This is a genomic window from Variovorax sp. W1I1 (assembly GCF_030815625.1).
Taxonomy (GTDB): Bacteria; Pseudomonadota; Gammaproteobacteria; order Burkholderiales; family Burkholderiaceae_C; genus Variovorax; species Variovorax paradoxus_C.
Window position 1 is genome coordinate 6,636,026 of record NZ_JAUSWZ010000001.1, and the last position, 111,792, is coordinate 6,747,817.

Genomic DNA, 111,792 nt, shown 5'->3' on the forward strand with positions numbered 1-111,792 from the left:
CTGCTCGAACTGCGTGAGCACGCGGTAAACGGTGGCAAGGCCAATGTCGGAATGTTCGTTGAGCAGGACGCGAAACACGTCTTCGGCCGTCATGTGCCGCTGGCTGCCCGTCTGGAAGATTTCCAGAATCTTCAGGCGTGGCAAGGTGGCCTTGAGGCCGGTATTTTTGAGTTCGTCGATATTGGCCATGATGGTTCCTGCGCCCTGTGCCGCGGTCAGGTCCTGAAAAGGCCAGCCGCTACAATGGCCGATCATATCGCTACCCCCTTTTCCTCCCATGCTTGCCATTTTCCAACGCCGTTCCTGGCTGCTGGCTGCTGCCGTCGCCGCGACGCTCTGCCTCGGTGCCTGCAGCGGTTTCAGCGATCGCACGCGTGGCGCGCTGGCCGCGGTCACGCCCTACAAGGTCGAAGTGGTCCAGGGCAATTTCGTGTCGAAGGAGCAGGTCGCGGCGCTCAAGCCCGGCATGTCGCGCCAGCAGGTGCGTGAAATCCTCGGTACTTCGCTGCTGAACGACGTATTCCATGCCAATCGCTGGGACTACGTGTTCACCATCCGCCGCCAGGGCGTCGAACCCCAGGAGCGCCACCTGACTGTGTTCTTCAACGGCGAGCTGATGGACCGCTTCGTAGGCGACGAGATGCCCAGCGAAGAAGAATTCGTCGCCACGCTCGACACCCGCAAGAAAACGGGCAAGGTGCCCCCGCTCGAGGCCACGGAAGACGAGCTCAAGAAGTTCGCGCCGGCCAAGGACCAGAAAACCGATGCCGCCGCCTCGGCGACCATCGTGCCTCCGCTGCCTGCCGCCTACCCCCCGCTCGAAGCCGCGCGCTGAGCGCAACCAGAGCGGGCGGCGCCCGCCGAGTCAGGCGGCGTCCGTCCGGTCCCCCATGGTTCCAAGTGGCCTGCGGGCCATTCCGATGACTGAATCCGCGTGACTCAACCTACCTCTTCCTCCCCCTCCGCCACTTCCGCGCCGCGCCGCATCGCCATCGCCGGCGCTTCGGGCCGCATGGGCCACATGCTGATCGAGGCCGTGCGCAATGCGCCTGACTGCCGCTTGGCCGGCGCCCTCGACATCGCCGGCAGCGAAGCCATCGGCACCGACGCCGCCGCTTTCCTCGGCTTCACGAGCGGCGTGCCCATCGTGGCGGACCTGCGCACGGGCCTGAAAGATGCGCAGGTGCTCATCGACTTCACCCGCCCCGAAGGCACGCTCGCGCACCTCGCGGTCTGCCGCGAGCTCGGCGTGCAGGCCGTGATCGGCACCACCGGCTTCAGCGACGCGCAGAAGGCCGAGATCGCCGAGATCGCGAAAGACGTGGCCATCATGCTGGCCCCCAACATGAGCGTGGGCGTCAACGTCACCTTCAAGCTGCTCGAGATGGCGGCCAAGGCGATGTCGACCGGTTACGACATCGAGATCATCGAGGCCCACCACCGCCACAAGGTCGACGCGCCCTCGGGCACCGCGCTCAAGATGGGCGAAGTCATTGCCGACGCGCTGGGCCGTGATCTCAAGGACTGCGCCGTCTACGCCCGCGAAGGCATCACGGGCGAGCGCGATCCGTCGACCATCGGCTTCTCGGCCATCCGCGGCGGCGACATCGTCGGCGACCACACCGTGCTGTTCGCGGGCATCGGCGAGCGCATCGAGATCACCCACAAGTCGTCGAGCCGCGTGACCTACGCGCAGGGCGCCCTGCGCGCGGTGCGCTTCCTGGCCGAGCAGAAGGCCGGCCTGTTCGACATGTACGACGTGCTCGGTCTGCGTTAAGGCCAACTCCGATGAGCGTCCTCGAACTGCTGACCCATGGCGACGGCGTCAGCCGCTCGGTGGCGGCGCTCTTGCTGGCGATGTCGATCGCGAGCTGGGTCGTGATTCTCTGGAAGACGTGGCTGCTGCGCGGCGGCACGCGCGATGTGCTGCGCAGCATTGCGGCGTTCTGGCAGTCGGCCACGCTGGCCGATGCCGAGCAGAAGCTCCAGGCTTTCGACCGCGCAGCGCTGGTGCTGCCCGCGGTCGTTGCCATCAAGAATGCGGCGGCCGTCAATGTCAATGGAACGCTGGGCGCCACGGCCGATCGCAACCAGCGCCTCACGCGCGTGCTGCGCGATGCCTTGCACGGCGCATTGCGGCGCCTGCAGGCCGGGCAGATTCTTCTTGCCACTGTCGGCGCCACGGCGCCCTTCGTAGGGTTGCTCGGCACGGTCTGGGGCATCTACGGCGCGCTGACGGGCATCGCGGGCCAGACCGGCGGCTTCACCATCGACAAGGTGGCCGGCCCCGTCGGCGAAGCGCTCGTCATGACCGCCTTCGGTCTGGCGGTCGCCATTCCGGCCGTGCTGGCCTACAACGTCTTCGGACGCGTCATCGGCCGCATCGAAGCCGAGCTCGAAGGCTTCGCGCACGACCTGCTCGGCAGCTTCGGCGCGGCGCCCGCGCCCATTGCACCGCCGCCCGCGCGGCCGATGCCGGTCTAGGAGCTTCGAGAACCATGGCCTTCGGACGCACCTCGCTCGGCAGCAGCGCCGCAGGCGGCGGGCGTGCGACGGGCGCCTGCGGGCAACGGCCGCTCTCGGACATCAACGTCACGCCGCTGGTCGACGTGATGCTGGTGCTGCTGGTGATCTTCATCATCACGGCGCCGCTGATGGCCAGTTCGATCAAGCTCGACCTGCCGCAGACCGATGCCGGCCAGCCCAACGACACGCCCAAGTTCGTGAGCCTCGCGGTCGATGCATCGGGCAAGGTGTTCCTGAACGACAAGCCCGTGACCGACGAAGAGCTGGCAGCCCAGCTCGAGAAGTCCGCGGCGGACAGCAAGGACACCGAAGTGCAATTGCGCGCCGATCAGACCGTGCCCTACGGCAAGGTGGTGGCGCTCATGGGTATTGCGAACAAGGCGGGGTTGAGCCGCATCGGGTTCGTGACCGAGGCCGAAGCGGCCCCCGAAAAGCCGCGCTGAGCTGTCCGTCTCAGCCGAGCACCACCGGCTTCGTGTTCCAGATCTCATGCGCGTACTGCGCAATCGTGCGGTCCGAAGAGAACGCCCCCATCCCCGCCACATTGAGAATCGCCATCCGCGTCCACGCGTCCGAATCGCGGTAGAGCGCATCGACCTCGGCCTGCCTGGCGACATAGCCCGCGTAGTCGGCCAGCAGCAGGTAGTGGTCGCCCCAGTTCACCAGCGCGTCGTAGATGCCCTGGTAGCGTGACGGCTCGCCCGGCGAGAACGCGCCGTCGCGGATCGCATCCAGCACGCGCTTCAACTCCGAGTTCTCCTCGTAGATCTCGCGCGGCTGGTACCCGCGTGCCCGGATGTCCGCCACCTCCGGCGTCGTGTTGCCGAAGATGAAGATGTTCTCCGGCCCCACGTTCTCGCGCATCTCCACGTTGGCGCCGTCGAGCGTGCCGATGGTGAGCGCGCCGTTCAGCGCGAACTTCATGTTGCCGGTGCCCGAGGCCTCGGTGCCCGCGGTGGAAATCTGCTCCGACAGGTCGGCCGCCGGCATGATGATTTCCGCCAGGCTCACGCTGTAGTTCGGCAGGAACACCACCTTCAGCAGCTTGCCCACGCGCGCATCGGCGTTGATGGTGCTCGCCACGTCGTTGATGAGACGGATCACCAGCTTGGCCATCGCATACGCCGAAGCCGCCTTGCCTGCGAACACCACCACGCGCGGCACGATGTCGAGGGGCGTGCCGGCCGCTTGCGCGTCGAGGATGCGGTGATAGCGCGTCACCACATGCAGCACGTTGAGCAGCTGCCGCTTGTATTCGTGGATGCGCTTGACCTGCACGTCGAACATCGCGTCGGTGTCCAGGTCGATCTTCAGGTGCTCTCCGACCCAGTTGGCCAGCCGCAGCTTGTTCTCGCGCTTGGCGTGGCGGAACGCGCGCACGAACGCGGGTTGCGCGGCCATGGGCTTGAGCGCCTCGAGTTGCGACAGGTCGCGCCGCCAGCCCTTGCCGATGCGCTGGTCGAGCAGCCCGGCCAGCGGCGGGTTGGCCTGCGCCAGCCAGCGGCGCGGCGTGACGCCGTTGGTCTTGTTGTTGAAGCGCTCGGGAAAGATCTTGTCGAAGTCCGCAAAAATCGACTGCTTCATCAGCTCCGAATGCAGCCCCGACACGCCGTTGATCGAGTGGCTCGCGAGCACCGCCACATACGCCATGCGCACGCGCCGCTCGCCCGCTTCATCCACCAGCGAAAGCCGGCGCATCAGCTCCACGTCGTTGCCGACCTTCTGCGTCACGGTGGCGAGGAACTTCGCGTTCATGTCGTAGATGATCTGCAGGTGCCGCGGCAATATGCGGCCCAGCATTTCCACCGGCCAGGTCTCCAGTGCCTCGTGCATCAGCGTGTGGTTGGTGTAGCTGAACACCTTCTGCGTGTGCGCCCAGGCCTCGTCCCAGGCGAGGCCGTGTTCGTCGAGCAAAAGGCGCATGAGCTCGGGCACCGCGAGCACCGGGTGCGTGTCGTTCAGGTGGATGCTGACCTTCTCGGAGAGCTGGTCGAAGGTCTTGTGGCTGCGCAGATACCGCCGCAGCAGGTCCTGCACGCTCGCGCTGCAGAAAAAATACTCCTGGTGCAGCCGCAGCTCGCGCCCCGAGGGCGTGGAGTCGTCGGGGTAGAGCACGCGCGAGACGTTCTCCGACTGGTTCTTGCTTTCCACCGCGCCCATGTAGTTGCCGCGGTTGAAGGCCGAGAGGTCGATCTCCTCGGTGGCGCGCGCTGACCACAGCCTGAGCGTGTTGGTGGCCTGCGTGCCGTAGCCCGGGATGATGGTGTCGTAGGCCACGGCCAGCACGTCGTGCGTGTCGACCCAGTCGGCCGCGCCGTAGGGTGCGTTGGTGCCTTCGCGCTTTTGCACATGGCCGCCGAAGCGCACGCGGTAGTTCACCTCGGGCCGCTGGAACTCCCAGGGGTTGCCGCGCGTGAGCCAGTAGTCGGGCGTTTCCACCTGCTGGCCGTCGACGATGCGCTGGCGGAACATGCCGTATTCGTAGCGGATGCCATAGCCCATGCCGGGCACGCCGAGCGTGGCCATCGAATCGAGGAAACAGGCCGCGAGCCGCCCGAGGCCGCCGTTGCCGAGCGCCGCATCGGGCTCGCGCTCGGCCAGCGCCGACATGTCGACGCCGAAGTCGGCCAGGGCTTCGCGCACCGTGTCGTAGAGGTCGACCGCGAGCAGCGCGTTCGTGAAGGTGCGCCCGATGAGGAACTCCATCGAGAGGTAATAAACGCGCTTCAGGTCCTGCGCGTAGTTGGCGCGCGTGGTCATCATCCAGCGCTCGACCAGCTGGTCGCGTACGGCTTGCGAGGTGGCGTTGAGCCAGTCGTCCTGGCTGGCGGCGACCGGGTCTTTGCCGACCGCGTAGATCAGCTTGTTGGCCACGGCGCGCTTGAAGGCCGCGACGTCGCGGTCGGGATGGTCGTAGGCGAAGTCTTTGATCGTCATGGTGGGTGGCGTTCTCGTAGTGAGTGGTGTTGTGTCTGCCGTGCGCTGGATCAGGTGGGCGCCAGCGCCTGCCGGTAGACGTCGATGTATTGCGCGGCGGCCGTGGCCCAGTCCGCCGGGCGCCGCATGGCGTTGCCGCGCACGCGGCGCCAGTCGGGCGCGCGCTCGTAGAGGGCGAAGGCGCGGCGCAGCGCGCGTTCGTAGTCGGCTGCGTCGAAGCGGTCGAACACGAAGCCGGTGGCCTCGCCGCTCGCCATGTCTTCCAGCGTGCTGTCGACCACCGTGTCGGCGAGGCCGCCGACGCGGCGCACCAGCGGCAGGCTGCCGTATTTCAGGCCGTACATCTGCGTGAGGCCGCAGGGCTCGAAAAGCGAAGGCACCAGCGTCACGTCGCCGCCGCCGAAGAGCTGGTGCGCGAGCGTTTCGTTGTAGCCGATGGTGACGCTGACCGATTGCGGCGCCGCCGCCGCGCGCTGGCGAAAAGCCTCTTCGAGCCATGCTTCGCCGCTGCCCAGCAGCGCGAGCTGGCCGCCCTGCGCGAGCAATGCATCGATGCCGCCGAGCACGAGGTGCAGGCCCTTCTGTTCGGTGAGCCGGCTCACCAGGATGAAGAGCGGCGCGTCTGGCCGCTCGGCCAGGCCGAGCTGATGCTGCAGCACCGCCTTGCAGCGCGCCTTGCCCGCCATGTGGCGGCCTTCGGGCGTGTGATAGCCCTGCACCAGCGCGGTATCGGCGGCGGGGTTCCAGACCTTGTCGTCCACCGCGTTGAGGATGCCGGTGAGCGCGCCGCTGCGCTGGCGCAGCAGGCCGTCGAGGCCGCAGCCCTGCTCGGGCGTCTGGATCTCGCGCGCGTAGGTCGGGCTCACGGTGGTGATGCGGTCGGCGAAGTGCAGGCCGGCCTTCATGAAGGAGACCTGTCCGTGGTATTCGAGCCCGTTCATGTGGAAGGCAGGCGCGGGCAAGCCGAGGTCGGCGAAGTTCCAGGGCGCGGAAATGCCCTGGTAGGCGAGGTTGTGCACGGTGAACACGCTGCCGGCGCGCGTCGAGCCGGCTTCGCGCGCGAAGTGCAGGTAGGCCGGCGCCAGGCCCGCGTGCCAGTCGTGCGCGTGCACGACCTCGGGCTGCCACGCCGGGTCCAGTCCTTGCGCGAGTTGCGCCGCCGCCCAGCCGAGCAGCGCGAAGCGCCGGTGGTTGTCGCCGTAGGGCTGGCGCGTGGCGTCTTCGTAGGGATTGCCAGGCCGGTCGTACAGCGCCGGCGCATCGATCACGTAGGCGGGTATCGGCGGCGCACCGTCGATGGCGATGTGCCCCGCGCGCAGCGCGAAGCGCTCGCTGCCCCAGGGCGCGGTGAGCTCGGCCACCGGCGCCAGGTCGCGCACGCCGGCCACGATGGCCGGAAAACCCGGCAGCAGCACGCGCGCGTCCTGCCCCGCGGCCATGAGCGCGAGGGGCAGGGCGCCGGCGACATCCGCCAGGCCGCCGGTCTTGAGCAGGGGAAAGAGTTCGGCGCTGACCTGGAGGATTCGCATCGTTCGTGGCGGTGACGGCGGCGGCGTCAGGCGGTCAATCGTTTCAGCATTTCGCGGGTGACCAGCACCACGCCGGTCTCGGTGCGCTCGAAGCGGGCCGCATCGGCGGCGGCATCCTCGCCGATCACCATGTCGTCGGGAATCACGCAGCCGCGGTCGATCACCACCTTGCTGAGCCGGGCGCCGCGGCCCACCTCGACATCGGGCAGCAGCACCGCCTCGTTGATCTCGCAGAACGAATGGATGCGCACGCCCGAGAACAGCACCGAGCTGCTCACCTTGGAGCCCGAGACGATGCAGCCGCCCGAGACGATGGTGTTGACCGTCATGCCGTGCTTGCCGTCGCGGTCGAGCACGAACTTGGCAGGGGGCAGTTGCCGCTGGTAGGTCCAGATGGGCCAGTCGGTGTCATAGATGTCGAGTTCGGGGGTGATCGAGGCCAGGTCGAGGTTGGCTGCCCAGAATGCATCAATCGTGCCCACGTCGCGCCAGTAGGCCTTGGCGTCGGGTCCGCGCGAGGCCCGCGTGACGCACGACATGCCGAAGGGATGCGCCAGCGCGCGGCCCTGCGCCACGGCGCGCGGGATGATGTCCTTGCCGAAGTCGTGGCTCGAATCGGGGTTGGCGGCGTCTTCCTCGAGCAGTTGGTAGAGGTAGTTGGAGTCGAACACGTAGATGCCCATGCTGGCCAGCGCCACGTCGGGGTGGCCGGGCATGGCGGGCGGGTCAGCCGGCTTCTCGAGAAAGGCAGTGATCTGGCGGCCGTCGTCGATGGCCATCACGCCGAACGCCGTGGCCTCCATGCGCGGCACCTCGATGCAGCCCACGGTGCAGCCCAGGCCGCGCTCGGCATGGTCCTTCACCATGATCGAGTAGTCCATCTTGTAGATGTGGTCGCCGGCCAGCACCACCACGTAGTCGTGCTTGGTCGAGCGGGTCTGGATGATGTCCAGGTTCTGGAACACCGCGTCGGCCGTGCCGCGATACCAGTGCTCGTCGCCCACGCGCTGCTGGGCGGGCAGCACGTCGACCATCTCGTTGAGCTCGGCCCTGAGGAAGCTCCAGCCGCGCTGCAGGTGGCGCATGAGCGAGTGCGACTTGTACTGCGTGACCACCGCCATGCGCCGGATGCCGGAATTGAGGCAGTTCGACAAGGCGAAATCAATGATGCGGAACTTGCCGCCGAAGTACACGGCCGGCTTGGCGCGCCGGTCGGTGAGCTGCTTGAGGCGCGAGCCGCGGCCGCCGGCCAGCACCAGGGCGATGGTGCGGCGAACCAGTTGATGGGCCTGCAGGGGTTCCTGCGAGGGGGGGGTGCCGAGCTTGTTGTCCATCCTGTGTCTCCGTTCGTTCGTTCGTTCGTTGGAATTCGGTCATCAGAGTTTCTATCGCGAGGCTAGCACCGCGCCGCGCGCATGGCTTCTACGTTCTTGCAATCCGGATGCTCGAGCAAGACACCTCCACCGCATCGCCGAGTGCCTGGGGCGAGGCGTCGTGGTCATGCCCCGGATCGGTCGAGAGACGGTGGCGCCAGTTGCCCGGGGGCAGCGTGAAATTCACTGTCTCCGCCCCCGCATTGACCAGCACCAGCCATGTGCCCGCGTCCTTGCTCTCCGCGCTTTCGTTGTTGTCGAAAAGGATCGCAAGCGCCGTGCCCGCATGCCAGTCGTGGGGCGCCATCGGCTGGCCGTCGGGGCGCAGCCAGCGGATGGCCGGTGCGCCCTCGGGCGGATCGGCCGGCCACCAGCGCGTGCTGCGCAGCACCGGTGCTTCGCGGCGCAGGGCCGAAAGGCGCGCGACGAAATCGCTCGTGCGCGCCATGTCGCTGGCGGGATCGGACGCGCCGATCCATGCGAGCCAGGTGGTCTCGTTGTCCTGGCAGTAGGCGTTGTTGTTGCCCTGCTGGCTGTGGCCGAGTTCGTCGCCGGCCAGCAGCATCGGCGTGCCTTGGGAGAGCAGCAGCACCGCGAGCAGCGCGCGCTGCAGGCGGCTGCGTTTGGCCAGCACGCCCGCGTCGTCGCTCGGGCCTTCGACCCCGCAGTTGTTGCTCAGGTTGTGGCCGTGGCCGTCGCGGTTGTTCTCGCCGTTCGCGAGGTTGTGGCGCTCTTCGTAGCTCACGAGGTCGCGCAGCGTGAAGCCGTCGTGCGCGGTGATGAAGTTGACGCTCGCCGTCGGCGCGCGGCCGTGGTGGGCGAACTGGGTGCTCGAGGCGGTGAAGCGGTGTGCGAAATCGCCGAGACCACTTGCGTCGTCGCGCCCTCGCCGCAGCCAGAAGCCGCGCTGTGTGTCGCGGTAGCGGTCGTTCCATTCGAGCCAGCCTGATGGGAACTCGCCGAGCCGGTAGCCGCCGGGGCCGATGTCCCACGGCTCCGCGATCAGCAGCGTGCGCGAGAGCACCGGGTCTTGCGCGATGGCCGCGAAGAAGGGCGCGCGCGCATCGAACCCCGTCTTCGCATCGCGTCCCAGCACCGGTGCGAGGTCGAAGCGGAAGCCGTCGACGCCCATCTCGCACGCCCAGAAGCGCAGGCTGTCCATCACGAGTTGCAGCACGCGGGGCTCGCGGAGGTTCAGGCAGTTGCCGGTGCCCGTCCAGTTTTCGTAGAGCGCGCGGTCGTCCTCGCGCAGGTGGTAGTACAAGGCGTTGTCGATGCCGCGCATCGAGAGCGTCGGGCCGACCTCGTCGCTCTCGGCGCTGTGGTTGTAGACCACGTCGATCACCAGTTCCATGCCGCGCGCATGCACCGCCTCGGCCATCGCGCGGAACTCGCTCGCGGGTGTGGTGTCGGGGCGGCCGCTCCAGTAGCGCGCCTCGGGCGCGAACCAGCCGATGGTGTTGTAGCCCCAGTAGTTGGAGAGGTTCATGGCGAGCAGGCGCTGTTCGTCGGCGCGATGCTGCACGGGCATGAGGCTGAGCGTGGTGACGCCCAGGCGCTGCAGGTGGTCGAGCACTGCGGGCTCGGCGAGGCCGGCGTAGGTGCCGCGCAAGGGGGCGGGCACGCCGGGGTGCAGGCGGGTCTGGCCGCAGACGTGCAGTTCGTAGAGGACGCGATCTGTTGCCGCGATGCGTGCGTGGCCTGGAGGCGTTGCGTCGCTTCTGCTCGCCGTCGTCACGCGTCCCTTGAGGGCGACTGTTCCGTTGTCGCGGGTGTCGCGTTGATCGGGATTTGCCGGGTCGTGGCCGAGGAAGAGGCCGCTGCCGTTGTAGCGGCCGACGATCTCTCGCGCATACGGATCGAGCAGCAGCTTGGCGGGGTTGAAGCGTTGGCCTTCATGCGGCGCCCAAGGGCCGTGGACGCGGTAGCCGTAGACGAGGCCTTCGTGCCCGCTCGGCAGCAGGCCGTGCCAGATGCCATCGGTGCATGCAGGCAGCTGGAGGCGTTGCTGTTCGTTCTGCCCCGTGCTGTCGAAAAGACACAGTTCTACGGACTCTGCGGTGGGGGCTGCTAATGCGAAATTGACGCCTTCTTTTGATGGCGTTGCGCCCAAGGGGAATGGAGTGCCTGGGCTCAGCATTCTTGTTGCCCTTGGGTTTGTTTTTTTTCCGAGGCCGGGTCTCGCCCCGGCAGGCGACCTACTTTTCTTTGCTTCGCCAAAGAAAGGTAGGCAAAAGAAAGGCGACCCCACTGTCTGCGACCCTCCGCTTCGCTGCGGGCAACCTGCGGTGCTCGCGGTTCGCGGGGTCTCGCAGAACTCGCTTCGCTCAAACAGCTGCGAGCCCTGATCCGCGAACCGCTGCGCTCCTCGGCGCAGCCAGAGGGGATTGGAGACAACACGGGCCATCGCTTTGCTCGGCCCGAGGGGCAGACACGCTTTGCGTGTCTGCCTTGCATTGGCTGTTGGTATTGCCCTGCCGAGCGCAGCGATGGCACGTCCGAAAGCCCTTCTGTATGCGCCGAGGAGCGGAGCGTTTCGCGGATCAGGGCTCGCCCTTGTTTGAGCGAAGCGAGTTTGGGCGAGACCCCGCGAAACGTGAGCACCGCAGGTTGCCCGAAGCGAAGCGTAGGGACGCAGACAGCAGGGTCGCCTTTTCTTTGCTTACGTTCTTTTGGCGAAGCAAAAGAAAGTAAGTCGCCCGCCGGGGCGAGACCCGGCCTCGGGAAAAAAGACGATTCAAGACCCATCAAACCAACACCCACATCACAGTCGCGAGAGGCGGAACACTGACCGAAACCGAATCTGCCTTCCCATGCCAAGGCACAGGCGAGCTTTCAACGATCCCGTTCCCCACACCACTCCCCCCATACACCGCCCCATCCGTATTGATGATCTCCCGATAAGCCCCCGCAACAGGAACCCCCAGCCGATACGCATGCCGAGGCAACGGCGTGAAGTTGCACACGACAACAACAAACGCCCCGTCCCGCGCACGACGAACAAACGCAAACACCGACTGATCCGCATCGTCATGCACGATCCACTCGAACCCGGCCGAGTCGTTGTCCAGCTCATGCAACGCCGGAAAGTGCCGATACACGTTGTTCAGATCGCGCACCAACCGCCGCACCCCTTGATGCGACGCATGCTCCAGCAGATGCCAATCCAGGCTGCGATCCGCATTCCACTCGGCGACCTGCGCGAATTCGCCGCCCATGAACAACAGCTTTTTCCCCGGATACCCCCAGAGGTATCCATACAGGTTGCGCAGCCCTGCAAACTTCTGCCACTCGTCGCCGGGCATCCGCCCGATCATCGACCCCTTGCCATGCACCACCTCGTCGTGCGAGAGCGGCAGCACGAAGTTCTCGGTGTGCGCGTACATCAGCCCAAAGGTGATCTGCTGGTGATGGTGCTTGCGATAGACCGGGTCGGTGCCCGCATAAGCGAGCGTGTCGTTCATCCACCCCATGTTCCATTTGTAGTGAAAGCCCAGCCCGCCGTTTTCCGGCGGCCGCGTCACGCCCGGAAAGCTCGTCGATTCCTCGGCCAGCGTCACCGCGCCGGGCCGCTCGATGCCCACCACGCGGTTCATGCGGCGAAGGAAATCGATGGCTTCCAGATTCTCGCGGCCACCTTGCGCATTCGGCACCCACTCGCCGGCCTTGCGGCTGTAGTCGCGGTACAGCATCGACGCCACCGCATCGACCCGCAAGCCGTCGACGCCATAGCGCTCCAGCCAGTACAGCGCATTGCCGACCAGGTAGTTGCGCACCTCCGTGCGCGCGAAGTTGAAGATCAGCGTCTGCCAGTCGTTGTGAAAGCCTTCGCGCGGATCGGCGTACTCGTAAAGCGCCGTGCCGTCGAAGTTGCCGAGGCCATGCGCATCGGTCGGAAAGTGCGCTGGCACCCAGTCCAGGATCACGCCCAGCCCGGCCGCATGCGCGGCCTCCACGAAATGGCGGAAGTCGAAAGGTGTGCCGAAGCGCGAAGTCGGCGCATACAGCCCGATCGGCTGGTAGCCCCACGAGCCGTCGAAGGGGTGCTCGCTGATCGGCAGCAGCTCGATGTGCGTGAAGCCCATGTCGCGCGCGTAGGGCACGAGCGTGTCGGCCAGCTCGCGGTAGTCGAGCCATTCGTGGCCGTTGTTCTTGCGGCGCCACGAGCCCAGGTGCACTTCATAGATGCTGACCGGCGCATGGCGCTCGTTGGCCTCGGCGCGGCCTTCGGGCATCTTCACCGCGGCCGGCAACGGCGCCACAACGCAGGCGGTCTCGGGCCGCAGGCGCGAGGAGAACGCGAACGGGTCGGCCTTGCGCAGCACCTCGCCCTTGGCCGAAAGAATTTCGAATTCGTAGCTGTCGCCGGTCGCCACGTGCGGCGCGAAGATCTCCCACACGCCGCATTCGCGGCGCAGCCGCATCATGTGGCGTCGGCCGTCCCAGTTGTTGAAGTCGCCGACCACCGAGACCCGGCGCGCGTTCGGCGCCCAGACCGCGAAGGCCACGCCCTTGACGCCATCAATCTCGCGCAGGTGCGCGCCCAGTCGCTCCCAGGGCCGCAGGTGCGTGCCCTCGGCCAGCAGCCACACGTCGGTTTCGCCGAGCACGAACGGAAAACGGTACGGGTCTTCGAGCCGCGAGGTGTGCGAGTCCCAATCCACCTGGAACGAATAGCCCAGGCGCGCCTCCGCGGCCGGCACCAGCCCGCTGAACAGGTCGGAGCCCTCGTGCCGCGTGAGCATCGCCAGCGGCCAGCCGGTGCGCGAGTGCATCACCGCGACGCTGTGGGCGCCGGGCATCAGCGCGCGCACTTCCAGCCCCTCGCGCGTTTCGTGCGGCCCGAGCACGGCAAAGGGATCGCCGTGTTCGGCGCGCATCAGTGCGCGGATTTCGGAGGCGGGCAGGGACTTCGGTGGCATGGCGTTCAGCTGTGTCCTTCTTCTTCGTTGGCGGGTGTTCCGAAAAAGACGCCGTAGGGCGCCAGCGCCAGCATGCGCTTTTCGCTAGTGCCCTGCACGCTGGCGGTCGCGGCGAGCGGATGGCCTTGCGGCGGCACCAACGCCTCGCGCAGCGCAATCGTCACAGGCTCACTCCCCATATTGAAGATCGCCTGCAGCGATCGGTTCCCGTCGCGCCGCTCGAACCACAGCACGGGCTCGGGCGCATCGAAGAACACGATGCCGCCGGTGCGCAGCAGCGGCTGCGTGCGGCGCCAGTGCAAGAGGGCACTGCTGAAGGCCAGCATCGAGCCCGGGTCGTCGGCCTGGTTGTCGATGGCCAGCGGCAGGTGCGGGCCGTACACCGGCAGCCACGGCGTGCCGGTGGTGAAGCCGCCGTGCAGCGCGTCGGCCTGCCACGGCATCGGCGTGCGGCAGCCGTCGCGGCCCTTGAACTCGGGCCAGAAGGTGCGGCCGTAGGGGTCTTGCAGCAGTTCGAAGGGCACCTCGGCTTCGGGCAGGCCGAGCTCTTCCCCCTGGTAGATGCTGGCGCTGCCGCGCAAGGTGAGCAGCAAGGCGAGCCAGAGGCGGTCGCGGCGGGTGTCGGGCGCCTTGCCGTCGCTCCAGCGGGTTGCCACGCGCGGCACGTCGTGGTTCGACACCGCCCAGCATCCCCAGCCTCCCGTTGGCGCCAGCGCGAGGTCGAGCGTCTCGACCTGGTGGCGCAGGTGCTTGGCGCGGTGGTCCGCCGTCAGCAGGCTGAAGCTGTAAGCCAGGTGCAGGCGCTTGCCGAGCTCGGTGTACTGCGCCATGACGGGCGGCGCGTTCTCGTCGCCGACCTCGCCCAGCGCGACCGCGCCGTAGCCGTCGAGCAGTTGGCGCAGGCGCTCGAGGAACACCAGGTTTTCCTGCTGGCTCTTGTCGTACAGGTGCTGCTGCATCGCATACGGGTTGTCGGCGCGCACGGTGCTCACCTCGTCGATCGACGCGAGCGAGGCGGGTGGGTTGTCGCGCAGCAGTGCATCGTGGAACTGGTGGTTGCAGGCGTCGAAGCGGAAGCCGTCGACGCCGCGCTCGCACCAGAAGCGCACCTCGCCGAGCAGCGCGTCCTGCACTTCGGTGCAATGGAAGTTGAGGTCGGGCTGCTCGGTGAGAAAGCTGTGCAGGTAGTACTGCCTGCGGCGCGAATCCCACTGCCATGCGGAGCCGCCGAAGACCGAGAGCCAGTTGGTGGGCGGCGTGCCGTCGGGCTTGGGGTCGGCCCAGACGTACCAGTCGGCCTTCGGGTTGTCGCGGCTCGAGCGGCTCTCGGCGAACCAGGCGTGCTGGTCGGAAGTGTGCGAGAGCACCTGGTCGATGATGAGCTTGAGCCCCAGCGCATGCATGCGCGCGAGCATCGCGTCGAAGTCGGCGAGCGTGCCGAAGAGCGGATCGACCGCGCGGTAGTCGGACACGTCGTAGCCGAAATCCTTCATCGGCGAGCGGAAGAAGGGCGAGACCCAGATCGCATCGACCCCTAGGCTGGCCACATGGTCGAGCCGGGCCGTGATGCCGGGCAGGTCGCCGATGCCGTCGCCATCGCTGTCCATGAAGCTGCGCGGGTAGATCTGGTAGATCACCGCGCCGCGCCACCATTCGCTGTTGCTGCTATTGATGCTGCTGCCCATGCCTGCCCCTGTGGTCGGAATTCATTGTGGCATGCGAAATCCGGGCCAGTCATACGCACTTGCGGGCCGCCGGTCGCGATTCGCCGGGCCGCGAAGCTTTCTACACTGGGCGCTGTTTCCGGCTCTCCCAAATGACGACCTCAGATTCCGTTTCATCCCTCGCCGCGCTCGAGGCGCGGCTCGCCCAGGACCTGGACTATCTCGGCTTTCCCGGCCGCCAGTGGATGCCCGTGCGGCAGAAGGACGGCGAGGCGATGCTCGACGTGGCGGTCATCGGCGGCGGGCAGGCCGGCCTCGCGGCCTCGGTGGCGCTGGCGCAGCAGGGCATCCGCGCCGTGATCTTCGACAGGTCGCCCGCCGGCAAGGAAGGCCCGTGGGCCACCACCGCGCGCATGGAAACGCTGCGCTCGCCCAAGGAACTCACCGGCCCCGCACTCGGCCTGCCGTCGCTCACCTTCCGCGCATGGTTCGAGGCGCAGTTCGGGCGCGAAGCCTGGACGGCGATGGACAAGATCCCGCGCCTGCAGTGGATGGACTATCTCGCCTGGTACCGCCGCGTGATGAACGTGGACGTGCGCAACGACACAGCGGTCACCGGCATCCACCCGCTGCCCGATGGCACGGCGGTGCGGCTCGATCTGCGCACGCCGGCCGGTGCTCAGAGCGTGCTGGCGCGCCGCGTCGTGCTGGCCACCGGCCGCGACGGCCTTGGCGGCCCGGCGGTGCCGACGTTCGTCAGTGCGCTGCCGCGTTCGCGGTGGGCGCATTCGTCCGACGACATGGACTACGGCCAACTCGCGGGCCTGCGCGTCGGCGTGGTCGGCGCGGGCTCTTCGGCGATGGACAGCGCCGCCACCGCGCTGGAAGCAGGCGCGCGCAGCGTCGAGCTCTTGATCCGCCGCCCCGACCTGCCGCGCGTCAACAAGGGCAAGGGCGCGGGCGTGCCGGGGCTCACGCAGGGGCACTTCGACCTGTCGGACGAGCGCAAATGGCGCATCCGCCACTACATCAACGTCGCGAACGTGCCGCCGCCGCATGGCAGCACGCTGCGGGTGTCGGCATTTCCGAATGCGTTCTTCAATTTCGGCTGTCCGATCCTTTCGGTTGCGCCTGAGGGCGATTCGATGCGCGTCTCGACGCCCAAGGGCGATTTCGAATTCGATTTCCTCATCGTCTCGACTGGGTTCAAGGTCGATTGGCCGAATCGCCCCGAGTTCGACGCCATCGCCTCCCAGATCCGGACGTGGAAGGACCGCTTCGTGCCCGCGCCCGGCGACGAGGACCAGGAGCTGGCCGATTCGCCGGACCTCGGCCCCGTCTTCGAGTTCAAGGAGCGCGTGCCGGGCGAGTGCCCGGGGCTCGAACGCATCCATTGCTTTTGCTACCCGGCGGCGCTCTCGCACGGCACGGTGTCGGGCGACATTCCCGCGATCAGCGATGGCGCCAAGCGGCTCGCGAGCGGCATCGCGAGCCTGTTCTATCGCGAGGATTTCGACCACCACTTCGCCAACCTCGAGGCCTACAGCGAGCCCGAGCTGTTCGGCGACGAATGGACGCCCGCACCGCCGCCTGGCGAGCGCACCTGAACCTTCTGTTTCAAGGACTCCCTGCATGACGAATCTTTCCGTGGCGCTGCCGGCCATCGACGTGGTCGATGACGCCGTCTCCCTCGCGCCAGGTCAGCCGACGTGGACGCTGCGGCGGCAGCGCGACAAGGTCGTGGCCGCCACCCAGAGCAGCCACGACGCGATGTTCTCGCACGCTGTCGAGGGCCTGACCCGCACCGAGCGCCTGCTGGTCGCGCTGCATGCGTGCCGCGTCTCGAACGCGCCGAACCTTGCCGCGCACTACCGCGAGGAACTGGCGGCCGAGAACGCCGATGCCGCCGTGGCCGATGCGGTGGAGCGCGGCGACATTGCCTCGCTTGCCGATGCGCGGCTGCGCGCAATGCTGGACTTCGCGGGCAAGCTCACCGCGCGCCCGATCGAAGGCAACCGCGCCGCCATCGAGGCGCTGGCGGCGCACGGGCTGTCGACGCCCGCGCTCGTGGCGCTGAGCCAGCTGATCGCCTTTCTTTCCTACCAGGTCCGCCTCGTCGCCGGCCTCAAGGCGCTGGCCGCCGCGGAGGCTTCGGCATGACGCTCCCGATCCGCATCAAGGGCTTCACCAACGAGGTGCTCAAGTGGAAGCCGTGGCTCGACATGGTGAACGTCGACACCGCCGCGCCGGCCCAACTGGCCGCGCTGGACGAGATGAGCCCGCAGGCGCGCAGCTCGCCGTATTTCCTGGTGCTCGCGCACCAGCCCGAAATATTGCTGCAGCGCTCCATCGCCTTCAACGCGATCATGTTCGCGCCAGGCGGCATGCCGCGCGCCGAGCGCGAGCTGGGTGCCACGGTGGAGTCGCGCGTCAACGGCTGCGTGTACTGCGCGTCGGTGCATGCGCAGCGCTTCGAGCAGTTGGCCAAGCGGAGCGATGTGATCGAGCAGGTGTTCGAGGAGCCGGCTTCGGCGGGAACCTCGCCGCGCGAAAAGGCCATCGTCGCGTTCTCGATCAAGCTCGGCGCGGAGCCGGACAAGGTGTCGGCCGAAGACATCCGGGCGCTGAAGGAGGTCGGGCTCCAGGAACTGGAAATCCTCGACCTCATTCATTCGGTGGCCCTGTTCGCCTGGGCCAACCGGCTGATGCTCAACTTGGGTGAGCCGGTCTTTCCCGCCGACGGGTCATAAGCGCGCGAGCAGGCCCGCGACGGTTTCGTTGCCGAGGCCCAGCGGCGCCAGCAAGTCGTTTTGCGCGCGGAAATCGATGCCGTTGACCAGCGAGGCGGCATCCACGATGGTGCGGGTCGCGGGGGTTGGCACCCCGGCGATTTGCCCCAGCGCCTCGACGAAGGCCAGACCGTAGGGCATGTCCTCGGTCACGTAGCGGGTGTCGGTGCGCACCGGCCCGGGCGGGCCGCCGCGCTTGGCGTGCAGCTCGGCCGCGATGTCTTCGAGCCGCGCCGACGCGGTGCCGAAGGAGCGCGCGAAGTGTTCCTCGATGGGGCCGAGCGCGATGCCGAAGGCCTGCGCCACGGCGCGCCGTTCCAGGTCCAGCGCCTCGATCGCGCTCGACACGCCGGGTGTCATGCAGTGGTACTGCGGCCAGTTCTCGGCGCGCTCGATGCGGGTCCAGTTGAAGACCGCGAGCGGGCCGTGGGACTGCGGGTTGACGTTGGCGAGCGCGCTGGCGAGCACGCTGTCCTGCGCGAAGAAGCCGTCGCCGAACAGCGCGGTGCAGAGGGCGACGGCCTCGGCGACGTTCGCGCCCGGGAGCGCCGACACGCCGACGGCCTTGCGCCGCGTCATCACCCGGACCTGCGTGCCCGATTCGCGGCGCGCGGTCAGCACGGTCGTGCCGAAGCTCGCGACCGTCACCTGCTTGCCGGCGCGCCGTGCGGCTTCGTGCAAGTAGAGCGACGACAGCGAGGCCATCGAGCTGACGATCACCGTCTGGCCGTCGCGCAGGGAGGGCAGGAGCGCGTCCATCACCTGCTTGTGGCCGTTGACCGGCAGGGCGAGCAGCAGCACGTCCGAGGCGTGGCAGAGCTGGGCCGCATCGTCGGCGACTTCGACCGTCACGGTGCAGGGCTGCACGCCGCCGGCTTCCAGCGGCTGGGTGCGCAGCGCCTCGGCGCCCCGGCCGCCCGGCGACCAGAGCGTGACGCCGTGGCCCGCCTGGCGCAGCCATGCGGCGCTGGCCAGCGCGATGGCGCCGGTGCCCGCGATGCCGACGCGGTACTTTCCTGCGGAAACCTCAGTCAACCTTGATCCCGCCCTGCTTGATCACTTTGGCCCAGCGCTGGCTGTCTTCTGTCACCACCTTGCCGAGCGCCGCCGCATTGCCGCAGGTGTTGACCGCGCCCAGCTGCGCGAAGCGCTGCTTCGTCTCGGGCAGGTTGCACACCTCGACCAGCGCGGCGGAGAGCTTGTCGCTCCCGGCGGCCGGCATGCGCGCGGGCGCCATCACGCCGACCCAGACCGGCACTTCCATGCCCGGCAGGCCCGTGGCCTCGCCCACGGTCGGCGCCGTGCCCATGCTGGGCAGCGCCGCACGCGAAAAGGTGCCGAGCACGCGCGCCTTGCCGGTCGCGACCATGGGCTCGATCGAGGCGACGCTGGTGACGATCGTCGCGACCTGCCCGCCCAGGAGGTCGGTCAATGCCGGCGCCGCGCCGCGGTAGGGCACGTGCAGCAGGTTCACGCCGCTCGCCTGCGCCAGCAGCGCGCCCGTGAGGTGCGACACCGTGCCGTTGCCGGTCGAGGCGTAGGTGACCTGGCCCGGCCGCGCCTTGGCGTCGCGCAGCACGTCGGCGATGGTCTTGTAGGGACTCTCGGCGCGCACGGCCAGCGTCATCGGCGTGTCGGCGACCAGGGCCACGGGCACCAGTTCGTGCACCGGGTCGTAGGGCAGCTTGGATTGCAGGTGGGGCGCGATGGTGACTGCGCCGCCGGTGGCCAGCAGCACGGTGGCCCCGTCGGTCGCCTTGGCCACCGCATCGGCGGCGACGATGCCGCCCGCGCCGGCCTTGTTGTCGATGATCACCGGCGTGCCGAGCCTGTCGGTGAGCTTGGCGCCCAGGTAGCGGGCAATCACGTCCTGCGCGCCGCCCGGGGCGAAGGGGACGACGATGCGCAGGGGCTTGTCGTTGGCCGGCTGCGCCCACGAGGGCAGGGCGGCGAGGCAGGCGGCAAGGCCCAGGGCCAGGGGTTTCCAGAGCAGTTTCATGGCGTTCAGGCAGTACGAAAGCAGACGTTACCCAGGCAACATGCAGGTTGCGTGCCCCAAGTCTAGGGTCTGCCGCGCGGAGGGCATCGCCCGGGCGCGATAATCCGCCTTCCCCGGCCAGCCCGCGCCGGGCTCTTGCCGAACCGCCATGAACCCCAGCTACAAACCCAGCGACGTCGAGTCCGCTGCCCAGGCGCAATGGAGCGCCGCCGATGCCTACCGCGTCACCGAAGACGCGAGCCGCAAGAAGTACTACGCCTGCTCGATGCTGCCGTACCCCAGCGGCAAGCTGCACATGGGCCACGTGCGCAACTACACGATCAACGACATGCTCACGCGCTACCTGCGCATGAGCGGCTACAACGTGCTGATGCCCATGGGCTGGGACGCCTTCGGCCTGCCGGCCGAGAACGCGGCCCTGAAAAACGGGGTTCCGCCGGCCAAGTGGACCTACGAGAACATCGACTACATGCGCGGCCAGCTCCAGGCCATGGGCCTGGCGATCGACTGGAGCCGCGAGATCGCCACCTGCGATCCGAGCTACTACAAGTGGAACCAGTGGCTGTTCCTGAAGATGCTGGAGAAGGGCATCGCCTACCGCAAGACCCAGGTGGTGAACTGGGACCCGGTCGACCAGACCGTGCTGGCCAATGAGCAGGTGATCGACGGCAAGGGCTGGCGCACCGGCGCCACGGTCGAGCGCCGCGAGATTCCCGGCTATTACCTCAAGATCAGCGACTACGCCGAAGAGTTGCTCGAGCACACCCAGCACAAGCTGCCGGGCTGGCCTGAGCGCGTGAAGCTGATGCAGGAGAACTGGATCGGCAAGAGCGAGGGCGTGCGCTTCGCCTTCACGCATGACATCCAGGACGCGAGCGGCCAGCTCATCCAGGACGGTCGCATGTACGTGTTCACCACGCGCGCCGACACGATCATGGGCGTCACTTTCTGCGCCGTGGCGCCAGAGCATCCGCTGGCCGCGCATGCCGCCACGCTCGATCCGAAGGTCGCGGCCTTCATCGAGGAATGCAAGAACGGCGGCACCACCGAGGCCGAGCTCGCCACGCAGGAGAAGAAGGGCGTGCCCACCGGCCTCACGGTGAAGCACCCGATCACCGAGGAACAGGTGCCGGTGTGGGTGGGCAACTACGTGCTCATCGGCTACGGCGACGGTGCCGTGATGGGCGTGCCCGCGCACGACGAGCGCGACTTCGCCTTTGCCAACAAGTACGGCATCGAGATCATCCAGGTCGTGCTGGTCGATGACGAGCCGCACTTCGACTATCACAAGTGGCAGGACTGGTACGGCGACAAGCAGCGCGGCGTGACCATCAACTCCGACAACTTCAGCGGCATGTCGTACAAGGAGGCCGTGGCCGCCGTGGCGCATGCCCTCGGCCAGAAGGGCCTCGGCGAACTGCAGACCACATGGCGCCTGCGCGACTGGGGCGTGAGCCGCCAGCGCTACTGGGGCACGCCGATCCCGATCATTCACTGCGAAGAGCACGGCGCGGTGCCGGTCCCCGAGAAGGACCTGCCCGTGGTGCTGCCGACCGACTGCGTGCCGGACGGCTCGGGCAACCCGCTGAACAAGCACGAAGGTTTCCACGCCGGCGTGGTGTGCCCGGTGTGCGGCAAGGCCGCGCGGCGCGAGACCGACACGATGGACACCTTCGTGGATTCGTCGTGGTACTTCATGCGCTACTGCGACCCGAAGAACGACCAGGCCATGGTCGCCGAGGGCGCTGATTACTGGATGCCCATGGACCAGTACATCGGCGGCATCGAGCACGCGATTCTTCACTTGCTCTACGCGCGCTTCTGGACCAAGGTGATGCGCGACCTCGGCCTTGTGAAGGCCGACGAGCCCTTCGCCAAGCTGCTGACGCAGGGGATGGTGCTCAACCACATCTTCTACAAGCGCAACGAGAAGGGCGGCAAGGACTACTTCCCGCCTTTGGAAGTGACGCCCGTGCTCGATGCGCAGGGCCGCATCACCGGCGGCACCACGGCCGACGGCACAAAGGTCGAGTACGGCGGCGTCGGCAAGATGGGCAAGAGCGAGCGCAACGGCGTCGACCCGCAGGACCTCATCGAGAAGTACGGCGCCGACACCGCGCGCCTGTACACCATGTTCACCGCACCGCCAGAAGCCACGCTCGAGTGGAACGACGCGGCCGTCGAAGGCAGCTACCGGTTCCTGCGCAGGGTGTGGAATTTCGGCGTGACGCAGGCAGACGTGGCGCCGGCCAAGGCCGGCACGCCGACGTTCGGCAAGGCCGCTCAGGCGCTGCGCCGCGAGGTGCACACGGTGCTGCGCCAGGTCGACTACGACTACCAGCGCATGCAATACAACACGGTGGTGTCGGGCGCGATGAAGCTGCTCAACGCGCTCGAAGGCTTCAAGCCCGACGGCAGCGCGGGTGACGCGGCCGCGGTGCGCGAGGGCTTCGGCATCCTGCTGCGCTGCCTGTACCCCGCCACCCCGCACATCGCCCAGCAGCTCTGGGCGGAACTCGGCTACGACAAGGACCTCGGCGGCCTGCTCGACGCAGCCTGGCCGACGGTCGACGTCGAGGCGCTGGTGCAGGACGAGATCGAGCTCATGCTGCAGGTCAACGGCAAGCTGCGCGGCAAGCTGCTGGTGCCGGCCGGCGCCTCCAAGGACGAGATCGAGAAACTCGCGCTCGCCTGCGACGACTTCGTCGCGTTCGCCGAGGGCGCGCCGCCCAAGCGCGTGATCGTGGTTCCCGGCCGTCTGGTCAACGTGGTCCTCTGAACGATAGAAGCATGAACAAACGCAATGCCTCGTTGCCGCGCCGCGGCTTTCTCCTCGGTTTGACGGCCGTGGGCGCCAGCATGGGCCTGGCCGGTTGCGGCTTCGAGCTGCGCAAGGCGCCGGTCTTCGCGTTCAAGACGCTGTCGGTGGAGGGCAATTCCGCGCTGATCAACCAGGTGCGGCGCGACCTGCGCGCGGCCGGCACGGTGACGCTGGTGCCCAAGGAAGAAGCCAAGACCGCCGACGCGGTGCTGGTGGTGCTGGGCGAAGACCGCGACCGGTTCGTGATCTCGACCAATTCGGCCGGCGCGCTGCGCGAATTGCAACTGCGTCTGCGCGTGCGCTTCAGCCTGAAGACGCCCGGGGGCAAGGAGCTGCTCGCGGCCTCCGAGGTGTCGCAGACGCGCGACCTGAGCTTCAACGAAACCAACGCGCTCGCCAAGGAAGGCGAGGCCGAACTGCTGTTCCGCGACATGCAGAGCGACATCGCGCAGCAGTTGATGCGGCGCCTCGCGGCCGTCAAGGAACTCTAGGCGCCCCGCGCCGCAGCGATTCCATGCAACTTGCCAGCGCCCAACTCGGGGGCCACCTGCAGAAGGGGCTCAAGCCGCTCTACACGATCCACGGCGACGAGCCGCTGCTCGCGCAGGAGGCGGCCGACGCCATCCGCGCCGCCGCGCGCGCACAGGGCTACACCGAGCGCAGCTCGTACACCGTGGCCGGCGCGCACTTCGACTGGAGCGCGGTGCTGGCGGCGGGGGGCTCGCTTTCGCTCTTCGCCGACAAGCAGATCGTGGAGATCCGCATCCCCTCGGGCAAGCCCGGCAAGGACGGCAGCACGGCGTTGCAGCAACTGGCCGAAGCCGCGCCCGGCAACGACAGCACGCTCACGCTGGTGATGCTGCCGCGCCTGGACAAGGCCACGCGCACCGGCGCCTGGTTCTCGGCGCTGGAGAACAACGGCGTGAGCATCCAGGTCGATCCGATCGAGCGCAATGTGTTGCCGCAATGGATCGCGCAGCGCCTCGGGCAACAGGGCCAGCGCGTGATGCCGGGCGACGAAGGCCAGCGCACGCTGCAGTTCTTTGCCGACCGCGTCGAAGGCAACCTGCTCGCGGCGCACCAGGAAATCCAGAAGCTCGCGCTGCTGCATCCGGCGGGCGAGCTGAGCTGGGAACAGGTCGAAGGCGCGGTCAACAACGTGGCGCGCTACGACGTGTTCAAGCTTTCCGAAGCGGTGCTGGCCGGCAACCCGCAGCGCGTGGCGCGCATGCTCGACGGCCTGCAGGCCGAAGGCGAGGCCGAGGTGCTGGTGCACTACACGATCGCCGAGGACATCCGCGCCTTGAAGCGCGTGAAGGACGCCATGGCTGCCGGTCGGCCGCTGCCGATGGCGCTGCGCGAGAACCGCATCTGGGGCCCGCGCGAGCGTGCCTTCGAGCGCGTGCTGCCCCGGCTGGACGACCGCATGCTGGCGCGCCTGCTGCGCGCGGCCCACCTGGTGGACGGCATCTGCAAGGGCCTGAAGCAGCCCGACTGGCCCGCCAGCGGCTGGCAGGCGCTGCAGCGGCTGGCGCTGATGCTGTGCCGTGCGTGCAGCAGCGCGCCGGCGGCCGCGCGCCGCGCCTGATCTCATCTCTTTTCTTTCTTTGGCGGCTCCAGGCACCAAAAGGCCTGTGTAAGCCGGGCCACAGGTCGGCGTGGGAAAATGTTCGCATGAATGCGTTCAACGTCAGCGAGCACATGCAGGCCCTAGGGCTGCAGGCAAAGACCGCTGCTTTCCTCATGGCCCGTGCGGATGCAGCTACCAAAAACATAGCATTGAAGGCGCTCGCGCGGCGCCTGCGCGAAGCCGGCCCGGTGCTGGCGGTCGCCAATCAGAAAGACCTGGAACGCGCCACCGCCGCCGGCCTTTCGGCCCCGATGGTCGATCGCCTCAAGCTCACGCCGAAGGTCATCGAGACCGTGGCCCTGGGCTGCGAGCAGCTCGCCGGCATGGCCGACGTGATCGGCGAAATCATCGGCATGAAGCAGCAGCCCAGCGGCATCCGCGTGGGCCAGATGCGGGTGCCGATCGGCGTCTTCGGCATGATCTACGAGAGCCGTCCCAACGTGACCATCGAGGCCGCGAGCCTCGCGATCAAGTCGGGCAACGCCGCCATCCTGCGCGGCGGCTCGGAGGCCATCGAATCGAACAAGGCGCTGGCGCTGCTGGTGTCCGAGGCGCTGGCCGAGGCCGGCCTGCCGGTCGAGGCGGTGCAGCTGGTGCAGACCACCGACCGCGAGGCCGTGGGCCAGCTCATCGCCATGCCCGAATTCGTGGACGTGATCATTCCGCGCGGCGGCAAGGGGCTCATCGAGCGCATCAGCCGCGACGCCAAGGTGCCGGTCATCAAGCACCTGGACGGCAACTGCCACGTTTATGTAGACGACACGGCCGAATTCGGCATGGCGCTGCGTATCGTGGACAACGCCAAGACCCAGAAGTACAGCCCCTGCAACGCCGCCGAAGGCCTGCTGGTCTCGGAGGTGGTGGCGGAAGACTTTTTGCCCCAGATCGCCGCGATCTTCGCCGCCAAGGGCGTGGAAATGCGCTGCGACCCGGCCGCCGCCCGCATCCTGCGTTCGGACGAGGCGGCACTCGATCCGGCTGCCAAGGTCATCGATGCGGTCGAGACCGACTGGTCCGAGGAATACCTGGCCGCCGTGATCAGCATCAAGGTCGTGGCCGGCGTCGATGAGGCCATTGCGCACATCAACCGCTATTCGAGCCACCACACCGACGCCATCGTCACGCGCGACCACGTGCATGCTCAGCGCTTTTTGCGCGAGGTCGATTCGGCCAGTGTCATGGTCAATGCGAGCACCCGCTTCGCGGACGGTTTCGAGTTCGGCCTGGGTGCCGAAATCGGCATCAGCACCGACAAGTTCCACGCCCGCGGGCCAGTCGGCATCGAAGGGCTGACCTCGCTCAAGTACGTGGTGCTCGGCCAAGGCGAAGTGCGGACGTGATGCGTGCTGCTCCCGCGGTCTTGTCATTGGGGCATGTACCCCCAATTCCTACAATTCCGCTCCACCTCTAAGAAATCGAAGAAGGCCGCCGCATGGTTCCGCATCTCGTCACCGCCCTGACCGGCCCGATCAACGAACTGGAACAGCGGGTGCTCGACTCGATGCCCGCCATCGAGCGCTGGTTCCGCCTTGAGTGGATGGAGCACACGCCGCCGTTCTACAGCTCCGTCGATATCCGCAATGCAGGCTTCAAGCTCGCGCCGGTCGACACCAATCTCTTTCCGGGTGGCTGGAACAACCTCACCAAAGAGATGCTGCCGCTGGCGGTGCAGGCGGCCCAGGCGGCCATCGAGAAGATCTGTCCGGAGGCGCGCAACCTGCTCGTCATTCCCGAAAATCACTCTAAAAACACCTTTTATCTCGCCAACATCGCGCAACTTGTGCGCATCTTCCACATGGCGGGGCTGAATGTGCGGATCGGTTCGGTCGATCCGGCGATCAAGTCGCCCAAGAAGATCGAATTGCCCAACGGCGAGACCGTGACCCTGGAGCCGGTGGTGCGCGGCAAACGCCGACTGGGTTTGAAGAACTTCGATCCCTGCACAATTCTGCTCAACAACGAGCTTTCGGCAGGAACGCCGGGCATCCTCGAAGACCTTCACGAGCAGTACCTCTTGCCGCCCCTGCACGCGGGCTGGTCTGTGCGCCGCAAGAGCAACCACCTGCACAGCTATGAGGAGCTGTCCAAGCGACTGGGCAAGCTCTTGGGCATCGACCCCTGGCTCATCAACCCGATCTACGCGCGTGCCGAAGGCGTCGACATCGCCGAGGGCCGCGGGATTGACGTGCTGACCAGCCATGTCGACGCGGTGCTCACCAAGGTGCGCCGCAAGTACAAGGAATACGGCATCAACGAAAAGCCGTTCGTCGTCGTCAAGGGCGGACACAGCGGCAGCGGCAGTCCGGGCGTGGTGACGGTGCGCGATGCCAAGGAAGTCGAGGCGCTGATCGGGAAGTCGCGCACCAGCACCTCGTCGGCAGCCAAGACTTCCGCCGGGCGGGACCTCCGCGAACCCACCGAGTTGATCGTCCAGGAAGGCGTGCTGACCAATGAGCGCGTGCACAACGGCGTGGCCGAGCCGGTCGTCTACATGATGGACCGCTACGTGGTCGGCGGCTTCTACCGGGTGCACGCCGAGCAGGCGGCCGACGAGAACCTCAAGCTTCCGGGTGCGAGCTACGTGCCGCTGGCTTTCTCGGAAAGCACGCACATGCCCCAGCCTGGTGCCAAGCCTGGCGCGAGCGCGCCGAACCGTTTCTATATGTATGGCGTGGTCGGCCGCCTGGCCATGGTGGCGGCCAGCTACGAGATGGAAGCGACCGACCCGGACGCCGAAATCTACGAATGATTGCCGCCGCCGGGTTGCGGCGTCACCGGGCAACGGCAAAATAGCGACCCCACAGCAAACGGAAACAAAAGGGCGGGAGGGGTGACGCGTGGTGGAACAACGAATGAATGTTCCGCCGCCACGGCACCTCCGCGTGTCTGACGCGTCGATCCACAACGGCCAGCCCTTTTTCCCATCGACTTCGTGTCAGCCCCCAAAACAATCTCTGCCGGCCTGATCGTCGGCGCCATCGGCGTCGTCTATGGCGACATCGGCACCAGCGTGCTGTATGCGGTCAAGGAAGTGTTCGGCCACGGCCACGTGCCGTTCACCGTTCAGAACGTCTACGGCATCCTGTCGATGTTCTTCTGGACGCTCACCGTCATCGTCTCGATCAAGTACGTCGTGCTGGTGCTGCGCGCCGACAACGAAGGCGAGGGTGGCCTCGTCGCCATGCTCGCATTGGCGTCCCGGGCGGTCGCCGACAAGCCGCGCCTTCGGCATGTGCTGCTGGTGATCGGCATCTTCGGTACCTCGCTCTTCTACGGCGACGGCGTCATCACGCCGGCCATCTCGGTGCTGTCGGCGGTCGAGGGCCTGGAGGTGGTGTCGCCGCACTTCAAGCACTACGTGATCCCGATCACCCTGGTCGTGCTGTTCTGCCTCTTCGCCGTGCAGAAGCGCGGCACCGCGGGCATCGGCAAGTTCTTCGGGCCGGTCACGCTGGCGTGGTTCGCGGCCATCGCGGTGCTGGGCGTGTGGCAGATCCTGCATCACCCCGAAATCGTCAAGGCGCTCAACCCCTGGTATGCGCTGAAGTTCATCTGGGACAACCCGGGCACCAGCTTCATCCTGCTGGGCGCGATGGTGCTGTGCGTGACCGGCGCCGAGGCACTGTACGCCGACCTGGGCCACTTCGGCAAGAAGCCGATCCGCATCGCGTGGTTCTCGGTCGTCATGCCGGCGCTCACGCTCAACTACCTCGGCCAGGGCGCGCTGCTGCTGGAGAACCCCGAGGCGGTGAAGAACCCGTTCTTCATGATGGCGCCCGAGTGGGCGCTGATTCCGCTGGTGCTGCTGGCCACGCTGTCGACGGTGATCGCTTCGCAGGCGCTCATCACCGGCGCGTTCAGCGTGACGCGCCAGGTGATCCAGCTGGGCTACCTGCCGCGCCTGAACATCGAGCACACCAGCGTGCGCACGGCCGGGCAAATCTACATCCCGCTGGTCAACTGGGGCCTGTTCGTGGCCATCGTGCTGGCGGTGGTGATGTTCCGCACCTCGAGCAGCCTTGCCGCGGCCTACGGCATCGCGGTGACGACCGACATGCTGATCACCACGATCCTGACCTTCTTCGTGATCCGCTATGCGTGGAAGCTGCCGCTGGCGCTGTGCATCGCATCGACCGCGGTCTTCTTCGTGGTGGACTTTCTGTTCTTTGCCTCGAACCTGCTCAAGCTGTTCGAAGGCGGCTGGTTCCCGCTCCTGATCGGCGGCTTCGTGTTCACGTTGATGATCACCTGGAAGGAAGGCCGGCGCCTGATGGGCGAGGCGCAGCATGCCGACGCGATCGATCTCAAGTCGTTCCTCGACTCCGTGTTCGTGAGCCCGCCGGCGCGCGTGGACGGCACGGCCGTGTTCCTCACCGCGGAGCCGGGCGTCGTGCCCAATGCGCTCCTGCACAACCTGAAGCACAACAAGGTGCTGCACGAGCAGAACATGTTCGTCACCGTGCGCAACCACGAGGTGCCCTGGATTCCGATGGACAAGCGCATCGAGATCGAGGCGCTGGGCCACCATTGCTGGCAGGTCATCGTGCACTACGGCTTCAAGAACGACATCGACCTGCCGCGCGCGCTCGAGCATGCGCGCCTGCGCGGCTGCCAGCTGGAGCCGATGGCCACGAGCTACTTCCTCTCGCGCGACGTCGTGATCCCCACGCTGGGCAGCGGCATGGCGCCTTGGCGCGAGAAGCTGTTCGCGCAGATGCACCACAACGCGAGCGGGGCGGCGGCGTTCCTGGGGCTGCCGAACAATGCGGTGGTGGAGCTGGGGTCGAAGATCGAGATTTGAGGCAGGGTGAAGGGGCGATCGCTCCTCAGCCGAACTCTTCGGGCCGTTCCGCCGCAAGCTGCGTCATGTGCCCCGCGATCGCCCCCGGCGTCGTGAACCAGATCTCCCCACGATCCCGCGCACGTGCCAGATGCGCGAGTGCCGTGCGCAGGTGGCGCAGCCGGTACGGCTGGCCCACGATGTACGGATGCAGCGCCAGCCCCATCACCAGCGGCTGCGCGCGCGACTGTTCCAGCATCTCGTCGAAGTTGTCGACCACCATCGCGCTGAAATCCTTCGCATCCATCAGGCGGCCCACGATCATCGGAATGTCGTTGAGCTCCTGCGGATAAGGCACCGACCAGATCGAGCCGCCGCCGCGCGTGCGCATGCGCACCGGCTGGTCGTCGTGGCACCAGTTGAGCGTGTAGCCGTAGTCGGTTTCGCCGAGCAGGTCGGGCGTGAAGGCACTTTCCGAAATCCATGGCGACAGCCAGCCCGCGGGCGCCTGTCCGCTTTCGCGCAGCATGCGTTCGCGGCAGCGCAGCAGCAGGGCGCGCTCGTGTTCTTCGTCGAGCGCGCCCTGGCGCTCCGCGTTGCTGTGGCCGTGGCCGATGAGTTCGTCGCCGCGCGCCACGCAGGCCGCAACCAGTTCCGGGCAGTGGTCGTAGAGCGCCGTGTTGATGAGCGCACCTGTCGGCAGCGCGAGCGCATCGAACAGTTCGAGGCAGCGCCATGCGCCCACGCGGTTGCCGTATTCGCGCCAGCCGTGATTCAGCACATCGGGCTGCGGCGAGGCCGGGCCGATGCAGGCGCCCAGGCCGTCGCCGAAGGCAAAGTGCTCGATGTTGAAGCCGAGGTACACGGCCAGCCGCGCGCCGTTCGGCCAAACGTAGTCAGGGCGGCACGTGATCGGCTGGTAGTCGAAGCGATCGTGCGAGGGCAGGAGGTCGGGCCAGCGTGTCGTCATGCGCGTCGCCTCACAGCACCGCGAGGCCGGCGCGCACCAGCAGCCATTCGGCACTGTCGTTCCACACGTCCATCTGCACGATGAGCCCGTGGCTCACCACGTAGCGGTCGACATACCGGTTGCCTTCGAAGGCCGTGCCGTCGGGCCAGGCGCCGTACAGCGTGCCCACGCTGTAGACCACAGTGGCCTCGGGCGTGCCGCCGGCCACCGTTTCGGTGCGCTCGATCTTCTTCTTGACCCAGGCGTAGCGCTTGGCATTGAAGGCCGAGGTGTCGCCGGGTGCATGCATCTCGCGGTTGCCGGTGAAGCGGATGCGTATGTCGGGCGCGGTGAAGCGCGAGGCCGATTGCGGGTCGGGGATCATCACGAGCCGGAGGAATTCGTCGACGATTGCAGCGGGGTCGAGTGGGGCGGGCGTGTTCATGAGGAGTCTGCGTCGAGTGAGCCACGCCGGTGCATGGCATCGCATGGTGAAAGAAATGAGTCCGGAAAGCCCGCAAGTCCTGTGCCGATCGGGCGTCGGGCGGCGACTCTTCCGCTCCCGGCACAATCGCGCGATGCCGTTTTCCAGAGACCTGCGCCTTCGGGTGCCCGCGGCCCGACAGAGTGGCCGCCGCCGCTTCGCAAAGGCCTCCGCCGGCAAGGGCATGGCAGCCTCCGGCAACATCGCGCCACAAACCAACGCGGCCGCCGCATCCGGCGCCGGAAAGAACGCCAGATGAAAAACATCCTCTTCGTCGCCGACCCGCTCGATCACTTCAAGATCTACAAGGACACCACCTTCTCGATGATGCGCGAGGCCCAGCGCCGCGGCCACCGCATCGCGGCGTGCCTGCCGCAGGACATCCAGTGGAAATCGGGTGGGCTGGTCACGGCGACGGTGCAGCAGATCACGCTGACCGGCGACGCGAAGGACTGGTACACCGTCGACATCACCGAATCGAAGGCGCTGAAAGACTTCGACGCGGTGCTGATGCGCAAGGACCCGCCCTTCGACGCCGAGTACATCTATTCGACGCACCTCCTGCAGCAGGCCGAGCGCGAGGGCGCGCAGGTGGTCAACTCGCCGCGCGCATTGCGCGACCACCCCGAGAAGCTCGCGATCATGGAGTTTCCGCAGTTCGTGACGCCCACGCTGGTCACCCGCAGCGCGCAGGCCGTGCGCGACTTCCATGCGGAGCACGGCGACATCATCCTGAAGCCGCTCGACGGCATGGGCGGCATGGGCATCTTCCGCGTGAAGCAGGACGCGCTGAACCTCGGCTCCATCGTCGAGACGCTCAACAAGGACGGCGCCGAAACGATCATGGTGCAGCGCTTCGTGCCCGAGGTCGTGCAAGGCGACAAGCGCATTCTGATCATCGCGGGCGAGCCGGCGCCCTTCGTGCTGGCGCGCATTCCGCAGGGCACCGAGGTGCGCGGCAACCTGGCCGCGGGCGGCAAGGGCGTGGCGCAACCGCTGACCGCGCGCAACCGCGAGATCGCCGAGGCCATCGGCAAGGTGCTCGCGCCGCGCGGACTGCTTCTGATCGGCCTGGACGTGATCGGCGATTCGGTCACCGAGATCAACGTGACCAGCCCGACCTGCTTTCAGGAAATCACGGAGCAGACCGGCTTCGACGTGCCGAAGATGTTCATCGACGCGCTGGAGAAAACCCTGCGTCCTGCCTGAACCCGGGAGCTGCGGTGCGGGCCTGTTCGCGCTCGCGCCGGGCCTGCAGTCGCCGTGAGCGCAGCTTGCGCGCCCAGATGACGATGCCGGTGATCGACAGCATCGCCACCACCAGCCCCAGCGCCGACATCATGATGCGCCCCGGCATCCCCAGGATGCGCCCGCCGTGCAGCGGTAATTGCAGTTGTGCGAACACGTCTGCCGCGGTGCCGTGCCACGGCTGGTTGCTGCCGATGAGGTGGCCGTCGCGGCCGTCCAGGTAGAGGTTCGACAGGCCCATGCCGTCGCTGTCGTCGTGCGTGGCGTGGTCGAAGAACGAGATGTTGTAGAAGCCGCCGCGTGCGTTGTAGAACGCGCCGCCCAGCGGGGTTGTCCAGCCGCGGCGCCGGGCTTCGGCCTCGGCCTGCGCCACGATCTCGCGGAAGCCGATGGTGGGCTCGATGCGCGTGCCCAGTGGCGCGAGCGGCACCAGCGCCGACGGTCCGGGCGTGGTCTTGGAAACCAGCGAGAGCATCGGGTGGAACACCTCCTTGTAGAGGTTCAGCGAGAACGAGGTGAAGGCGACAACGATGATCAGCCCCCAGATCCACAGCCCGCCCGCGCGGTGCAGATCGAAATTGAGCTTGTAGCCGCCGGCCGCCCAGCGCACGGTCCACGCCGGCTTCCAGCGCTGCCACCATGCACCCGCGGGGCGGTGCGCCGGCTGTACGGCCTTGCGCAGGCGCCGCGGCATCGTGAGGTAGAGCGCGACGAAGCTGTCGAGCAGCCACACCAGCGCCACCGTGCCCATGATCCACCAGCCGATGCGGTCGGTGCCCCACATCGCCGGCACGTGCAGCATGTAGTGGAGCTTGCGAAGGAACGGCATCAGCGTCTCGGGCTTGAGCGAGATGGCCGTGGAGTCGCGCCGGCCGCGCACCTCGGCCGTGACCGGGTCGACGAACACCTGGTTGTAGCCGAGCCTGAAGGGCTTTCCGGTGGCCGGATCGGTGCGCGGCTGCACGAAATAGCCGGCGGCATGGCCCTCTTCGAAGCCGAGCGGCATGTACGCGACCCGCGCGCGCGGATCGTGCGCCTCGACCGCGGCGGCGAGCTCGAACGGGTCCTTGAAGGGGCCGCGGCTCTGCGTGTCGTAGAGCTTGCGGTTGAGCCAGCCGTCGATCTCGTGGTCCCACGAGATGACGGCGCCAGTCAGGCCCGAGACGATGAGGAACAGCGCGACCGTCAGGCCCGCCCAGCGGTGGATGGCGGTCGCGAAGGCGCGCATCAGAAGTCGATGGTGCCGCTCACCGCGAAGGTGCGCGGCGCGCCCATCACGAGGTAGTTGGAGCCTTGCGTGCCACCCACCGAAGCCCAGTACGACTTGTTGAAGAGGTTGTCGATACGCGCGCGCAGCGTGAGCGCACGGCCGTTGCCCAGGTCGACCAGGTAGCGCGCACCGATGTCGAAGCGCGTCCAGCCCGGGATCTGCTGCGTGTTGGTGGCGTTGGCGTACTGCTTGGAGGTGTAGAGCAGGCGCGCATTCAGCGACAGGTTGCGCACGCCGGTCACGTCCCATTCGGCGCCGAGGTTGAGCTGCTGCTTGGCCACGCCGATGGCGGTGAGGCCGTCGGTGGCGCCGCCTTGCGTGTTCTTCTGCTTGGCATCGAGCAGCGTCAGGCCGCCGAGGAGGCGCAGGCCCTTCGTGGGTTCGCCGAACACCGAGAACTCGAGGCCCTGGTTGCGCTGCTTGCCGTACAGGCCGTAAACCTGGCCCGCGGCCTCGTCCGCGTATTGGTAGACGGGCTGGTCGATCGTGAAGAACGCGGCGCTCGCGCCCAGCGAACCGCCGTCGTACTTGACGCCGATTTCCTTTTGCTTGGCCTGATAGGGCGCGAAGACTTCGCCGCCATTGGCGACCGGGCGATTGTTCGCCGTGGCGGGGGCGACCTTGCCCTGGACCAGCGCTTCGATGTAGTTGGCATAGGCCGACACGGTCGGCGTGATCTTGAACACGACGCCGGCCACCGGCGTGGTCTTGCTCTTGTCGTAGGCGCTGGTTTCCTTGATCGTGTTGTAGGCGAAGCTGGTCTGCTTGATGGTCTGGCGGCGCGCGCCGAGGGTGACCAGCAGGCGGTCTTCCATGAAGGACATGGTGTCGGCGACGGCGACGCTCGAGGTGTCGATCTTGTCGGTCAGGCGCGGGTCTTCCAGCCGGTTGCCCACGAAGCCGCCGGTGCCGTTGGCGACGGGGTAGGGCGAGAAGAAGGGCGCATAGATGTTGTTGCGCACGCTGCCCGAAGAGATCGCATAGGCGTTGTCGCGGTCGTTGCTGTACGTGGTGGCCGAGGCCACGACCGTGTGCTTCACCGGGCCGGTGGTGAAGTTGCCGCGCACGCCGATTTCGGCGGTGCCGATGCGGTCCTTGCGGGTGTTGCTGAAGCGCGTGTTGCTGGTGTTGCCGAAGGAGTTGACGAGGGCCGGGTTCGACAGCACGTTGTCTTCGTCGCTGCGGCGCACGCCGCCGGCGGCCCAGGCCGTGATGTTGTCGGTGATGTCGACCTCGCCGCGGAAGGTGGCGAACTTGTCCTTCTCCTTCGAGTAGGTCCAGGGCTGGGCGAAGTTGGACTTGGCGTCGGGCACGCGGGGAATCGGCAGGCTCGAGGAGGGCGTGAGGCTCGGACGGCCGTCCTTCAGGTCGTAGTCCTGGTAGCCGAAGTCGGCCGACAGGCGCACGTTGCGGTTGTGCCAGTCGAGGCCGACGCCGAAGGCGCTCAGTTGCTGGCTTTCCTTGAACACGCCGGTGCCGCCTTCGCGGCGCACGGCGTTCACGCGAACGCCCAGGCTGTCGTCGGGACCGAAGCGGCGGGCCAGGTCGAGGTTCACGAAGCCCTGGCCGCCGCTCTGCACGCCGAAGCCGACGCGGGTGAGCGGCTCGTTGGGCGCGCGCTTGGGCAGCAGGTTGATCGCACCGCCGATGCCGCTGCCGCCGGGCGCGGCACCGTTCAGGAAACTGTTGGCGCCGCGGAACACTTCCACGCGCTCGAAGAATTCGGAGGCGATGTACTGGCGCGGCAGCATGCCGTAGAGGCCGTTGTACGCCACGTCGTCGGAGAACACGGGGAAGCCGCGCACCACGTAGAGCTCCTGGAAGTTGCCGAAGCCGCGGGCCTGGCGCACCGATGGATCGTTGAGCAGCACGTCGGCGACGCTCTTGGCCTGCTGGTCCTGGATCAGTTCGTTGGTGTAGTTGGTGCTCGAAAACGGCGTGCTCATCATGTCCTGGTTGCCCAGGATCCCGACCCGCCCGCCGCGCGCCACCTGGCCGCCGGCATAGGGCTTGGTCAGGCCTTCGGCCGAGGCATCGGCGCTGGCCTCGACGTTGACCGTGGCCAGGGTGCCGCTCGATGCAGCCGGCTCGGCAGCCGGGGTCTGCGCCATGGCGCCGAGGGCGTGGAGGGCAAGGAGCGAAGCCGCCACGGTCGGGCGAAGGCGAAGAGAGGAAACTGCGGGCATGAACGGTCCGATGGTGTGCAAATGAGAACCGTTATTATTCCCTCGGGCATGCACGCCATCGATACTTTCTTGCAATGTTGCAAAAAAGTGTCAGTCAAAAGACTTCGTTTGAGACGTCAGCCGACCGACCGCTGCCCGTCCACGAACACATGCAGTTCGCCTGGCGCGAACTGCGTCCACGTTTCGTTCGTGGTGAGTGGGGTCGTCACGACCACTGCCACGCGATCGGTGGGCGTGGTGTGCTGGGCGAAGTCGATTTCCAGGTCTTCATCGGACAGCTGCGCCGTCACGAACGGATGCCGCCGTTCCACGTACCAGAGGTTGGTCGATGCATGCGCCCACAGCGCCTGCCCGTTCGACAGCATGAAGTTGAAGGTGCCGTGGCTCGCGAGTTGCGGCGCCAGTTCGCGCAGCGTGAGCGTCAGCTCCTCGATGCTCGGCACGCCCGCGTGCGACTTCGCCAGTTCCTGCATCAGCCAGCAGAAGGCGTGCTCGCTGTCGGTGTTGCCCACGGGATGGAAATTGCCATGCAGTCGCGGCCGAAAGTCCTTCAGGTCGCCGTTGTGGGCGAACACCCAGTAGCGCCCCCACAGCTCCCGCACGAACGGGTGGCAGTTCTGCAGGTTGACCTCGCCCTGCGTGGCCTTGCGGATGTGCGCAATGACGTTGCGGCTCTGGATCGGGTAGCGCCGGATCAGCTCCGCCACCGGCGATTCGCAGGCCGGCTGGTGATCGACGAAATGGCGCAGGCCCCGGTCCTCGAAGAACGCGATGCCCCAGCCGTCCGCGTGGTGGTCGGTGCGGCCACCGCGCTGCGCGAACCCCGTGAAGCTGAAGGTCACGTCGGTCGGCGTGTTGCAGTTCATCCCTAGCAATTGACACATGTTGCCGATTAGACCGCGATTCCCGTCGGCCTCCGCCTGCCGCGCCGCTTATCCGACCGTGCGACTGTCGCTGCAGCTAGCGGATGAACTTGCCTTCCTTGGTCACGCGCACCATTTCGATGAAGCGCGAGCCCGTGTTGCTGGCGCCGGTGAAGTCGATCTCCATGCCGCCGATGCGCAGCTTCATCGCCTTGAGCGCGGCGTGCAGCTTCGCTCGCGTGAGGTCGCGGCCGGTGCGGCGCAGGCCCTCGATCATCACGAGCGCGTTCACATAGCCCTCGTAGCTCAGGTAGCCCAGGTCCACCTTGGCGCGCTCGGCCAGTTGGCGGAATTCGCGCGCGGTGGCGTCGACCTCGCTCCACAGGTACGGCACGATCTGCGAGATCGCCAGTCCGCTGGTCTTGTCGCCCACGAGCTTGGCAGTGACATCGCCCGGCACGATCGACATCCCGTAGTACATCTGGCGACCGCCCGCGGCCCAGGCGGCTTTCATCACCTCGCCGCCGATGCCGCCGCCCAGATACATGATCACGGCCTGCGCCTTGCTTTCGGCGAGCGCCTTGCCCGATGCCTCGTTGGTCGTGCCATCGCCCTTGACCGCCACCGCGGCCTCCGGCTTCAGCTTGAGCGTGTCCAGCGCGGCTTCGACCAGCTTGGCGACTTCCGCGCCGCCGGGGTTATCGAGGTACGCCACAGCGATCCGCGAGACGCCGATGGTCGTCAGGTGCTGCACCAGCGCCTGGGCTTCGCGCGCAAAGGTGGCGCGCACGAAGTAGCCGGCGCTGCCCATCTTTTCGCGGGCGGAATCCGACACCGCATAGCCGCCCACCGTCGGCGCGCCGCTCTGGTTCACGACCTTGGCGCCCGCGGCGGTGGTGCCCGAACCCACGCAGCCGAAGAAGGCGAAGACACGGTGCTCGGCCAGCAGCTTTTCGTAATTGGCGAGCGCCTTCTCGGGCTTGAGCTCGTCGTCGAGCGACACGACCCGGATCTTGCGGCCCGACAGCCCGCCCTGCGCATTGACCGCGTCGAAGGCCAGCCCGGCCCCCGCCATCACGACCTTGACCGGCACGCCGAGCGGGCCGCTCAGGATGCCGGTGTGGCCGAGGACGATTTCGCTGTCGGAGACGCCGTTTTCGGCGCCAAGGGCTGGGAAGGAAAGAGGACCGAGTCCGGCCGCTGCCGCAGCCGAAGCGGCAATGAAATTTCTGCGATGCATGAATTGTTTGTTATCAGATACAACTGATAACAATTGAATACGAAAGGGCTCCGTTGCACCGCCGGGGTTTACCCCGTGTTGCGCGCCGGCCCCTCGCGCAGCTGCCATGCCGCGCAGATCGCAAGCGCGCACAAGCCGGCCAGCATCGCGAACACTTCGTCGAAGGCCGCGAGCCGCGCCGGGCTGCTCAACGGATTGGCGAGCGAATCGCCGTGCGCCGCCAATCGCCACTCGAGCACGATCGCGCACAGGCTCACGCCAGCCGCGCCGCCCAGCATGCGCACGAAGTTGATCGCGCTGGCGCCCTGCGGAATCAGCGGCTTGGCCAGTGGCCGCATCGAACCCAGGTTGAGCGACGGCAGGATGAACCCCAGCCCGATGCGCCCGATGATCGCGAAGGCCACCAGCAGCCACAGCGCGCTGTCGAGCCTGAGCACCATCATCAGTGCGAACGAAGCCGCCAGCAGCGCGAGGCCGATGGTCACCAGCACCCAAGTCGGCTGCCGGTCGGCCAGCCGGCCCACGCCCGCGATGGTCACGGCCAGCACGATGCCGGCCGGCAGAAGAATGGTGCCCACGTGCGACGCCGACAGGCTCAGCCCCACCTGCATGTACACCGGCAGCAGGTAGGTCGAGCCGAAGAGCGCCGTGCCGTAGATGAAGGCGACCACGCTGCCCATCGCGAACTGCCGGTACTGGAAGAGCGCGAGGTTCATCAACGGCGTGCCGCCCGAGGCCGCGAGCCGGCGCTGCCACCAGATGAAGGCAGCGAAAGAAACCAAGGCACCAACCAGCAGCAGCGCGGCCTGAAATGGCGAATCGCCGCGCAGCTCGACCAGCCCGTTCAACAGGCACAGCGTGCCGACCGTGCCCAGCGCGAGGCCGCGCGCATCGAGCCCGCCGCCGCGCACCGCGGCCACGCCGCCCGGCGCCGTCTTGGGCACGAACTTGTAGGCCAGCCAGATCGATGCCAGGCAGAACGGCACCACCATGAAGAAGATCGAGCGCCAGCCGAACAGGTCGACCAGCACCCCGCCGATGCTCGGCCCGATGGCCGGCGCGAGCACCACGCCCATGCCGAAGATGCCGCTCGCGCGCCCCTGCTCGTGCGGCTCGAAGGCGCGCAGGATGATGATGGCCGGAATGGGCTGCACCACGCCCGCCGCGAGCCCTTCGGCCACGCGCGCGAACAGCACCAGCGAGAAGTTGTTGGCCAGCCCGCCGACGATGCCGCCCACGAGCAGCAGCAGCATCGTGCCGACGTAGGTGCGGCGGTAGCCGTAGCGCGACAGCAGCCACGGCGTGGTGAGCATCGAGACCGTCATCGCCACCATGAAGCCCGAGCTCACCCACTGCGCGCGCTCCTGCCCGAGCGAGAAGTGATGGCTCATGCCGGGGATCGCGACGTTGACGATGGTCGACGACATGATCGATGCCATCGTCCCCACCATCACCGACAGCAGCAGATACCAGCGGTAGCGCTCGCCATAGCGTTCGCGCAGGGTGCCCATGGAGGGCGGAGCCGGCGTGGGTGCGGCTTCGGGCGTGTGTGGGGAGGTCATGGGGCGGCGGAATGTCTCGGGGTCCGTCGTCCTACAAGCATATCGGTGTTTGCTTGGCGAACAGCGCACAGGCGCGCCCCACAATGCAGCGGCTGTCCCCTCCGCGTCAAGCTCAGCAAGAAGAGAACAACATGGATTCCCCGATCAACGACCCCGTCAACGAACAGGCCGCGGCCACGCTCGCGACCGAGCTCGCCGCGCCGACCGTCAGCCGCGCCTACCGCTGCCAGTGCGGCCGCCCCGTGTTCCTGCGCAACAGCGAGTGCCTGGCCTGCCACACGCCGCTCGGCTACGTGATCGACCGCCTGGGCGTCATGCCGCTGGCACCGGCCGAAGGCGGGGGCGCGCTGCCCGACACCTTCACCGTGTTCGGCGATCCGCACGGCAAGACCTACCACCGCTGCGCGAACCTCATGACGCCCGCTGCCTGCAGCTGGATGGTCGCGGTGCCGCGCGAAGGCGAGACCATTCCCGCCGACACGCAGGGCCTCGCGCCCGGCTACTGCCTCGCGTGCAGCGTGACGCGCACCATCCCCGATCTCTCGGTGGAGAGCAACGGCGAGCTCTGGCGCAAGCTGGAGACGGCCAAGCGCCGGCTCATCTCGCAGCTGCTCGCGCTCGGCCTGCCGGTGGTGAGCCGGCATGCCGATCCGGTGCACGGCCTGGCGTTCGATTTCCTCAGCAACATGCCGGGCGGTCCGCACGTCATGACCGGCCACGAGCACGGCGTGATCACCCTCAACGCCGAGGAGGCCGAGGACGCGGTGCGCGAACGCATCCGCGCCGAGATGCGCGAGCCCTACCGCACGCTGCTCGGCCACTTCCGCCACGAGATCGGCCACTACTACTGGGACCTGCTGGTGTTGCCGACACCGTGGATCGACGACTTCCGCGCGCTCTTCGGCGACGACCGCGCCGACTACGCCGCCGCATTGCAGACCCACTACGAACAGGGCCCGCCGCCCGACTGGGCCGACCGCTTCGTGAGCAGCTACGCAAGCACGCACCCGTGGGAGGACTGGGCCGAGACCTGGGCCCACTACCTGCACATGGCCGACACCGCGGACACCGCGATGAGCTTCGGTGTCGATGCGACCAACGTCGAGCTGACGAGCGACCTCTTCACCGCAGACGACCTCTGGCAGCCCGATCATCCCGACGCCGCGAAATTCCTCGACTTCATCAACGGCTGGGTGCTGCTGACGAACGTTCTCAACGAGCTGTCGCGCAGCATGGGGCAGCCCGACTATTACCCGTTCGTGCTGCCGCGCGCGGCGGTGGGCAAGCTGCAGTTCATCCACCGCGTGATCACGGAGCAGCGGGCCGGATCGGCGCCGACGATGGTGGTGGCCAGCGATGTGGCGGCGACTGAGCCCGAGCCCGTCGAGCCTGCACCCGAGCAGGCGCAGTCGCAGTCGCAATCGCAATCGCAGACGCAGACGCAGACCCAATCCCAGGGCGGCGTTCAGTCCTGAGGCGGTGCCCCCGCGGCGCAGCGCGCGCAGATGCATGCAAGGCCGCGCATCGACTCCGGCAACTTGGCGAGCGGCGCATTGCTGAAGTCGGCCTGCATGCACCAGCAAGGCGGCTGCGCCTCGCCCGTCTCGCGTTCGACCTCCATCGCGCAGCGGTTCGACTCGCCGCACAACGGGCAGCGCGAGACGTCGATGACCGCAGCGCTGGTCGTCATGCGAGCTCGAAGGCCGGCAGCTTCTTCGCCACGGCGACGTTCTGCAGCGTCACATACACCGGCAAGCCGTTGCGGTAGGCGGGGTAGTCCTCGCCCTCGATCAGCGGCAGCAGGTAGCGCCGGCATTTCTCGGTGATGCCGTAGCCGTCGTCCGAAATGAAATCGCGCGGCATCGGCTTCTCGACATTGGCCACCGATTCGAGCGGCGCGCTGCCGAGCGTGTACGCATAGGGCACGTCGGACGTGCGCTCGATCGTCGGCATCACCGCGTTGCGGCCTTCCAGCGCGAGCTCGACCGCGCGTTGACCGAGTTCGTAGGCCTGCTTCACGTCGGTGGCCGAGGCGATGTGCCGCGCCGCGCGCTGCAGGTAGTCGGCCACGGCCCAGTGAAACTTGTGGCCGTATGCGTCCTTGATCATCTGCGCCACCACCGGCGCGGCGCCGCCGAGTTGCGCGTGGCCGAACGCATCGCGCGTGCCCTGTTCCGCGAGGAAGGTGCCGTCGGGGTAGTGGCAGCCCTCGGACACCACGACCGAACAGTAGCCGTGCTGCTTCACCAATTCATCGACACGCGCGAGAAAGCGCGGCTTGTCGAACTCGATCTCGGGGAACAGCACCACCACCGGAATGCCCTGGTCCGCGGCGAGCCCGCCGGCCGCGGCGATCCACCCCGCATGCCGGCCCATCACCTCAAGCACGAACACCTTGGTCGAGGTGGCAGCCATCGAGCGCACGTCGAACGAGGCTTCGAGCGTGGACACTGCCACGTATTTCGCGACCGAGCCGAAGCCCGGGCAGCAGTCGGTCAGCGGCAGGTCGTTGTCGATGGTCTTGGGCACATGGATCGCCTGCAGCGGATAGCCGAGCGACTGCGAGAGCTGGCTCACCTTGAAGCAGGTGTCGGCCGAATCGCCGCCGCCGTTGTAGAAGAAGTAGCCGATGCCGTGCGCTTTGAACACCTCGATGAGCCGCTCGTATTCGCGCCGGTTCTTCTCGAGCGACTTGAGCTTGTAGCGGCACGAACCGAACGCGCCCGAAGGCGTGGAGCGCAGCGCCGCAATCGCCTCGGCCGATTCGGCGCCCGTGTCGATCAGTTCTTCCGTCAGCGCACCGATGATGCCGTTGCGTCCGGCGTAGAGCTTGCCGATGCGGTCCGGGTGTTTTCGTGCCGTCTCGATCACGCCGCAGGCCGACGCATTGATGACCGAAGTGACGCCGCCCGACTGGGCGTAGAAGGCGTTGAGGATGGGCATGCGGGCATTCTCCCGCAGCCCCATGACAGGCGCCAGTGCCCGCGTGTCGGGATGTCAGCGGCTCTCGAACGCGGGCGGGCGCTTCTGCAGGAACGCGCTCACGCCTTCGCGGAAGGTCGGGCGATCGATCAGCTCGCGCTGGCGTTCGCTTTCGTAATGCAGCTGTTCCTTCAGCGTGTGGCGCTCGGAAGCCTCGAAGGCTTCGCGTGCTTCGATCACCGCATGCGCCGGCAGGCGTGCGAGGCGCTGCGCGATGGCGCGTGCTTCGTCCATCAGTTGTTCGTCGTCGGCGCAGGCCCAGATCAGGCCCCACTGCACCGCGCGTCCGGCGCTCAGGCGTTCGTCGAGCAGCGCCATGCCCATCGCACGCGCCTTGCCTGCACGCCGCGGAATGGCCCAGGTGCAACCCAGGTCCGGCACGATGCCGAGCTTCGGGAGAAACGGAAGGTAGAAGTACGCGCTGCGTGCGGCGATCGTCACGTCCGCCGCAAGCGCGAGGCCGACGCCCGCGCCGGCCGCGGCGCCGTTCACCGCGGCGACCACGGGAACAGGCAGCGTGCGCAGCGTCTCGATCAGCGGATTGCTCAGCGACTGCATCCACTCGGCGGTCTGCGTGCCGAGCGACTTGCCTTCTTCGTCCGGCGTCATCGCGCTCAGGTCGGCGCCGACGCAGAAGGCCTTGCCCGCGCCCGTCAGGATCACGGCACGCACTGCGCGGTCGTCGCGGATGCGCTCCAGCGTGTCGCGCAGTTCGACCTGCAGTCCATGCGCGATGGGATTCAGCTTGGCCGGCAGGTTCAGCGTGAGCGTCGCGATGCCATCGGCCAGTTCATAGAGGATGGGTGCTTGGGAGTCCATGGCATCGAGGGTCGATGCCGATGGTGCGCCGGTCAAGCCGGGGACAACCCGTGGGGCCGAAGTCGCCAAGGCGACCAGGCGCGGGCCGGCGGCGCAAGGGGCATCGCAGCGGGCTGCGCGTCCGACACGGTGATGCACGACGAGGTCAAGGCCGACACCAGGATGCGCCGGTGCTCGGTGCCGTCGAAGCGGTCGCCGGCCTCCAGCACGATGTCGCGCGGATCGCGATCGAGCGTGATCCAGACGGTGCCGCTGCGGCATTCGATGCCCACGCCCGCGCCGTCGGGCACGGCAAAGACGGTGCGTGTCGGCAGCGTGATGTGAAAGCGGGAAGAGGTGGTCGGTCGGGTGCTCATGGCAAGCTCCATTGCATTCGGGATACGAATGAATATAGTGAGCCGGCCCTCTCTTTACACGCGGTCATTCGGAACTCGTTGCATGCCTCCAGCGAATGCGAAACCCTCAAAAATGCCGAGCAGCGAGCTCCCGCCGCTGGATTTGCTGCGCAGTTTCGAAGCTGCCGCGCGACAACTCAGCTTCACGCTGGCGGCCGGCGAACTGCACCTCACGCAGTCGGCCGTCAGCCGGCAGATCCAGCAGCTCGAAGCCAGCCTGGGCGTGCTGCTGTTCGAGCGCCGCCACCGCGCGCTGGCGCTCACCGAGGCCGGCGGCGTGCTGCAGCGCGCGGTCACCGACAGCCTGGAGCGGCTGCGCGACGCCACCGCCCGGGTGCGCGCGAGCGCAGCGCCGCGGCAGGTGGCGATCACCTGCACGCCGGGTTTCGCATCGCTCTGGCTCATTCCGAAGCTGGCGCGCTTCACCGGCACGCATCCGCAGGTCGACGTGCGCCTGTCGGCCACGCTCGATGTGCTCGACCTGGACGTGAGCCGCCTCGACCTCGCGGTGCGCTTCGCGCCCATCGCCCGCGGCGTCGGGCCGGCGCTGTTCGAGGAATCGGTGATCCCGCTGTGCGCGCCGCAGGTCGCCGCGTCGCTGCGGGCGCTGTCGGACTTTTCCGGGCTCACGCTGCTCACCATCGAATACCCGGACCACAGCGAAGCCCCGACCGCCGACTGGGAGCCGTGGCTCAAGGTGATGGGGCTGGAAGACCTGCGCGTGAAGAGCACGCTGCGCTTCACGCAGTACGCCGATGCGGTGGCCGCCGCGGTGGCGGGGCAGGGCGTGGTGATCGGGCGCTTGCCGTTGCTGCGCGAACTGGTGCGCGACGGCCGGCTCGTGGCGCCGCTCGGGGAGGGCGCGGCGTCGCACCGCGGCTATTTCATCGAGATGTCCAGGCGCGCCGCGAGCAACCGCGACGCGCAGGACTTCGCGCAATGGCTGCGCGACGAAGCCGAGGCGGCGCAGCGGACCTGAGAAAGCCCGCCGCGTTCATGCTCCGGGGAACGATCAACCCGGCAGCAGCACCTTGTTCACGACGTGGATCACGCCGTTCGACTGGTACACGTTGGCGATCGTCACCATCGCGGTGCCGCCCTTGGCATCGGTCACCATCACGTTGCCGCCGCTCATCGTGGCGGTGAGCGTGCCGCCGCTCGCGGTCTTCAGCACGGCCTTGCCGCCGCCTGCGTTGATCGCGCTCATGAGCGCCGGGCCGTCCATCTTGCCGGGCACCACGTGGTAGGTCAGCACCTTGGTCAGCGTGGGCTTGTTCTCGGGCTTGAGCAGCGTGTCGACCGTGCCGGCCGGCAGCGCTGCGAAAGCGGCGTTGGTCGGTGCGAACACGGTGAACGGACCCGGGCTCTTGAGGGTGCCGACGAGGTCCGCGGCCTTGACGGCGGCGACCAGCGTGGTGTGGTCCTTCGAATTCACGGCGTTGTCGACGATGTCCTTAGTCGGGTACATCGCGGCGCCGCCGACCATCGGGTTCGACGCACCGCTGCCGCTCATGCCCATGCCGCCCGCGCAAGCGCCGAGCAGGACCGAAACGCCGAGTGCAATCACGAGTTTTTTCATGGAAGTCTCCTGGAAAGAAATGGTTGTCGAGGTTCTCTGTGGAAACCGCCAACAGCTCGGAGGCGCGATGCGCTTGCAACCAATACGGAGGTCGGATGCAACTGGATTCGTAGGACGGCATCTCGTCGGCATCGTGTGGACATCGCGTCGGCTTTGCGCCACAGCGTTGCCAGTGGCGCTTGCGCATCGCGCGCGTGCTCGACAGAATCCGCCCTTCGTTTTTCAGCAACAGTTTTTCCAACGCGCCTGGCGACTTGCAACCTCCCGGGCGACAAACCAATTCAATGAACCGTTTCCTGAACACCTGACCCGCACACCGAGCGCCCCGGCCGGATGTGCATCCATGCATCCGCCGAGGCCCTGTCGACAAAGGCCCCGCGCAGCCATTCGCCGGGGCCTTTTTGTTTTTGGAGTGTGCGCACATGAGTGCTCAACGAAAGGCCCGCGACGACGAGAAACGTCTGGGCCGGTTTTACTTTTCAGTGCCGTCCACGGCACCTCGCAATCCGGTGGTGGCAGCGATGGCGCGCCGCGAATCGAGCCAGGGCGCAGGGCGGCACCTGCGCACGCACCGCGCGGAGCGGCGTGCGCAGAAGGTGGCGTTGCAGAAGGCTGCGCGAAGCCTCGGGCGGGAGGACTGACGATGCGCGAAGACATGGACAAGGTCATCGTCGAACGACCGCGCACCGGCTGGCGCGTGCAGGGCGATGGGCGTATCTGGCGCAACAGCAAAGAGACGGGTTCGCACCTGGGCATGAAGCGCGGCTACAAGCACAGGAAGTGGCTCAATGAAAACCTTGCGCCGCTCAAGCGCTGGCTGCACAAGCAGGTGCACCGGCCGTGGGACAAGGTGTATGCCGAACTCTGCAGTGGCATCGACCGCCGCAGCACGGTGCAGGCGCACATCTTCGAGCACATCGACCAGTTCGTCGTGCGCGACGCGGTCATGCGCGATGGCGAGGTGTGGGTGAGGGCGTCCTGGCGGGGACGCGGCGACCGTGCACCTCTCGAGGAGGCCTCGCATGTCGAGCTGTTCGTGCACCCGCTCACCGGCATCCTGCTGCCCAACCGGCGGCTGCGTGAAGCGCGCGCGGCGCAGAGGGCGCGCTACGGCAGCTGGGCCGAACGAAATGGCGACCAGCCCTATGCGGTCTATCACGTGCTCGACGAGCACACGCAATGGCACCGCGTCGATGGCTGCTGGTTCGAGATCACGCTCGCCAGGTTTCCCGAAAGGACTGGCGCGATGCAGCCGGAAGAGAAGTGCCACGACGTGCTGCGTCGCTGCCTCGTCACCCGCAGCGGCGCTGCACAGCGGCCCGGGCCCGGCATGCCCACCCACTGCGGCCTGTACGGACGCAACGATGTCTATGCCGCAGCCAAGCGCCAATTGAGCCGCCGCGAAGTGCGCGCGCGTCTTGGCGATGCCACCTGAGGCGGCGCGCTGCCGCTAAGGGTTGTCGAGCTCGCGCTTGATCGACGCGTTGCCGATCTTCTTGCGGCACAGCAGCCGACGCGGCCCCGGCCCCACGGCCATGCCGAGGTCCAGCAGCAGCGCGTCGCGCAGCCGGGCGTCGCCTGCGCGCAGTGACTTGTCGAGCGCATCGACCCTGGCGAACAGCTCATCGAACGCGTCCTCGCCGTTGTCGGTGCGCGGCCCCTTGGCGTAGGCGCGCACCAGCAACTCTTCTTCCAACCCCGGCGTCGATGCGAACAGCGTCGGATGCGCGTCGATCCATGCGCGCATCGCCTGCACGCTGGCGGTGTCCGCATAGCTGCGCATCGCCGTCGCGCGATAGCTGTCGCCGAAGCCCTTGGCCTCATCGCACAGGCGCAGCGCGTCATCGATGCCCTGCTGCGCGGCCACCTGTTCGACCAGCAGGTTGCGTGCATCGACCAGCGTGTGCCGCTCCTGGCGCTGACTGGCCTTCTTGTGTTTGCGGAGGAAAGCGTCGGCATCGCCGCGACGTGCGTATTCCATCAGCAGCACGCGGTCGGCGCGGTACGCCATGTCGGGCTGCAGGCGCGGCGTGATCTCCTGTTCGACACGCGCCATCTCGCCTTCGAGCGCGAGGTCGGCGGCGATGTGCAGCAAGAGGTGGTCGCGCAGGATCTCGTCCTGTACCTGCAGCGTCCAGGCCAGCATCTCCGTCGCGCCGAGGCCGGCGGTGTCGAACAGCACCTCGATGCGGTCTTTCCAGTTCAGCCCATGGCTGCCGCGGCTGCCTCGCAGGCGATACATCATGTCGGCCCACGGCGTGCGATAGCCGCGGTGGCCGAGGTAGCCGCAGCCCAGGCCCTTGCCGGTGTAGGGCTGCGCGGCCAGCGCCTCGATCAGCGGCTGGATCTCGACGGCCAGTGCGTCGAGCTGCGCCTTCTGTTCGTCGCTCGGGTAGTAGCCGAAGGCGTTGTCGAGGTTGATGGCGTGGATGCAGCGCGTGAGCGCGTCGTGGATGCGTGGGTCCATCGGCGGGATGATAGAGGGGCGTCTTTGCACGCGAAGCAGTGCGCATCGCCCCGATGTTTTCTCGGCTGGCGCTAGCCCGGACGTACCGGCGCCACAGCGCGCGGCAGCACCAGAAACGCCACGGTCCCCATTGCCAGCATCCCCGCCACCGTGAGGAACACCGCGCGGAACGGCTCGACGCCGTTCGCCACGCCCCACGATGCGGCCACGCCGGTCGTCCATTGCATCAGCGACACGCCGAGGAACATCGCCATGTTCATCAGCGCCAGCGCGCGGCCCGTCATGGCGGCCGGGTAGGCGTTCTTGGTGTAGGCGTACTGCAGCACGCTGTAGCCGGAGAGAAGGCCATAGACGATCGGCAAGCCGATGTCGATCGCGCGCGAATGCGTGAGCGCCATGGCCGCGAACATCAGCGCGCCGGCGGTTGCGCAGCCAATCATCCACCGCGCACGCCGCGCGGCGCCGGGGTCCAGGCGGCCGAACAGCGCGGGGCTGATCATGCCGGTGATGGTCATCACCAGCGCCACGTTGCCGCTCGCCACGAGCGAGAGGCCGTGCCGCTCGTGCAGCACGGGCCCGAGCCACAGGCCGCGCAGCGTGATGAAGGCCGCATACGACACGCACGCAAAGCACAGAAGGCCCAGCGTGTGCGGCATCGCGAACAGCGGCAGCAGTTCGCGCACGGCCTTGCGCAGCGACTGGCGCTCGGCCGGCGCCATCGGGCCCACAGGGTCCACGGCCGCGCGCGCCGGTTCGCGCACGCGCCAGAAGATGATGAGCCACGACAGCACCGCGGCCGCAGCCAGCACCGCATAGCCGGCGCGCCACGAAGCGGCCTCGATCAGCAACGCCAGCGGCGTGCCGGTGAACACGATGCCCAGGCCCGCCATGCTCATCACCAGCCCCGACATCGCGGTGAAGCGCGCGGCGTCGAAGTGCCGCGCGATGAACACCGTGCATGCGAGAAACGCCGGCGCGCATCCGACGCCGATCAGCGCCTGCCCGAGCAGCAGCATGTGAAAGCTGTCTGCCACCGTGCACAACACGGCGCCCGCGATGGCCAGCGGAAAGGCGGTGAGCACCGTGCGGCGCACGCCGAACATGTCGATCGACACGCCCATCGCGAGCTGCATGATTCCGAACATGAAGTGGAAGGTGCCGGCCCATGTGCCGAGCTGCTGGGGCGAGAGGCCGAAGTGGCTGCCAAGCGGCGTGGCCATCATGGCGCCGACGGTGCGGAAGGCCTGGCTCAGCGCGAAGGCCGAAGCGAGGGCCACGAGCATGGCGGCCGCGGAGGTCGACCAGCGCGGCGGGGGCGGCGAGGCCGCGTTCGTGTTCATCGGGAGGGGAGGCTGAAAGAAGAAGGGAGCGGCACGATGCTAATGGCATGCCGCCCTCAACGCAGAACGGCGCCCGAAGGCGCCGTCCGTTCGCTCAAGCCCGGCGCGATGCCGGACGCACGCCGATCAGGCCTCGCCCTTGACCTTCAAGCGCCATGCATGCAGCAGCGGCTCGGTGTAGCCGCTTGGCTGCTCGATGCCCTTGAACACCAGGTCCTGTGCCGCCTTGTACGCGGCCGAGGTCGCGAAGTTGCCGGCCATCGGCTGGTAGAGCGCATCGCCCGCGTTCTGCTCGTCGACCACCTTGGCCATGCGCTGGAAGGTCTCGTCGACCTGCGCCTTGGTCACCACGCCGTGCAGTAGCCAGTTGGCGATGTGCTGGCTCGAGATGCGCAGCGTGGCGCGGTCTTCCATGAGGCCCACGTTGTGGATGTCGGGCACCTTGGAGCAGCCCACGCCCTGGTCGATCCAGCGCACCACGTAGCCGAGGATGCCCTGCACGTTGTTGTCGATTTCCTGCTGGCGCTCTTCGGCCGTCCACTTGGCTTCGGCCGCGATCGGCACCTGCAGCAGCGCGTTGAGGATGTTGTCGCGCTCGGCATCCGCATCGATCTTTTCCAGCTCCTGCTGCACTGCCGTCACGCTGACCTGGTGGTAGTGCAGCGCATGCAGCGTGGCGGCGGTGGGCGAGGGCACCCAGGCGGTGTTGGCGCCGGCCTTGGGGTGGCCGATCTTCTGCTCGAGCATCGCGGCCATGAGGTCGGGCATGGCCCACATGCCCTTGCCGATCTGCGCCTTGCCGCGCAGGCCGCACGAGAGGCCGACCAGCACGTTGTTCTTTTCGTAGGCGCCGATCCACGCGCTGGACTTCATGTCGCCCTTGCGGATCATCGGGCCGCCCTGCATGGCGGTGTGCATCTCGTCGCCGGTGCGGTCGAGGAAGCCGGTGTTGATGAAGGCCACGCGTGCGGCGGCTTCGGCGATGCAGGCCTTCAGGTTCACGCTGGTGCGGCGCTCCTCGTCCATGATGCCGAGCTTCACCGTGTTGGCGGGCAGGCCGAGCAGTTGCTCGACGCGGCCGAACAGCTCGCTCGCGAAGGCCACTTCGGCCGGGCCGTGCATCTTCGGCTTCACGATGTAGATGCTGCCGGTGCGCGAGTTGCCCTTGCGCTTCAGGTCGATGGTGGCGATGGTGGTGGTCACCACGGCATCGAGGATGCCTTCGGGGATCTCCTTGCCGCCCGCATACAGGATGGCCGGGTTGGTCATCAGGTGGCCGACATTGCGCAGGAACATGAGCGAGCGTCCGTGCAGCTTCACGGGTTGGCCATCGGCGCCGGTGTATTCGCGGTCGGCGTTCAGGCCGCGCGTGAAGGTCTTGCCGCCCTTGGCGACTTCTTCCGTCAGCGTGCCTTCGACGATGCCGAGCCAGTTCGCATACGCGACGACCTTGTCGGCCGCATCCACCACGGCCACCGAGTCTTCGAGGTCGAGGATGGTCGAGAGCGCGGCTTCGAGCACCAGGTCGCTCACGCCGGCCGCGTCGGTCTTGCCGATGGCCGTGCTGCGGTCGATGCGGATATCGAGGTGAATGCCGTTGTGCTTGAGCAGCACCGACGACGGCGCTGCGGCATCGCCCTGGTAGCCGATGAATTGAGCGGGGTCGGCGAGACCGGTGCTGCTGCTCTGCAGCGCGACGACCAGCTTGCCGTCCTTCACGCTGTAGCCGGTCGCCATCTTGTGCGAGCCATTGGCCAGCGGCGCGGCCTGATCGAGCACGTTGCGCGCGAACTCGATGACCTTGGCGCCGCGCACCGGGTTGTAGCCCTTGCCCTTTTCAGCGCCGTCGGCTTCGGAGATGGCATCGGTGCCGTAGAGCGCGTCGTACAGCGAGCCCCAGCGCGCGTTGGCGGCGTTGAGCGCATAGCGCGCATTCAGGATCGGCACCACCAGCTGCGGGCCGGCCTGCAGCGCGAGCTCGGAGTCGACGTTCGCGGTCGTCGCCTTCGCGCCCTTGGGCTGCGGCAGCAGGTAGCCGATCTTCTCGAGGAAGGCGCGGTAGGCCGGCATGTCGGCGATCGGGCCGGGGTTCTTCTTGTGCCAGGCGTCGAGTTCGCTCTGCAGGCGGTCGCGCTCGGCGAGCAGCGCGATGTTCTTGGGTGCGAGGTCGCTCACGATGGCGTCGAAGCCCTTCCAGAAGACATCGCTGGCCACGCCGGTGGCGGGCAGGACCTTGTCTTCGATGAAGCGGTGGAGCTCGGTCGCGACCTGGAGTCCGTGGGCGGTGGTGCGGGCGGTCATTTTTCTCTCCTGGAAAATCGGAATACGGCGAAATACGGCGGAATACGGAAGCAAAAGACGTGGGTGTCGCAATGACGTAGGTCAACTTTATTCGATACCTTACGAAGGAGTAAGAGCCGAAAGCGGGATTTATCAATGACAAAAATGAGGGTAATGGCGGTCCGGCGCCGCTTTTTACGTAAAGGGTAGGCACTGATAGAGGTGCCACGGGCACGGGATATATTTAATTTCTTAAATAAATCCAGCACGCGCCGAAATGATCCTCCTGGCTTCCAACGAAAACCCGCTCGGCATGCCCGAGTCGGCCCGCCGCGCCGCGGCCGCCGCCCTCGAAGGCGCCGGCAACTACCCCGACAGCAACGGCACCGCGCTCAAGAATGCACTGGCCGCCCGGCTCGCCGTGTCGCCCGAGTGGCTCACGCTCGGCAGCGGATCGAGCGAAATCCTCGAACTCGCCGCGCAGGTGAGCTTGAAGCCGGGCGAGAACGTCGTCTATTCGCAGTACGGCTTCATCGTCTACGCGCAGGCCACGGCGCACGCCCATGCGCGCGCCTCCGTCGTGCCTTCGCAAGATTTCGGCCACGACTTGGGCGCGATGCGCGCCGCGATCGCCGACGACACGAAGCTGGTCTTCGTCGCCAACCCTAACAACCCGACCGGCACCTTCATCGATGCTGCGCCGCTGCGCGATTTCCTGCAATCGGTGCCCGCGCACGTGACGGTGCTGCTCGACGAGGCCTACACCGAATTCCTCTCGCCCGCGCAGCGCTACGACAGCATCGAATGGGTGCGGCGCCTGCCGAACCTGATCGTCGCGCGCACCTTCTCCAAGGCCTTCGGCCTCGCGGGGATGCGCATCGGCTACGGCGTGTCGCAGCCGCCGCTGACCTCGCGCATGAACGCGCAACGGCCGCGTTTCAACGTGACGACGCCGGCCCAGGCCGCCGCAGTGGCCGCGCTCGGCGACACGGAATTCCTCGCGCGCACCTACGAACTCAACACCGCCGGACGCGAGCAGCTCGCCGCGGGTTTCACCGAGCTGGGCCTCGTGCACATCCCTTCTTCGGGCAACTTTCTCATGGTGCAGGTGGGCGATGCGCAGGCCGTGCATGCGCGCCTGCTGGCCGCCGGCATCGAGGTTTCGCTGCTCGGCCCCTACGGCCTGCCGCAGTGGCTGCGCGTGAGCGTGGGCCTGCCCGAACAGAACAAGGCCCTGCTCGCCGCCTTGCGCTGAGCGCGATCCGATTCCAACCACCACCCCCGAGGAGACAGAAGCATGAAACGCCGCCAGTTCGCAGCGCAGGCCGCTGCCGTCATTGCCGCCGCGGCCACCGCGCCGATGGCCTTCGCGCAGGAGCGCGCGACGCGCATCCTGATCGGGTTTCCGCCGGGCGGCTCGGCGGACGTGGTGGCGCGGCTCCTGGCCGACAAGATGCGTGTCTCGCTCGGGCAGAACGTCATCATCGACAACAAGCCCGGCGCGGCGGGGCGTCTCGCGCTGGCCGAGCTCAAGCGCTTTCCGCCCGACGGCAGCGTGCTGATCTTCTCGCCGAGCGGCGCGATGGTGATTCACCCGTGGCTCTATGCGAACCTCGGCTACGACCCGGCGAAGGACTTCACGCCCATCGCGCTCGGCAGCACCTTCGACTTCGCGATAACCGCCGGCCCGGGCGCGCCGCCCGGCGACCTGAAGACGGTGCTGGCCTGGATGAAGGCCAACCCCGCCAAGGCCAACTACGCAACTTCGGGCGCGGGCACGGTGCCGCACTTCGCCGGACAGTTGCTGGCGCAGGCCGCGGGCGTGCCGATGACGCACGTCGCCTACCGCGGCGGCGCGCCGGCCGCGCAGGACCTGATCGGTGGCCAGGTGCCGCTGATGGTCGACACCGCCTCCGAAACCATCGAGCACCACCGCGCCGGCAAGGTGCGCATCCTCGCGGTGACGGGCGAGCAGCGCAGCCGCGCGCTGCCCGACGTGCCGACGCTGAAGGAGGCCGGCATCAATGTGACGGCCGATGCGTTCTTCGGCCTCTACGGGCCGCCGGGGATGTCGCCGAAGTTGGTGGCGCGCATCGACAAGGCCGTGGCCGACGCGCTGCGCATGCCCGATGTGCAGGACAGGATCTATGCGCTGGGGCTCGTGCCGGCGCATGCGGGGCCGGCTGAACTTGCCGCGATCCAGGCGGCGCACCTCAAGCGCTGGGAAATGCCGATCAAGAACTCGGGCTTCAAGGCCGAATCCTGAGCGTCAGACCTGCCCGCTGAGCTCCTTCGCCGCTGCGCGCACGGGCTCGATGTAGCCCGCGTCGTAGCGGTGCGTCGGCATCGTCAGCGTGACCGCCGCGGCGAGGCTGCCGTCCGCATGGAGCACCGGCGCCGAGATGCCCGCAAGTTCGGCCGTTCGATCGCCCACCAGCGCGCAGAAACCCTGCGCGCGGATCGCTTCATACAGCTTGCGTTCCCTCGCGCCGCGCGGCCGGTCGGTATCGGGACCGAAGGCGATCAGCACGCGCGCACCGGCGCCGCGGTCGTTGGGCAACAGGTCGCCCGCGCGGACGTGGTCGCGCACCACATGCGATGAATCGACGCGGAACTGGCACAGGCGCACCCAGCCGTCGCCCTGGTCCTGCCGCACGTGGTACGCCGCGCTTTCGCCGGTGGCGGCTGCGAGAGCACGCAGCACCGGCAGCACGATGCGGTCGAGCGACTGCGACGCGGCATAGAGCCCATGCAGCCGCGCGATCTCCATGCCCAGCGTGTAGCGGCCGTCGTCCTGCCGGCGAATCAGCCGCGCGTGTTCGAGCGATGCCAAAAGCCGCAGCGCCGTGCTCTTGTAGAGCTGCGTGCGCTCGGCGAACTGCGCGAGCGACAGTGCTTCGTCGCCCGGCCGAAATGCCGACAGCAGGCTCAGCGCGCGATCGACCGCGGCAGCGCCGCCGGGTGCGGCGTTGAGGTCGGAAACCGATTCGGTCTGGGCTTTGCGGGGCATGGGCGTGCTTGACAGGGAAAGTCGATCGACGATCTAATTCTGTTTGGCGGAATTTAGTTCTGTCTAATGGAACAGTCAAGTGATCCACACCAAGATCGCTCCAAGGAGACGAAGTCGATGACACCCCCCGATGTCCTCATCAGCGAGGTCGGCCCGCGCGACGGCTTGCAGTCGGTCAAGGCGACCATGCCCACGGCAGACAAGCTGCGCTGGATCGACGCGCTCTACGCCGCCGGCGTGCGCGAGATCGAGGTCGCTTCCTTCGTGCCCGCGAAGCTGCTGCCCCAGATGGCCGATGCCGCCGAGGTGGTGCGCCATGCGATCACGCTGCCCGGACTCACCGTGATGGCGCTGGTGCCCAACCGCAAGGGCGCACAGGCCGCGCTCGAAGCCGGCGTGCACAAGCTCACGATGCCGGTGTCGGCAAGCGTGGCGCATTCGCTTGCCAATGTGCGCAAGACGCCGACGGAAATGGTCGAGGAGGTGCGCGCCATCTCCGACCTGCGCCGCGCCATTGCGCCGCAGGTGAAGCTCGAAGCCGGCATCTCCACCGCCTTCGGCTGCACGCTGCAGGGGCTGGTGCCCGAAGACGACGTGATCCGCCTCGCCGCGCAGTGCATCGAAGCCGGTGCCGAAGAAGCGGGCCTTTCGGACACCGTCGGCTACGCCAACCCGGCGCAGGTGCGGCGGCTCTTCAAGCGCCTGCGCGCGGAACTCGGCACGCACGCCGGCGCGGCCCACATGCACAACACGCGCGGCCTCGGCATCGCGAACTGCCTAGCGGCGTGGGACGAAGGCGTGCGCACCTTTGACGCCTCGCTCGGCGGTCTCGGCGGCTGCCCCTACGCGCCCGGCGCCTCGGGCAATGCCGTGACCGAAGACCTCGTCTTCATGTTCGAGGCCATGGGCGTCCGCACCGGCATCGACATCCAGAAACTCATCGCGGCGCGCGCGCCGCTCATGGCCGGCCTGCCCGGCGAACCGGTCTACGGCATGACGCCCGAAGCCGGGCTGCCCAAGGGTTTTGTCCAGGAACACAACACACATGTCTGAAGCCAATCCACCGCCCTCCCTTCCCTACGCGGGCGTCCGCGTCGTCGAGTTCACCCACATGGTCATGGGCCCGACCTGCGGGCTGCTGCTGGCCGACCTCGGCGCCGAGGTCATCAAGGTCGAGCCCATCGAGGGCGACAACACGCGCCGCCTGCTCGGCTCGGGCTCGGGGTTCTTTCCGACTTTCAACCGCAACAAGAAGAGCATCGCGCTCGACCTGAAGAAACCCGAAGGCGTGGAGGCCGCGCTGCGCCTGATCGCCACCGCCGACATCGTGAGCGAGAACTTCAAGCCCGGCACGATGAAGAAGCTGGGGCTCGACTACGACACGCTCAGCAAGCTCAACCCGCGCCTCATCTACGTGAGCCACAAGGGCTTCCTGCCCGGCCCCTACGACCACCGCACGGCGCTGGACGAAGTGGTGCAGATGATGGGCGGCCTCGCCTACATGACCGGCCGCTCGGGCGACCCGCTGCGCGCGGGCACCAGCGTGAACGACATCATGGGCGGCATGTTCGGCGCCATCGGCGCGATGGCGGCGCTGCGCCAGCGCGATGCGACCGGCAAGGGCTGCGAGGTGCAGGCCGCGCTGTTCGAGAACAACGTGTTCCTCGTCGCGCAGCACATGATGCAGTTCGCCGCCACCGGCAAGGCGGCCGACCCGATGCCCAGCCGCATCTCGGCCTGGGCCGTGTACGACGTCTTCACCGTGAAGGACGGCGAGCAGATCTTCCTCGCGGCCGTCAGCGACAAGCAGTGGGCCATCTTCTGCAAGGCCTTCGGCCTGGAAGACATGCTGGCCGACCCGCGCCTGAAGACCAATAACGACCGCGTGCGCGCGCGCGACTGGATGATGCCGATCTTGCGCTCGCACCTGGCCGACCGCAGCGCGGCCGAACTTGCTGCCGTGTTCGAGCAAAACGAGTTGCCCTTCGCGCCGATCACCAAGCCAGAGGAGCTCTTCGACGATCCGCACCTGAACGCCACCGGCGGCCTCGCGCCCGTGCGCATGAACGACGGCCACATGGCCAAGGTGCCGCTCGCGCCGTTCACGCTCGGCGGCCAGCGCCCCGGCATCCGCCTGCAGCCGCCGCGCATCGGCGAGCACGGCGACGAGTTGCTGAGGGAAGTGGGCTACAGCGAGCCGGAAATCGCCGCGCTTCGCGCCGTTGGCGCAACCTCCGGGGGCTGAGGCCGGCTGGCGGGCTCTATCTATATAGTTCCCGCCCCATGGACCGCCTGAAGCAACTCGAATCCTTCGTCTCGGTCGCGACCCGCGGCAGCCTCACCGCCGCAGCCAAGGCCGAGGGCGTGGCGCCCGCGATCATGGGACGCCGGCTCGATGCGCTGGAGGAGCGGCTGGGCGTGAAGCTCCTGGTGCGCACCACGCGGCGCATCACGCTCACGCACGAGGGCAGCGCCTTTCTCGAAGACTGCCAGCGGCTGCTCACCGAATTCCAGAACGCCGAGGCCAGCGTGAGCGCGGGCGGCGTCAAGGCCAGCGGGCATCTGCGCGTGACGGCACCGGCCGGCTTCGGGCGCAGACACGTTGCGCCGCTGGTGCCGCGCTTTCATGCGATGCACCCGGAGGTGACGATCTCGCTGAATCTCAGCGACCGCGTGGTCGACGTGACCGGCGAGAGCTTCGACTGCGCGGTGCGCGTGGGCGACCTGCCCGATTCATCGCTCGTGAGCGTGCGCCTGGCCGACAACCGCCGCCGTTGCGTGGCGACGCCCGATTTCCTGCGCCGCCACGGCACGCCGAAGCACCCGGGCGACCTGTCGCGCTTTGCCTGTCTCACGCTGTCGAGCGATGCCTCGCAGACGCGTGGCTGGGCCTTTCGCGTCACCACCGAGGCCGGCGTGGAAGAACTGATCCATCTGCGCCCGAGCGGCCCGCTCGATTGCTCCGACGGCCAGGTGCTGCACGACTGGTGCCTGGCCGGCCACGGCATCGCCTGGCGCAGCACCTGGGAAGTCGAGGCCGAGATCGACGCGGGCCTCTTGGTGCCGGTGCTCGATGAATTCGCCGCGCCGCCCAACGGCATCTACGCGGTGTTCGCGGGCGCCAAGCACCTGCCGCTGCGGGTGCGACTGTGGCTTGATTTCCTCAAGGACCAGTACGGACAACCGGAATTCTGGGGACGAACGGCCTGACGGCGTGGGAGCGGCGGCACAATCTGTTTGCATTTGCAACCCGTTCCGGAAGAAAGCCATCGATGACCCTCGAAGCCATCCTCGCCTACGTGCACTTGCTCGCCATCCTCACGATGGTCGTGTTCATCTCCAGTGAGGCCGCCCTGTGCCGCGTGCAGTGGCTCAACGCCGCGGTCGTCGAGCGGCTCGCCAAGGTCGACATGGTCTACGGCATCGCCGCCATCGCGGTGCTCGCGACCGGCATCGCGCGCACCTGGTGGGGCGTGAAGGGCACGGCCTGGTACTGGACCAACCCGCTGCTGCACGTGAAGCTGGGGCTCTTCATCATCGTGGGCGTGCTGTCGATCTTTCCGACGCTCACCTATTTCCGCTGGCGCAAGACGCTGCGTTCCACCGGCAAGCTGCCGGTCGAGGCCGACATCAAGAAGACGCGCAAGCTGGTGATGGTGCAGGCCCACCTGATCGCGCTGATCCCGCTGGTCGCCGTGTTCCTGGCGCGCGGCTTCGGCAAGTAATAGAAATAGAAAAGCCCGCACGGGGCGGGCTTTTCTTTCTTTTCGGCGTTGACCTTTGTCAGCGCGACGCGGGCCTCATCAGGCCTTGGCGTCTTTCTCGCACTTCTTGATGAAGCTGTTCTTGGCGGCGCCGGCCAGCGGCTTGCCGTTCTTGTCGATGGCCTTGGCGGCGCAAGCGGGCGCTGCGGCGGCCTTGGTGTCTTTCTCGCACTTCTTGATGGAGCTGGCCTTGGCGGCGCCGGCCAGGGGTTTGCCGTTCTTGTCGATGGCCTTGGCGTCGCAGGTGGCGCCGGCGGCGGGTGCTGCGGCCGCGGGAGCGGCGGCGGCCGGGGCGACAGCGGGCGCGGGAGCCTTGTCTTGTGCCTGTGCGGCGCCGAAGGAAAGGCAGGCGCCCAGGGCGACCAGGGAAAGGAACTTCTTCATGGTGATATGTCCTTGCAAGGTGGAGTTGTGACAGGTGCCCCGCCCCGGGGCCGCTCATCCTAACGGCCGGAGGCAACGATCGGATGACGATCGTCAACAGCGCCCGGGTTTGCCCCCGGTAAAATTCGCAGATGCTATTGGTCAAACAGGAGCTGCTCGCGGCGCTCGCGAACACGCTCGAATCCCTCTCCCCCGGCGCTGGCGCCAAAGCCGCGTTCGAATCGCCCAAGGTGGCGGCGCATGGCGATTTCGCCAGCACCGCCGCCATGCAGCTCGCCAAACCGCTCGCGAAGAAGCCCCGCGAACTGGCCGAGCAACTGAGCGCTGCGCTGCTCGCCACCCCCGCTTTCGGCCAATGGGTCGAAGCCATCGAGATCGCCGGCCCCGGCTTCCTCAACATCCGCCTGAAGACCGCCGCCAAGCAGCAGATCGTGCGCGAAGTGCTGGCCGCAGGTAACACTTTCGGCCAGCAGCCCGCCACCGGCGAGAAGGTGCTGGTCGAATTCGTCTCGGCCAACCCGACCGGTCCGCTGCATGTGGGCCACGGCCGCCAGGCAGCACTGGGCGACGCCATCTGCAACCTGCGCGCCTCGCAGGGCGACAGCGTCTGGCGCGAGTTCTATTACAACGACGCCGGCGTGCAGATCCAGACACTGGCCAACAGCACGCAATTGCGCGCTCGCGGCTTCAAACCCGGCGACCCGGAGTGGCCGAGCGGCGAAAAGGCCCCCGCCTACAACGGCGACTACATCGCCGACATCGCCGAGGACTTCAAGGCCAAGAAAACCGTCAAGTCGGACGACCGCGAATACACCGCGAGCGGCGACATCGACGATATCGACTCCATCCGCGAATTCGCCGTGGCGTACCTGCGCCGCGAACAGGACCTGGACCTGCAGGCCTTCCGCGTGCGCTTCGACAACTACTACCTCGAGTCCAGCCTCTACACCAGCGGCCGCGTCGAAGCCGCCGTGGGCAAGCTCGTGGCCGCCGGCAAGACCTACGAGGAAGACGGCGCGCTCTGGCTCAAGTCGACCGACTACGGCGACGACAAAGACCGCGTGATGAAGAAGAAGGACGGCACGTACACGTACTTCGTGCCCGATGTCGCCTATCACATCGCCAAGTGGGAGCGGGGTTTCCACAAGGTCGTGAACATCCAGGGCACCGACCACCACGGCACGATCGCGCGGGTGCGCGCCGGACTGCAGGCGGCGGGCGAAGGCATTCCCGAGGGCTATCCGGACTACGTACTGCACACCATGGTGCGCGTGATGAAAGACGGCCAGGAGGTCAAGATCAGCAAGCGCGCGGGCAGCTACGTGACGCTGCGCGACCTGATCGAATGGACAAGCACGGATGCGATCCGCTTCTTCCTGCTGAGCCGCAAGCCAGATACCGAGTTCCTGTTCGACATCGACCTGGCGCTGGCGCAGAACAACGACAACCCGGTCTACTACGTTCAGATGGCGCATGCGCGCATCTGCAAGATGATCCGGGACTGGGCCGGCGATACCGCGTCGCTGGCCACGGTCGATCTGTCGTCGCTGGAGGCGCCGCAGGCCCAGACGCTCATGCTGCAGCTGGCCAAGTATCCCGAGATGCTCACGGCGGCCGCCAAGGATTTCGCGCCGCACGACGTGACTTTCTATCTGCGCGAACTCGCGGGCAACCTCCACAGTTACTACGACGCGGAGCGCGTGCTGGTCGATGACGAGACCTTGAAAAAGGCCCGCCTGGCGCTTGTCGCCGCCTGTGCGCAGGTGCTGCACAATGGCCTCGCGATTCTCGGCGTCAGTGCGCCGAACAAGATGTGAACAACCTCACTCCCATGAAGAAGACAACCAGACAACGCGGCAACATCGTCATCGGCCTGATCATCGGGCTGGTGATCGGCCTGGGCGTGGCGCTGGGCATCGCGGTCTACGTGACCAAGGTGCCGATCCCGTTCGTGAACAAGACGCAAAAGGGCGGCGCCGAGCAGGACGAAGCCGAGGCCCGCAAGAACCGCGACTGGGACCCCAACGCACCGCTGGCCGGCAAGGCCGGCGCCGCCAGGCCGACGCCGCCGGCCGCCACCGGTCCGGTCAACCCGGTCACCGGCGAACCCGCCACCAGCACCACCGCCGTCGCACCCGGCACGCCGCCTCCGGCCGCTGCGCCGGTGCCCGTGGTGGTTGCGCCCAAACCGACGCGTGCGGTGCCCGTGCCGGCCGAAGCCAATGCGCTGCCGGCGTCGAACGATCCACTGGGCGACCTGGCCCGTGCCCGCGCGGGCACCGGCTCGGGCAGCACGACCGTGGCATCCGCCGCGCCGAGCAGCAACGCCAACAACAGCGCCGCGGCGTCTTCGGGCGCCGACCCGTTCATGTACTTCGTGCAGGCCGGCGCCTTCCGCACCACCGACGACGCCGAGGCGCAGCGCGCCAAGTTGTCGCTGATGGGCGTCGAGGCCCGGGTCACCGAGCGCGAGCAGGCTGGCCGCACGGTCTACCGCGTGCGCGCCGGTCCGTTCAACAAGAAGGACGATGCCGACCGCCTCAAGGAGCGGCTCGATGGCGGCGGCCTCGAATCGGCTCTGGTCCGCGTGCAGCGCTGACCGACCGGACGCTCCGTTGCTGCCACAAATAGCCCTTAAGCTTCGCCGCGCGGCATTTGCCGCCACCATTCAGCGCCCCGGGCGTGCCGGGTGATCGCTTGCGAGGAACTCCTCGCCGCGCCCCGGCTCAGTCTGCCGTACCAACAGGAGAACCCTTTCAATGAAACGTCGTGACTTTTCGCTGGCCGCCACTTCGCTCGGGCTGCTTTCGCTGGCCGCCAACCCGGCCCACGCCCAGGCGCGCATGCCCAAGGCCGGCGCGGACTACCTCGTGCTCGACAAGCGCGTGCCTGTCGATGCACCGGCCGGCAAGGTCGAGGTGGTCGAGTTCTTCTCGTACAACTGCCCTCATTGCAACGACTTCGAGCCCGCGCTCGAAGCCTGGGCCAAGACGGCACCCAAGGAAGTCGCCTTCCGCCGCATCCCGGTGCCTTTCGTGGGCAACGACGTCGAAGCCAAGCAGCGCCTGTACTACGCGCTCGAGGCCATGGGCAAGGTCGACGAGTTCCAGCCGAAGGTCTTCAATGCGATCCACAAGCAGCGCCAGAACGTGAATGGCGATGCCAACATCATTGCCTGGGTCGCGGCCAATGGCATCGACGGCGCCAAGTTCAAGGAAGTCTTCACCTCGTTCGGCGTGGCCAGCAAGGCCAAGCGCGCCTCGCAGATGACCGACGCCTACAAGGTGGCTGGCGTTCCGGCGATGGCCGTGGCCGGCCGTTGGTATGTGGACGGCGAGACCGCCGGCAACATGACCAACGTGCTGCAAGTGGTCAACTTCCTGGTCGGCGAAGCAAAGAAGGGCTGACGCCTTCCGGCTGCGCGGCACTTCGTGTCCGCTGCGCCACCCCTTGCAGGGAGCGACACCTGCGGCCGGCGGAGCCGGTTCCGCGGTGTCTCCCGATGGGAACACCGGCCCGCTTCAGCGGGCCTTTTTCATCGGGGTTGGTAACTGGTGTTAATCCGCCGCATACAATGGTTCAGAGCAAGTTTCGTGCCTCTATGACATTGCCCTCCTACCCAAACAACACCCCCCTCGTTCGTCGCATCGGCCGCCTGGCCATCGGCGCGCTGTTGCTGGCCGGCCTCGCCTCGGGCGTCCTGGCCGAGACCGCCGACCGCAGCAAGCCGATGAACATCGAGTCGGACGCCATGCGCTACGACGACCTGAAGCAGACCAGCGTGTTCACCGGCAACGTGCTCGTCACGAAGGGCACGATCATCATTCGCGGCGCGCGCCTGGATGTGCGCCAGGATGCCGAGGGCTACCAGTACGGCGTGGTCACCGCAGCACCCGGCAAGCGTGCCTATTACAAGCAGAAGCGCAATGCGCCCGACGAGTGGATCGAGGGCGAATCCGAAGTCATCGAGTACGACAGCCGCGCCGACAACGTCAAGTTCATCCGCAACGCCACCATGCGCCGACTGCTCGGCGCCACGCCGAACGACGAAAGCCAGGGCGCGCTGATCGTCTACGACCAGAGCAACGACACCTACACCGTCAACGGTTCGACCGTGCCGCCGAACACCGCGGTGAACGCATCGACCTCCACCGGCCGCGTCAAGACCATCCTCACGCCCAAGGCCGCTACCGCGCCGAAGCCCGGCGCCTCGGCACCGGCCGGCGCGAAGCCCGCGGCACCGGCTTCCACCCCCGCGCCCGGCACCGGCCTGCGCTCGACCACCACGCTGAGTGGAGAGGGAGAAGGGCGCAAGTGATCGAAACCGCCGGAATCCAGGAAGCCAACACCGTCCCGGGCAGCCGCTTGGTCGCACGCGGCCTGCAGAAAAGCTATGGCAGCCGCACCGTCGTGAAGGACGTCTCGCTCGACGTGCAGAAGGGCGAAGTCGTCGGCCTGCTCGGCCCCAACGGCGCCGGCAAGACCACATCGTTCTACATGATCGTCGGGCTGGTGCGCGCCGATGCGGGCGAGATCACCATCGACGGCGAGCCGATCGCCCACATGCCGATCCACCGCCGCGCGCGCATGGGCCTGAGCTACCTGCCGCAGGAAGCGTCGATCTTCCGCAAGCTCACGGTCGAGGAAAACGTGCGCGCCGTGCTCGAGCTGCAGCGCGAACCCGACGAAAACGGCAAGGTGGTGGCGCTTTCCAAGAAGCACATCGAGGAGCGCCTGTCCGAACTGCTGACCGACCTGCGCGTCGATCACCTGCGCGATTCGCCCGCGCTCGCGTTGTCGGGCGGCGAACGCCGCCGCGTCGAAATTGCGCGCGCGCTGGCGACCCAGCCGCGCTTCATCCTGCTGGACGAGCCCTTCGCCGGCATCGACCCGATCGCGGTGATCGAGATCCAGCGGATCATCAGTTTCCTGAAGGAACGTGGCATCGGCGTGCTCATCACCGACCACAACGTGCGTGAAACGCTGGGCATCTGCGATCACGCTTTCATCATCAGCGACGGGCACGTGCTGGCACAAGGCACACCCTCGGAGATCGTCGACAACGCCGAGGTACGCAGGGTGTACTTGGGCGAACACTTCCGCATGTAAGGGAGGGTCGCGTTCTTCATGAAGCAAGGGCTGTCCCTTCGCGTCTCGCAGCATCTGGCGCTCACGCCACAGCTGCAGCAGTCGATCCGGCTGCTGCAGCTCTCCACGCTCGAACTGAGCCAGGAGGTCGAGCAGATGCTGGACGAGAACCCGTTCCTCGAGCGCACCGCTGAAGAAGCGGCGCGCGAGGAATTCGGGCTCGATGCCGTCGACACGCCGGTGCCGCGCGACGACGGCGGTGAAACCGGCGAAGGCGATTTCGCCCCGGTCCCGACCAGCAGTGCGACGACCACGACCGAGACCTCCTCCACGCCCGACTCCGACGGCCCTGCCGCCGAGATCGCCGAGCGCGAGCCCGACTGGGAAGGCGACGGCACGGTCGACATGGCGCCCGACGACAGCGAGTGGGGCAGCGACGCCCCCGCGCGCCAGAACAACCTGGGCGACGACGAACGCGCCGACGCCACCGAACTTGCGCGCAGCCAGGAGTCGCTGCAGTCGTTCCTGCACCGCCAGGCGCTGAGCCTGCGCCTGAACGAGAACGACAGCGCCGCGCTGCGCTTCCTCATCGAGTCGCTCAACGACGACGGCTACCTCGAAGACTCGCTCCCCGCGCTGGCCTCGGGCCTCGCGGGCGACGACAACGACCAGTTCGACGATCTCGTGCACCACTTCCAGGTGGCACTCGGCCTGCTGCAGAGTCTGGAGCCCGCCGGTGTCGGCGCGCGCGACCTGGGCGAGTGCCTGGGCATCCAGCTGCGCGCGCTCGCCAGCGAAGACGAGACCGAGGACGAAGAGCTCGTCCGCAAGACCGCCATCGCGATCTGCAAGCAGCCGATGGAGCTGCTCGCGCGGCGCGACTTCAAGCGCCTGGCCACCCTCACGCGCACCAACGAAGAACTGGTGCGCTCGGCGCTGCAGATCATTGCGCGACTGGAGCCCAAGCCGGGCCGGCGCTTCGTCGACGTCGAGCGCAACATCGTCATTCCCGACGTGATCGTCACCAAGACCGGCCGCGGCACCAACATCAAGTTCCGCGTCATGCTCAACCCCGAGGTGATGCCGCGCCTGCGCGTGCACGACATCTACGCGGGCGCGCTCAAGTCGCACAAGGGCGAGGGCAGCCAGGCGCTCTCGCAGCGGCTGCAGGAAGCGCGCTGGTTCATCAAGAACATCCAGCAGCGCTTCGACACCATCCTGCGCGTGAGCAACGCCATCGTCGAGCGCCAGAAGAGCTACTTCGTGCACGGCGAACTCGCGATGCGCCCGCTGGTGCTGCGCGAGATCGCCGACGAATTGGGCCTGCACGAATCGACCATCTCGCGCGTGACCACCGCCAAGTACATGTCCACGCCGTTCGGCACGGTCGAACTCAAGTACTTCTTCGGCTCGGCGCTCGGCACCGAGACCGGTGGCAACGCATCGAGCACCGCGGTGCGCGCGCTCATCAAGCAGTTCGTGAGCTCCGAGAGCATCAAGAAGCCGCTGTCGGACAGCCAGATCTCCGAGATGCTGAAGGAGCAGGGCATCGAGTGCGCGCGCCGCACCGTGGCCAAGTACCGCGAGGCGCTGCGCATCGCGCCCGCCAACCTCCGCAAAGCCCTTTAGAAAGTCATCGATGACCCGTCGCCTGCTGTCGCGTTGTGGGCACTGGGTCTTCGCCATGGCGACCGTGTTGCTGTTCGCGGGTTGCGCGACCTTGCCCGACGAGACGCCGCGCGCGCCCACCAAGGCCATGGCCGTCTCGGCCGACACCGCGCTCGGCAAGATCGCGCTGGCCTCGCAGCCCGACCCCGACCTCAGCGGTTTCCGCCTGATGCCCGGCGGCGACTTCGCCTTCGACACCCGCATCCAGCTCGCGCGCCGCGCCCAGCGCACGCTCGACGTGCAGTACTACCAGATCGAGAACGACGAAACCGGCCGCTATCTCTTGCGCACCCTGCGCGATGCGGCCCAGCGCGGCGTGCGCGTGCGCCTCCTGATGGACGACCTGTACACGTCGGGCGAAGACGAACTTTTGCTCGGCCTGGCCGCCACGCCAAATGTCGAGCTGCGCCTCTTCAACCCATTCCCGGCCGGACGCGGCAGCCTGCTCAAGCGCTTTGCTGCCTCGCTCTTCGACTTCAGCCGCGTCAACCGCCGCATGCACAACAAGCTCTTCATCGCCGATGGTGCGATGGCGGTGGCGGGCGGCCGCAACATCGGCAACCAGTACTTCACCCGAACCTCGGGCGAGAACTTCATCGACCTCGACACCTTCGTGACGGGCGCGCTGATCCCGCGCCTGGGCGTCTTGTTCGACCAGTACTGGAACAGCGTCTACGTGCGGCCGGTGCAGTCGATCATCGCGAGCGACCTTTCGCGCGAGGAGTTGCAGAAGCGCTTCGATGCCGCCACCGGCCCCGACACCACGCCCCCGCCGCCGAAGCCCGCGCCCAACGACCTGCTCGGCTACAGCCCGATGGCGGACGACCTGAACGCCGGCAAGCTCGGCCTGATCTGGACCCTGGCCGAGGCGTATGCCGATTCGCCCGAGCGCGTGATCGGCAAGACCGCGTCGTACGGCGGCGTGCCGCTGCTCGATGTCGACAGCGTGCGCTACAACGTGGTCGAGCAGATGCGCCGCGCGCGCAGCGAGGTGACGATCGTCTCGCCCTACCTGATCCCGGGCGCCGCGGGGCTGGAGGTGATGAAGGAGATCCGCGGGCGCAACGTGAAGATCAGCGTGGTCACCAATTCGCTCGCCGCCACCGACGAGCCGCTGGTGCACACCGCCTACCGCCGCTACCGCCCCGAGATGCTCAAGCTCGGCGCCGACCTCTACGAGCTGAGCACCACGCGCACGCGGCGCAGCGTGCGGCTCGGGCTGTTCGGTACTTCGGTGGGCCGGCTGCATGCGAAGTCGGCCGTCATCGACCAACGCATCCTCTTCGTCGGCTCGATGAATTTCGATCCGCGCTCGGAGACGCACAACACCGAGATCGGCCTCTTCATCCGCAGCGCCGAGATGGCGCAGCAAGCGCTCAAGCTCATCGATGTGCTCAAGCAGCAGGGCGCCTACCGGCTGCGCTTTGTCGAAGGCAGTGGGCAAGCGCACATCGAGTGGACCAGCGAAGACGCGGGCAAGGCCACGGTGCTGAACGAGGAGCCCGACTCCGGCTTCTGGGACCGAACGATGCTCGAACTGTTGGCGCCGCTGACGCCGGAGAGCCTGCTCTAACTGGCGATCGATCAGTTGCCGCGCACGGCCGACCACACGAGCCGCAGCCCCAGCAGCCCCATCACGCCACCGGCCGCGCGGTCGATCCAGACCTTGTAGCGCAGGTAGGCCGAACGCGGGGCCGCCGACGACAGCGCGAGCGCGACGATCGCGTACCAGCCGGTCTCGATGCAGAAGATCACGGCCGGCACTGCGAGCGCCAGCACCAGCGGCACCTCGCGCGGCAGGAACGCCGCGAAGATGCTCGCGTACACCACGGCCGTCTTCGGGTTGCTGACCTGCGTCGCCAAACCAAGCAGGAAAGTGCGGCGGCCACGGCCCTGCCGCCGGGTCGATGGGGCATCCGCATCCTGCGTCATCGCGAGCGGCTGCCGCGCACCGCGCCAGATGCGAAAACCCAGGTAGATCAGGTACGCGCCGCCGAAACCCTTGATCGCGAGATAAAGGCCCGGCACCGCGAGGAACGCTGCCTGCAATCCCGCCAGCGCGGCAATCGCGAACACGAGTCCGCCCGCGCCCATGCCGAGCGCCGCCGCAAGCCCGTCGCTGCGCGAAGCCACGGCCGTACGCGCGACCATGACGAAGCTAGGGCCGGGGCTCATGGCACCGACGGTCATCGCGCCGGCGATGCCGAGCAGGGAAAGGGTGGTGTCCATCATCGCGAGGCTCCGTTCATTGCTGCACGTTCACCGCTTCCACCTGCACCAGCAGCTTCACCTTGTTCTCGAAGCCGAAGTTCAGCCCCCAGTTGATGCCCCAGTCGCTGCGCTGCACCGTGGTCTCGAAGTCGCCGCCGCAGACCTGGCGGTTGATCAGCGGGTTCAGGTAGCAGTTGAAGCGCACGGCCTTCAGCGTCACCGGCTTGGTCTGGCCCATGAGCGTGAGGGTGCCCGGCACGTCGACCACCTTGTCGCCGCTGAAGTCGATGCGGTCGGCCACGAAGCGGCCGGTGGGGAATTCGGCGACGTTGAAGAAGTCCTTGCTCTGCACGTGGCGGTTGAGCAGGTCGACGCCGGTGTTGATGGTGCCGATGTCCATGGTGATGTCGACCTTGCCGCTCGTGCCCGTGCCGTCGATCTGCACCGAGCCGTCCTTGGTGCTGAAGCGGCCGCGGTTGGTGGTGGTGCCGTAGTGGCCCATCTCGTACATCACGAAGGTGTGCGTGGGGTCGATCACGTAGTTGCCGTTCTTCACCGGGCCGCCCGCGGGCTTGGCGGCGACGGCGGGGGCCGTGTATTCCTGCGCGATGGCGGTGAACGGGAGGGCGGCGGCGGAGAGCGCCGAGGCGAGAAGGAGCTTCTTCATGGCGTAAGGAATGAGGGACATGGAATGCAATCGAAAAAAGAGAGCGGACTCAGAGCGGCCCGAGGCCCGCGAGCGTGAGCTTGAAGCGCACCTGCACGTCGTTGCCGACCACCGAGGTGTCGGTCCATTCGCCGTCGCCCACCTTGTAGTCGAGCCGCTGGATGGTGAAGTAGCCGGTGGCCACCGCGTAGTTGCCGCCGGCCGGCGCGATGGCGACGGGCACCGTCACGTACTTCGACGTGCCCTTGATGGTGAGCTTGCCCGCCATCTCGAACTTGCCGTCGCCCAGTGCCTTGATGGCGCTCGACTGGAAGCTCGCCTGCGGAAACTTCGCGGCATCGAACCACGGCGCCTTGGGCAGTTCGGCATCGCTCATCGGCACGCCGAAGCCGGCGCTGGCGGTGTCGATCTGCAGCGCGACCGTGCCGCCTTCGGGCTTCTTCGGATCGAAGGCGATCTGCCCATCGAACTTCTTGAAGGCGCCTTCCATGGGCACGCCCATCTGCTTGGTGACGAAGGCGATCTGGCTCTTGTCGGCCACCAGCCGTGCGGCGGGGTCGGCCGCGGCGGGCATTGCGGCAGCGAGGGCCAGCAGGATCGGGAGAAAGAGGCGCGTCATCCGGCAGATTCCTTCAGTGGCGTGGGTGGCGAGGTTCGCGCGGTTCAGGCCACATGCGTTGCAAGAGACCGTCGCGGTCGATCCAGTGGTGCTTCAGGGCGGCCGCCACGTGCAGCAGCGCCACCGCTGCCAGCGTGAAGGCGCTGCCCTTGTGCAGCGGCTTGAGTATGGCCTCGGCGAGGTCCTTGTCGACCGGCACGAAATCGGGCAGCGGCAGCACGCCGAACCACACGACCGGAATGCCAAGCGCCGAGGTGTAGGCCCAGCCGAACAGCGGCACCGCGAAGAACAGCAGGTACATCGCCGCGTGGCTTGCCCGGTAGCCCGCGATCTGCCAGCGCGGCATGGCGGCCAGCACCTGCGCCGGCAGCGCGGGCGGACGGTGCGCAAGCCGCCAGAGGAGCCGCGCCGCCGACAACAGAAGGATCGTGACGCCGGCCCACTTGTGCCAGTTGTAGAGCTTGATGCGCTGCGGCGAGAACGGCAGCCCCGTCATGTAGAGCCCCACGCCGAGCGAGCCGACGATCATGGCCGCGAGCAGCCAGTGCAGCACGATGGCCGCGGTGCCATAGCGCTGACCGCGCGCGACGGCGGAAAGGGGAGGAAGAGGGGTGTCGGCAGACATCGGGGGCAGGGCGGGGCCTGTGCGCGGAGCATATCCGGAAGGTGTGGCCTCCGGCTCGCATGGGTCGTGCCAGCCCTGCCTCAGGGCCGCTGGCGGGCCCGCAGCAGCACGCCGCGCAGCTCCTCCGGCTGCACCGGCTTGCGCAGCGCATGCCAGCCGCGTTCGGTGGCCAAGCGCTGGGTGGCCTCGTTGATGTCGGCGGAGATCAGCGCGATGGTGAGTGCCGGGTTCTGCGCCTGCAGCCGCTCCGCCAGCGCGATGCCATCGAGCGCGCCCGGCAGGCGGATGTCGCACAGCGCCGCATCGAGGGCGCGCAGGTCGGCCAGCGCCAGCGCCTCGGCGGCGCTGGCGTAGACGCGCGGCGACACCTCCCACTGCCGCAGCAGCGCATACAGGCTGTCGGCCACCACGGCGTTGTCTTCCACCACCAGCACGGCAAGGCCGGGACGCAGTGCGGGTGCAGCTCCGAGGCTTGGCTGCGGTGGGCGCGCTTGCTGCAACGCCGCGGCCCCATAGCTCTGTGCCGCGGGCAGCTCGAAGCCGAACACCGAGCCCCGGCCCGGCGCCGAGCGCAGCGACACCTCGATGCCCAGCTGCGCCGCCAGCCGCCGCACGATCGCGAGGCCCAGGCCATGCCCGTGCTGGAGGTTGCGCTCAGCATTGCCGATCTGCTCGAAGTCGTTGAACACGCGCTCCTGCGCATCCGCCGCGATGCCGATGCCGCTGTCGCGCACCTCGACCCGCCAGGCTCGTTCCGTGCCCCGGTGCCGCGCCCTCACCGCCAGCAACACGCGGCCGCGCGGCGTGAACTTGACGGCGTTGTCGACCAGGTTGGCCAGCACGCGGCGCAGCGAGACCGCATCGGTCCACGCGACGGCGCCGGCCGGGCAGCGCACCGTCACGCGTCCGTTGCCGGCCTGGCGTGCCAGGTCCTGCAGCAACGGCGCCAGCGCCACCGCCACGGGCCGCAGCGGATCGACCGCGGCTTCGATGCGGCCGATTTCGAGCAACTGGTTGGTGAGCCCTTCCAGCGCCTGCTGCGCCCGCGCGAGCGAGACCACGGTGTGCTGCACCGCACTGGCGTCCGCGCCGGTGTTCAGTTGCTGGCGCAGCACCTCGGCCTGCAGGCCAATGGCCATCACCGGCTGGCGCAGGTCGTGGTTGGCGGCGGAGAAGAAGCGCAGCCGTTCGGCCTGCGCCTGCTCGGAAGCGCGCAGGCCCGCGAGCGCCTGTTCGCGCAGCGTGCGTTCGTTCAGGCGGAGGCCGATGTTCTCTTCGAGCTGGCGCGAGCGCTCGGCCACCAGCTTCCACATCATGGCCGTGAGTCCGATGCCGATCACCGAGACGGCCATCATGGTCGGCGCGCCCAGCGTGAGGCCGGTCACGATCACCGGCGCGAGCAGCAGCGTGATCGCCAGCTGCGTGGCCGGCGTGTAGAACGACACCGAGAACGCCGACGACAGCGTCATACCCATCAGCATCAGGCCGAGCAGGAGTTGCTGGTCGGGCCGCTCGGGGTTGAAGAGCAGCACGCCGGCCAGCCCGTGCGCCAGCTCCCAGACGGCGGTGCGCAGCGTGTGCATGCGCTGGGCGTGGCGCAGGCTTTCGGGCGTGAAGGGATCGGGCAGGCGCTGGGGGAAGAAGCCGCGCATCACCGTCACTCCGGTGATGAGCGCGATCCACACCAGCGCGCGCGCCAGCGAGTACTGCCAGGCGAAGAGGGCGGCCACGCCGCAATTGAGCAGGTATTGCACCAGCAGCACCGGCCCGATGGGCCGGATCGAGAGCCGCAGCACCTCGCACTGGATCGCGAAGCGGTCGCTGCTGGCGTCGGCGGCCGGGGCGACCGAAGGTGCGGGGGTGGGAGTCATCGGCAAATCGACTATATAGAGAAGAACCGTGACGCGGCGACAATGGAGCCCCCCCAAGTCGGGCTTCCCGATGGCCAATTTCCTGTGAACGATCTTTCCTTTTTCCTGCCTTGCGCCGCCGGCGTCGAGGAATTCCTCGCCCAAGAGGTGCACGCCCTGACGGGCCGCGTCGGGCAAGACCTGCTCACGCTGCGCGGCGGCGTGCGGGTGCGTGCCGACTGGCGCGATGCCCTGAAGCTCAATCTGCACAGCCGCCTTGCGCAGCGCGTGCTGGTCGAGCTGGCCCATGCGCCTTACCGCAACGAGAACGACCTGTACGCCATCGCGAGCGGCGTGGCCTGGGAGATCTGGTTCACGCCCAAGCAGACCTTCAAGATCGAGACCACGGCCCAGCACAGCCCGCTGCAGAGCCTGAACTTCGCCACCCTGCGCATCAAGGACGCGATTGCCGACCGCTTCCGCGCCAAGGCCAACGGCGTGCGCCCGAGCATCGAGACCCAGTGGCCCGACACCCGCGTGTTCGCCCACCTGACCACCGAACACTGCACGCTCTACATCGACACCTCGGGCGAACCGCTGTTCAAGCGCGGCTGGCGCCAGGACAAGGGCGACGCCCCGCTGAAGGAAACCCTGGCCGCCGCGATGCTGGCCGCCAGCGGCTGGTGGAACCCCGAGACCGGCACCGTGTCGGAGCAGCCGCTGTACGACCCCTGCTGCGGCAGCGGCACCATCCCCATCGAGGCGGCGCAGATCGCGCGCGGCATCGCGGCCGGATCGCTCAGGCGCTTCGGTTTCGAGAAGCTGCTGCCGTTCCAGGCGCACGTGTGGGACGCGATCAAGAAGGAATCGCTCCTGGCCGTGAAGCCGGGCAGCGTCGCGATCTTCGGCTCGGACGTGTCGCACCGCATGGTCGACTTTGCCGAGCGCAACGCGGAGCGCGCCGGCGTCGCCGATGCCATCGAGTTCCGCGGCGGCGACGCGCTGCAGCGTATGCCGCCGGCCGAGGGCGGCGTGGTCATGCTCAATCCGCCCTATGGCGAGCGGATCGAAGTCGGCGGCGTGGCCCGCGCGGGTGCGCGCGAAACCGCGCAGACCGAAGAGGGCGATGGCAGCGAGTTCTTCCCCCAGCTCGCCACCCATTGGAAGAAGAACTATGCAGGGTGGACGGCCTGGGTCCTCACGCCGGACCTGAAGCTGCCCAAGCAGATGCGGCTGAAGGAATCGCGCCGCGTGCCGATGTGGAACGGGCCGATCGAATGCCGGCTGTTCCGCTTCGACATGGTTGCAGGGTCCGCGCGAAAGTAGGGCTGTCGTTCAGGGCGGCACTCCCGCCGACGGTGGGCTCTGTTTCGCGAATGTCCTCCGGCCTGCGGCCTCGCCCTTGATTTCGCGAAACAGAGCCCACCATCAGCGTGAGCGCTTCTGAGGGCCGTCGATCAGTTATTTGGCGCCGACATTGCAGGCCGCGTTGACCGTGCGCGCGGCCAGCTCGGGCGGAGCGCCGGGCAGCGTCATCGGGCGGATGTCATCGTCCTCGAACTGCTTGATCGCCACGGGCTCGCCGACGAAGTTCGGCAGGCCGTAGTAGGTGGCACTCACATAGCGTGCGGTGCGCGCCTCGCAGTCGACGGTGACCCGGGCTTCGAACGAGCGCAGCTTGAAGCCGTCCTTGCCGGTGAAGTCCCGCGCGAGGCTCATGCGCAGGGTCACGCCGCGGCGGGCGCCGTCGACCTCGATGCGGGCCGGATCGACCTGCACGTAGCTGCCGGCGGCATCGCCGGGCGTGCCGCTCAGGGTCAGCCATTCGGCCCGCGCGAGCGCAGAGGCGAGCAGGGCGAGTAAGAACAGCGGGAGTCGTTTCATGACGGAGGTAGGGCTGCGTGTCCGGAAGCGCGCGGTGCGCGCCGCAGCATTGTGGGGCGTCGCGCCCGACCCGCGGCTGACAAGGGGCGCACATGGTGCAACATCGGCGCTCCTCTTTTCGCCGCCATGACTCTTCCTCAAGAAACCGGCCTTGTCGTCATCGACACCAACATCGCGCTCGACCTGCTCGTGTTCGACAACCCCGACTGCCTGCCGCTCGCGGCGGCGCTCGCATCCGGCGCGCTGCGCTGGATCGCCACCGCGCCGATGCGCACCGAACTCGCGCGGGTGCTCGGCTATCCGCTGATCGCGCGGCGGCTGGCCCAGCGGGAGATGGAAGCAACCCGCGTGCTCGAAGCCTTCGATGCCCGCGTAAATCTTTTGACCGACACGCCGCCGCGCGCGCCCTGCGTGTGCAAGGACCCCGACGACCAGGTCTTCATCGACCTCGCGGTGGCGCAACGCGCGCGCCTCTTCAGCAAGGACCAGGCGGTGCTGACGATGCGCAAACGTTTGGCTGCGCAAGGCGTGGTCGTGGCGACGGTGCTGGCCGCTGCCTGAGTGCGCTGAAAGCGGTTCGCGTGGGGTCGTCTAGACAAGCATCCCCCATCGATCGCCTCGCCGATGGCCGCACCGGCGTGCCCGCGTGCAAAGCGGTTGTCTAGACAACGCTGGCGGTGCAAATCGGGTGCTTGCCGTGCGCGCATACGAATCTTCGTAGTCCGCATAGGGTCTGGCAATTGCAAGGCCCAAACAATATCTTCCGCCCCGCGAACCCGGCCCCTGCGCTCACCATGACGTGCCCGCGCGCCGCAGGCCTGTTTGCCCCCGAAGATGCCACTTCATCGCCGCGTCGCCCGCGAACCCCAGGATCGCGAGGCGTGTTGTCTCCTGTCAGCCCAACAAAAAGCCATGACGAGTTCCAGCCAACGATCCCCGCGTCAACTGCTCCCCGAAGTGGAGGTCGAGCGCAGCCGCTCGACCGAGCTCGGCTACGAGCCATCGACCGAGGTGGGGCTGGTGCGTTGCCTCGAGCACGGCTTTCCGACGCCGCTCGCGCGCTGGCATTGCCATGAGGAGTACGAGCTGCACCTGATCGTCGCCACCTCGGGCCAGGCCTTCGTGGGCGACTGGATCGGCGCCTTCGAGCCGGGCCACCTCGTGCTGTGCGGCCCGAAGCTGCCGCACAACTGGATCTCGCTCGACATGCCTGCGGAGGGCGTGCCGCAGCGCGACCTGGTGATCCAGTTTTTGCACGACCCGATCTTCGAGGCGGCCCAGCGCATTCCCGAACTGCAGGAGGCGGTGCGCATGCTGGAGCGCGCGCGCTACGGCATCGAGTTCTTCGGCATGTCGGCCAGCGCCGAGGCGCACTGGCACCGCGTGAAGGACGCGCGCGGCCTCAAGCGCTTCAGCCTGTTCTGCGACTTTCTCGCCGACATGGCGATGTGCACCGACTACCGCCTGTTGTCGGGCATGCAGACCGACGGCGACCACGGCATCGAGGCCATCAACGATGTGGTCACGCGCATCACCAACGAGCCCGCAAAAGACATCAGCGCGGCCGACATCGCGGCCGAGCTCGGCATGAACCCGGGGCGTTTCGGCCGGCTCTTCCGGCGTGCCACCGGCCACAGTTTTCTGGGCTACGTGAACGAGGTGCGCATCAACAAGGCATGCCTTCTCCTGATGCAGAGCGACCGCTACGTGACCTCGATTTGTTACGAAGTTGGTTTTAACAACGTCTCGAATTTCAATCGCCGATTTCTCGAGATCAAAGGCGTGACGCCGACCGAATTTCGCAGGCAAAGCCAGCTTCGTTTCGAAGGCGCGGGCAGTTTGGAGAACTAAAGAATTCCGGGTGTTTTGCGATTGTTTTGAGATTGTTAATTTGTATCGGGATTCGCGAAAACTGTATCGAACACACGACGGATGCGTCCCTACGATCCGCCTGTTCTTTCAGCCACCTTTCAGGAACTTCCCTCATGCAAATCCATCGTCTGACCCAGCTGAGCCGCCAACTTGCCTCGAAGATCAAGATCCGCGGGCAAGGCATGACCGAGTACCTCGTGATCCTGGGCCTGATCGCCATCGCCGCGATCGCCGTGTTCAGCTTCTTCGGCCAGACCATGCGCAACCAGGTTGCCGGCATGGCCAAGGAAGTGGGCGGCCAGTCGGGCGCCACCGAAGTCACGAACGCGCAGACCGCCGCCGGCAAGGCGTCGACCAACGCGCAGGTCAACATGAACATGAGCACCTACACCAAGGGCGGTGCCGAGGCCACGAAGTAAGGCTTTTCCTCGACGTCCTGACGGCCTGACCGACATCGCGCGATGCCTCCAGCCGCCGCTTCGCTCCCCTCGGCCACTGCCGGCGCATCCGCGCGCCGGCGGCGCCAGTCGGGCCAGGCGATCGTGTACCTGGTGGCGATGCTGCCGATCATCTTTTTGAGCGTGCTGGTGGTCTACAACACCGCCACCGCGGCGCGCGAGAAGATGAAGCTGCAGAACACGGCCGATGCGGCCACCTACAGCGCGAACGTGCTCACGGCGCGCACCCTCAACTACCTGGCCTACACCAACCGCGCGATGGCCGCCAACGAGGCGAGCATCGCGACGCTGGCGAGCGTGCAGACCTCGATGGCCATGCTCATCACGAGCGCGGCCAACATCCAGGAAGGGCTGGTCGTCGCCGAGGCGATGAAGGGCATCCGCAACCTGGAGCGCAGCCGCATCCCGATCGTGGGTCCGATCTTCTTCCTGCAGTACCTGGGCAACCTGTTCAAGGCACAGCGCCTGCAGCGCACGGCCGACCGCATCGCCGGTTTCGTCGAGCCCTCGGCCAAGCCGCTGCAGATCGGCGCCGACATCCTTCGCGCGTTCAACCAGGGCATCTCGGCCAGCCAGGCCGTGATGCTGCTGGGCACGACCGCGCAGTTGCCGCAACTGGTGAAGGACGTCGTCAACTCGAATGACCCCGACGCGTCGGTCCCGGCGACCGAGACAGCGATCTTCGTCATCAAGTTCGTGGCCGACGTGGGGACCTACCTGAAGACCTACCACCAGTCGGGCAGCCTCGGTTTCGACGACGAGGAGTTCAACGAGGTGCTGCGCTTCGCGCATGCCGCGCAGGCCACGCGCGACGACTGGACCAAGAACCGCCGCTTCCTGCCCAACGTGCTCGGCTGGGTCGCCTCGGGCATGTCCGGCGCGCTGCAGGGCATGGTGTCCAGCAGCCCGAATTCGCCACCGGGCTTCAGTGACATCACCGGCGACATGATGGGCGGGCTCCTCGAGTGGAAGGGCGGCACCGAACTGGTCGCGACCGAAGGCATCGTGGGCGACGAGACCGGGCGCATCCGTTGGCAGTCGGCCGATTCGATCGAGATCAAGCTGCCCATCGGCGTGCTCTACACCGACCTCATCGGCGGCTGGGACGACATCGTGCGCGGCCGCTTCGGGCTTGGTGCCGGCGCGGCTGCGGCGGGTGGCCCCAACTACATGAAGAGCTGGGAAGGCCAGCGCCTCACGCTGCGCAGCTACGCCCGCGAGGGGCGCACCTACGGCGGCCTGAACGGCGAGGTCGGCGACACCGCATACATGGAGCGCGAATCCTTCGAGCGCGCCGCGCGCGACCGCAACGGCGAGCTGCTGCTGGCCCCGATGGCGGTGCTGGTGTTCAACGCCAAGCTGCACTACAGCCCGCGCACCGACATCGGCATCGTCACCAAGAGCTGGGCGATGCCCCGCTTCACCGAGATCAAGGACCACCCGCCGATGGTGGCCAACGAGTCGGACAACTGGCTCAAGGAAAACGGCTTCAGCGGCGCCAACCCGCTCAAGTGGGGCAAGAACACCGACAAGGGCCCGGCCTTCACGCTGGTCGTGCAAAAGGGCGGCGACAAGGTGCGCACGGGCGAGGTCGTCGGCTTCGGCAACTCGGCGGCCGACGGCAAGGCGGGTTTGCGCGACAACTTCCAGGGCCGCGAGATCAAGGCGCTGTCGACCTCGCAGGTCTACTTCCGGCGGCCGCAGGACCGCTGGGCGCGCCGCGACAACGCGGTGGCCGATCCCTCGACGGTCGGCAAATACAACGTGGGCTTCGCCGGCGGCTACATCGAGCACCGCAGCCTCTTCAGCCCCTACTGGCACGTGCACAACGTGGAGCCCTCGCTGTGGGCGCGCGCCATCGCCATGGGCGGCGCGGCGGTCGGCGGCTCGGCCGACGAAGACAACGGCAACTGATGAAGGACGCCCGCGCATGACCCGCCCGCATCGACGCCCGTTTGCACATCAGGCCCGCGCGAGCGCCGCCGTCGCAGGCCACGCAATGGTCGAGACGCTGCTCATCGTGAGCTTCGCGGCCGTCGTGCTGGGGGCGATTCCGGCCATTGCCGAATACGGCACCAAGCGCATGCAGACCGTGTCCGCCGCCAAGCTGGTGGCCTGGCAGCGCACCGTGTGGATGCCGGAGGCGCAGGGCATCACCGCGGAAGAAGCCAAGGGCGCATCGGGCGCCATCAAGAAGACCGATGCGGAGGTCACGCGCGACCTGCGCCGCCACATCTTTCGCGACCGCTCGGCACCCGGCATCTCGATCCACGCCGCCGACATCGCCGAGTTCGAGCCGATGCTGCCGGCCATCGACCAGCGCACCACGGCGGTCACCGCGTCGAGCACGGCCGCGCCCTTGCCCTCGCTGCTCAATGCCAGCGACGTGGTGTTCGACGGCATCCGCGTGGCGCAAGCCGCGCTGGGGGGCAACGCGATCACCGGGCCGCTGGGCAAGTTCCAGTTCGTGAGCAGCGGGTACCTGCGCCACGAGGTGAAGGTGAGCCAGACCTATACCAAGTTCAAGGATGTGCCGGCGCTGGACATGACCGAGCAGGTCACCATGCTCACCGAAGCCTGGAACGCCGGCGGCACGAACCGCGAGGAAACCAAGATCCAGGGCCTGGTGCCGATGAAGCTGCTGGACGCGCCCTTCTACCAGCAGCTGCGCGGCGGCATGCACCAGACGGCCTACCAGATCAAGCAGATCTTTCCGGCCTTCGACATGAACAACCTCACCATGGGCTTCACGCCGGGCGACGCGCTCGAGAAGACGCCGCTGGACCGCTTCGAGCGCATTCCGCCCGGCGCCACCGGCGAGACCGGCGGCGATGGCGAGGCGAACGGCGGCAGCGTGAAGGACCACTTCCGCTACTACCGCGCCTTCCCGCCGACCCCCGTGGTCAACACGCTGCCCTGATGAGCCTCGCCGCGCCGTTTCTGCGATGGATGCTCGCCGCCGCATGGCTGTGCCTGTGCGGCGCTGCAGTCGCGGCGCCGCCGCAGCGCGACTGGCCCGCGATTCCATCGCCCGCGGCGGCCAAGACCTTCTGGATTGCCGAGTACATCGAGCAGAACACCATCCCCATGCAGATCCGCGGCATCGAGTCGAGCGATCCGCTGGAGGTCGTCTCCCGCTTCTACGAGAAGTGGCTTTCCGACAAGACCGGCTACGGTGTGACCACGCTCGGCCCCATGCGCGTGCTCGGTGCGCGCTTCGGCCTTTATCAGGTCACGGTGCAGTTGCGCGCGGTTCCTTCGGGCACGGCGGGCCGGCTGGTGGCGGCGGTGGTCTACGACGAAGTCAAGAACGAGCAGGCGCTGCGTGAGCGCGCCGAGCGCATCGGCAAGGGCTTCCCGCGCCCGGCCGGCTCGCAGGTGGTCTCGGACACGCTCTCCTTCGACGAAGGCCAGCGCAACCGCACCATCGTCGTCACCAACAACGTGAGCGTCGAGACCAACGCGCTCTACCTGCGCGAACAGATGATCCGCCTGGGCTGGACGCTGATACAGGACCGCACGCTGGAGGGCGGCACGCGCTCCTCGCTGGTGTTCCGCCGCAACAGCGAGGAGATGACCGTGGCCATCTCCAGGCGCGACGACGGCTACTTCATCGTCGCCAGCCAGACCTCGCCGGAATGAGCGCGACCGCCATGCGTCCACGTCGTCCACCTCGCCCACGTTCTTCTTACCGCCGCACCCAGCGCGGCCAGGTCATCACCGAATACGTGATCGTCGCCGGCATCCTGGCCGTGATGCTGTTCGCCACCTTCCCGGGCGCCGACCGCTCGGTGGTCGCGCTGCTCATCAAGGCCTTCCGCGATGCCTGGTCGACCTACTCGTACACCCTTTCCTATCCTTTGTAGCCAGGCATGAAATCATCTCCGGGACTCCTCAAGTTCAAGCAAAGCGTCAAACGGCTGTCCCCCCTGATCGGTGCCCTGATGCTGGGCCTCCTGGCCGCGGGCCTGGGCTGGTATTACCTTCGGGCTAGCGAACGCGAAATCGCTGCGAGCCTCGAGAAGGACGCCGACAGCCAGCGCCGCGACGTGGTGGTGGCGAACCGGGCGCTGGGCGACGGCACCACCGTGCTGCCCACCATGGTGGCCAAGCGTTCGGTGCCCAACGAGTACGTGCACAACGACGCGATCACGCCCGAGACCTTCTCGCAGTTCGCGGGCCGCCAGCTCTCGGTGCCGGTGGCAGCGGGCAAGCCGCTGCTCGCGTCGTTCTTCTCGGCGCCGCGCAAGGTCTTCGCGCAGGAGATCGAGCAGGGCGTGCGCGCCATCACCATCCCGGTGGACGAGATCAGCTCCATCTCGGGCATGCTGCGCGCCGGCGACCGCATCGACTTCATGTACATGGTCGAGAAGTCCGCGGCCAACGATCCCTCGGTGGTGGTTCCGCTCCTGCAGGACGTGGAGGTGCGCGCCACCGGCCAGATCACCTCGGAGCAGTTCGCCGCGATGCGCAAGCGCTCCGACGTCTCGGCCGACACCGATCCCTACGCGCAGCAGCGCTACTCGACCGTGACCGTGGCGATCCAGCCGCAGGACGCGCAGAAGCTCATCCTCGCGCAGCGCCTCGGAAAGATCATCGCCACGCTGCGCAACCCCGAAGACCGGGCCACCATGACCAGCGGCGTCGACGCGGTCGACCTCGATGCCATCGTGGCCGGCTTCAGGCCGCAGCGCTCGCATGCGATGGCCGTGTCCAGCGGACCCTCGGGTCCGAGCGTCGAATACATCGTCGGCGGCAGCGGCAACCGCGGCGCTCCTCCCGCGCCCGGCCTGGGTGCCGCACTGCCGACCGGTGGCGCGTTGCCGCGCTGAAGCCTCGCCTCCCTGACCTGAACGTCGCCCTCCGGGGCGCGGCCCGATTGACTGATCTCCAGAAAAGTTCGATGAACCTCAAGCGATGCACCTTGGCAGCGACGGCGCTGTGTCTTGTTTTCCAGGCCGAGGCGCAGGGTCCGTACCCTGGCGCGCCAGCGACATCGCCCGTGCCGCTGGGCACAGTGGCACCCGCGCCGACGTTTGCAGCACCGGGCGCGCCGACAGCCCGCGCCGCCGAAACTTCGCCGGGCATCCGCCCGCCCGCGCCGCCGCCCTCGCAGGCCTCCATCACCGAGGCCGAGCTGCAGCGCATCGCCGCGCGCGCCACCGTGCTGCAGCGGCTGCCCGACCTGCTCACGCTCTATGTCGGTCAGATGGCGCTGGTCAAGATGCCGGGCGTCTCGCGCGTGGCCATCGGCAACGGCAAGGTGATGGAAGCCCGCGTGCTCGACGGCGCGAACATGCTCATCACCGCGCAGGACGCGGGCGACAGCACGCTGCATGTCTGGGACAAGAACGGCACCGTGCGCAAGCTCAAGGTACGGGTGAATGTGGCGGACCTGGAGCGCATCGCCGACGAGCTGCGCGAGATCACGCGCGGCATCTCGGGCGTGAACATCCGCCGCATCGGCGAGCGCATCATCATGGACGGCAACAGCCTCGATCCGGCCGCCGTCGAGCGCCTCAATACAGTGGCGCAGCTCTACGCGCCCGCGGTGGTGTCGCTGGCCACGGCCGACCGCATCCGCGTGGACCGCATGGTGGACATCCAGGTGCGCATCGTCGAGTTCAGCAAGACCGCGCTGGACGACCTGGGCGTGCGCTGGCAGAGCTCGGGCGACGGCTTCAACTTCGGTCTGTTCTCGGACATCGCTTCCAGCGGCAGCTACCGCATCCTGCCCGACGGTTCGGCCTTCAACACTTCCACGCCGCAGGGCACGGCGCTTCTGGGCCAGAACCGGCGCATGCCGGAGGCGTACTTCGGCATCGGCCTCAGCCTCACCTCGCGCATCAACCTCTTGGTGCAGCGCGGCAACGCATTCCTGCTCGCCTCGCCCAACCTGTCCACGCGCAGCGGCGGCGAGGCCAAGTTCCTGGCCGGCGGCGAAATCCCGCTGCCCGCGCTCAGCACGCAGGGCGCGGGCTCGGTCGAGTTCAAGCCCTACGGCGTGCGGCTGAACATCAAGCCCATCGCCGACGGCGAGGGCAACGTGTCGGGCAGCATCCTCACCGAGGTGAGCAGCATCGACCGCAGCGTGGCGGTGCAGGGCATTCCGGGCCTGTTGATCCGGCGCACCGACACCGAGTTCAACGTGAAGGCCGGCGAGACCATCGTGCTGTCGGGGCTCTTGAGCCGCGAATCCACGCGCTCCAGCGACGGCGTGCCGGGCCTGCGCAAGACGCCGATCATCGGCCGCGCCTTCCGTGCCGACAACGACACCGACAAGGAACAGGAAGTGGTGGTGTTCATCACGCCGCGCGTGGTCGGCCCGGCGGACAGCCGCCCGCGCATCGAGCGCGCGCGCGAACTCGAACGCGACGTGGGGAGCAACTTCGGCACGCTGACCGAAGACAAGTCGGACCCGAACGGTTCGCGCCCGCCTGCTGCTGCCGCGGACATCGGCGGCATCCCCGCCGGCACGCCCGGCCAGCCCGTCGCTCCTTAAGACCCGAGAGTCCGCCACCATGCACAAGGTCTTCGTCAATTCCCCGCAGCAGGTCGTGCGCGAGGTCCCGATCGATGTCGCGGAACTCCAGGTCGGCAAGGACGCCGGCAACCACATCGTGCTGTCGGGCTGGAACGTCGCCAAGCTGCACGCACAGTTCGTGCTGCACGACGAGGAAGTGTTCGTGCAGGACCTGGGCAGCCTCTTCGGCACCTGGGTGGACGGCAACCGCGTGACGCGCTTCGGCCCGATGAAGGGCGGCGAGGAAATCATCATCGGCGGCCACACGCTGGTGGTGTCGCTCGACGTGGCGCTCAAGCCCGCGGGTGCCGATCCGCAGGAGGCGGCCGAGGCCGCGCAGTACGCCGAAGCGGCGCTCGCCATCGAGGACCCGCTCCTGCAATGGCGCCGCTCGCTGCACCGCACGCTGCTGCAACAACTGGACAACCGCCGCATCGACACCGCGCAGATGAAGGACGAGGAGCTGCGCTCCAACATCCGCGCGCTGATCGCCGAGATCATTCGCGACACGCGCGACATGCCGCCCGAACTCGACCGCGCGCTCTTGAGTCAGCAACTGCTGGACGAAGCCATCGGCCTCGGTCCGCTCGAGGTGCTGCTGAAGGACGAGAGCGTGACCGAAGTGATGGTCAACCGCTTCGACGAAATCTGGATCGAGCGCGCGGGGCGCCTGGAGCGCACCAACGTCGCCTTCACCAGCAACATCGCGGTGCTCGGCGCCATCGAGCGCATCGTGACGCCGCTGGGCCGACGCATCGACGAGAGCTCGCCGATGGTGGACGCGCGCCTCAAGGACGGCTCGCGCGTGAACGCGATCATTCCGCCGCTCGCGCTGCGCGGGCCCAGCGTCACGATCCGGAAATTCCCCAAGAACCGCATGGGCCACGAGGGGATGATCCGCACAGGCTCCATCACCGCGCAGATGGTGGACTTCATGCGCATCGCGGTGGAAGAGAAGCTCAACATCATCGTCTCGGGCGGCACAGGCACCGGCAAGACGACGCTCTTGAACATGGTGTCGAACTTCATTCCGCCGAACGAGCGCATCGTGACCATCGAGGATGCCGCCGAGCTCTCGCTGGGCCAGCCCAACCTGGTGTCGCTCGAATCGCGGCCCGCCAACATCGAAGGCAAGGGCGCCATCGCGATTCGCGACCTGGTGCGCAACTCGCTGCGGATGCGGCCCGACCGCATCGTGGTGGGCGAGTGCCGCGGCGGCGAGGCGCTGGACATGCTGCAGGCCATGAACACCGGCCACGACGGCTCGCTCACCACGCTGCACAGCAACTCGCCGCGCGATGCGATGTCGCGGCTGGAAGTGCTGGTGACGATGGCGGGCATGAACATCCCGGTGGCGGCGATCCGCGAGCAGATCGCCTCGGCGGTCGATCTGATCGTGCAGCTCACGCGCTTTCCGTGCGGCAGCCGCAAGGTCACGCAGATCACCGAGATCACGGGCTTTGCCGACGGCATGATCCAGATGCAGGACGTGTACGCCTTCCGCAAAACCGGCGTGGACGACAGCTTCAAGACCATCGGCCACTTCACCGCCGCGGGCACCGTGCCCGAGTTCTTCACGCGCCTGCAGGAGCATGGCCTGAAGCTCGACCTGGAATACCTCTTCGGGGAGACCACGGCATGAAGGGAATGATCCTGCTGGCCTCCGTGCTCTGCGGCATGGGCTTCATCACGCTGTGCGGCTACTTGCTGCTGCAGCGCTCGCCGGAGCTGGTCGGCAAGATGATGAGCAAGCTGCAGGCAAGCGGCCGCCGCACGCTGAACCTCTCGGAGTTCCAGGCGCAGCACGCGGTGGCGTTCGCTTCGGGTCATGCATTTCTTGTGGCGCTGTGCGGCGCGATTGGCTGGCTCATCTCTGGCAACCTGATCGGCGGCGTGGTGGCCGCGGTGGTGCTGTATCTCCTGCCAGCGCGTTGGTTCGCATGGCAGCGCAAGAAGCGCAGGCAGCAGATCGAATCGGAGTTGCCCGATGCGCTGCTCTTCATTGCGAGCGCACTGCGCGCCGGCAGCGCGCTCTCTGTGGCCATCCAGGTGCTGGTGCGCGACCAGGTCGGCCCGCTCGGCCAGGAGTTCGGTCTGGTGCTCAAGGAGCAGCGCCTGGGCGTGAGCTTCGACGATGCGATCCAGAAGATGTCGCAGCGCCTCGGCATCCCCGACTTCGTGCTGGTGGTGGTGGCGCTGCGCGTATCGAAGGAAGTGGGCGGCAATCTCTCGGAGCCTCTGCAGGTGCTGGCCGAGACGCTGCGGCGCAAGGCCATTCTCGAAGGCCGCATCAAGGCGCTGACGGCGCAGGGCCGCATCCAGGGCCTGGTGATGACGCTCTTTCCGCTGCTGCTGATGGGCGTGCTCTACCTGATGCAGCCGACCATGTCGCTCCTGTTCACCACGACGATCGGCTGGGTCGTGCTGACCGTGATCGCCATCATGCTGATGCTGGGCTACGCGATGATCCGCAAGATCGTGGCGATCGATATCTAGGAAGAATCATGCGCTCGCTGATCCTCCTGGCCATCATCTTCCTGTGCGCGACCACGGGCGTGATCCTGCTGCTCTACATGATCTCGCTGATCCGCAAGGCCCGGCCTTCGGAGCGCACGCACATGGACCCGCTGCCGCGCCTCTTGCGGCTGGTGTGGCCGGTGGTGAACATCCTGCAGTTCCATGTGTCGGAGATTGCGCCGACCTCGATGCTGGTCAAGAGAAAGCGCCAGTTGCAACTCGCGGGCCTGGAGTTCGTGCTCAAGGCCGAGGAGTTCATCGCGGTGCAGTGCGTGTCGATGCTCATCGTCGCCGCGCTCGGTCTCTGGACCGCGGGCCTGCTCGACGCGACGGCCGGCACCAAGATCTGGGTCACGCTGGCATCGTGCGTGACGGGGTGGCTCTACCCGGTGATGTGGATGCGCGACCGCCGCAAGCGCCGCGAGAAGGACATCCTGCGCACGCTGCCCGGCTACCTGGACATGATCACGCTGTGCTGCCAGGCGGGCCTGAGCTTGACCGGCGCCATCGCGCAGGCGGTGCAGAAGGGCCCCGGCGGCGCGCTCGGCCAGGAGTTCGATCGAATGATGCGCGAGATGCGCACCGGCGCAAGCCGCATGGATGCGCTCAACGCGCTGGCCGATCGCCTGGACAACAAGCACATCAAGAGCCTGGTGTCGAACCTCACGCAGGCCGAGTCGCTGGGCGCGAGCCTGGCCGACACGCTCTCGGCCATTTCGGACCAGCGCCGCACCGAGCGCTTCCAGATGGCCGAGAAGCTCGCGATGGAAGCGCCCGTGAAGATGATCGGGCCGCTGGTGATCTTCATCTTCCCGGTGACTTTCATCATCATTTTTTTCCCGCTGGTGATGCAGTTCCTCGAAACGCAGAACCACTGACACCACCGCAACCGCCGACACCACCGATGCGCATCGTTTCCCTTCGCTCTCCCCAGGCCCAGCCCTTCGGTCCCGTGCGCGTGGCCGAGCGCGGCTGGGACCGCACGCGCGGGCTGCTCGGGCGGCCGCGGCTGGCCGCGAGCGAGGGCCTTCTGATCATGCGCTGCAGCTCGGTGCACACGGTGGGCATGCGTTATCCGATCGATGTCGTATTTCTCGACCGGCACGGCGGCATCGCGCGCGTGGTCGAGAGCCTGCGCCCGATGCGCGTGGCCATGTGCCTGCGCGCGGCCCACGTGCTCGAACTGGCGGCGGGCCAGGCGCGGCGGCTCGCGCTGCGTCCGGGGTCGAAGTTGTCTGGCTGGTAATCACACACAGAGGAGAACAGCAATGCATTCCACTCTTCAAGGCAGGCGCCGCCAGCGCGGCGTCTCCATGACCGAGACCATGATCGCGCTGCCGGTGCTGATCCTGTTCGTGATGTGCGTGGTGCAGTTCGGCCTCATCTACCGCGCGCGCCTCACGCTGGAGTACGCGGCGCACGAGGCCGCGCGTGCGGGCTCGCTCAACAACGGCATGCCGCTGCCCTTCATCTTTCGCATGGGCAACTCGACCGTGCCGGGCCTCTCCACGCTCAACAGCGCGGCGCTGGAGCTCACCACCAACGCGCTCACGCGCGGGAGCGTGTGGCAAGGATTGGTCAAGGGGATGATGCCGCTCAATGTGCGCGAAGCCAGCGTGGGCGGCATGTTCAAGGGCTGGATCGACACCAACACCGACCTCATCCAGTCGGCCTGCATCGAGTACCTGAATCCGACGCAGACCACTTTCATCGACTGGGCCTTCATCGAGAACTTCGGCCAGAACCGCTGGATCATGCAGATCCCCAACGACACCATGCGCTACCGGAAGCCGCTGCCCTACGACTTCAAGGCCAAGGCGATGAGCACCACCGTGGGCATCGGCGATCCGCTGCCGCCCGATGCGGAACTGCGCGGCAACGTGTCGAACAAGACGCTGGGCGAAGCCAGCGTGCTGCACCTGCGCGTGCACTACGGCTACCGGCTCGGGATTCCGGTGGCCAACAAGATCATCCTCACCGCGCTCAAGGGCTACCAGTTCGTGGGCGAGGCGTGGTTCAAGCTCATGTCCACCGACGGCGCCACCGCGCCCGGCACCGATTTCCGCCTCAACCAGCTCGATGCGTACTACATCGCCAACGGCAAGATCCCGTTGTCGGCCGAGGGCGTGGCGGGCATGGAGTCGCCGATGTTCTGGCACCCGTTCTATTCGTTCGGCCCGCGGGGCGACCGCAGCATCGAGCTGCAGTGGGACCCGGCATGGAGCAACAATCTGGGCATCAACGTGCTGGAGAAACCGCAGGACGCCATGACCAACATCTTCGCCTTCGTGCGCAACAACAGCACCGAGTGGGCTTCGCAGTTGCTGGCCAGCGGCGTCGATGCGCTGGCCGACAAGGTCGGCGACGGCAACTCCTTCTGCCCGGCCATCTGGGACGCCTCGGTCAAGGGCCAGCTCGACCAGGTGCCTAACCCGGGCAAAGCGCCCTGATGCAGGAGGCAGTGCACGACGGGCATGGCGCGGGCGCCGCGCAGGACGCGCACGCTGCGCGCGGCGCCGGCGCGCTGGCGCTCTGTGCATCGACGATCTTCGTCTCGGCCTTCCTGCTGTTCCTCGTCCAGCCGCTGATCGCGCGACAGATCCTGCCGTGGTTCGGCGGCTCGGCCGCGGTGTGGACGCTGTGCCTGGTGTTCTTCCAGGTCGTGCTGCTCGTCGGGTACTTCTATGCCGACTGGCTCTCGCGCCGGCCGCTGCGCACGCAGGCCGTCGTGCATGCGCTCCTCCTCCTTGCCGCCTGCGCGATGCTGCCGGTGATTCCCGATGCGGCGTGGAAGCCGACCGGGCAGGGCGACCCCTCGGCGGGCGTGCTCGCGGTGCTGGCCGCCACCATAGGGTTGCCGTACCTCGCGGTGTGCACTACCGGGCCGCTGGTGCAGAGCTGGGTCGCGCGGCTGCATGCCGGCGATGCGCCGCGGCAGGCGAAGGTCTACCGGCTGTTCGCACTGTCGAACCTCGCGGCGCTGGCCGCGCTCGTGGTGTATCCCTTCGTGCTGGAGCCGGTGTTCGCGCTGCGTGCGCAGGCCATCGCGTGGTCGGTGGGCTTCGGACTGTTCGCGGTGCTGGCGATCGTGTCGGTGGTGGCCGTGGCGAAGGCAAAGCCGATGTCGACAGCGAACCCCACAGAAGCGCCGACGACGCCGACATTGCCGCTCTCGTGGAAGGACCAGTTGCTGTGGCTGGTGCTGGCCGCGCTCGGCACCGTCGCGCTGCTCGCGGTGTCGGCCTTCATCACGCAGGACATCGCCTCGGTGCCGATGCTGTGGATCGTGCCGCTCGCGCTCTACCTGCTGAGCTTCGTGCTGTGCTTCGACAGCGACTTCTGGTATCGGCGCTGGCTCTTCTGGCCCGCGGTGGTGATGCTCCCGCCGGTGATGGGCTGGTACCTGAACACGCCGCAGCGTTCGCTGCCGATCGCCGCGGCCATCGGGCTCTATTGCATCGGCCTCTTCGCGATCTGCATGTTCGCGAACGGCGAACTCGCGCGGGCGCGGCCCGGGCCCGAGCGCCTCACGCGCTTCTACCTGCTGCTGGCATTGGGCGGTGCGGTAGGCGGCATCTTCGCGGGCGTGGCCGCGCCGCATTTCTTCAACGGCTACTGGGAACTGCCGGCGAGCCTCGCGGCGCCGGGGCTGATCGTGCTCTGGCTCACGCGCGGGCGCCTGCAATGGGTGTGGACGGTGTTCGCATTCGCCATCGTGGTGGGCTTCGCGGCGTTCCTGCGGATGGACGCGGTGGCTGTCTCGCTCAACGTGCTGTATGCGGCGGTGAGCGCGCTGGCGCTCTTCGCGGTGGGCTACACCGCGTGGCGCGCACGCTCATGGCCAGCTGCCGCGGGGCTCGCCGGCGCGCTGGCCGCGGTGGCGGTGGCTTGGCTCTCGGTGTACAGCGTGCTAGAAGCCGACAACCGCACGATGCTGCGCGTGCGCAATTTCTACGGCGCGCTGCGCGTGGAGCAGTTCGGCATTCCGGGCGCGTTGACCGCGTCGCGCCGGCTGATGCACGGCGTGATCTCGCACGGCGAGCAACTGCAGGGCGCAGTGCAGCGCCGCTTGCCGAGCACCTACTACGGGCCGAAATCCGGTGCCGGTCTGGCGCTGCTCACGAACCGCGCCGAGACCCAGCGCGTGGGCGTGATCGGCCTGGGCGTGGGCACGCTCGCGGCCTATGGGCGTGCCGGCGACACGGTGCGCTTCTACGAGATCAACCCGCGCGTGACGGCGGCGGCGCGCTCGCATTTCACCTACCTTGCCGATTCGCCCGCGACGGTCGAAGTCGCGCAGGGCGATGCGCGCCTCCTGATGCAGCAGGAGCTCGACGCGCACGGTTCGCAGCGCTTCGATGTGATCGTGGTCGACGCCTTCTCGGGCGATGCGATTCCGATGCACCTGATGACGCGCGAGGCACTGGCGCTCTATGGCAAGCACCTGCTGCCCACGGGCGTGATCGCCTTCCACATCAGCAACCGGCACCTGCTGCTCGCGCCGGTGGTCAAGCGCCTGGCCGAGGATGCGGGCATGCAGGCGCTGCGCGTGCATTTCGAGCCCGTGCCCAACAACCTCACGCTCGAACATTCGTCGGAATACGTGCTGCTCACGCGCGACCCGCGCTTCCTGCAGGACCCGGTGATTCGCGAACGCGGCGAGGCCATCGATGCCGCGGGCGTGACGACGTGGACCGATGATCACAGCAACCTGCTGGGCGCGATGCGTTGGACGACGAAGCCTTGATCTAGAGAGTCAGGCGGCTGCGTCGTGCCAGCGCCCAAGCAGCCGGGCCACCGCGCGCACGCGCTGCGTGTCGCGGCCCCAGCGGCGGCTGGCGGGCAGCTTGCGCGCCCACTTCATGCGGCGCGCCGCATTCGCGATGCGCTCGCGCACCTCTTCGTTCACCGTGGCGAGCGCCGCATGCCAGTGCTGGCCGGCGGCTTGCGGCGCGGCGGCCTCCAGCATCATGGCCGTGGAGTGCAGGTAGCTGAGCCAGTCGCGCGCCTGGCATTCGGCCAGCGTCATGACCTCGGCGGGGTCGTCCTCGAAATCGATGTAGCCGATCACGCCGTCGGGGCACTGCACGAGGTTGCGGTCGAAGGCCTGGCTCAGGTGCTGGCCGCGCACGTGCACGGCCGCGATGGCGGCAAGACCTTCGCGCCACACGGCGAGCAGCGCGGCGGGGCCGGCGGCGGCTGCTTGATCGAGCCGCTCCTGCAGCACGACGGTGGCGCGGCCGCTTTCGCCGAGGTCGGAGATCAAGAGGCCATCGGGTTGCTGTGCCAGCACCGTGGGCACGCGCAGGCCCGCGGCCGCCAGTTGCTTCAGGCGCCGCGCCTCGGTCGCGATGGCGGCCTCGCCGCCCGGGTTGGGCACCGGCTTGATGATGTCCAGCCGCACCATCCGCGCGACCGCCGCCATCACCCGGTAACCCCATTTGCCGTGGCGCGGGCCGGCCTTCTTGAGCCACACGCGCTCGCTGCCGAGGCGGTGGCTCGCCACGTTCTTCTCTTGCTTGGGCAGGGTGACGCGCAGGAACTCGGCGTAGTCGCCGGGTGCTGGCGTATTGGGCAGCGCGTCAAGCGGCGCCGGCGCGGAAGCCGCACCCTTGGCGCTGTGCAGGCGCGTGGAAGCGCCTCGTCTCAGTGGATTCATCAGGTAGGTACCTCCGCACTTTGTGCTGCGGTACAAGCTTGCTTGGGGCGGCCCGGCGCTGCGCTCATGCGGCCATTGCAAAGCCCGGCACAAGCCCTTGCGGGCTTTGGGTCACGGGCTGAAAACTCTCTGCGCTGGCCAGCGGCCAGTAGGTACGAAAGACATTGTGCTGCGCATCAAGCGGCCCGAGCAGCGCGCCCGGCTGCACCTGCATCACCAGGTTGCTCAACAGGCGCACCTCGGTGTCGGAGATGCGGCGCACGATGTGGTGGGCGGTGATCTGCTGCGGATGATCGAGGCCCGCGGCCTGCACCAGTTCCTGCAACGCATGCAGCGTGCTGCGATGGAAGTTGCGCACCCGGTCGGCCTTGGTCGGCACCACCAGCGCCTGCTGTCGCAGCGGGTCCTGCGTGGTCACGCCCGTGGGGCAGTGGCCGGTATGGCAGCTCTGCGCCTGGATGCAGCCCAGCGCCATCATGAAACCGCGCGCCGCGTTGCACCAGTCGGCACCCAGCGCCATCATGCGGGCCACGTCGAAGGCGGTGATCACCTTGGCGGCGCAGCCGATCTTGATGCGGTGGCGCAGGTTCACGCCGATGAGCGTGTTGTGCACGAGCAAGAGGCCTTCCTGCAGCGGTGCGCCCACGTGGTCGCTGAACTCGACCGGTGCCGCGCCCGTGCCGCCCTCGGCACCGTCGACCACGATGAAGTCGGGCGTGATGCCGGTCGCCTGCATCGCCTTGACGATGCCGAACCATTCCCAGGGATGGCCGAGGCAGAACTTGAAACCCGTCGGCTTGCCGCCCGAGAGCTCGCGCAGCTTCGCGACGAAGTGCATCATTTCAGTCGGCGTGGAGAACGCGCTGTGCGAGGAGGGCGAGATGCAGTCCACGCCCACCGGCACGCCACGCGCCGCCGCGATCTCGGGCGTGACCTTGGGGGCCGGGAGCACGCCGCCGTGGCCGGGCTTGGCGCCCTGGCTCAGCTTGATCTCGATCATCTTCACCTGCGGGTCGCGCGCGTTGGCGGTGAAGCGCTCGGCGTTGAAGGTGCCGTCGTCGTTGCGGCAGCCGAAGTAGCCCGAGCCGATTTCCCAGATCAGGTCGCCGCCATGCACCCGGTGGTGGTGCGAGATCGAGCCCTCGCCGGTGTCGTGCGCGAAGCCGCCCATCTTGGCGCCCTGGTTGAGCGCGAGGATGGCGTTGGCCGACAGTGCGCCAAAACTCATGGCCGAGATGTTGAACACGCTCGCGCTGTATGGCTGCGTACAGACCTGCGCGAGGTTCGCATCAGCCGGCTGCGACGTGCCGCCGATCACGATGCGGAAGTCGTGGTTCGCAAGCTTCGTCGGCTGCATCGAATGGTTGATCCACTCGTAGCCCGCGATGGTCACATTGAGCTGCGTGCCGAACGGCCGGTTGTCCGGCTCGCCCTTGGCGCGCTGGTAGACCAGCGAGCGCTGCGCGCGCGAGAACGGGGCTGCTTCCGAGTCGCTCTCGATGAAGTACTGCCGCATCTCGGGCCGGATGAATTCCAGCAGAAAGCGCAGGTGGCCGATGACCGGGTAGTTGCGAAGGATCGCGTGCCGCGGCTGCCGCAGGTCGTGGATGCCGGTACCTGAAAGTACCGCGAACACCGCCACGCCGATCCACGCGAGCCACAGATGCGGCGACACCAGCACGAAGGCCAGGCAGGCGACCAGCCCGACCACGCACAAGGCAAAGGCGCTGTAGCGCGCCGGAAACGGAATAATCGTGGGCATAGAAATAGATGACTCCGGGAGCCTGCTGCATCATAGAGGGCTGCCCCGAACCTGCCATGACGACTTCCCCCCCTACCCCCGAGACCCCACAGACCCCCGCCGCGCCCGCCCAGGAACCCCTCGGCCCCGACGATTTCGATGCCCTGGACACCGCGCTGGACGCCATGCGCGAGCACGATGAGGAAATCCCCCAGTGGGAGTTCTGCGAGGGCTTCATGGCCGCGCTGATCTGCACCCGCCGGCCCATCGAGCCCACCGAATACTGGCCCGTGCTGCTGGGCGACAGCTTCGTGCCGGCCCAGCACATGGAGTTCGTCTGGAACTGGAAGCGCCGCTGGCGCGAGATCGAAGAGGGCCTGGACGCCCCCGTCGAAACGCTCGACGACGAACGCAGCTGGCAGCCCGAGGTGCTCGACACCCGCGGCGCCATCGCATCGCTGCCCGAGGAAGAACGGGCCGAAGTGGCGGGCGAGGCGATCCCCTCGTTCGCCCAGGTCTGGGCGCTCGGCTTCATGTACGCGGTCGAAAACTGGCCCGAGGACTGGGCCACCCCGCGCGACAAGGACGCCGCGCAGATGCTCGACGATGCGCTCGACAACATCGTCGCGCTCACCGAAGACGACACCGCCAAGCCCACGGTGTCGATGTACAGCGACGACGGCCCGCCCAGCGTGAGCCAGCAGCGGCTGGACGACTTCGGCGCCGCCATCTGGGCGGTGTACGACCTGCGCCAACTCTGGAAGAGCCTGGGGCCGAAGGTCGAGACGATCCGCAAGGAAGCCACGCCGGGGCGCAACGATCCGTGCCCTTGCGGCAGCGGAAAGAAATACAAGAAGTGCCACGGTGCCGCCTAGCACCGGTCCGGAGAGCGCCGCGCCGCTGACGCCGCGCGCGGCCTGGGTGATGGTCCTGGCGCTCTGCGCCGGGGTCGCACTCAGCCAGGCCTTCCGCACAGTCGGCGCCATCATGGCCAGCCCGCTGCAGACGGATTTCAAGCTCTCCGCCCAAGCCCTCGGCATCTTCTCGGGGGCTTTTCATTTCGCCTTCGGTGCGATGCAGCTTTTCATGGGCATCGGCATCGACCTGCACGGCGTGCGCCGCACGGTGCTCGTGGCTTTTCCGATCGCGATCGCGGGCGCGCTGCTCTCGGCCGTGTCGTCCAGCTATCTCGTGCTGGTCGCGGGACAAGCGCTGATCGGCGTGGGCTGCGCGCCGGCCTTTCTGGTGTGCACCGTCTTCATCGCGCGGCACTTTCCGGCGGCGCGCTTCGCCACCGTGTCGGGCATGGTGCTCGCCATCGGCGGCATCGGCATGCTGGTCACCGGTACGCCACTCGCGTGGCTGGTCGAGGCGTATTCGTGGCGCGCGGGTTTCTTCGTGCTGGCGGTTGCCGCCGCGCTTGCGTGGCTCGCGATCTGGCACTGGGTGCATGAGCCCGCGTCCGCCGTGCCGCAGGTGAAAGAGTCGATTCCGGAGGCGATCCGCCAGTTCGGCGCGCTGTTCGCGATGCCGCACACGCTCGGCATCATGGTGCTCGGCGCGGTCACGTATGCCGCCTTCATCTCGCTGCGGGGCTTGTGGCTCGGGCCGCTGATGATGGAGCGCCACGGCTACTCGCTGGTGCAGAGCGGCAACGTCGCGCTCGCCGTATCAGTGATCTCGCTCGTCGGCGCGCCGCTGTTTGGGCGCCTCGACCGCGACGGCGCATCGCGCCGCCGCTGGATCGTGATCTGCGGATTGATCTATGCCGCGCTCTTCGCGCTCATCGCCGTGCTGCACTCGGCCTGGCTCGACATCTTCGGCATGGTGCTGATCGGCGTGCTCTCGGGCTTCATCGTGTGGCAGTACGCCGATGTGCGGGTGGCCTATCCGGTCACGCTCACCGGGCGCGCGATGGCTGTCTTCACGATGGCGATGTTCCTCGGCGTTGCGCTGATGCAGTGGGGCACCGGCGTCGCGGCTTCCATTGCCGCGGCGCATGGCGGCGATCCGCTCACGGCCGTGCTGGCCACCATCGCCACGCTGCTGGTGGTCGGCATCGCGGCCTTCGCGTGGTTGCCCGCGCCGAAGGCCGTGACTGTCAGATCTTGAAGGCGCGCTGAATATCGGGCCGCACGAGGTCGGCGTATTCGCGGTGCTTGCGGATATACCCCGCAATGAACTGGCACACCGGAATCACATGCAGCCCCTTCGTGCGCGCCTCGCCGAGCACGTGCTTCGCAATGCCAGAGCCCACGCCCTTGCCTTCGAATTCCGGCAGCACCTCGGTGTGCGTGAACATGATCGCGTCGGTCAGCAGGTTGTATTCGGCATAGCCCGCGAGCTTGCCGTCGATGGCGGCTTCGTAGCGGTGGGCTGCTTCGTTGGAAGTGAAAACGATGTCGTTGTTGCTCATGAGGGTTGGCTCGAAAGAAATTTGGAAAGATTGCCGGCCGCCGTGGCGCGCACCTTGTTGCGCAGCATCGGCGTCCAGCCCAGCAGGAGGCCCGGCGTGCCGAGCGCCTGGCGCGACCAGGTCCAGAACGGGAAAGTGTCGCGGTGCGTGGCGATCAGCCCCTCGGGCGTGAAGGTGAAGCGCGCGTCGACGCTGTTGTCCACCAGCCGGCCCGTGGCGCTGAAGCGGTAGTGCGCGTCCCAGTGGGCGCTGCCCGTGGTGTCGTCGGCCTGCACGTCGCGAAAGGTCAGGCGCCACACGTCCGCGCCCTTGGCCTTGGTTGCGCCGGCCAGCATGCGCCACATGCCGCCCACCTCGCGCCGCCCGTGCAGGGAAAAGGCCTCGTCGTCGAACACCGCATCGGGCGCGTAGCAGGCCTCCATGGTGGCGGCGTCGAGCTTGGCGAACGCGCTGTAGAAGCGCTCGATGGTCTGGGCGTTGGTGGCTGCTGTCATGAGGCCTTCTTGGAGTTTTCGGGGGAGGAATCTGTCAGATCGACGCCGGGATATTGCGCGCGAGGAAATCATAGACGGCGCGAATGCGCCGGTCGGTGCGGATCTCGCGGTGTACCGCAAGCCACACCGGCAGCGACGGGATCTTCAATTGCGGCAGCACGCGCTGCACCTGGCTGTCGGTGCGCGCGAGCGATTCGCTCACGAAGCCGATGCCCATGCCCTGGCGCAGCGCCTCCCAGTACGCGCCCATGTCGTCGGTGCGAAAACAGAAGTCCTCGCGCTGCAGCGGCGTGCCCAGCTGCGCGGACATGCGAACGATGGTGTCGATGCGGTCGTAGCCCAGCACGTCGTGCCGCAGCAGATCGGCCGTCTGGCGCGGCGTGCCGCGGCGGCGCAGGTAGTCGGCCTGGGCAAATGCGCCGAGCGCGAAGCGGCCGATGCGCCGCGCCACCACGGTGGCGGTGGTGGGCTCGGTCATGCGGATCGCGATGTCGGCCTCGCGCCGCAGGAGGTTGCTGACCTCGTTGGTCGACACCAGCTCGATCTGGATCTCCGGCAGCTCCTGCCGCATGCGCACCAGCAGGGCCGGCAGCATCTGGCGCGCGGTGGCCTGGCTTGCCGAGATGCGCACCGTGCCCGCGGTGGCGGCATTGGCGCCCGACACGCTGCGCGACAGCGAGACCGCGCCGCTTTCCATGGCCCGCGCCGATTCGGCCAGCCGCGCCGCCATGGCCGTGGGCCTGAGGCCCCGGCCGGTGCGCTCGAACAACACCACGCCCAGTTGGGTTTCGAGCTCGGCGATATGGCGTCCCAGCGTCGGCTGGCTCGACCCCAGTGCGCGCGAGGCGGCCAGGAGGCTCCCGTGGTCGAGCGCGGCGAGGAAGGCGCGCACCAGTCGCCAGTCGAAATCGAGGTTGCTGTCCAGGCCCACGTATTCAGTTCCGCATAGCAGGTATCAAAAGTTGACGCATTGTGAATTGAAAGGCGTCTTTCGATAATGCGGGCAATGGACGAACGAAGAAATTTTGTCCGGCTGCTGGGAGGCGGTGTGGTGGTGGCGGCAGGCGCGGTTGCTCTGGCAACCTGGTGGCTGCACTCCGACATACCGGCTGCCGCACTCGAGATATGGAACGGCCCCGGCAACGAGCCCGATGCGCGCAGGCGCGCCGTGGCCTACGCGGTCACCGCGCCCACCGCCTACAACTGCCAGCCGTGGCTGGTGGATCTGCGCGAGCCCGAAGCCATCGTTCTTTACTGCGACCGCGAGCGCCTGCTGCCCCAGACCGATCCGTACGGCCGCCAGGCGCTCATCGGCCATGGCGCCTTCATCGAGCTGCTGGTGATGGCGCTGGCGCAGCAGGGCATCCTGGCCAGCGTGCAGCTGTGGCCGCAGGGCGAATTGCCCCTGGAGCCGCGGCACTGGCCGCATGTGCCGGTGGCGCGGCTGCGGCTGGCGAGTGGCGGCGCGCCCGATCCGCTGTTCGCGCAGGTGCTGCGCCGCCGCACGCCGAAGCAGCGTTTCGACACCGCCCGGCCGGTGTCGAGCGACATGCTGCAGGGGCTCACCGCCATCGCGCCCGCGGGCGGCACGGTGCAGGCCGGCGGCACGGTCGACATGGCCCGTGTGCGGGTGCTGCGCAAGCTCTGCGCGGCGGCCGCGCGGGTGGAGATCGCCACGCCCGGCACGGCGCTGGAGAACCTGCGGATGCTCCGCGTCGGGCCGCAGGAAATCCTCGAACACCGCGACGGCTTCTCGCGCAACGATCCGGCGCTGCGCCTGGCGATCGCGCTGGGGCAGTTCGACCGCAACGTGCCCGCCTCGGAAGACAGCGAGTCGTTCAAGCAGACCTTCCAGATGTTCGAGGACCAGGCCAATACGGCGATGGGTTTTGTCTGGCTCAGCACGCGCGGCAACAGTCGCACCGACCAGATCGCCGCGGGCCGCGCCTATGTGCGCCAGCAACTGCGCGCCACCGACCTGGGCGTGGGCCTGCATCCGATGAGCCAGCCGCTCGAGGAGTTTGCGGAGATGGCGCCGCATCACGCGGCGGCGCACGACCTGCTTTTGGGTACGGAGCCGCCGCGCAACGCACGCGGCCCGACGCTGCAGATGATGTGTCGGCTCGGCTATCCGATCTCGCCGGTGCAGGCTGCGCCGCGCCGCGCGGTCGGCGATTTCATGATGGCTTGAAGAAGCGGAGCCGCGGGGCTTAGTCGCCCAGCAGCGTCACCAGCGTCTGCAGCGCGTAGTGCACCGTAGCCGCGCGCACCGTGGCGCGGTCGCCGTCGAAGCGGCGGCGCTCGGTGCGGATCTGCCCGTCGACGCACCAACCGAACCACACCGTGCCGACCGGTTTCTCGGGCGTGCCGCCCGTGGGACCAGCGATGCCGGTCACGGCGATGGCCGCGCGCGACGGGGCCGAGCGCGCAATGGCGCCGAGCGCCATGGCGCGTGCCACCGGCTCGCTGACCGCGCCGTGGGCATCGATCGACGCCGCATCGACGCCCAGCAGCTCGGTCTTCGCCGCGTTGGAGTACGTGATGAAGCCGCGCTCGAACCAAGCGCTCGAACCTGCCAGCTCGGTGCAGGCCGCGGCGATCAGGCCGCCGGTGCAGCTCTCGGCGGTAGAGAGCATCCAGCGTTTGTGCAGCAGCCGTTCGGCCACCGCCGCGACCAGCGCGGGCGTGTCCTGGTCGGGGAGCGGCGACGACAACGTCGAAGGGAAAGAAGAATCCATGGTGTTCACCAGGCGCGCCACAGGGCAATGACCAGCAGCGTGCAGAAGGCCGCCACCAGGTCGTCGAGGATGATGCCGAAGCCCGCACGCCACCAGCGGACTTGGGCGGCATCGCGCTGCTTGAACAGCCCATCGGCCCAGGCGACCGGGCCGGGCTTGGCGGCATCGAAGAAGCGGAACAGGCCGAAGGCGATGGCCTGTGCGAAGAGCCCGGCTGGCGTGACCAGCCAGAGCACGATCCAGAAGGCGACGACCTCGTCCCACACGATGGCGCCGGGGTCGGCAATGTTCATGTCGCGCGCCGTCACCGTGCAGGCCCACCAGCCGATGGGGAGCGACGCCAGGATGATCCAGCCGATGGTGGCCGGCGTGAACCACAGCTGCATCACCGCGAAGGCGACCCAGGCCCAGAGCGTGCCCACGGTGCCGGGCGCGAAGCGCGGCAGACCCGAGCCGAAGCCCAGGGCGATGGCGTGCGCCGGGTGCCCGAACAGGAAGCGCAGGGTGGGGCGGCGGATCGAGGGTTGCGGCATGGCGCCGGAAGCGGTGGCGTGAGAGGAGGAAGAAGGGGAAGCGGCTTGCATCAAGCCCGAAGTGTCGCGCATCCGGGCTCCGGGCGATCAAGGGCTCCGGCCTTTTTATCAAAGCAATAGCTTGTTTAATTGGTCTTGGACGCCTAGGATCCGGACTCCTTTCCAGTCTTTCGGGTTCGCCATGCCGCCTGCTGCTTCCTCCTCCGTCGCCGATCCTTCTTCAATCTCGCCGCCGGCCACGGCCGCCTGGGGCGAACTCTTCACCGGCCGCAACGGCTGGCGCGCGCTGGCGCTCACCGGGGGCGTCGCGCTGCATGCGGTCAACGTCCATATCGTGACCACGGTGCTGCCCTCGGTGGTGCGCGAGATCGGCGGGCTCGACTGGTATGCGTGGAGCACCACGCTCTTCGTGGTCGGCTCGATCCTCGGGGCCACGCTGTCGGTGCGTCTGCTCGCGGTGCTGGGGCCGCGCGGCGCGTGCCTTGCGGCGCTGGCCGTGTTCACCGCCGGTTCGGTGGGCTGCGCGCTCGCGCCGGCGATGCACTGGCTGCTCGCCGGACGCACGGTGCAGGGGCTGGGCGGCGGGATGCTCGCGGCGCTGAGCTACGGGCTGATCCAGCTCGTGTTCGCGCAGCGGCTGTGGCCGCGCGCGGTGGCGCTGGTGTCGGGCATGTGGGGCGTCGCCACGCTGTGCGGGCCGGCGGTGGGCGGGCTGTTCGCGCAATCGGGGCACTGGCGCTGGGCGTTCTGGTTCCTGCTGCCGGTGGCCGCGGCGCAGGCGCTGCTGGTGACGGTGCAGTTGCGTCCAGGTGCCGGCGTGCATCACGCAAGGCCGGCGAAGATGCCGGGCATTCCGGCGCTTCAGATCGGCTTGCTCGCCACCTCGGTGCTGGTGATCGCGGCGAGCGGGCTCCTGTCCGACCTCGCCCTGCAGGCAGCGGGCGTGGTGCTCGGCCTGGGTATCGGCGTCATCGCCACGCGCGTCGACCGCCAGGCCACGGTGCGGCTCCTGCCGACCGGTGCGTATGTGTTGAGCGCACCGCTGGGTGCCATCTATGCGAGCGTCGCGTTGCTGCTGATCGGCACCACGACCGAGATCTTCGTGCCGTACTTCCTGCAGTTGCTGCACGGCCATACGCCACTCGCGGCGGGCTACCTCACGGCCGCGATGGCCGGCGGCTGGAGCGCGGGCTCGCTGCTGTCGTCGGGCCGCAGCGGTGCGGGTGCCGACCGCATGCTGCGCGCCGGCCCGGTGGCCTGCACGCTGGGGCTCGTTGCGTTGGCGCTGCTGCTGCCGTTCCCGGGACATCTGGGCGCGGGCTTCGAGATCGCGCTGGTCGCTATGGCGCTCGCCGTTGTGGGCGCGGGCGTGGGCATCGGCTGGCCGCACCTCGTGACGCGCGTGCTGTCGTTGGCACCCAAGGGAGAAGAGGGGCTGGCCTCCGCCTCGATCACCACGATCCAGCTTTACGGCATGGCGGTGGGCGCCGCGGTGGCGGGGCTGGTGGCCAACGCGGCGGGCCTCACGCTGCCGGGCGGCGTCGAGGGTGCGCAGTCTGCGGCGGTGTGGCTCTTCGCGAGCTTCGCGCTCGCTCCTGCGCTGGCCGCGTGGCTGGCGTACCGCGTGGTCGCGGCACGTTCCTAGGCACGCGCTCAGGCGGCCGCGACGACGCCTTCCCAAGCCAGCGCCCGCTTGCGCTCGCGCACTCGCTTGGCATCGCCGCGCAAGATGGCGACGAAGTCATACACGTCGAACGGCAGGTGCGCACCGCGCCAGGCGACGTGCTGGTCCGCGCGGCACAGCACCAGGCGGTGGGCGTAGACCTTGGGCACCTCGGCGGTCTCGATGTCGAGCACCGTGAGCGGCATGCTGTAGCTCTGCGCGGCGCGCTCCAGCGGCCGCACGTCCACGCTGCGGTCGAAACGCAGCAGCGTGTAGCCGGGGCCGAACGCGTCGTACAGCGAGCGGCCGTCGGCCAGCCAGAAGTGCGGCGCGCGGCAGCCGGGCACGGTGGACGGCGTGAAGTCGCCCATCGAGTAGGGCGGCGCGGTGTGCTCGCCGTCCGCGATGATGATCGGCGAGCCCGTGTAGAAGTAGCCGAAGTTCAGCCCCGCGCAGCAGAACTGCTGCACGTTGAGCGCGTAGGCCTCGCTGCCGATGTCGGCGCGCAGCGCATCGCCCTCGGGGCCGGGCGCCTCGATGTTCTGCGGCACGGCGCGGCGCGCGCGGATCATCTTTTGTGCGTGGTCCATCGCGAAGTTCGACACCTGCTCGGTGATCGGCTGGCGCTCGGCCTCGTAGGCGTCCAGCATGGCCTCGTCGCCCCAGCCCTGCACGCAGGCGCCCAGCAGCCACGAGAGATTGAGCGCATCGGCGATGCCCGCGTTCATGCCGTAGCCCGCGTAGGGCACCCACAGGTGCGCCGCATCGCCCGCGAGGAACACCCGGCCTTCGCGGAAGCGGTTGGCCACGAGGCGCCGGCCGATCCAGTCTTCCTTGCTGATGACCTCGTACTGAAAATCGGGGCCCACGCCCAGGATGTCGCGCAGCGCCTGGTCGCGGTCGACCGAATCGAACTCGGGCTCCTCGGCATTCAGGTGGTTGTGCACGAGCCAGGTCTCGTGTCCGTCGATGGCGAACATCGTGCCGCAGCGGCGCGGGTTCATCGCGTAGGTCGACCACGCGGCCTTGCCGGGGATCATGTCGCGCAGCTGCGGCGCGCGGATGAAGGTCGATTGCACGCGCTGGATGACGGCCGTGCCTTCGAGCTTGGCGCCGATCTGTTTGCGCACCACGGAGCTGCCGCCGTCGCAGCCGACCATGTAGCGGCAGCGGATGCTGCGCGTGACGCCACTGTCCATTTCGATGGCGATGGCGGTCACGCCTTCCCTGTCCTGCGTGAAGCCCGCGAACTGCGTGCGGTTGAGCAACTGCACGCCCGGCAGCGCCGCCGTGTGCTTCAGGAGGATGGGCTCCAGGTAGATCTGGTTGATGCGGTGCGGCGGCTCGGGCGTGGGCCACCAGGCGTCGGGGCCTTCGGTCTCGGTGTAGCGGTCGCGTCGGCACGGAATCGGAATGCGCGTGAGCTCCGTGCCTGTCACGGTGGTGCGGAACACCACGTCGTTAGGGTAGTCGGCGGGGAGGCCCGCATCGCGCAGCTTCTGCGCCACGCCCAGGCGCCGGAACTGCTCCATGGTGCGCGAGGCCACGTGGTTGCACTTCACGTTCGGCGGTTCGGCGAAGCGGCGGGTCTCGCAGACGATCACCGAGACGCCGCGCGATGCGAGGTCCATGGCCAGCGTGAGGCCCACGGGGCCCGCGCCGATGATGAGAACGTCGGCCTTCAGTGTGGTGTCGTTCATGGTCGTTCCTGCCTGTTGTCTCTGTCTGTTTTGTTCTGTTCCGTCAGTCGAGCTTGATGTTGGCGACCTGGATCACCTTGGCCCACTTCTTCGTCTCGCTGCGGATGTAGGCCTCGAAGGCCTCGGTCGATGTCGGTGCGGGCTCCGCGCCGAGGTTGCGCATCGAGGCCTTGATCTGCTCGTCGCCGAGCGCGGCATTGAGCTCGGCGTTGAGCCGCGCCACGATCGGCGCGGGCGTGCCGGCCGGCGCCACCACGCCGAACCAGCCGGTCGAGTCGTAGCCCGGCAGGCCCGCCTCGGCCACGGTGGGCACGTCGGGCAGCATCGGCACGCGCTGTGCGCTCGTCACCCCGAAGGCGATCAGCTTGCCGGCCCGGATCTGCTGCAGCGAGGCGGGCAGGTCGACCAGCGCGAGCTGCACCTGGCCGGCGATCGCATCGAGCGCGGCCGGGCCCGAGCCGCGGTAGGGCACCTCGATCAGCTTCACGTCGGCCATCTGCGCGAAGAGCGCGGTCGAGAGGTGCATCGCGGTGCCGTTGCCGCCGTGGCCCATCGAGAGCGTGCCCGGCTTCGCCTTGGCCAGCGCGATCAGTTCGCGCAGCGTGCGCGCGCCGATGGAGGGATGCCCGACGATCACGAACGGCGTGGCGGCGACCATGCCGACCGGCTTGAAGTCCTTCACCGGGTCGAAGGGCATCTGCGGATAAAGGTTCACATTGGCGGTGAGCGCGCCGGCCGCGCCGAGGCCGAGCGTGTAGCCGTCAGCCGGTGCTTTCGCCACCAGCGTGAGGCCCACGTTGCCACCGGCGCCGGGCCGGTTGTCCACCACCACCTGCTGGCCCAGCTTCTCGTTGAGCCGCGGCACCAGCATGCGCACCACCGCGTCCGCGCTGCCGCCGGGCGGGAAAGTCACGACCATGCGAATCGGGTGGGAGGGAAAGTCGGCGGCCGGGGCCTGTGCCAGGGCGGGCCCGGCCAGGAGGGTGAAGGCCGTGGCCAGCAGCAATTGCCTGCGAAGCGGTGGCGCCTTGCGGGCGATCGATGCTGTCATGGAGGGCTCCTTGATTGTCTTTTTACTTTGTTTGGAGCCATTGAACGATGCGGAAATTCATTCGTAAATCCAGAAATTTCGTATCAAATATCAGATTGCCTTATGAATGAAAACTTCAGTCCTACGTTCAGCCCGACGATTCGCCAGCTGCGCGCGTTCCTCGCGGTGCACCAGCTGCGCAAGCTGAGCGCGGCTGCGCAAAGGCTCTTCGTCACCCAGTCGGCGGTGAGCATGCTGATCCGCCAGCTCGAGGAGGGCCTGGGCACGCGTCTGTTCGACCGCACCACGCGCTCGCTCAAGCCGACCGCGGCGGCCAACGAAATGCTGCCCGTGGCCGAGCGCATCCTGCGCGACGTCGATTCGCTTTCCACCGGTTTTCGCGAACTCACCACGCTGGAGCGCGGCCGCGTGTCGGTGGCGATCACGCCCACGCTGGCCACCTTTCTGCTGCCCGATGCGATCCGCAGCTTCAGCCAGGAGCATCCGAAAGTTCGCGTGCTGGTCAACGACTGCGCGCCCGACCAGTTCATCTCGCGCATCCTGGGCGAGCATGTGGACTTCGGCATCGGCACGCCTGAGCGGCCCGGTGCCGAAGTCGAGGTCGAGCGGCTCATGCGCGACCACCTCGCCCTGGTGTGCCGCGACGACCATCCGCTCGCCAAGGCACGTGTCGTGCGCTGGACCGACCTCGCCGGCCACCCGTTGATCACCGTGCGCGCAGGTTACGGCGTGCGGCCGCTGATCGACGGCACCGCGGCCGATGCCGGCGTGGCGCTCGACGTGGTGAACGAGGTGTCCTTTCTCTCCTCCGCGATCTGGATGACGGCCATCGGCATGGGCGCATCGATCATGCCCTCGGCCTTCGCGCGCGCTGCGAACGATCCGTCGCTGGTGGTCAAGGTGCTCAGCGCGCCGCGGGTCTCGCGCGACATCTCGCTGGTCATCAAGCGAGGACATTCGCTGTCGGTCGCGGCGCGCGCCTTCATCGAGGCGATCAAGAAATCCCTGTAGCCCTGCAGGTAGGCCGCCGGTGCAACGCAGGCGGGTGCGGCGCCTCTGAAAGCCATATGCCGGACGTATGCTTGACGGGTCATATCCACAGAGAAAACACTCCCTCCATGAAGAACATCGTTCGCCTCGGCGTCCTCGGCCTGTGCCTCGCCTTCAGCTTCATGCTCGCGGCCTGCGGCAACAAGGAGGCCGAGCAGCGCACCGCCTTCATCGAATTCCTTCAGACCCGCGTGCTCGACAAGCCGGGCCTGCGCGTGCCGTCTCCGAGCGAAGAGCAGAAGAAGTCCTTCGGCGACTACGCCCAGCACTACGCGGTGATCACCGATTTCACCGAGGGCATGAACAAGTCGGTGAGCCAGCCGATGGGCGAGGTCATGGCCAAAGGCGCGCTGCGCTCCATCGGCGACCTGGCGACCCGCCGCGACGACCTCAAGGCGGCGAAGGAAGGCCTCGCGGGCCTGCGCACCGCGCTCGACCAGCAACTGGCCAAGGCCGATGCCGCACGCGCGCAACTAAAGCAACCCGACGACCTGAAGCAGGTTTACGACAAGGCCTACGAGAAGACCGTCTCGACGCCGGCCGCCACCTTCAAGGAAGTGTTCCCCGCGCTCGACACCACCTTCGACGGCGCGTTGGCCGTGGGCGAGTTCCTGCAGCAGAACAAGTCGAAGATCCAGATCTCCGGCGCCTCGGTGACGGTGACCGATCCGGCCGTGCAGGCGGAGCTCAACAAGATGCTGCAGAACCTGAACGGCCAGTCCGCGGCGATCAACGCCGCGCAGCGCAAGATGCAGGCGGTGGTCCGCGGAAGCTGATCAGACGAAGTGGTCGAACGAGCCGAAGCGCTGCGCCACCGGCGCGCCGCTTGCGTCGGCGATGCGCAGGCCCGCTTCCGCATCGATGCGACCGATGCGCGTCACGCGCGTGGCGCTGTCCTTGCCGGCCTGCTCGACCGCTGCGCGCGCGGAGGGCGGCGCGGTGAACACCAGCTCGTAGTCGTCGCCGCCTGACAAAGCGCAGGTGCGCATCATCTCGACACTCAGCGCGGGCGTGCCCGCCGCAGCCACCGTGCCCACGGCCGCATCCACGTCGAGCGTGGCGCCCACGTTGCTCGATCCGAGGATGTGGCCCAGGTCGCCGACCAACCCGTCGCTCACATCCACCGCCGACGAGGCAATGCCGCGCAGGGCCTGCCCCAGCGCGACGCGCGGCGTGGGTTGCTCCATCCGCATGCGGGCCTCTGCGAACACCTCGGCAGGCAGCGCGATCGTGCCGCGGAACACCTCGAGCGCCAGCCGCGCATCGCCGAGCGTGCCGCTGACCCAGATGTCGTCGCCCGCCCGAGCGCCCGAACGCAGCAGCGCCGAGCCGGCCGGCACTTCGCCGAATACCGTGATGCAGATGTTGAGCGGGCCGCGTGTGGTGTCGCCACCCACGAGTTCGCAGCCGTGCTCGTCCGCGAGCGCGAAGAGGCCGCGCGAGAAGCCTTCGAGCCAGTGCTCGTCCACGCCCGGCAATGCGAGCGCGAGCGTGAAGGCCAGCGGCTTCGCGCCACAGGCCGCGAGGTCGCTGAGGTTCACCGCCAGCGCCTTGTGGCCGAGCCTTGAAGGCTCGACTGTCGATAGAAAGTGCCGGCCCTCGACCAGCATGTCGGAAGACACGGCGAGTTGCATGCCCGGTGCGGGCGCGAGCAAGGCGCAGTCGTCGCCGACGCCCAGCGGGGAGCGCTTGGCGGGGCGTTTGAAATAGCGTGTGATCAGGTCGAATTCACCCATGGGGGGAGCATAAGGGCTGTTTATTGGGAGTTCACGGAGCCTTCACAGGCAAAGCTCGGGCGCTCGGCAAAGTCCCCGATCCGAAACTTCGTGAGTCGCCAATGAAAACCCCAGCGCTTGCATATGCGGCCGCCCTTTGCAGGGCCGTGATCGTGGGAGGCGCCTGCGTGGTGCTCTTCATGTGTTCTCTTTTCTCCGAGCTCATGAGAACGAGCCTGTCGACACGCCTGCTCTATGTGACGCTGCCCACCGCCCTGTTGCTCGGCTTCTCCATCGTTTTCGCCCAATGGCATCGAGGTGCTGCACGGGTGTTCATCTGGTTGTCGGTGCCGATGTTCTACGTACCGATCGTGTTCGTGGTCTTGCTCGTGGCGCAGCCGCAGGCCTCGACTTTCGGCGCAATGGGCGTCGTTTCGCTGCTGGCACTTCTGCAAGTCGCATCACGGACGTGCAGGCGGCAATGAAAAGACTGGCGTATCTGTTCCTTGCGTGGCTCGCCTTGTGGCTCGTCCTTCCATTCGTGATCGTCTTCGGAGTCGCTGCCTCGCACCGCGACGTGGTGCTCGATCCCATCGAGCGCGACCACATCCGCGTTGCCTCGCAGTTCGTCCGGGCGTTCGCCGCCGAGCACGCACGGTTCCCGGACGGCGAGGCGTTCGGCGAGTGGATCCGAACCATGGATGAGCGCGGCTACGCGTATGGCGGAAACGGCCTCTACCTTGACACCACGTGTGCGCGAACCGGGAAGGACTTCTGTCTCGGTTTCTGGCATGGTGATCTCTGGGTGACCTACAGGTCCGATCAGTCCGACCAGAATGCCGCGAGCATCGATGGCCGGGTTTTCGACACCCTCTTCAATGCGGTCGTGTCGATTTTCTTGTTGGCGGTAGCGGCCGGTTTTTTCGTTCTTGCCCGTCGGGCGAAGCTCAAGCCGCCCCTCTGAACCTCAACGCCGCCTGCCGCACCACCTCCGCCAGCAGCCGCTCCTTCCCCTGCTTCTCCCGCAGCCATCGCGCATCGTTGCGATTGGCTTCCACGCTGGTGCGCAGTTCGCCCAGCGCCTGCGTGGCGTTGAGCGCCTCGCTGTGCCATTCGAGCTGCGTCATCGTCATCAGGATGTGGTCGCGCAGCGGCATGTGCTGGCCGCTGGCCGGGTCGACATACACCGCGTCCAGCCCGAAGCGGCAGGCCTGGAAGCGGTTGTAGGTGTAGACGAGGTAGTCGTCCTCGCTCGGCTCGAAGGGCTGCTCCTGCAGGAACCATGCGGCGAGCGACTGCACATAGCCCGCGAGCGCGGCGGCGCGTTCCACCGTGAGCGGCGTGTCGAACACGCGGATCTCGATGGTGCCGAACTCGGGCTTGGGGCGGATGTCCCAATAAAAGTCTTTCATGCTGCGCACGACGCCGGTGCGGGTCATGCGCTCGAAGTACGCCTCGAATTCCTTCCAGCTCGTGGTGAACGGCGCGCGGCCCGAAAGCGGGAACGCGAACACCGAGTTCAGGCGTGCCGAGTCGAACTGCGTGTCCTGCCCCTGCACGAACGGCGAGGAGGCCGACAGCGCGATGAAGTGCGGGATGTAGCGCGACATGCGGTGCAGCATCAACAGCGCCGCATCCGCATCGGGGCAGCCGATGTGCACGTGCTGGCCGAAGATGGTGAACTGCTTGGAGAGGTAGCCGTACAGCTCCGAGAGTTCGCGAAAGCGCGGCTTGTCGTAGATGCGCCGCTCGTGCCACTGCTGGAACGCATGCGTGCCGCCGCCGACCACCGCGATGTTGAGCTTGTCGGCGTTCTTGATGAGCGCCTCGCGGATCGGCGAGAGCTGCTTGATCACATCGGCCGCCGAGTGGCAGATGTCGGTGGAGATCTCGATCATGCTCGAGGTCATCTCGGGCACCACGCTGCCGGGCAGCGGCGTCTGCGCCATCAGGCGCAGCATGTCTTCGGCATAGGGCGCCAGGTCGTAGTCGTGCGTGTTCACGAGCTGCAGCTCGAGCTCGACGCCGAGCGACAGCGCCTCGGACTTGTTGAACGGCTCGAGCTTGACCGCGCGGCTGTCGGGGTCGGCCGCAAGCGGCGCCGAGCGCACGTCGTCGCTGTCCGGATCGATGGGGGTCTGGAGGGCGGTGCTCATCGCTGCGTGTCCTCGGTGGTGCTGAAGGCCTGGGGCGCCCAGGGCACCGAACTCTCGCCGACCGCATGGATGGCCACGGTGGCGAGCACGGCGCCCACCACTTCCATCAGCAGGATCGACGGCAGGGCGACCTGCGTGATCATGGTGCCGAGCAGCGGCGACGCGGTGGCGAAATTCGATGCGATCAAAAGGGCGATCGACGACAGCGGCGACATCGCGCAGCCGACCCAGAAGGCCTGCTTCCAGCTCGCGCCGCTGCCGGGATTGGCGATGGCCACGCCGGAGATCTTGGCGATCATGCGCACGCCGATCACGGCCAGCACCACGCTGGCCACCGGCAATGTCCAGTCGGCTTGCGCCGCCACGATGGAGACCAGCACGAACATCAGCATGGTGAGCAGCGACGCGGCGGTGCCGAGTTGCCGTTGCCACGCCCAGGGCTTGGGATTGAGGGTCTTGAGCAGCACGCCGCCGATCAGCGCGGCAAGCGGTGCCGAGCCGCCGACGTGCGCGGTGAGCGCCGCGCCGGCCGCGATGATGGCCAGCAGCAGGATCGAGGTGTTCTCGCTTGTCGGGCTCATCACGCGCAGGGCGGTGCGCAGGGCCAGCGCCATGATCGCGCCGACCACGAACGAGAGGCCGAGCACCACCGCCACCGGGTAGAGCTTCTGCAGCATCGTCTGCGGCGCGCGCTCGATCAGGCCGGCCTGCGCGTAGCCGAGCGCGAGCGCGTAGAAGGTGTTGAGCGTGGCCAGCGTCATCGCGCGTTCGGTGACGGGGCCCGCGGCGCGCGTGTCGATGATCACGCGGCTCAGCACCGCCGGCGAGGCGACGATGGCCATCAGCGCGATCGGGTTGGCCACGGGCTCGGGCAGGCCCAGCAGCGTGAGCACCCAGTACACGCCGAAGTAGGTCAGCGTGGCTTCGAGCAGGCTCTGCACCAGCACCATCGGGTTGTGGCGGAACCAGCGCAGCGGCAGCCGGCCGCCGGCCTCGAACAGCACAACGGCCACGCCCAGTTCAAGAAGGAACAGGCTGATGCCGCGCAGCGGCCAGATCGCGCCCTCGAAGCCGGCGAAGCCGACGACCGCGCCGACCAGCGAATAGCCGATCACCTTGGGCAGCCCCAGGTAGCGTTGCACCAGGTGGCCGGAGGCCGCAGCGGCCGCCAGCAGCAGCGACCACAGCACGGTGGGCAGGCCCGCCGAAGGGCGCACCCATTCGGACCAGAAGCCCAGCAGATCGTTGATGAAGCTCGTCAAATTCATGCAGGTAGAAAAAAGCTCACAGGCCGGCTGCGCCAGCGCGCCCAGATGGCGCTGCGGATGCGGGCGCGGTCACCAAGGCTCACGCTGTGCGCGCGCAGCGCGAGGCGGAATGCGAAATAGAAACTCACGCTCACATTGAGCGCGCCGATCACCGGGATCGCCGCCACCGCCCACCAGAGGGCGGGCTGCTGCAGCACCGACAGGCCCGTGGACGCCGCGGCCGCGGCAATCTGCCCGGCCGAGAGTGTCACGTGGCGCACATCCAGCCCGAGCCCGAAGAAACCCGCGAACGCGGGCAGCAGGCCCAGCATGAGTCCCAGCGAGATGTTGGAGGCGAAGCCTGAGATGTGTGTGCGCATGAAGGTGGCCCAGCGGCGAGCCCGGGCGGCACCCAGAAAGGCGCCGATGCGTGGGTTGTAACGCATGGCGGAGTCCAGGCGATGCAGGACAAAGGCGTTTTCTGTCCATCCGGCGACGATGCTGGCCGAAAACAGCAGGATGCCGGTGATTGCCGCGAAAAGCGCGGTCGGCCCGGCGAGCGAGAGCGAATTCAGCGTGGCCGCGGCATGCGCGGCGTCCAGGAGCGGCCGACCGAGCGCGTACTGCACCAGAAGCGCAAGGGCGACCATCGCCGGCACCACCACCAGCACGTTGCCCAGCACCGCCGCCACCTGCGAGCGCACGAGGTTGGCCACCTCGTCGACGAAATCGTCCACCGCGCCATCGGCCTTGATGTCGCGCAGCCGCGCCGCGAGCGCCGGCGCCGTCATCGCGGGCTGCTTGGTGGCGAGCGTCAGGTGCAGCAACTGGATCGCGACGAAGCTCGCCGCATACATCAGGCCCGAGGCGAGGCCGGCCCAGAAAGCCGACAGCGCCAGCGCGTAGATGCCGAACTTCAGCAGCACCGTCACCGCAGTGAGCGCACCGCCGCCCGCGGCCTTCTTCACCATCTGCAGGTAGCTCGCGCGGTCGCGGGTGATGTAGTGCTCGCCGGTCTCGGCGCTGCGCTCGGTCACCTTGGCCGCGAGCATCGACGAGTTCGTGGCAACGAGCGCGCGGATGCTGTTGCGCTCGCCGCCCGCGAGCACCAGCTTGCCGATGAGGCGCGCCACGCTCGGCGCGGGCGAGGGCGACATCAGGCAGTCGAGCAGTTCGCGGATGCGCAGCACGCGCTCGCGCAACTGGCGCAGCCGGAACACCAGGCCGACCGAGATGCCGTTGTCCTCCAGGTGCGTGTAGACCGACGAGGCGCTGGCGCGGCAGGCGTCGAGCCGGTCGCGGAAGGCCACGAAGGCGGCCTGCAGGGCCTCGTCGCTTTCTTCGCCTTCGGGCTGCTCGAACATCTGCTCGCGCAGTTCGTCCAGGTCGGCCATCAGCGCGTGGAAGGGGCGGTTCTCGTGGTGCTCCGCGCTGATGCGCAGGCGCAGCTCGGGCGAGAAACCCGCGGCCACCACCTGGCTGCCGCAGTAGGTGACCGCGTCCATCACGGTATGGCGCCAGCGCGGCGAGCCGTCGGTGTCCACGGTGGCATCGGCCAGCAGCGCGCCGATGCGGGCGAGCTGGGTGTCATCGAGCAGCGCGATCCAACCCGCGTCGAACACGCCGGGCAGCACCATGCGGAACAGGTCCGAGGCATCGGTGGTCTCGGGCGTGCCGGGCAGGATCTTCCGGCGCAGCCGTTCGCTCAGCTCGCTCACGAACGCGGTGCGCGGCGCGAAGCCGTAGTCGGCCAGGAGCGTGGTCAGGTCCACCGATTGCGTGAACACGCGCCACCAGGCGCGCAGCCGCTCGCGCAACTCGGGCCGCGCCTCGACGGCATCGAGCAGCAGCGACACCCGGCCCATGGCCGCTTGCGGCGAGGCGCGGTCGCCGCGCAGCCAGTCGAAAAGATTGATGAGCCAGATGTGGCGCTGCGCCACATCGGCCGTAGGGTCGAGGCCGGCAAGCAGCCCCTGCAAGTCGCGCGATGCTGCAGCCATGGTGAAAGGAAAGGAGAGGAGAGGAAAGTCAGCGCGGGAACACCGCGGAACCGGCTTCGCCGGGCCGCTGGTGCTGCCCCCGGCGAGGGGGCAAGAAGAGGCGATACGAAGTGTGCGAAGCCCGGGGCGTGCCTAGTGCAGCACCCGCGAAACGGGTGCACCGCCGATGTCGGCTTCGAGCACGAACATGGGAACCGGCACATCGAAGCGCTCGCCTTCCTCGGTCACCACGAAGAAGCTGCCGTGCATCGTGCCGCTCGCCGCCTGAAGCCGGCAGCCGCTCGTGTAGCGGAACGATTCGCCGGGCGCCAGCAGCGGCTGCTGGCCGATCACACCCAGGCCCTTCACTTCCTGCGGGTGGCCCGAGGCGTCGTTGATGAGCCAGTGGCGCGCGATCAGTTGCGCGCCCACCGTGCCCACGTTGGTGATGGTGATCGTGTAGGAGAAGGTGTAGACGTCGTCCTTCGGGGAGGACTGGTCGGCCAGGTAACGCGGTTCGACCTGGACGCTGAAGGGGCTGTGTGACATGGGGCGGATGGTAACGGAGGCCTTTCCTCGGACTTCCGCTCGCTGCGAGAATCCGGGGTTATGAGCACCCCGTTCCGCATCGCCCCCTCCATCCTTTCCGCCGATTTCGCGCACCTCGGCCAGGAACTGACCGACGTGATCGCCGCTGGCGCCGACTGGATCCACTTCGACGTGATGGACAACCACTACGTGCCGAACCTGACCTTCGGCCCGATGATCTGCCAGGCGCTCAAGCCCTACGCCAAGACGGCGGACGGCACCCCGGTGCCCATCGACGTGCACCTGATGATCCAGCCGGTCGACGCCCTGGCGGCCTCTTTTGCGCAAGCGGGCGCCGACTACATCAGCTTCCACCCCGACGCGTCGCCCCATGTGCACCGCAGCATCCAGGCCATCAAGGCCGCGGGCTGCAAGGCGGGGCTGGTGTTCAACCCGGGGCTGGGGCTCGAAGCGCTGGACTGGGCCATCGACGACATCGACCTCATCCTGATCATGAGCGTGAACCCCGGCTTCGGCGGCCAGAGCTTCATCGACTCGGCGCTGCGCAAGATCGAACTCGCGCGCAAGCGCATCGAGCAAAGCAGGCGCGACATCCGCCTCGAAGTGGACGGCGGCATCAAGGCCGACAACATCGCGCGCGTGGCCTCGGCCGGTGCCGACACCTTCGTGGCCGGCAGCGCGATCTTCAATGCCAAGGACTACGGCGCGGTGATCGGCGAGATGCGCAAGAACCTGGCCGGCGTCAGCGCTTGACCTTGTCGTTGTAGACGCGGTCGGCCTCAGGCCCGCGGTCGGTGTCGACCACGCCGCGTTCCACGTCGTCGTGCGCCTGGCGGCCTACCTTGGTGGGTTTACCGTCCTGGGTCTGCTGGCTGTCCGAGGACTGGTCTCGCTCGTGCGGCAGGCGCGGCGCCGATTCGCCGCCCTGCTCGACCTTGGTCTTGCCGCCGCCCGCGTCCGTCGACGGGTCTTTCGGGTCGGTGGGCCGGGTCTTGCTGGTCTTGGCTTGGGTCATGCGGTGGCTCCTTCGTGCGTTGCCTTGCAGCGTGCCCCGCACGGCGCGCCGCGGCGGTAGGACATGCAAGGCAGGCCCTGTAGGTGGCCGCTCGGGCGCTATGAAACGGATAGCGGCTTTGCGCCGGCGGACGGGCCTCCGCAATAATCCCCGCATGTCTTCCGATCCTTTTGCCGGCGTGGCGACCGACAGCCTGCGCATCCACACCTTCGCCTCGCTCCAACCCGGTCCGCGCCTTCTCGTGATCGGCGGCGTGCACGGCAACGAGACCTGCGGCACCGCGGGCATCGAGCGCATCCTGGCCGAGTTCGA

General features: G+C 67.7%; 104 protein-coding genes (2 of these 104 only partly in view). 57 read left to right on the top strand and 47 right to left on the bottom strand.

Translation table 11 applies throughout. From position 1 onward, the window contains the following. Positions 1–189, bottom strand: the beginning of a protein-coding gene (gene fur, locus QFZ83_RS30920) for a ferric iron uptake transcriptional regulator (RefSeq protein ID WP_013538901.1). Its footprint begins 231 nt before the window's first position; the window shows 189 of its 420 coding nt (coding positions 1–189); its start codon is at positions 187–189; its stop codon lies off the left edge, out of view. 88 nt (positions 190–277) lie between these two features. On the opposite strand from fur, the gene QFZ83_RS30925 reads away from it, so the two are divergent. From QFZ83_RS30925 to QFZ83_RS30940, 4 genes are all read left to right on the top strand, one after another. Next, entirely contained in the window at positions 278–835 is a 558-nt protein-coding gene (locus QFZ83_RS30925; RefSeq protein ID WP_307512168.1) for an outer membrane protein assembly factor BamE, read from the top strand. A 99-nt stretch (positions 836–934) separates the two neighbouring features. Continuing rightward, complete coding sequence (gene dapB / locus QFZ83_RS30930; RefSeq protein ID WP_373424087.1) at positions 935–1,777, top strand: 4-hydroxy-tetrahydrodipicolinate reductase; 843 nt, start codon at positions 935–937, stop codon at positions 1,775–1,777. Positions 1,778–1,788: 11 nt separating this feature from the next. Beyond that, on the top strand, positions 1,789–2,484 hold the full coding sequence (locus tag QFZ83_RS30935; protein WP_307512169.1) for a MotA/TolQ/ExbB proton channel family protein: 696 nt from the start codon (positions 1,789–1,791) through the stop codon (positions 2,482–2,484). A gap of 14 nt (positions 2,485–2,498) precedes the next feature. Further along, positions 2,499–2,969 (top strand): biopolymer transporter ExbD, encoded by a 471-nt coding sequence (locus tag QFZ83_RS30940; RefSeq protein WP_307512170.1) that lies wholly within the window; start codon positions 2,499–2,501, stop codon positions 2,967–2,969. Between the two features lie 10 nt (positions 2,970–2,979). Here QFZ83_RS30940 and QFZ83_RS30945 read toward each other — a convergent pair whose 3' ends face one another. From QFZ83_RS30945 to QFZ83_RS30970, 6 genes are all read right to left on the bottom strand, one after another. Next, complete coding sequence (locus QFZ83_RS30945) at positions 2,980–5,463, bottom strand: glycogen/starch/alpha-glucan phosphorylase (RefSeq protein WP_307512171.1); 2,484 nt, start codon at positions 5,461–5,463, stop codon at positions 2,980–2,982. 50 nt (positions 5,464–5,513) lie between these two features. After that, positions 5,514–6,992, bottom strand: a complete 1,479-nt coding sequence (gene glgA, locus QFZ83_RS30950) for a glycogen synthase GlgA (RefSeq protein WP_307512173.1) — start codon at positions 6,990–6,992, stop codon at positions 5,514–5,516. Between the two features lie 26 nt (positions 6,993–7,018). Then, the gene (gene glgC, locus QFZ83_RS30955; protein WP_013538908.1) at positions 7,019–8,326 is read right to left on the bottom strand and encodes a glucose-1-phosphate adenylyltransferase; all 1,308 of its coding nucleotides are present in this window, start codon (positions 8,324–8,326) and stop codon (positions 7,019–7,021) included. An 88-nt stretch (positions 8,327–8,414) separates the two neighbouring features. Beyond that, positions 8,415–10,505 carry a glycogen debranching protein GlgX gene (glgX, locus tag QFZ83_RS30960; RefSeq protein ID WP_307512174.1) on the bottom strand — a complete coding sequence of 697 codons (2,091 nt, stop codon included), beginning with the start codon at positions 10,503–10,505 and terminating at the stop codon, positions 8,415–8,417. A 607-nt stretch (positions 10,506–11,112) separates the two neighbouring features. Next, complete coding sequence (glgB, locus tag QFZ83_RS30965; protein WP_307512176.1) at positions 11,113–13,287, bottom strand: 1,4-alpha-glucan branching protein GlgB; 2,175 nt, start codon at positions 13,285–13,287, stop codon at positions 11,113–11,115. Between the two features lie 5 nt (positions 13,288–13,292). Then, the gene (locus tag QFZ83_RS30970; protein WP_307512178.1) at positions 13,293–14,972 is read right to left on the bottom strand and encodes an alpha-amylase family glycosyl hydrolase; all 1,680 of its coding nucleotides are present in this window, start codon (positions 14,970–14,972) and stop codon (positions 13,293–13,295) included. A 131-nt stretch (positions 14,973–15,103) separates the two neighbouring features. Here QFZ83_RS30970 and QFZ83_RS30975 point away from each other — a divergent pair, with 131 nt between their 5' ends. Genes QFZ83_RS30975 through QFZ83_RS30985 form a run of 3 tightly spaced genes read left to right on the top strand, consistent with a single transcriptional unit; the run spans position 15,104 to position 17,701 of the window. Continuing rightward, on the top strand, positions 15,104–16,558 hold the full coding sequence (locus QFZ83_RS30975) for an NAD(P)-binding domain-containing protein (protein ID WP_307512180.1): 1,455 nt from the start codon (positions 15,104–15,106) through the stop codon (positions 16,556–16,558). Between the two features lie 25 nt (positions 16,559–16,583). Continuing rightward, entirely contained in the window at positions 16,584–17,111 is a 528-nt protein-coding gene (locus tag QFZ83_RS30980; RefSeq protein ID WP_307512182.1) for a CMD domain-containing protein, read from the top strand. Continuing rightward, entirely contained in the window at positions 17,108–17,701 is a 594-nt protein-coding gene (locus QFZ83_RS30985; protein WP_307512185.1) for a peroxidase-related enzyme, read from the top strand. The genes QFZ83_RS30980 and QFZ83_RS30985 overlap by 4 nt, the downstream gene beginning before the upstream one ends. On the opposite strand, the gene QFZ83_RS30990 is transcribed toward QFZ83_RS30985, so the two are convergent. Together QFZ83_RS30990 and QFZ83_RS30995 are read right to left on the bottom strand one after the other, a co-directional pair. Beyond that, complete coding sequence (locus QFZ83_RS30990; protein WP_307512187.1) at positions 17,696–18,775, bottom strand: NAD/NADP octopine/nopaline dehydrogenase family protein; 1,080 nt, start codon at positions 18,773–18,775, stop codon at positions 17,696–17,698. The genes QFZ83_RS30985 and QFZ83_RS30990 overlap by 6 nt on opposite strands. Further along, entirely contained in the window at positions 18,768–19,739 is a 972-nt protein-coding gene (locus QFZ83_RS30995; RefSeq protein WP_307512189.1) for a tripartite tricarboxylate transporter substrate binding protein, read from the bottom strand. Before QFZ83_RS30995 ends, QFZ83_RS30990 begins: the two co-directional genes overlap by 8 nt. Before the next feature lie 148 nt (positions 19,740–19,887). On the opposite strand from QFZ83_RS30995, the gene leuS reads away from it, so the two are divergent. The 6 genes from leuS to QFZ83_RS31025 all read left to right on the top strand — a co-directional run bounded on the left by leuS (position 19,888) and on the right by QFZ83_RS31025 (position 28,991). Next, on the top strand, positions 19,888–22,518 hold the full coding sequence (leuS, locus tag QFZ83_RS31000) for a leucine--tRNA ligase (RefSeq protein ID WP_307512190.1): 2,631 nt from the start codon (positions 19,888–19,890) through the stop codon (positions 22,516–22,518). 11 nt (positions 22,519–22,529) lie between these two features. Beyond that, a complete protein-coding gene (gene lptE, locus QFZ83_RS31005) occupies positions 22,530–23,051 on the top strand; it encodes an LPS assembly lipoprotein LptE (protein ID WP_307512192.1) in 522 nt (173 codons plus the stop codon). 23 nt (positions 23,052–23,074) lie between these two features. Beyond that, the gene (holA, locus tag QFZ83_RS31010) at positions 23,075–24,148 is read left to right on the top strand and encodes a DNA polymerase III subunit delta (RefSeq protein WP_306881950.1); all 1,074 of its coding nucleotides are present in this window, start codon (positions 23,075–23,077) and stop codon (positions 24,146–24,148) included. 86 nt (positions 24,149–24,234) lie between these two features. After that, positions 24,235–25,530 (top strand): glutamate-5-semialdehyde dehydrogenase, encoded by a 1,296-nt coding sequence (locus QFZ83_RS31015; protein WP_307512193.1) that lies wholly within the window; start codon positions 24,235–24,237, stop codon positions 25,528–25,530. Between the two features lie 92 nt (positions 25,531–25,622). Then, positions 25,623–26,939, top strand: a complete 1,317-nt coding sequence (gshA, locus tag QFZ83_RS31020) for a glutamate--cysteine ligase (protein WP_013538918.1) — start codon at positions 25,623–25,625, stop codon at positions 26,937–26,939. Between the two features lie 183 nt (positions 26,940–27,122). Continuing rightward, complete coding sequence (locus QFZ83_RS31025) at positions 27,123–28,991, top strand: potassium transporter Kup (protein ID WP_306881947.1); 1,869 nt, start codon at positions 27,123–27,125, stop codon at positions 28,989–28,991. A 25-nt stretch (positions 28,992–29,016) separates the two neighbouring features. Here QFZ83_RS31025 and QFZ83_RS31030 read toward each other — a convergent pair whose 3' ends face one another. Together QFZ83_RS31030 and QFZ83_RS31035 are read right to left on the bottom strand one after the other, a co-directional pair. Then, positions 29,017–29,940, bottom strand: coding sequence for a polysaccharide deacetylase family protein (locus tag QFZ83_RS31030; RefSeq protein ID WP_307512195.1), 924 nt, complete (start codon positions 29,938–29,940; stop codon positions 29,017–29,019). Between the two features lie 10 nt (positions 29,941–29,950). After that, a complete protein-coding gene (locus tag QFZ83_RS31035; protein WP_307512196.1) occupies positions 29,951–30,364 on the bottom strand; it encodes a nuclear transport factor 2 family protein in 414 nt (137 codons plus the stop codon). A gap of 294 nt (positions 30,365–30,658) precedes the next feature. Between QFZ83_RS31035 and gshB the strand changes: the two genes are divergently transcribed. Beyond that, the gene (gene gshB / locus QFZ83_RS31040; protein ID WP_042580972.1) at positions 30,659–31,612 is read left to right on the top strand and encodes a glutathione synthase; all 954 of its coding nucleotides are present in this window, start codon (positions 30,659–30,661) and stop codon (positions 31,610–31,612) included. Here gshB and QFZ83_RS31045 read toward each other — a convergent pair. The 5 genes from QFZ83_RS31045 to QFZ83_RS31065 form a co-directional block, all read right to left on the bottom strand. Beyond that, on the bottom strand, positions 31,575–32,879 hold the full coding sequence (locus QFZ83_RS31045) for a PepSY domain-containing protein (protein WP_307512197.1): 1,305 nt from the start codon (positions 32,877–32,879) through the stop codon (positions 31,575–31,577). The two genes, gshB and QFZ83_RS31045, sit on opposite strands and share 38 nt — an antisense overlap. Then, a complete protein-coding gene (locus tag QFZ83_RS31050; RefSeq protein ID WP_307512199.1) occupies positions 32,879–35,107 on the bottom strand; it encodes a TonB-dependent siderophore receptor in 2,229 nt (742 codons plus the stop codon). Before QFZ83_RS31050 ends, QFZ83_RS31045 begins: the two co-directional genes overlap by 1 nt. Before the next feature lie 116 nt (positions 35,108–35,223). Beyond that, positions 35,224–35,991 (bottom strand): class II glutamine amidotransferase, encoded by a 768-nt coding sequence (locus QFZ83_RS31055; protein WP_306881942.1) that lies wholly within the window; start codon positions 35,989–35,991, stop codon positions 35,224–35,226. Positions 35,992–36,067: 76 nt separating this feature from the next. Continuing rightward, positions 36,068–37,210 (bottom strand): ABC transporter substrate-binding protein, encoded by a 1,143-nt coding sequence (locus tag QFZ83_RS31060; RefSeq protein WP_307512201.1) that lies wholly within the window; start codon positions 37,208–37,210, stop codon positions 36,068–36,070. A 68-nt stretch (positions 37,211–37,278) separates the two neighbouring features. Then, complete coding sequence (locus tag QFZ83_RS31065; protein ID WP_307512202.1) at positions 37,279–38,772, bottom strand: DHA2 family efflux MFS transporter permease subunit; 1,494 nt, start codon at positions 38,770–38,772, stop codon at positions 37,279–37,281. A gap of 131 nt (positions 38,773–38,903) precedes the next feature. Here QFZ83_RS31065 and QFZ83_RS31070 point away from each other — a divergent pair, with 131 nt between their 5' ends. Then, a complete protein-coding gene (locus QFZ83_RS31070; RefSeq protein WP_307512204.1) occupies positions 38,904–40,247 on the top strand; it encodes a putative zinc-binding metallopeptidase in 1,344 nt (447 codons plus the stop codon). On the opposite strand, the gene QFZ83_RS31075 is transcribed toward QFZ83_RS31070, so the two are convergent. Genes QFZ83_RS31075 through QFZ83_RS31090 form a run of 4 tightly spaced genes read right to left on the bottom strand, consistent with a single transcriptional unit; the run spans position 40,238 to position 42,929 of the window. Then, the gene (locus QFZ83_RS31075; protein WP_307512206.1) at positions 40,238–40,462 is read right to left on the bottom strand and encodes a cysteine-rich CWC family protein; all 225 of its coding nucleotides are present in this window, start codon (positions 40,460–40,462) and stop codon (positions 40,238–40,240) included. The genes QFZ83_RS31070 and QFZ83_RS31075 overlap by 10 nt on opposite strands. Next, the gene (locus QFZ83_RS31080; RefSeq protein ID WP_306881937.1) at positions 40,459–41,715 is read right to left on the bottom strand and encodes a 6-phosphofructokinase; all 1,257 of its coding nucleotides are present in this window, start codon (positions 41,713–41,715) and stop codon (positions 40,459–40,461) included. The genes QFZ83_RS31075 and QFZ83_RS31080 overlap by 4 nt, the downstream gene beginning before the upstream one ends. Before the next feature lie 54 nt (positions 41,716–41,769). Beyond that, positions 41,770–42,573, bottom strand: coding sequence for an enoyl-CoA hydratase-related protein (locus QFZ83_RS31085; protein ID WP_307512208.1), 804 nt, complete (start codon positions 42,571–42,573; stop codon positions 41,770–41,772). A 32-nt stretch (positions 42,574–42,605) separates the two neighbouring features. Next, positions 42,606–42,929: a DUF2917 domain-containing protein gene (locus QFZ83_RS31090; RefSeq protein ID WP_307512210.1), complete on the bottom strand. Its 324-nt coding sequence runs from the start codon at positions 42,927–42,929 to the stop codon at positions 42,606–42,608. An 82-nt stretch (positions 42,930–43,011) separates the two neighbouring features. On the opposite strand from QFZ83_RS31090, the gene QFZ83_RS31095 reads away from it, so the two are divergent. After that, positions 43,012–43,947, top strand: a complete 936-nt coding sequence (locus QFZ83_RS31095; protein WP_373424088.1) for a LysR substrate-binding domain-containing protein — start codon at positions 43,012–43,014, stop codon at positions 43,945–43,947. Positions 43,948–43,980: 33 nt separating this feature from the next. Here QFZ83_RS31095 and QFZ83_RS31100 read toward each other — a convergent pair whose 3' ends face one another. Next, a complete protein-coding gene (locus QFZ83_RS31100) occupies positions 43,981–44,487 on the bottom strand; it encodes a fasciclin domain-containing protein (protein ID WP_373424093.1) in 507 nt (168 codons plus the stop codon). Between the two features lie 482 nt (positions 44,488–44,969). Here QFZ83_RS31100 and QFZ83_RS31105 point away from each other — a divergent pair, with 482 nt between their 5' ends. Both QFZ83_RS31105 and QFZ83_RS31110 read left to right on the top strand, forming a co-directional pair. Further along, positions 44,970–45,188, top strand: a complete 219-nt coding sequence (locus QFZ83_RS31105) for a hypothetical protein (protein ID WP_257862746.1) — start codon at positions 44,970–44,972, stop codon at positions 45,186–45,188. Positions 45,189–45,190: 2 nt separating this feature from the next. Further along, positions 45,191–45,982, top strand: coding sequence for a hypothetical protein (locus tag QFZ83_RS31110; protein ID WP_307512214.1), 792 nt, complete (start codon positions 45,191–45,193; stop codon positions 45,980–45,982). Positions 45,983–45,997: 15 nt separating this feature from the next. Here QFZ83_RS31110 and QFZ83_RS31115 read toward each other — a convergent pair whose 3' ends face one another. The 3 genes from QFZ83_RS31115 to QFZ83_RS31125 all read right to left on the bottom strand — a co-directional run bounded on the left by QFZ83_RS31115 (position 45,998) and on the right by QFZ83_RS31125 (position 50,655). Beyond that, the gene (locus QFZ83_RS31115) at positions 45,998–47,014 is read right to left on the bottom strand and encodes a hypothetical protein (RefSeq protein WP_307512216.1); all 1,017 of its coding nucleotides are present in this window, start codon (positions 47,012–47,014) and stop codon (positions 45,998–46,000) included. Positions 47,015–47,085: 71 nt separating this feature from the next. Then, the gene (locus QFZ83_RS31120; protein WP_307512217.1) at positions 47,086–48,354 is read right to left on the bottom strand and encodes an MFS transporter; all 1,269 of its coding nucleotides are present in this window, start codon (positions 48,352–48,354) and stop codon (positions 47,086–47,088) included. Between the two features lie 126 nt (positions 48,355–48,480). Beyond that, positions 48,481–50,655, bottom strand: a complete 2,175-nt coding sequence (locus QFZ83_RS31125) for a malate synthase G (RefSeq protein WP_307512218.1) — start codon at positions 50,653–50,655, stop codon at positions 48,481–48,483. Positions 50,656–50,911: 256 nt separating this feature from the next. Here QFZ83_RS31125 and hisC point away from each other — a divergent pair, with 256 nt between their 5' ends. Continuing rightward, entirely contained in the window at positions 50,912–51,889 is a 978-nt protein-coding gene (hisC, locus tag QFZ83_RS31130; RefSeq protein WP_307512219.1) for a histidinol-phosphate transaminase, read from the top strand. 42 nt (positions 51,890–51,931) lie between these two features. Next, the gene (locus QFZ83_RS31135; protein ID WP_307512221.1) at positions 51,932–52,900 is read left to right on the top strand and encodes a Bug family tripartite tricarboxylate transporter substrate binding protein; all 969 of its coding nucleotides are present in this window, start codon (positions 51,932–51,934) and stop codon (positions 52,898–52,900) included. 3 nt (positions 52,901–52,903) lie between these two features. Here QFZ83_RS31135 and QFZ83_RS31140 read toward each other — a convergent pair whose 3' ends face one another. After that, positions 52,904–53,644 carry an IclR family transcriptional regulator gene (locus QFZ83_RS31140; RefSeq protein WP_307512222.1) on the bottom strand — a complete coding sequence of 247 codons (741 nt, stop codon included), beginning with the start codon at positions 53,642–53,644 and terminating at the stop codon, positions 52,904–52,906. A 117-nt stretch (positions 53,645–53,761) separates the two neighbouring features. On the opposite strand from QFZ83_RS31140, the gene QFZ83_RS31145 reads away from it, so the two are divergent. The 4 genes from QFZ83_RS31145 to QFZ83_RS31160 all read left to right on the top strand — a co-directional run bounded on the left by QFZ83_RS31145 (position 53,762) and on the right by QFZ83_RS31160 (position 57,369). Continuing rightward, a complete protein-coding gene (locus QFZ83_RS31145) occupies positions 53,762–54,697 on the top strand; it encodes a hydroxymethylglutaryl-CoA lyase (protein WP_306881925.1) in 936 nt (311 codons plus the stop codon). Further along, positions 54,690–55,889, top strand: coding sequence for a CaiB/BaiF CoA-transferase family protein (locus QFZ83_RS31150; protein ID WP_306881924.1), 1,200 nt, complete (start codon positions 54,690–54,692; stop codon positions 55,887–55,889). The genes QFZ83_RS31145 and QFZ83_RS31150 overlap by 8 nt, the downstream gene beginning before the upstream one ends. A 38-nt stretch (positions 55,890–55,927) precedes the next feature. Further along, positions 55,928–56,854: a LysR family transcriptional regulator gene (locus QFZ83_RS31155; RefSeq protein WP_306881923.1), complete on the top strand. Its 927-nt coding sequence runs from the start codon at positions 55,928–55,930 to the stop codon at positions 56,852–56,854. A gap of 62 nt (positions 56,855–56,916) precedes the next feature. Next, a complete protein-coding gene (locus tag QFZ83_RS31160) occupies positions 56,917–57,369 on the top strand; it encodes a DUF2214 family protein (RefSeq protein WP_013538945.1) in 453 nt (150 codons plus the stop codon). A gap of 78 nt (positions 57,370–57,447) precedes the next feature. On the opposite strand, the gene QFZ83_RS31165 is transcribed toward QFZ83_RS31160, so the two are convergent. Continuing rightward, positions 57,448–57,792: a hypothetical protein gene (locus QFZ83_RS31165; protein WP_257862734.1), complete on the bottom strand. Its 345-nt coding sequence runs from the start codon at positions 57,790–57,792 to the stop codon at positions 57,448–57,450. A 131-nt stretch (positions 57,793–57,923) separates the two neighbouring features. Here QFZ83_RS31165 and argS point away from each other — a divergent pair, with 131 nt between their 5' ends. The 7 genes from argS to QFZ83_RS31200 all read left to right on the top strand — a co-directional run bounded on the left by argS (position 57,924) and on the right by QFZ83_RS31200 (position 66,121). Beyond that, complete coding sequence (argS, locus tag QFZ83_RS31170; RefSeq protein ID WP_307512224.1) at positions 57,924–59,609, top strand: arginine--tRNA ligase; 1,686 nt, start codon at positions 57,924–57,926, stop codon at positions 59,607–59,609. Positions 59,610–59,623: 14 nt separating this feature from the next. Further along, complete coding sequence (locus tag QFZ83_RS31175) at positions 59,624–60,391, top strand: SPOR domain-containing protein (protein WP_306881921.1); 768 nt, start codon at positions 59,624–59,626, stop codon at positions 60,389–60,391. A 160-nt stretch (positions 60,392–60,551) separates the two neighbouring features. Then, positions 60,552–61,199 carry a thiol:disulfide interchange protein DsbA/DsbL gene (locus QFZ83_RS31180; RefSeq protein WP_307512226.1) on the top strand — a complete coding sequence of 216 codons (648 nt, stop codon included), beginning with the start codon at positions 60,552–60,554 and terminating at the stop codon, positions 61,197–61,199. A 194-nt stretch (positions 61,200–61,393) separates the two neighbouring features. Then, a complete protein-coding gene (lptA, locus tag QFZ83_RS31185; RefSeq protein ID WP_307512227.1) occupies positions 61,394–62,110 on the top strand; it encodes a lipopolysaccharide transport periplasmic protein LptA in 717 nt (238 codons plus the stop codon). After that, the gene (gene lptB, locus QFZ83_RS31190; protein ID WP_013538951.1) at positions 62,107–62,901 is read left to right on the top strand and encodes an LPS export ABC transporter ATP-binding protein; all 795 of its coding nucleotides are present in this window, start codon (positions 62,107–62,109) and stop codon (positions 62,899–62,901) included. The genes lptA and lptB overlap by 4 nt, the downstream gene beginning before the upstream one ends. A gap of 18 nt (positions 62,902–62,919) precedes the next feature. Beyond that, positions 62,920–64,509: an RNA polymerase factor sigma-54 gene (gene rpoN, locus QFZ83_RS31195; RefSeq protein WP_307512229.1), complete on the top strand. Its 1,590-nt coding sequence runs from the start codon at positions 62,920–62,922 to the stop codon at positions 64,507–64,509. Positions 64,510–64,519: 10 nt separating this feature from the next. Then, entirely contained in the window at positions 64,520–66,121 is a 1,602-nt protein-coding gene (locus tag QFZ83_RS31200; RefSeq protein WP_307512230.1) for a phospholipase D family protein, read from the top strand. A gap of 11 nt (positions 66,122–66,132) precedes the next feature. Here the strand turns inward: QFZ83_RS31200 and QFZ83_RS31205 are convergent, their stop codons facing one another. The 5 genes from QFZ83_RS31205 to QFZ83_RS31225 form a co-directional block, all read right to left on the bottom strand. Then, on the bottom strand, positions 66,133–66,780 hold the full coding sequence (locus tag QFZ83_RS31205; protein ID WP_307512232.1) for a LysE family translocator: 648 nt from the start codon (positions 66,778–66,780) through the stop codon (positions 66,133–66,135). A gap of 13 nt (positions 66,781–66,793) precedes the next feature. Next, positions 66,794–67,426, bottom strand: a complete 633-nt coding sequence (locus QFZ83_RS31210) for a YceI family protein (protein WP_306881915.1) — start codon at positions 67,424–67,426, stop codon at positions 66,794–66,796. A gap of 49 nt (positions 67,427–67,475) precedes the next feature. Continuing rightward, the gene (locus tag QFZ83_RS31215; RefSeq protein WP_306881914.1) at positions 67,476–68,045 is read right to left on the bottom strand and encodes a YceI family protein; all 570 of its coding nucleotides are present in this window, start codon (positions 68,043–68,045) and stop codon (positions 67,476–67,478) included. 13 nt (positions 68,046–68,058) lie between these two features. After that, positions 68,059–68,670 carry a cytochrome b gene (locus QFZ83_RS31220; protein ID WP_307512233.1) on the bottom strand — a complete coding sequence of 204 codons (612 nt, stop codon included), beginning with the start codon at positions 68,668–68,670 and terminating at the stop codon, positions 68,059–68,061. Positions 68,671–68,750: 80 nt separating this feature from the next. After that, positions 68,751–70,541, bottom strand: coding sequence for an ATP-binding protein (locus tag QFZ83_RS31225; RefSeq protein ID WP_307512234.1), 1,791 nt, complete (start codon positions 70,539–70,541; stop codon positions 68,751–68,753). Positions 70,542–70,625: 84 nt separating this feature from the next. Here QFZ83_RS31225 and QFZ83_RS31230 point away from each other — a divergent pair, with 84 nt between their 5' ends. Then, positions 70,626–71,846 (top strand): class I SAM-dependent RNA methyltransferase, encoded by a 1,221-nt coding sequence (locus tag QFZ83_RS31230; protein WP_306881911.1) that lies wholly within the window; start codon positions 70,626–70,628, stop codon positions 71,844–71,846. Positions 71,847–71,981: 135 nt separating this feature from the next. Here QFZ83_RS31230 and QFZ83_RS31235 read toward each other — a convergent pair whose 3' ends face one another. Next, on the bottom strand, positions 71,982–72,404 hold the full coding sequence (locus tag QFZ83_RS31235) for a surface-adhesin E family protein (protein ID WP_307512236.1): 423 nt from the start codon (positions 72,402–72,404) through the stop codon (positions 71,982–71,984). A gap of 126 nt (positions 72,405–72,530) precedes the next feature. Here QFZ83_RS31235 and QFZ83_RS31240 point away from each other — a divergent pair, with 126 nt between their 5' ends. The 15 genes from QFZ83_RS31240 to QFZ83_RS31310 all read left to right on the top strand — a co-directional run bounded on the left by QFZ83_RS31240 (position 72,531) and on the right by QFZ83_RS31310 (position 88,521). After that, complete coding sequence (locus QFZ83_RS31240; protein WP_306881909.1) at positions 72,531–72,965, top strand: putative toxin-antitoxin system toxin component, PIN family; 435 nt, start codon at positions 72,531–72,533, stop codon at positions 72,963–72,965. Positions 72,966–73,316: 351 nt separating this feature from the next. Continuing rightward, complete coding sequence (locus QFZ83_RS31245) at positions 73,317–74,255, top strand: AraC family transcriptional regulator (protein ID WP_013538962.1); 939 nt, start codon at positions 73,317–73,319, stop codon at positions 74,253–74,255. A 134-nt stretch (positions 74,256–74,389) separates the two neighbouring features. Beyond that, on the top strand, positions 74,390–74,695 hold the full coding sequence (locus tag QFZ83_RS31250; protein ID WP_013538963.1) for a Flp family type IVb pilin: 306 nt from the start codon (positions 74,390–74,392) through the stop codon (positions 74,693–74,695). Positions 74,696–74,737: 42 nt separating this feature from the next. Beyond that, complete coding sequence (locus QFZ83_RS31255) at positions 74,738–76,648, top strand: Tad domain-containing protein (RefSeq protein WP_307512239.1); 1,911 nt, start codon at positions 74,738–74,740, stop codon at positions 76,646–76,648. A 16-nt stretch (positions 76,649–76,664) separates the two neighbouring features. Beyond that, positions 76,665–77,654 carry a hypothetical protein gene (locus tag QFZ83_RS31260; RefSeq protein ID WP_306881907.1) on the top strand — a complete coding sequence of 330 codons (990 nt, stop codon included), beginning with the start codon at positions 76,665–76,667 and terminating at the stop codon, positions 77,652–77,654. Next, positions 77,654–78,376 carry a hypothetical protein gene (locus tag QFZ83_RS31265; protein WP_013538966.1) on the top strand — a complete coding sequence of 241 codons (723 nt, stop codon included), beginning with the start codon at positions 77,654–77,656 and terminating at the stop codon, positions 78,374–78,376. The genes QFZ83_RS31260 and QFZ83_RS31265 overlap by 1 nt, the downstream gene beginning before the upstream one ends. Positions 78,377–78,387: 11 nt before the next feature. Then, a complete protein-coding gene (locus QFZ83_RS31270; protein WP_307512240.1) occupies positions 78,388–78,600 on the top strand; it encodes a hypothetical protein in 213 nt (70 codons plus the stop codon). Between the two features lie 6 nt (positions 78,601–78,606). Further along, on the top strand, positions 78,607–79,566 hold the full coding sequence (gene cpaB, locus QFZ83_RS31275) for a Flp pilus assembly protein CpaB (RefSeq protein WP_013538968.1): 960 nt from the start codon (positions 78,607–78,609) through the stop codon (positions 79,564–79,566). A gap of 71 nt (positions 79,567–79,637) precedes the next feature. After that, positions 79,638–81,236, top strand: a complete 1,599-nt coding sequence (locus QFZ83_RS31280; protein WP_306881905.1) for a type II and III secretion system protein family protein — start codon at positions 79,638–79,640, stop codon at positions 81,234–81,236. Positions 81,237–81,255: 19 nt separating this feature from the next. Next, positions 81,256–82,899 (top strand): ATPase, T2SS/T4P/T4SS family, encoded by a 1,644-nt coding sequence (locus tag QFZ83_RS31285; RefSeq protein WP_307512241.1) that lies wholly within the window; start codon positions 81,256–81,258, stop codon positions 82,897–82,899. Further along, on the top strand, positions 82,896–83,753 hold the full coding sequence (locus QFZ83_RS31290) for a type II secretion system F family protein (protein ID WP_080898132.1): 858 nt from the start codon (positions 82,896–82,898) through the stop codon (positions 83,751–83,753). The genes QFZ83_RS31285 and QFZ83_RS31290 overlap by 4 nt, the downstream gene beginning before the upstream one ends. A gap of 8 nt (positions 83,754–83,761) precedes the next feature. Beyond that, positions 83,762–84,652, top strand: coding sequence for a type II secretion system F family protein (locus QFZ83_RS31295; protein ID WP_306881903.1), 891 nt, complete (start codon positions 83,762–83,764; stop codon positions 84,650–84,652). Between the two features lie 26 nt (positions 84,653–84,678). Further along, complete coding sequence (locus QFZ83_RS31300) at positions 84,679–85,020, top strand: DUF192 domain-containing protein (protein WP_013538973.1); 342 nt, start codon at positions 84,679–84,681, stop codon at positions 85,018–85,020. A 22-nt stretch (positions 85,021–85,042) separates the two neighbouring features. Further along, positions 85,043–86,224 (top strand): TadE/TadG family type IV pilus assembly protein, encoded by a 1,182-nt coding sequence (locus QFZ83_RS31305; RefSeq protein WP_307512242.1) that lies wholly within the window; start codon positions 85,043–85,045, stop codon positions 86,222–86,224. Then, positions 86,224–88,521, top strand: coding sequence for a spermidine synthase (locus QFZ83_RS31310; RefSeq protein WP_307512245.1), 2,298 nt, complete (start codon positions 86,224–86,226; stop codon positions 88,519–88,521). Before QFZ83_RS31305 ends, QFZ83_RS31310 begins: the two co-directional genes overlap by 1 nt. A gap of 9 nt (positions 88,522–88,530) precedes the next feature. On the opposite strand, the gene QFZ83_RS31315 is transcribed toward QFZ83_RS31310, so the two are convergent. Both QFZ83_RS31315 and QFZ83_RS31320 read right to left on the bottom strand, forming a co-directional pair. Beyond that, entirely contained in the window at positions 88,531–89,433 is a 903-nt protein-coding gene (locus QFZ83_RS31315) for a hypothetical protein (protein WP_013538975.1), read from the bottom strand. A 64-nt stretch (positions 89,434–89,497) separates the two neighbouring features. Continuing rightward, positions 89,498–91,195, bottom strand: a complete 1,698-nt coding sequence (locus QFZ83_RS31320; RefSeq protein WP_307512246.1) for an FMN-binding glutamate synthase family protein — start codon at positions 91,193–91,195, stop codon at positions 89,498–89,500. A 56-nt stretch (positions 91,196–91,251) separates the two neighbouring features. Here QFZ83_RS31320 and QFZ83_RS31325 point away from each other — a divergent pair, with 56 nt between their 5' ends. After that, the gene (locus tag QFZ83_RS31325; RefSeq protein ID WP_307512247.1) at positions 91,252–92,049 is read left to right on the top strand and encodes a UPF0149 family protein; all 798 of its coding nucleotides are present in this window, start codon (positions 91,252–91,254) and stop codon (positions 92,047–92,049) included. Between the two features lie 49 nt (positions 92,050–92,098). Continuing rightward, on the top strand, positions 92,099–93,286 hold the full coding sequence (locus QFZ83_RS31330) for an MFS transporter (protein ID WP_307512848.1): 1,188 nt from the start codon (positions 92,099–92,101) through the stop codon (positions 93,284–93,286). Here the strand turns inward: QFZ83_RS31330 and QFZ83_RS31335 are convergent. Genes QFZ83_RS31335 through QFZ83_RS31345 form a run of 3 tightly spaced genes read right to left on the bottom strand, consistent with a single transcriptional unit; the run spans position 93,276 to position 95,015 of the window. After that, the gene (locus QFZ83_RS31335) at positions 93,276–93,590 is read right to left on the bottom strand and encodes a GNAT family N-acetyltransferase (protein ID WP_013538979.1); all 315 of its coding nucleotides are present in this window, start codon (positions 93,588–93,590) and stop codon (positions 93,276–93,278) included. The genes QFZ83_RS31330 and QFZ83_RS31335 overlap by 11 nt on opposite strands. Further along, a complete protein-coding gene (locus QFZ83_RS31340; protein WP_306881898.1) occupies positions 93,587–94,084 on the bottom strand; it encodes a nuclear transport factor 2 family protein in 498 nt (165 codons plus the stop codon). The genes QFZ83_RS31335 and QFZ83_RS31340 overlap by 4 nt, the downstream gene beginning before the upstream one ends. A 34-nt stretch (positions 94,085–94,118) precedes the next feature. Continuing rightward, complete coding sequence (locus QFZ83_RS31345) at positions 94,119–95,015, bottom strand: LysR family transcriptional regulator (protein WP_307512249.1); 897 nt, start codon at positions 95,013–95,015, stop codon at positions 94,119–94,121. A 75-nt stretch (positions 95,016–95,090) separates the two neighbouring features. On the opposite strand from QFZ83_RS31345, the gene QFZ83_RS31350 reads away from it, so the two are divergent. Then, positions 95,091–96,275 carry a twin-arginine translocation pathway signal protein gene (locus tag QFZ83_RS31350; RefSeq protein WP_307512251.1) on the top strand — a complete coding sequence of 395 codons (1,185 nt, stop codon included), beginning with the start codon at positions 95,091–95,093 and terminating at the stop codon, positions 96,273–96,275. Positions 96,276–96,294: 19 nt separating this feature from the next. On the opposite strand, the gene QFZ83_RS31355 is transcribed toward QFZ83_RS31350, so the two are convergent. Further along, the gene (locus QFZ83_RS31355) at positions 96,295–96,822 is read right to left on the bottom strand and encodes a CinA family protein (protein WP_307512253.1); all 528 of its coding nucleotides are present in this window, start codon (positions 96,820–96,822) and stop codon (positions 96,295–96,297) included. Between the two features lie 5 nt (positions 96,823–96,827). Next, the gene (locus QFZ83_RS31360; RefSeq protein WP_307512255.1) at positions 96,828–97,355 is read right to left on the bottom strand and encodes a phosphatidylglycerophosphatase A; all 528 of its coding nucleotides are present in this window, start codon (positions 97,353–97,355) and stop codon (positions 96,828–96,830) included. Between the two features lie 181 nt (positions 97,356–97,536). Between QFZ83_RS31360 and QFZ83_RS31365 the strand changes: the two genes are divergently transcribed. Further along, the gene (locus QFZ83_RS31365) at positions 97,537–99,000 is read left to right on the top strand and encodes an MFS transporter (RefSeq protein ID WP_307512257.1); all 1,464 of its coding nucleotides are present in this window, start codon (positions 97,537–97,539) and stop codon (positions 98,998–99,000) included. A gap of 8 nt (positions 99,001–99,008) precedes the next feature. On the opposite strand, the gene QFZ83_RS31370 is transcribed toward QFZ83_RS31365, so the two are convergent. Further along, complete coding sequence (locus QFZ83_RS31370) at positions 99,009–100,718, bottom strand: FAD-dependent oxidoreductase (RefSeq protein WP_307512260.1); 1,710 nt, start codon at positions 100,716–100,718, stop codon at positions 99,009–99,011. Between the two features lie 43 nt (positions 100,719–100,761). Then, a complete protein-coding gene (locus QFZ83_RS31375; RefSeq protein WP_307512262.1) occupies positions 100,762–101,769 on the bottom strand; it encodes a tripartite tricarboxylate transporter substrate binding protein in 1,008 nt (335 codons plus the stop codon). A gap of 102 nt (positions 101,770–101,871) precedes the next feature. Between QFZ83_RS31375 and QFZ83_RS31380 the strand changes: the two genes are divergently transcribed. Next, positions 101,872–102,780, top strand: coding sequence for a LysR family transcriptional regulator (locus tag QFZ83_RS31380; protein ID WP_307512265.1), 909 nt, complete (start codon positions 101,872–101,874; stop codon positions 102,778–102,780). A gap of 107 nt (positions 102,781–102,887) precedes the next feature. Beyond that, complete coding sequence (locus QFZ83_RS31385; protein ID WP_307512267.1) at positions 102,888–103,595, top strand: DUF3053 domain-containing protein; 708 nt, start codon at positions 102,888–102,890, stop codon at positions 103,593–103,595. On the opposite strand, the gene thiL is transcribed toward QFZ83_RS31385, so the two are convergent. Further along, entirely contained in the window at positions 103,596–104,555 is a 960-nt protein-coding gene (gene thiL / locus QFZ83_RS31390; protein ID WP_307512269.1) for a thiamine-phosphate kinase, read from the bottom strand. 101 nt (positions 104,556–104,656) lie between these two features. On the opposite strand from thiL, the gene QFZ83_RS31395 reads away from it, so the two are divergent. Next, entirely contained in the window at positions 104,657–105,019 is a 363-nt protein-coding gene (locus tag QFZ83_RS31395; RefSeq protein ID WP_307512271.1) for a hypothetical protein, read from the top strand. Further along, positions 105,016–105,498: a hypothetical protein gene (locus QFZ83_RS31400; RefSeq protein ID WP_307512274.1), complete on the top strand. Its 483-nt coding sequence runs from the start codon at positions 105,016–105,018 to the stop codon at positions 105,496–105,498. The genes QFZ83_RS31395 and QFZ83_RS31400 overlap by 4 nt, the downstream gene beginning before the upstream one ends. Here the strand turns inward: QFZ83_RS31400 and QFZ83_RS31405 are convergent. The 4 genes from QFZ83_RS31405 to apaG form a co-directional block, all read right to left on the bottom strand. After that, a complete protein-coding gene (locus QFZ83_RS31405) occupies positions 105,482–106,690 on the bottom strand; it encodes a YbdK family carboxylate-amine ligase (RefSeq protein WP_013538991.1) in 1,209 nt (402 codons plus the stop codon). The two genes, QFZ83_RS31400 and QFZ83_RS31405, sit on opposite strands and share 17 nt — an antisense overlap. Beyond that, the gene (locus QFZ83_RS31410; RefSeq protein ID WP_306881888.1) at positions 106,687–107,958 is read right to left on the bottom strand and encodes a cation:proton antiporter; all 1,272 of its coding nucleotides are present in this window, start codon (positions 107,956–107,958) and stop codon (positions 106,687–106,689) included. The genes QFZ83_RS31405 and QFZ83_RS31410 overlap by 4 nt, the downstream gene beginning before the upstream one ends. After that, on the bottom strand, positions 107,955–109,937 hold the full coding sequence (locus tag QFZ83_RS31415; RefSeq protein ID WP_307512275.1) for a site-specific recombinase: 1,983 nt from the start codon (positions 109,935–109,937) through the stop codon (positions 107,955–107,957). The genes QFZ83_RS31410 and QFZ83_RS31415 overlap by 4 nt, the downstream gene beginning before the upstream one ends. 132 nt (positions 109,938–110,069) lie before the next feature. Further along, the gene (gene apaG / locus QFZ83_RS31420) at positions 110,070–110,465 is read right to left on the bottom strand and encodes a Co2+/Mg2+ efflux protein ApaG (protein ID WP_013538994.1); all 396 of its coding nucleotides are present in this window, start codon (positions 110,463–110,465) and stop codon (positions 110,070–110,072) included. A gap of 60 nt (positions 110,466–110,525) precedes the next feature. Between apaG and rpe the strand changes: the two genes are divergently transcribed. Then, positions 110,526–111,218, top strand: coding sequence for a ribulose-phosphate 3-epimerase (gene rpe, locus QFZ83_RS31425; RefSeq protein WP_307512276.1), 693 nt, complete (start codon positions 110,526–110,528; stop codon positions 111,216–111,218). Here the strand turns inward: rpe and QFZ83_RS31430 are convergent. After that, positions 111,208–111,480, bottom strand: a complete 273-nt coding sequence (locus QFZ83_RS31430) for a hypothetical protein (RefSeq protein ID WP_307512278.1) — start codon at positions 111,478–111,480, stop codon at positions 111,208–111,210. The genes rpe and QFZ83_RS31430 overlap by 11 nt on opposite strands. Before the next feature lie 154 nt (positions 111,481–111,634). On the opposite strand from QFZ83_RS31430, the gene QFZ83_RS31435 reads away from it, so the two are divergent. After that, positions 111,635–111,792: the beginning of a succinylglutamate desuccinylase/aspartoacylase family protein gene (locus tag QFZ83_RS31435; RefSeq protein WP_307512280.1), read on the top strand. Its footprint extends 844 nt past the window's final position; the window shows 158 of its 1,002 coding nt (coding positions 1–158); it begins with the start codon at positions 111,635–111,637; its stop codon lies beyond the right edge, outside the window.

Coding starts and splice junctions, on each gene's coding strand:
- QFZ83_RS30925 (WP_307512168.1), top strand. CDS start 278: ATGCTTGCCATTTTCCAACGCCGTTCCTGGCTGCTGGCTGCTGCCGTC.
- QFZ83_RS30935 (WP_307512169.1), top strand. CDS start 1,789: ATGAGCGTCCTCGAACTGCTGACCCATGGCGACGGCGTCAGCCGCTCG.
- QFZ83_RS30940 (WP_307512170.1), top strand. CDS start 2,499: ATGGCCTTCGGACGCACCTCGCTCGGCAGCAGCGCCGCAGGCGGCGGG.
- QFZ83_RS30945 (WP_307512171.1), bottom strand. CDS start 5,463: ATGACGATCAAAGACTTCGCCTACGACCATCCCGACCGCGACGTCGCG.
- glgA (WP_307512173.1), bottom strand. CDS start 6,992: ATGCGAATCCTCCAGGTCAGCGCCGAACTCTTTCCCCTGCTCAAGACC.
- glgC (WP_013538908.1), bottom strand. CDS start 8,326: ATGGACAACAAGCTCGGCACCCCCCCCTCGCAGGAACCCCTGCAGGCC.
- glgX (WP_307512174.1), bottom strand. CDS start 10,505: ATGCTGAGCCCAGGCACTCCATTCCCCTTGGGCGCAACGCCATCAAAA.
- glgB (WP_307512176.1), bottom strand. CDS start 13,287: ATGCCACCGAAGTCCCTGCCCGCCTCCGAAATCCGCGCACTGATGCGC.
- QFZ83_RS30970 (WP_307512178.1), bottom strand. CDS start 14,972: ATGGGCAGCAGCATCAATAGCAGCAACAGCGAATGGTGGCGCGGCGCG.
- QFZ83_RS30975 (WP_307512180.1), top strand. CDS start 15,104: ATGACGACCTCAGATTCCGTTTCATCCCTCGCCGCGCTCGAGGCGCGG.
- QFZ83_RS30980 (WP_307512182.1), top strand. CDS start 16,584: ATGACGAATCTTTCCGTGGCGCTGCCGGCCATCGACGTGGTCGATGAC.
- QFZ83_RS30985 (WP_307512185.1), top strand. CDS start 17,108: ATGACGCTCCCGATCCGCATCAAGGGCTTCACCAACGAGGTGCTCAAG.
- QFZ83_RS30995 (WP_307512189.1), bottom strand. CDS start 19,739: ATGAAACTGCTCTGGAAACCCCTGGCCCTGGGCCTTGCCGCCTGCCTC.
- leuS (WP_307512190.1), top strand. CDS start 19,888: ATGAACCCCAGCTACAAACCCAGCGACGTCGAGTCCGCTGCCCAGGCG.
- lptE (WP_307512192.1), top strand. CDS start 22,530: ATGAACAAACGCAATGCCTCGTTGCCGCGCCGCGGCTTTCTCCTCGGT.
- holA (WP_306881950.1), top strand. CDS start 23,075: ATGCAACTTGCCAGCGCCCAACTCGGGGGCCACCTGCAGAAGGGGCTC.
- QFZ83_RS31015 (WP_307512193.1), top strand. CDS start 24,235: ATGAATGCGTTCAACGTCAGCGAGCACATGCAGGCCCTAGGGCTGCAG.
- gshA (WP_013538918.1), top strand. CDS start 25,623: ATGGTTCCGCATCTCGTCACCGCCCTGACCGGCCCGATCAACGAACTG.
- QFZ83_RS31030 (WP_307512195.1), bottom strand. CDS start 29,940: ATGACGACACGCTGGCCCGACCTCCTGCCCTCGCACGATCGCTTCGAC.
- QFZ83_RS31035 (WP_307512196.1), bottom strand. CDS start 30,364: ATGAACACGCCCGCCCCACTCGACCCCGCTGCAATCGTCGACGAATTC.
- gshB (WP_042580972.1), top strand. CDS start 30,659: ATGAAAAACATCCTCTTCGTCGCCGACCCGCTCGATCACTTCAAGATC.
- QFZ83_RS31045 (WP_307512197.1), bottom strand. CDS start 32,879: ATGCGCGCCTTCGCGACCGCCATCCACCGCTGGGCGGGCCTGACGGTC.
- QFZ83_RS31050 (WP_307512199.1), bottom strand. CDS start 35,107: ATGCCCGCAGTTTCCTCTCTTCGCCTTCGCCCGACCGTGGCGGCTTCG.
- QFZ83_RS31055 (WP_306881942.1), bottom strand. CDS start 35,991: ATGTGTCAATTGCTAGGGATGAACTGCAACACGCCGACCGACGTGACC.
- QFZ83_RS31060 (WP_307512201.1), bottom strand. CDS start 37,210: ATGCATCGCAGAAATTTCATTGCCGCTTCGGCTGCGGCAGCGGCCGGA.
- QFZ83_RS31065 (WP_307512202.1), bottom strand. CDS start 38,772: ATGACCTCCCCACACACGCCCGAAGCCGCACCCACGCCGGCTCCGCCC.
- QFZ83_RS31070 (WP_307512204.1), top strand. CDS start 38,904: ATGGATTCCCCGATCAACGACCCCGTCAACGAACAGGCCGCGGCCACG.
- QFZ83_RS31075 (WP_307512206.1), bottom strand. CDS start 40,462: ATGACGACCAGCGCTGCGGTCATCGACGTCTCGCGCTGCCCGTTGTGC.
- QFZ83_RS31080 (WP_306881937.1), bottom strand. CDS start 41,715: ATGCCCATCCTCAACGCCTTCTACGCCCAGTCGGGCGGCGTCACTTCG.
- QFZ83_RS31085 (WP_307512208.1), bottom strand. CDS start 42,573: ATGGACTCCCAAGCACCCATCCTCTATGAACTGGCCGATGGCATCGCG.
- QFZ83_RS31090 (WP_307512210.1), bottom strand. CDS start 42,929: ATGAGCACCCGACCGACCACCTCTTCCCGCTTTCACATCACGCTGCCG.
- QFZ83_RS31095 (WP_373424088.1), top strand. CDS start 43,012: ATGCCTCCAGCGAATGCGAAACCCTCAAAAATGCCGAGCAGCGAGCTC.
- QFZ83_RS31100 (WP_373424093.1), bottom strand. CDS start 44,487: ATGGGCATGAGCGGCAGCGGTGCGTCGAACCCGATGGTCGGCGGCGCC.
- QFZ83_RS31105 (WP_257862746.1), top strand. CDS start 44,970: ATGAGTGCTCAACGAAAGGCCCGCGACGACGAGAAACGTCTGGGCCGG.
- QFZ83_RS31110 (WP_307512214.1), top strand. CDS start 45,191: ATGCGCGAAGACATGGACAAGGTCATCGTCGAACGACCGCGCACCGGC.
- QFZ83_RS31115 (WP_307512216.1), bottom strand. CDS start 47,014: ATGGACCCACGCATCCACGACGCGCTCACGCGCTGCATCCACGCCATC.
- QFZ83_RS31120 (WP_307512217.1), bottom strand. CDS start 48,354: ATGAACACGAACGCGGCCTCGCCGCCCCCGCCGCGCTGGTCGACCTCC.
- QFZ83_RS31125 (WP_307512218.1), bottom strand. CDS start 50,655: ATGACCGCCCGCACCACCGCCCACGGACTCCAGGTCGCGACCGAGCTC.
- hisC (WP_307512219.1), top strand. CDS start 50,912: ATGATCCTCCTGGCTTCCAACGAAAACCCGCTCGGCATGCCCGAGTCG.
- QFZ83_RS31135 (WP_307512221.1), top strand. CDS start 51,932: ATGAAACGCCGCCAGTTCGCAGCGCAGGCCGCTGCCGTCATTGCCGCC.
- QFZ83_RS31140 (WP_307512222.1), bottom strand. CDS start 53,644: ATGCCCCGCAAAGCCCAGACCGAATCGGTTTCCGACCTCAACGCCGCA.
- QFZ83_RS31145 (WP_306881925.1), top strand. CDS start 53,762: ATGACACCCCCCGATGTCCTCATCAGCGAGGTCGGCCCGCGCGACGGC.
- QFZ83_RS31150 (WP_306881924.1), top strand. CDS start 54,690: ATGTCTGAAGCCAATCCACCGCCCTCCCTTCCCTACGCGGGCGTCCGC.
- QFZ83_RS31155 (WP_306881923.1), top strand. CDS start 55,928: ATGGACCGCCTGAAGCAACTCGAATCCTTCGTCTCGGTCGCGACCCGC.
- QFZ83_RS31160 (WP_013538945.1), top strand. CDS start 56,917: ATGACCCTCGAAGCCATCCTCGCCTACGTGCACTTGCTCGCCATCCTC.
- QFZ83_RS31165 (WP_257862734.1), bottom strand. CDS start 57,792: ATGAAGAAGTTCCTTTCCCTGGTCGCCCTGGGCGCCTGCCTTTCCTTC.
- argS (WP_307512224.1), top strand. CDS start 57,924: ATGCTATTGGTCAAACAGGAGCTGCTCGCGGCGCTCGCGAACACGCTC.
- QFZ83_RS31175 (WP_306881921.1), top strand. CDS start 59,624: ATGAAGAAGACAACCAGACAACGCGGCAACATCGTCATCGGCCTGATC.
- QFZ83_RS31180 (WP_307512226.1), top strand. CDS start 60,552: ATGAAACGTCGTGACTTTTCGCTGGCCGCCACTTCGCTCGGGCTGCTT.
- lptA (WP_307512227.1), top strand. CDS start 61,394: ATGACATTGCCCTCCTACCCAAACAACACCCCCCTCGTTCGTCGCATC.
- rpoN (WP_307512229.1), top strand. CDS start 62,920: ATGAAGCAAGGGCTGTCCCTTCGCGTCTCGCAGCATCTGGCGCTCACG.
- QFZ83_RS31200 (WP_307512230.1), top strand. CDS start 64,520: ATGACCCGTCGCCTGCTGTCGCGTTGTGGGCACTGGGTCTTCGCCATG.
- QFZ83_RS31205 (WP_307512232.1), bottom strand. CDS start 66,780: ATGATGGACACCACCCTTTCCCTGCTCGGCATCGCCGGCGCGATGACC.
- QFZ83_RS31210 (WP_306881915.1), bottom strand. CDS start 67,426: ATGAAGAAGCTCCTTCTCGCCTCGGCGCTCTCCGCCGCCGCCCTCCCG.
- QFZ83_RS31215 (WP_306881914.1), bottom strand. CDS start 68,045: ATGACGCGCCTCTTTCTCCCGATCCTGCTGGCCCTCGCTGCCGCAATG.
- QFZ83_RS31220 (WP_307512233.1), bottom strand. CDS start 68,670: ATGTCTGCCGACACCCCTCTTCCTCCCCTTTCCGCCGTCGCGCGCGGT.
- QFZ83_RS31225 (WP_307512234.1), bottom strand. CDS start 70,541: ATGACTCCCACCCCCGCACCTTCGGTCGCCCCGGCCGCCGACGCCAGC.
- QFZ83_RS31235 (WP_307512236.1), bottom strand. CDS start 72,404: ATGAAACGACTCCCGCTGTTCTTACTCGCCCTGCTCGCCTCTGCGCTC.
- QFZ83_RS31240 (WP_306881909.1), top strand. CDS start 72,531: ATGACTCTTCCTCAAGAAACCGGCCTTGTCGTCATCGACACCAACATC.
- QFZ83_RS31245 (WP_013538962.1), top strand. CDS start 73,317: ATGACGAGTTCCAGCCAACGATCCCCGCGTCAACTGCTCCCCGAAGTG.
- QFZ83_RS31250 (WP_013538963.1), top strand. CDS start 74,390: ATGCAAATCCATCGTCTGACCCAGCTGAGCCGCCAACTTGCCTCGAAG.
- QFZ83_RS31255 (WP_307512239.1), top strand. CDS start 74,738: ATGCCTCCAGCCGCCGCTTCGCTCCCCTCGGCCACTGCCGGCGCATCC.
- QFZ83_RS31260 (WP_306881907.1), top strand. CDS start 76,665: ATGACCCGCCCGCATCGACGCCCGTTTGCACATCAGGCCCGCGCGAGC.
- QFZ83_RS31265 (WP_013538966.1), top strand. CDS start 77,654: ATGAGCCTCGCCGCGCCGTTTCTGCGATGGATGCTCGCCGCCGCATGG.
- QFZ83_RS31270 (WP_307512240.1), top strand. CDS start 78,388: ATGCGTCCACGTCGTCCACCTCGCCCACGTTCTTCTTACCGCCGCACC.
- cpaB (WP_013538968.1), top strand. CDS start 78,607: ATGAAATCATCTCCGGGACTCCTCAAGTTCAAGCAAAGCGTCAAACGG.
- QFZ83_RS31280 (WP_306881905.1), top strand. CDS start 79,638: ATGAACCTCAAGCGATGCACCTTGGCAGCGACGGCGCTGTGTCTTGTT.
- QFZ83_RS31285 (WP_307512241.1), top strand. CDS start 81,256: ATGCACAAGGTCTTCGTCAATTCCCCGCAGCAGGTCGTGCGCGAGGTC.
- QFZ83_RS31290 (WP_080898132.1), top strand. CDS start 82,896: ATGAAGGGAATGATCCTGCTGGCCTCCGTGCTCTGCGGCATGGGCTTC.
- QFZ83_RS31295 (WP_306881903.1), top strand. CDS start 83,762: ATGCGCTCGCTGATCCTCCTGGCCATCATCTTCCTGTGCGCGACCACG.
- QFZ83_RS31300 (WP_013538973.1), top strand. CDS start 84,679: ATGCGCATCGTTTCCCTTCGCTCTCCCCAGGCCCAGCCCTTCGGTCCC.
- QFZ83_RS31305 (WP_307512242.1), top strand. CDS start 85,043: ATGCATTCCACTCTTCAAGGCAGGCGCCGCCAGCGCGGCGTCTCCATG.
- QFZ83_RS31310 (WP_307512245.1), top strand. CDS start 86,224: ATGCAGGAGGCAGTGCACGACGGGCATGGCGCGGGCGCCGCGCAGGAC.
- QFZ83_RS31315 (WP_013538975.1), bottom strand. CDS start 89,433: ATGAATCCACTGAGACGAGGCGCTTCCACGCGCCTGCACAGCGCCAAG.
- QFZ83_RS31320 (WP_307512246.1), bottom strand. CDS start 91,195: ATGCCCACGATTATTCCGTTTCCGGCGCGCTACAGCGCCTTTGCCTTG.
- QFZ83_RS31325 (WP_307512247.1), top strand. CDS start 91,252: ATGACGACTTCCCCCCCTACCCCCGAGACCCCACAGACCCCCGCCGCG.
- QFZ83_RS31330 (WP_307512848.1), top strand. CDS start 92,099: ATGGTCCTGGCGCTCTGCGCCGGGGTCGCACTCAGCCAGGCCTTCCGC.
- QFZ83_RS31335 (WP_013538979.1), bottom strand. CDS start 93,590: ATGAGCAACAACGACATCGTTTTCACTTCCAACGAAGCAGCCCACCGC.
- QFZ83_RS31340 (WP_306881898.1), bottom strand. CDS start 94,084: ATGACAGCAGCCACCAACGCCCAGACCATCGAGCGCTTCTACAGCGCG.
- QFZ83_RS31350 (WP_307512251.1), top strand. CDS start 95,091: ATGGACGAACGAAGAAATTTTGTCCGGCTGCTGGGAGGCGGTGTGGTG.
- QFZ83_RS31355 (WP_307512253.1), bottom strand. CDS start 96,822: ATGGATTCTTCTTTCCCTTCGACGTTGTCGTCGCCGCTCCCCGACCAG.
- QFZ83_RS31360 (WP_307512255.1), bottom strand. CDS start 97,355: ATGCCGCAACCCTCGATCCGCCGCCCCACCCTGCGCTTCCTGTTCGGG.
- QFZ83_RS31365 (WP_307512257.1), top strand. CDS start 97,537: ATGCCGCCTGCTGCTTCCTCCTCCGTCGCCGATCCTTCTTCAATCTCG.
- QFZ83_RS31370 (WP_307512260.1), bottom strand. CDS start 100,718: ATGAACGACACCACACTGAAGGCCGACGTTCTCATCATCGGCGCGGGC.
- QFZ83_RS31375 (WP_307512262.1), bottom strand. CDS start 101,769: ATGACAGCATCGATCGCCCGCAAGGCGCCACCGCTTCGCAGGCAATTG.
- QFZ83_RS31380 (WP_307512265.1), top strand. CDS start 101,872: ATGAATGAAAACTTCAGTCCTACGTTCAGCCCGACGATTCGCCAGCTG.
- QFZ83_RS31385 (WP_307512267.1), top strand. CDS start 102,888: ATGAAGAACATCGTTCGCCTCGGCGTCCTCGGCCTGTGCCTCGCCTTC.
- thiL (WP_307512269.1), bottom strand. CDS start 104,555: ATGGGTGAATTCGACCTGATCACACGCTATTTCAAACGCCCCGCCAAG.
- QFZ83_RS31395 (WP_307512271.1), top strand. CDS start 104,657: ATGAAAACCCCAGCGCTTGCATATGCGGCCGCCCTTTGCAGGGCCGTG.
- QFZ83_RS31400 (WP_307512274.1), top strand. CDS start 105,016: ATGAAAAGACTGGCGTATCTGTTCCTTGCGTGGCTCGCCTTGTGGCTC.
- QFZ83_RS31405 (WP_013538991.1), bottom strand. CDS start 106,690: ATGAGCACCGCCCTCCAGACCCCCATCGATCCGGACAGCGACGACGTG.
- QFZ83_RS31410 (WP_306881888.1), bottom strand. CDS start 107,958: ATGAATTTGACGAGCTTCATCAACGATCTGCTGGGCTTCTGGTCCGAA.
- QFZ83_RS31415 (WP_307512275.1), bottom strand. CDS start 109,937: ATGGCTGCAGCATCGCGCGACTTGCAGGGGCTGCTTGCCGGCCTCGAC.
- apaG (WP_013538994.1), bottom strand. CDS start 110,465: ATGTCACACAGCCCCTTCAGCGTCCAGGTCGAACCGCGTTACCTGGCC.
- rpe (WP_307512276.1), top strand. CDS start 110,526: ATGAGCACCCCGTTCCGCATCGCCCCCTCCATCCTTTCCGCCGATTTC.
- QFZ83_RS31430 (WP_307512278.1), bottom strand. CDS start 111,480: ATGACCCAAGCCAAGACCAGCAAGACCCGGCCCACCGACCCGAAAGAC.